At 73.5% G+C, this 112072-nt stretch carries 106 protein-coding genes (2 of these 106 only partly in view); 54 read left to right on the top strand and 52 right to left on the bottom strand.

Annotation, left to right across the window (positions count from 1 at the left end):
- Positions 1-474: the 5' portion of a hypothetical protein gene (locus OHA99_RS18410; protein WP_366472372.1), read on the bottom strand. It extends 288 nt beyond the left edge of the window; only the first 474 of its 762 coding nucleotides appear in the window; its start codon is at positions 472-474; the stop codon falls past the left edge of the window.
- A gap of 181 nt (positions 475-655) precedes the next feature.
- Between OHA99_RS18410 and OHA99_RS18405 the strand changes: the two genes are divergently transcribed.
- Positions 656-1195: a bacterial proteasome activator family protein gene (locus OHA99_RS18405; protein ID WP_007451667.1), complete on the top strand. Its 540-nt coding sequence runs from the start codon at positions 656-658 to the stop codon at positions 1193-1195.
- A 77-nt stretch (positions 1196-1272) separates the two neighbouring features.
- Here OHA99_RS18405 and OHA99_RS18400 read toward each other — a convergent pair whose 3' ends face one another.
- Complete coding sequence (locus OHA99_RS18400; RefSeq protein ID WP_153178873.1) at positions 1273-2946, bottom strand: protein kinase domain-containing protein; 1674 nt, start codon at positions 2944-2946, stop codon at positions 1273-1275.
- 346 nt (positions 2947-3292) lie between these two features.
- Between OHA99_RS18400 and OHA99_RS18395 the strand changes: the two genes are divergently transcribed.
- The gene (locus tag OHA99_RS18395) at positions 3293-4936 is read left to right on the top strand and encodes a protein kinase domain-containing protein (RefSeq protein ID WP_194279998.1); all 1644 of its coding nucleotides are present in this window, start codon (positions 3293-3295) and stop codon (positions 4934-4936) included.
- A gap of 70 nt (positions 4937-5006) precedes the next feature.
- Here OHA99_RS18395 and OHA99_RS18390 read toward each other — a convergent pair whose 3' ends face one another.
- Together OHA99_RS18390 and OHA99_RS18385 are read right to left on the bottom strand one after the other, a co-directional pair.
- Positions 5007-5414, bottom strand: coding sequence for a pyridoxamine 5'-phosphate oxidase family protein (locus OHA99_RS18390; protein WP_153178872.1), 408 nt, complete (start codon positions 5412-5414; stop codon positions 5007-5009).
- Between the two features lie 106 nt (positions 5415-5520).
- Positions 5521-6177 carry a response regulator transcription factor gene (locus tag OHA99_RS18385; RefSeq protein WP_153178871.1) on the bottom strand — a complete coding sequence of 219 codons (657 nt, stop codon included), beginning with the start codon at positions 6175-6177 and terminating at the stop codon, positions 5521-5523.
- Between the two features lie 323 nt (positions 6178-6500).
- Between OHA99_RS18385 and pdhA the strand changes: the two genes are divergently transcribed.
- Genes pdhA through OHA99_RS18370 form a run of 3 tightly spaced genes read left to right on the top strand, consistent with a single transcriptional unit; the run spans position 6501 to position 10180 of the window.
- The gene (pdhA, locus tag OHA99_RS18380; protein WP_153178870.1) at positions 6501-7754 is read left to right on the top strand and encodes a pyruvate dehydrogenase (acetyl-transferring) E1 component subunit alpha; all 1254 of its coding nucleotides are present in this window, start codon (positions 6501-6503) and stop codon (positions 7752-7754) included.
- A 1-nt stretch (position 7755) separates the two neighbouring features.
- A complete protein-coding gene (locus OHA99_RS18375) occupies positions 7756-8736 on the top strand; it encodes an alpha-ketoacid dehydrogenase subunit beta (RefSeq protein WP_405696781.1) in 981 nt (326 codons plus the stop codon).
- Positions 8737-8746: 10 nt separating this feature from the next.
- Positions 8747-10180, top strand: a complete 1434-nt coding sequence (locus OHA99_RS18370; RefSeq protein WP_405696779.1) for a dihydrolipoamide acetyltransferase family protein — start codon at positions 8747-8749, stop codon at positions 10178-10180.
- An 83-nt stretch (positions 10181-10263) separates the two neighbouring features.
- Here OHA99_RS18370 and OHA99_RS18365 read toward each other — a convergent pair whose 3' ends face one another.
- From OHA99_RS18365 to OHA99_RS18350, 4 genes are all read right to left on the bottom strand, one after another.
- On the bottom strand, positions 10264-11241 hold the full coding sequence (locus OHA99_RS18365) for a BRO family protein (protein WP_405696776.1): 978 nt from the start codon (positions 11239-11241) through the stop codon (positions 10264-10266).
- Positions 11242-11388: 147 nt separating this feature from the next.
- Entirely contained in the window at positions 11389-12378 is a 990-nt protein-coding gene (locus tag OHA99_RS18360) for a DUF1648 domain-containing protein (RefSeq protein ID WP_153178867.1), read from the bottom strand.
- Complete coding sequence (locus tag OHA99_RS18355; protein WP_153178866.1) at positions 12375-12722, bottom strand: GntR family transcriptional regulator; 348 nt, start codon at positions 12720-12722, stop codon at positions 12375-12377. The genes OHA99_RS18360 and OHA99_RS18355 overlap by 4 nt, the downstream gene beginning before the upstream one ends.
- Before the next feature lie 161 nt (positions 12723-12883).
- A complete protein-coding gene (locus OHA99_RS18350; RefSeq protein WP_381498127.1) occupies positions 12884-13819 on the bottom strand; it encodes a D-alanyl-D-alanine carboxypeptidase family protein in 936 nt (311 codons plus the stop codon).
- 221 nt (positions 13820-14040) lie between these two features.
- Here OHA99_RS18350 and OHA99_RS18345 point away from each other — a divergent pair, with 221 nt between their 5' ends.
- On the top strand, positions 14041-14691 hold the full coding sequence (locus tag OHA99_RS18345) for a GntR family transcriptional regulator (protein ID WP_007451677.1): 651 nt from the start codon (positions 14041-14043) through the stop codon (positions 14689-14691).
- Positions 14688-15998: a nitrate/nitrite transporter gene (locus tag OHA99_RS18340; protein WP_153178864.1), complete on the top strand. Its 1311-nt coding sequence runs from the start codon at positions 14688-14690 to the stop codon at positions 15996-15998. Before OHA99_RS18345 ends, OHA99_RS18340 begins: the two co-directional genes overlap by 4 nt.
- A 146-nt stretch (positions 15999-16144) precedes the next feature.
- Here OHA99_RS18340 and OHA99_RS18335 read toward each other — a convergent pair whose 3' ends face one another.
- Positions 16145-16969: a maleylpyruvate isomerase family mycothiol-dependent enzyme gene (locus OHA99_RS18335; RefSeq protein WP_266571386.1), complete on the bottom strand. Its 825-nt coding sequence runs from the start codon at positions 16967-16969 to the stop codon at positions 16145-16147.
- Positions 16970-17336: 367 nt separating this feature from the next.
- Between OHA99_RS18335 and OHA99_RS18330 the strand changes: the two genes are divergently transcribed.
- Both OHA99_RS18330 and OHA99_RS18325 read left to right on the top strand, forming a co-directional pair.
- Entirely contained in the window at positions 17337-18146 is an 810-nt protein-coding gene (locus tag OHA99_RS18330; RefSeq protein WP_282879516.1) for a carbon-nitrogen family hydrolase, read from the top strand.
- Positions 18147-18217: 71 nt separating this feature from the next.
- Entirely contained in the window at positions 18218-18679 is a 462-nt protein-coding gene (locus OHA99_RS18325; protein WP_153178861.1) for a DUF2867 domain-containing protein, read from the top strand.
- Positions 18680-18713: 34 nt separating this feature from the next.
- Here OHA99_RS18325 and OHA99_RS18320 read toward each other — a convergent pair whose 3' ends face one another.
- From OHA99_RS18320 to OHA99_RS18305, 4 genes are all read right to left on the bottom strand, one after another.
- Positions 18714-19208, bottom strand: coding sequence for an LURP-one-related/scramblase family protein (locus tag OHA99_RS18320; RefSeq protein WP_007451650.1), 495 nt, complete (start codon positions 19206-19208; stop codon positions 18714-18716).
- 85 nt (positions 19209-19293) lie between these two features.
- Entirely contained in the window at positions 19294-19545 is a 252-nt protein-coding gene (locus OHA99_RS18315; RefSeq protein ID WP_007451652.1) for a DUF6458 family protein, read from the bottom strand.
- Between the two features lie 114 nt (positions 19546-19659).
- Complete coding sequence (locus OHA99_RS18310; protein WP_153178860.1) at positions 19660-20958, bottom strand: M18 family aminopeptidase; 1299 nt, start codon at positions 20956-20958, stop codon at positions 19660-19662.
- A gap of 96 nt (positions 20959-21054) precedes the next feature.
- Positions 21055-22881, bottom strand: coding sequence for an acyl-CoA dehydrogenase (locus tag OHA99_RS18305; RefSeq protein ID WP_165685384.1), 1827 nt, complete (start codon positions 22879-22881; stop codon positions 21055-21057).
- Between the two features lie 149 nt (positions 22882-23030).
- Here OHA99_RS18305 and OHA99_RS18300 point away from each other — a divergent pair, with 149 nt between their 5' ends.
- The 3 genes from OHA99_RS18300 (at position 23031) to OHA99_RS18290 (ending at position 25745) form a co-directional block, all read left to right on the top strand.
- Entirely contained in the window at positions 23031-23501 is a 471-nt protein-coding gene (locus tag OHA99_RS18300; protein ID WP_003975142.1) for an SseB family protein, read from the top strand.
- 115 nt (positions 23502-23616) lie between these two features.
- Positions 23617-24594, top strand: a complete 978-nt coding sequence (locus OHA99_RS18295) for a pirin family protein (RefSeq protein WP_153178858.1) — start codon at positions 23617-23619, stop codon at positions 24592-24594.
- Positions 24595-24659: 65 nt separating this feature from the next.
- Positions 24660-25745: an AI-2E family transporter gene (locus OHA99_RS18290; protein ID WP_282879514.1), complete on the top strand. Its 1086-nt coding sequence runs from the start codon at positions 24660-24662 to the stop codon at positions 25743-25745.
- Here the strand turns inward: OHA99_RS18290 and OHA99_RS18285 are convergent.
- Positions 25676-27841, bottom strand: coding sequence for a SpoIIE family protein phosphatase (locus OHA99_RS18285; RefSeq protein WP_153178856.1), 2166 nt, complete (start codon positions 27839-27841; stop codon positions 25676-25678). The two genes, OHA99_RS18290 and OHA99_RS18285, sit on opposite strands and share 70 nt — an antisense overlap.
- Before the next feature lie 217 nt (positions 27842-28058).
- On the opposite strand from OHA99_RS18285, the gene aspS reads away from it, so the two are divergent.
- A complete protein-coding gene (gene aspS / locus OHA99_RS18280; RefSeq protein WP_405696768.1) occupies positions 28059-29822 on the top strand; it encodes an aspartate--tRNA ligase in 1764 nt (587 codons plus the stop codon).
- Between the two features lie 128 nt (positions 29823-29950).
- On the opposite strand, the gene OHA99_RS18275 is transcribed toward aspS, so the two are convergent.
- From OHA99_RS18275 to OHA99_RS18265, 3 genes are all read right to left on the bottom strand, one after another.
- Positions 29951-30886: a hypothetical protein gene (locus tag OHA99_RS18275; RefSeq protein WP_366472368.1), complete on the bottom strand. Its 936-nt coding sequence runs from the start codon at positions 30884-30886 to the stop codon at positions 29951-29953.
- Entirely contained in the window at positions 30883-31467 is a 585-nt protein-coding gene (locus OHA99_RS18270) for a DUF6932 family protein (protein ID WP_153178853.1), read from the bottom strand. The genes OHA99_RS18275 and OHA99_RS18270 overlap by 4 nt, the downstream gene beginning before the upstream one ends.
- A 68-nt stretch (positions 31468-31535) precedes the next feature.
- Entirely contained in the window at positions 31536-32453 is a 918-nt protein-coding gene (locus OHA99_RS18265; protein ID WP_125629940.1) for a helix-turn-helix domain-containing protein, read from the bottom strand.
- A gap of 291 nt (positions 32454-32744) precedes the next feature.
- On the opposite strand from OHA99_RS18265, the gene OHA99_RS18260 reads away from it, so the two are divergent.
- Positions 32745-33620, top strand: a complete 876-nt coding sequence (locus OHA99_RS18260) for a helix-turn-helix transcriptional regulator (protein WP_125629938.1) — start codon at positions 32745-32747, stop codon at positions 33618-33620.
- Entirely contained in the window at positions 33617-33829 is a 213-nt protein-coding gene (locus OHA99_RS18255; RefSeq protein ID WP_125629936.1) for a DUF397 domain-containing protein, read from the top strand. Before OHA99_RS18260 ends, OHA99_RS18255 begins: the two co-directional genes overlap by 4 nt.
- 15 nt (positions 33830-33844) lie before the next feature.
- On the opposite strand, the gene OHA99_RS18250 is transcribed toward OHA99_RS18255, so the two are convergent.
- The 3 genes from OHA99_RS18250 to OHA99_RS18240 all read right to left on the bottom strand — a co-directional run bounded on the left by OHA99_RS18250 (position 33845) and on the right by OHA99_RS18240 (position 37442).
- Positions 33845-34210 (bottom strand): PH domain-containing protein, encoded by a 366-nt coding sequence (locus tag OHA99_RS18250; RefSeq protein WP_007451662.1) that lies wholly within the window; start codon positions 34208-34210, stop codon positions 33845-33847.
- Positions 34211-34312: 102 nt separating this feature from the next.
- Positions 34313-35929, bottom strand: coding sequence for a methionine--tRNA ligase (gene metG, locus OHA99_RS18245; protein WP_366472367.1), 1617 nt, complete (start codon positions 35927-35929; stop codon positions 34313-34315).
- A gap of 115 nt (positions 35930-36044) precedes the next feature.
- Positions 36045-37442, bottom strand: coding sequence for a VWA domain-containing protein (locus OHA99_RS18240; RefSeq protein WP_405696765.1), 1398 nt, complete (start codon positions 37440-37442; stop codon positions 36045-36047).
- Between the two features lie 263 nt (positions 37443-37705).
- Here OHA99_RS18240 and OHA99_RS18235 point away from each other — a divergent pair, with 263 nt between their 5' ends.
- The gene (locus OHA99_RS18235; protein WP_153178848.1) at positions 37706-39787 is read left to right on the top strand and encodes a PhoX family phosphatase; all 2082 of its coding nucleotides are present in this window, start codon (positions 37706-37708) and stop codon (positions 39785-39787) included.
- A gap of 33 nt (positions 39788-39820) precedes the next feature.
- Here OHA99_RS18235 and OHA99_RS18230 read toward each other — a convergent pair whose 3' ends face one another.
- The 3 genes from OHA99_RS18230 to OHA99_RS18220 all read right to left on the bottom strand — a co-directional run bounded on the left by OHA99_RS18230 (position 39821) and on the right by OHA99_RS18220 (position 41770).
- Positions 39821-40246, bottom strand: coding sequence for an ADP-ribosylation/crystallin J1 (locus OHA99_RS18230; RefSeq protein ID WP_228126162.1), 426 nt, complete (start codon positions 40244-40246; stop codon positions 39821-39823).
- Positions 40247-40291: 45 nt separating this feature from the next.
- On the bottom strand, positions 40292-41209 hold the full coding sequence (locus OHA99_RS18225) for a hypothetical protein (protein ID WP_153178846.1): 918 nt from the start codon (positions 41207-41209) through the stop codon (positions 40292-40294).
- A gap of 72 nt (positions 41210-41281) precedes the next feature.
- Complete coding sequence (locus OHA99_RS18220; protein WP_405696763.1) at positions 41282-41770, bottom strand: hypothetical protein; 489 nt, start codon at positions 41768-41770, stop codon at positions 41282-41284.
- 94 nt (positions 41771-41864) lie between these two features.
- Between OHA99_RS18220 and OHA99_RS18215 the strand changes: the two genes are divergently transcribed.
- The gene (locus OHA99_RS18215) at positions 41865-43121 is read left to right on the top strand and encodes a PP2C family protein-serine/threonine phosphatase (protein WP_366472388.1); all 1257 of its coding nucleotides are present in this window, start codon (positions 41865-41867) and stop codon (positions 43119-43121) included.
- A gap of 154 nt (positions 43122-43275) precedes the next feature.
- Positions 43276-44355: a hypothetical protein gene (locus tag OHA99_RS18210; protein ID WP_164383965.1), complete on the top strand. Its 1080-nt coding sequence runs from the start codon at positions 43276-43278 to the stop codon at positions 44353-44355.
- A gap of 64 nt (positions 44356-44419) precedes the next feature.
- Here OHA99_RS18210 and OHA99_RS18205 read toward each other — a convergent pair whose 3' ends face one another.
- Positions 44420-44611: a hypothetical protein gene (locus OHA99_RS18205; protein WP_153178843.1), complete on the bottom strand. Its 192-nt coding sequence runs from the start codon at positions 44609-44611 to the stop codon at positions 44420-44422.
- Between the two features lie 112 nt (positions 44612-44723).
- Here OHA99_RS18205 and OHA99_RS18200 point away from each other — a divergent pair, with 112 nt between their 5' ends.
- Complete coding sequence (locus OHA99_RS18200) at positions 44724-46073, top strand: helix-turn-helix transcriptional regulator (protein WP_153178842.1); 1350 nt, start codon at positions 44724-44726, stop codon at positions 46071-46073.
- A 27-nt stretch (positions 46074-46100) separates the two neighbouring features.
- Here OHA99_RS18200 and OHA99_RS18195 read toward each other — a convergent pair whose 3' ends face one another.
- The 7 genes from OHA99_RS18195 to OHA99_RS18165 all read right to left on the bottom strand — a co-directional run bounded on the left by OHA99_RS18195 (position 46101) and on the right by OHA99_RS18165 (position 53920).
- Positions 46101-46964: a hypothetical protein gene (locus OHA99_RS18195; protein WP_405696760.1), complete on the bottom strand. Its 864-nt coding sequence runs from the start codon at positions 46962-46964 to the stop codon at positions 46101-46103.
- 143 nt (positions 46965-47107) lie between these two features.
- Complete coding sequence (locus OHA99_RS18190) at positions 47108-48778, bottom strand: glycoside hydrolase family 13 protein (RefSeq protein ID WP_153178840.1); 1671 nt, start codon at positions 48776-48778, stop codon at positions 47108-47110.
- Between the two features lie 111 nt (positions 48779-48889).
- Positions 48890-49870 carry a nucleoside hydrolase gene (locus tag OHA99_RS18185; protein ID WP_165685371.1) on the bottom strand — a complete coding sequence of 327 codons (981 nt, stop codon included), beginning with the start codon at positions 49868-49870 and terminating at the stop codon, positions 48890-48892.
- Between the two features lie 100 nt (positions 49871-49970).
- A complete protein-coding gene (locus tag OHA99_RS18180) occupies positions 49971-51059 on the bottom strand; it encodes a M24 family metallopeptidase (RefSeq protein WP_405698971.1) in 1089 nt (362 codons plus the stop codon).
- 324 nt (positions 51060-51383) lie between these two features.
- Positions 51384-51755 (bottom strand): DUF6479 family protein, encoded by a 372-nt coding sequence (locus OHA99_RS18175; protein ID WP_007451484.1) that lies wholly within the window; start codon positions 51753-51755, stop codon positions 51384-51386.
- A gap of 94 nt (positions 51756-51849) precedes the next feature.
- Entirely contained in the window at positions 51850-52728 is an 879-nt protein-coding gene (locus OHA99_RS18170) for a serine hydrolase (protein WP_153178838.1), read from the bottom strand.
- A gap of 259 nt (positions 52729-52987) precedes the next feature.
- Positions 52988-53920, bottom strand: a complete 933-nt coding sequence (locus tag OHA99_RS18165) for a LysR substrate-binding domain-containing protein (protein ID WP_366472358.1) — start codon at positions 53918-53920, stop codon at positions 52988-52990.
- A gap of 115 nt (positions 53921-54035) precedes the next feature.
- On the opposite strand from OHA99_RS18165, the gene OHA99_RS18160 reads away from it, so the two are divergent.
- Both OHA99_RS18160 and OHA99_RS18155 read left to right on the top strand, forming a co-directional pair.
- On the top strand, positions 54036-55094 hold the full coding sequence (locus OHA99_RS18160) for an alpha/beta hydrolase family esterase (RefSeq protein ID WP_381498154.1): 1059 nt from the start codon (positions 54036-54038) through the stop codon (positions 55092-55094).
- Between the two features lie 18 nt (positions 55095-55112).
- Positions 55113-56756: a penicillin-binding transpeptidase domain-containing protein gene (locus tag OHA99_RS18155; RefSeq protein ID WP_153178835.1), complete on the top strand. Its 1644-nt coding sequence runs from the start codon at positions 55113-55115 to the stop codon at positions 56754-56756.
- Positions 56757-56776: 20 nt separating this feature from the next.
- Here the strand turns inward: OHA99_RS18155 and OHA99_RS18150 are convergent, their stop codons facing one another.
- From OHA99_RS18150 to OHA99_RS18140, 3 genes are all read right to left on the bottom strand, one after another.
- Positions 56777-57031: a twin-arginine translocase TatA/TatE family subunit gene (locus tag OHA99_RS18150; protein ID WP_007451611.1), complete on the bottom strand. Its 255-nt coding sequence runs from the start codon at positions 57029-57031 to the stop codon at positions 56777-56779.
- Between the two features lie 107 nt (positions 57032-57138).
- A complete protein-coding gene (locus OHA99_RS18145; RefSeq protein WP_153178834.1) occupies positions 57139-57594 on the bottom strand; it encodes a tellurite resistance TerB family protein in 456 nt (151 codons plus the stop codon).
- Between the two features lie 99 nt (positions 57595-57693).
- Entirely contained in the window at positions 57694-58647 is a 954-nt protein-coding gene (locus OHA99_RS18140) for a sporulation protein (protein WP_153178833.1), read from the bottom strand.
- A gap of 293 nt (positions 58648-58940) precedes the next feature.
- On the opposite strand from OHA99_RS18140, the gene OHA99_RS18135 reads away from it, so the two are divergent.
- From OHA99_RS18135 to OHA99_RS18100, 8 genes are all read left to right on the top strand, one after another.
- On the top strand, positions 58941-60320 hold the full coding sequence (locus OHA99_RS18135; RefSeq protein ID WP_153178832.1) for a hemolysin family protein: 1380 nt from the start codon (positions 58941-58943) through the stop codon (positions 60318-60320).
- Positions 60317-61342 (top strand): hemolysin family protein, encoded by a 1026-nt coding sequence (locus OHA99_RS18130; RefSeq protein ID WP_153178831.1) that lies wholly within the window; start codon positions 60317-60319, stop codon positions 61340-61342. Before OHA99_RS18135 ends, OHA99_RS18130 begins: the two co-directional genes overlap by 4 nt.
- 213 nt (positions 61343-61555) lie before the next feature.
- Positions 61556-62071 (top strand): hypothetical protein, encoded by a 516-nt coding sequence (locus OHA99_RS18125; RefSeq protein ID WP_366472356.1) that lies wholly within the window; start codon positions 61556-61558, stop codon positions 62069-62071.
- Positions 62072-62161: 90 nt separating this feature from the next.
- A complete protein-coding gene (locus tag OHA99_RS18120; RefSeq protein WP_405696752.1) occupies positions 62162-63619 on the top strand; it encodes an MFS transporter in 1458 nt (485 codons plus the stop codon).
- Positions 63620-63736: 117 nt separating this feature from the next.
- Positions 63737-65035, top strand: coding sequence for a sensor histidine kinase (locus OHA99_RS18115; RefSeq protein WP_405696750.1), 1299 nt, complete (start codon positions 63737-63739; stop codon positions 65033-65035).
- Positions 65032-65706 carry a response regulator transcription factor gene (locus tag OHA99_RS18110; RefSeq protein ID WP_153178828.1) on the top strand — a complete coding sequence of 225 codons (675 nt, stop codon included), beginning with the start codon at positions 65032-65034 and terminating at the stop codon, positions 65704-65706. Before OHA99_RS18115 ends, OHA99_RS18110 begins: the two co-directional genes overlap by 4 nt.
- 172 nt (positions 65707-65878) lie before the next feature.
- Positions 65879-66739 (top strand): ABC transporter ATP-binding protein, encoded by an 861-nt coding sequence (locus OHA99_RS18105; RefSeq protein WP_164383953.1) that lies wholly within the window; start codon positions 65879-65881, stop codon positions 66737-66739.
- On the top strand, positions 66736-69252 hold the full coding sequence (locus OHA99_RS18100; protein ID WP_153178826.1) for an FtsX-like permease family protein: 2517 nt from the start codon (positions 66736-66738) through the stop codon (positions 69250-69252). The genes OHA99_RS18105 and OHA99_RS18100 overlap by 4 nt, the downstream gene beginning before the upstream one ends.
- Positions 69253-69315: 63 nt before the next feature.
- On the opposite strand, the gene OHA99_RS18095 is transcribed toward OHA99_RS18100, so the two are convergent.
- Genes OHA99_RS18095 through OHA99_RS18085 form a run of 3 tightly spaced genes read right to left on the bottom strand, consistent with a single transcriptional unit; the run spans position 69316 to position 72901 of the window.
- Entirely contained in the window at positions 69316-71850 is a 2535-nt protein-coding gene (locus tag OHA99_RS18095; protein ID WP_405696748.1) for an FtsX-like permease family protein, read from the bottom strand.
- Between the two features lie 2 nt (positions 71851-71852).
- Positions 71853-72611 (bottom strand): ABC transporter ATP-binding protein, encoded by a 759-nt coding sequence (locus OHA99_RS18090; RefSeq protein WP_405696746.1) that lies wholly within the window; start codon positions 72609-72611, stop codon positions 71853-71855.
- Complete coding sequence (locus tag OHA99_RS18085) at positions 72608-72901, bottom strand: hypothetical protein (RefSeq protein WP_153178823.1); 294 nt, start codon at positions 72899-72901, stop codon at positions 72608-72610. The genes OHA99_RS18090 and OHA99_RS18085 overlap by 4 nt, the downstream gene beginning before the upstream one ends.
- A gap of 207 nt (positions 72902-73108) precedes the next feature.
- On the opposite strand from OHA99_RS18085, the gene OHA99_RS18080 reads away from it, so the two are divergent.
- Positions 73109-74356 (top strand): sensor domain-containing protein, encoded by a 1248-nt coding sequence (locus OHA99_RS18080; protein ID WP_366472350.1) that lies wholly within the window; start codon positions 73109-73111, stop codon positions 74354-74356.
- A 29-nt stretch (positions 74357-74385) separates the two neighbouring features.
- Here OHA99_RS18080 and OHA99_RS18075 read toward each other — a convergent pair whose 3' ends face one another.
- A complete protein-coding gene (locus OHA99_RS18075) occupies positions 74386-75792 on the bottom strand; it encodes a hypothetical protein (RefSeq protein ID WP_405696744.1) in 1407 nt (468 codons plus the stop codon).
- Between the two features lie 113 nt (positions 75793-75905).
- On the opposite strand from OHA99_RS18075, the gene OHA99_RS18070 reads away from it, so the two are divergent.
- A complete protein-coding gene (locus tag OHA99_RS18070; RefSeq protein WP_405696742.1) occupies positions 75906-77171 on the top strand; it encodes a molybdopterin-dependent oxidoreductase in 1266 nt (421 codons plus the stop codon).
- A gap of 334 nt (positions 77172-77505) precedes the next feature.
- On the opposite strand, the gene OHA99_RS18065 is transcribed toward OHA99_RS18070, so the two are convergent.
- Genes OHA99_RS18065 through OHA99_RS18055 form a run of 3 tightly spaced genes read right to left on the bottom strand, consistent with a single transcriptional unit; the run spans position 77506 to position 79651 of the window.
- Positions 77506-78297 carry a class I SAM-dependent methyltransferase gene (locus tag OHA99_RS18065; RefSeq protein ID WP_405696740.1) on the bottom strand — a complete coding sequence of 264 codons (792 nt, stop codon included), beginning with the start codon at positions 78295-78297 and terminating at the stop codon, positions 77506-77508.
- Entirely contained in the window at positions 78294-78932 is a 639-nt protein-coding gene (locus tag OHA99_RS18060) for a DUF2064 domain-containing protein (RefSeq protein ID WP_405696737.1), read from the bottom strand. The genes OHA99_RS18065 and OHA99_RS18060 overlap by 4 nt, the downstream gene beginning before the upstream one ends.
- Positions 78929-79651, bottom strand: coding sequence for a glycosyltransferase family 2 protein (locus OHA99_RS18055; RefSeq protein WP_345962814.1), 723 nt, complete (start codon positions 79649-79651; stop codon positions 78929-78931). The genes OHA99_RS18060 and OHA99_RS18055 overlap by 4 nt, the downstream gene beginning before the upstream one ends.
- Before the next feature lie 114 nt (positions 79652-79765).
- Here OHA99_RS18055 and OHA99_RS18050 point away from each other — a divergent pair, with 114 nt between their 5' ends.
- Together OHA99_RS18050 and OHA99_RS18045 are read left to right on the top strand one after the other, a co-directional pair.
- Complete coding sequence (locus OHA99_RS18050; protein ID WP_165685354.1) at positions 79766-80500, top strand: response regulator transcription factor; 735 nt, start codon at positions 79766-79768, stop codon at positions 80498-80500.
- A 1-nt stretch (position 80501) separates the two neighbouring features.
- Positions 80502-81614 (top strand): sensor histidine kinase KdpD, encoded by a 1113-nt coding sequence (locus OHA99_RS18045; protein ID WP_153178816.1) that lies wholly within the window; start codon positions 80502-80504, stop codon positions 81612-81614.
- Positions 81615-81645: 31 nt separating this feature from the next.
- Here OHA99_RS18045 and OHA99_RS18040 read toward each other — a convergent pair whose 3' ends face one another.
- Positions 81646-82650, bottom strand: a complete 1005-nt coding sequence (locus OHA99_RS18040; RefSeq protein ID WP_153178815.1) for an NAD(P)-dependent oxidoreductase — start codon at positions 82648-82650, stop codon at positions 81646-81648.
- 245 nt (positions 82651-82895) lie between these two features.
- On the opposite strand from OHA99_RS18040, the gene OHA99_RS18035 reads away from it, so the two are divergent.
- The 3 genes from OHA99_RS18035 to OHA99_RS18025 are packed head-to-tail and all read left to right on the top strand — an operon-like array spanning position 82896 to position 84443.
- Positions 82896-83288: a Tat pathway signal sequence domain protein gene (locus OHA99_RS18035; RefSeq protein ID WP_153178814.1), complete on the top strand. Its 393-nt coding sequence runs from the start codon at positions 82896-82898 to the stop codon at positions 83286-83288.
- Positions 83285-83911 (top strand): class F sortase, encoded by a 627-nt coding sequence (locus OHA99_RS18030; RefSeq protein WP_153178813.1) that lies wholly within the window; start codon positions 83285-83287, stop codon positions 83909-83911. The genes OHA99_RS18035 and OHA99_RS18030 overlap by 4 nt, the downstream gene beginning before the upstream one ends.
- Before the next feature lie 40 nt (positions 83912-83951).
- Positions 83952-84443, top strand: coding sequence for an RNA polymerase sigma factor (locus tag OHA99_RS18025; protein WP_153178812.1), 492 nt, complete (start codon positions 83952-83954; stop codon positions 84441-84443).
- A 126-nt stretch (positions 84444-84569) separates the two neighbouring features.
- Here the strand turns inward: OHA99_RS18025 and OHA99_RS18020 are convergent, their stop codons facing one another.
- Positions 84570-84959: a hypothetical protein gene (locus OHA99_RS18020; RefSeq protein WP_405696732.1), complete on the bottom strand. Its 390-nt coding sequence runs from the start codon at positions 84957-84959 to the stop codon at positions 84570-84572.
- Between the two features lie 72 nt (positions 84960-85031).
- On the opposite strand from OHA99_RS18020, the gene OHA99_RS18015 reads away from it, so the two are divergent.
- Positions 85032-85385, top strand: a complete 354-nt coding sequence (locus tag OHA99_RS18015; protein WP_087790175.1) for a DUF952 domain-containing protein — start codon at positions 85032-85034, stop codon at positions 85383-85385.
- Between the two features lie 22 nt (positions 85386-85407).
- Here OHA99_RS18015 and OHA99_RS18010 read toward each other — a convergent pair whose 3' ends face one another.
- From OHA99_RS18010 to OHA99_RS18000, 3 genes are all read right to left on the bottom strand, one after another.
- A complete protein-coding gene (locus tag OHA99_RS18010; RefSeq protein WP_405696730.1) occupies positions 85408-85737 on the bottom strand; it encodes an SCO5918 family protein in 330 nt (109 codons plus the stop codon).
- Between the two features lie 33 nt (positions 85738-85770).
- Positions 85771-87369, bottom strand: a complete 1599-nt coding sequence (locus OHA99_RS18005; RefSeq protein ID WP_153178809.1) for a DEAD/DEAH box helicase — start codon at positions 87367-87369, stop codon at positions 85771-85773.
- A gap of 234 nt (positions 87370-87603) precedes the next feature.
- Positions 87604-87807: a cold-shock protein gene (locus OHA99_RS18000; protein WP_003975209.1), complete on the bottom strand. Its 204-nt coding sequence runs from the start codon at positions 87805-87807 to the stop codon at positions 87604-87606.
- 355 nt (positions 87808-88162) lie between these two features.
- Between OHA99_RS18000 and OHA99_RS17995 the strand changes: the two genes are divergently transcribed.
- Complete coding sequence (locus tag OHA99_RS17995; RefSeq protein ID WP_405696728.1) at positions 88163-88900, top strand: ferritin-like domain-containing protein; 738 nt, start codon at positions 88163-88165, stop codon at positions 88898-88900.
- 227 nt (positions 88901-89127) lie between these two features.
- Positions 89128-91398 carry an FG-GAP repeat domain-containing protein gene (locus OHA99_RS17990; protein WP_405696726.1) on the top strand — a complete coding sequence of 757 codons (2271 nt, stop codon included), beginning with the start codon at positions 89128-89130 and terminating at the stop codon, positions 91396-91398.
- A gap of 76 nt (positions 91399-91474) precedes the next feature.
- Here OHA99_RS17990 and OHA99_RS17985 read toward each other — a convergent pair whose 3' ends face one another.
- Positions 91475-92059 (bottom strand): TerD family protein, encoded by a 585-nt coding sequence (locus OHA99_RS17985; protein WP_153178806.1) that lies wholly within the window; start codon positions 92057-92059, stop codon positions 91475-91477.
- A 131-nt stretch (positions 92060-92190) separates the two neighbouring features.
- Here OHA99_RS17985 and OHA99_RS17980 point away from each other — a divergent pair, with 131 nt between their 5' ends.
- From OHA99_RS17980 to OHA99_RS17970, 3 genes are all read left to right on the top strand, one after another.
- Positions 92191-92811 (top strand): VOC family protein, encoded by a 621-nt coding sequence (locus OHA99_RS17980; protein WP_153178805.1) that lies wholly within the window; start codon positions 92191-92193, stop codon positions 92809-92811.
- A 78-nt stretch (positions 92812-92889) separates the two neighbouring features.
- Entirely contained in the window at positions 92890-94179 is a 1290-nt protein-coding gene (locus tag OHA99_RS17975; protein ID WP_153178804.1) for a phosphatase PAP2 family protein, read from the top strand.
- Positions 94180-94331: 152 nt separating this feature from the next.
- Positions 94332-94760, top strand: coding sequence for an ATP-binding protein (locus tag OHA99_RS17970; RefSeq protein ID WP_153178803.1), 429 nt, complete (start codon positions 94332-94334; stop codon positions 94758-94760).
- A 61-nt stretch (positions 94761-94821) separates the two neighbouring features.
- Here the strand turns inward: OHA99_RS17970 and OHA99_RS17965 are convergent, their stop codons facing one another.
- Entirely contained in the window at positions 94822-96282 is a 1461-nt protein-coding gene (locus tag OHA99_RS17965) for a GAF domain-containing SpoIIE family protein phosphatase (RefSeq protein ID WP_405696723.1), read from the bottom strand.
- A 259-nt stretch (positions 96283-96541) separates the two neighbouring features.
- Here OHA99_RS17965 and OHA99_RS17960 point away from each other — a divergent pair, with 259 nt between their 5' ends.
- Entirely contained in the window at positions 96542-96895 is a 354-nt protein-coding gene (locus tag OHA99_RS17960) for a metalloregulator ArsR/SmtB family transcription factor (protein WP_153178802.1), read from the top strand.
- A 19-nt stretch (positions 96896-96914) separates the two neighbouring features.
- Here OHA99_RS17960 and OHA99_RS17955 read toward each other — a convergent pair whose 3' ends face one another.
- Complete coding sequence (locus OHA99_RS17955) at positions 96915-97103, bottom strand: DUF6126 family protein (RefSeq protein ID WP_153178801.1); 189 nt, start codon at positions 97101-97103, stop codon at positions 96915-96917.
- A gap of 125 nt (positions 97104-97228) precedes the next feature.
- Here OHA99_RS17955 and OHA99_RS17950 point away from each other — a divergent pair, with 125 nt between their 5' ends.
- The 7 genes from OHA99_RS17950 (at position 97229) to OHA99_RS17920 (ending at position 104946) form a co-directional block, all read left to right on the top strand.
- Complete coding sequence (locus OHA99_RS17950; RefSeq protein WP_153178800.1) at positions 97229-97852, top strand: carbonic anhydrase; 624 nt, start codon at positions 97229-97231, stop codon at positions 97850-97852.
- A gap of 254 nt (positions 97853-98106) precedes the next feature.
- The gene (gene kdpF, locus OHA99_RS17945; RefSeq protein ID WP_011029189.1) at positions 98107-98196 is read left to right on the top strand and encodes a K(+)-transporting ATPase subunit F; all 90 of its coding nucleotides are present in this window, start codon (positions 98107-98109) and stop codon (positions 98194-98196) included.
- Positions 98197-98203: 7 nt separating this feature from the next.
- A complete protein-coding gene (gene kdpA, locus OHA99_RS17940; RefSeq protein ID WP_153178799.1) occupies positions 98204-99865 on the top strand; it encodes a potassium-transporting ATPase subunit KdpA in 1662 nt (553 codons plus the stop codon).
- The gene (gene kdpB / locus OHA99_RS17935; protein ID WP_405696719.1) at positions 99862-101988 is read left to right on the top strand and encodes a potassium-transporting ATPase subunit KdpB; all 2127 of its coding nucleotides are present in this window, start codon (positions 99862-99864) and stop codon (positions 101986-101988) included. The genes kdpA and kdpB overlap by 4 nt, the downstream gene beginning before the upstream one ends.
- Positions 101989-101993: 5 nt before the next feature.
- Positions 101994-102671, top strand: coding sequence for a potassium-transporting ATPase subunit C (locus OHA99_RS17930; RefSeq protein WP_405696717.1), 678 nt, complete (start codon positions 101994-101996; stop codon positions 102669-102671).
- 21 nt (positions 102672-102692) lie between these two features.
- Positions 102693-103637, top strand: a complete 945-nt coding sequence (sigJ, locus tag OHA99_RS17925) for an RNA polymerase sigma factor SigJ (protein ID WP_405696715.1) — start codon at positions 102693-102695, stop codon at positions 103635-103637.
- 112 nt (positions 103638-103749) lie between these two features.
- Entirely contained in the window at positions 103750-104946 is a 1197-nt protein-coding gene (locus OHA99_RS17920; protein WP_164383932.1) for an NAD(P)/FAD-dependent oxidoreductase, read from the top strand.
- Between the two features lie 13 nt (positions 104947-104959).
- Here OHA99_RS17920 and OHA99_RS17915 read toward each other — a convergent pair whose 3' ends face one another.
- Both OHA99_RS17915 and OHA99_RS17910 read right to left on the bottom strand, forming a co-directional pair.
- Complete coding sequence (locus tag OHA99_RS17915) at positions 104960-105736, bottom strand: polysaccharide deacetylase family protein (protein ID WP_194279992.1); 777 nt, start codon at positions 105734-105736, stop codon at positions 104960-104962.
- A 146-nt stretch (positions 105737-105882) separates the two neighbouring features.
- Complete coding sequence (locus tag OHA99_RS17910; RefSeq protein WP_381584427.1) at positions 105883-107451, bottom strand: PH domain-containing protein; 1569 nt, start codon at positions 107449-107451, stop codon at positions 105883-105885.
- A 167-nt stretch (positions 107452-107618) separates the two neighbouring features.
- Between OHA99_RS17910 and OHA99_RS17905 the strand changes: the two genes are divergently transcribed.
- The 4 genes from OHA99_RS17905 to OHA99_RS17890 all read left to right on the top strand — a co-directional run bounded on the left by OHA99_RS17905 (position 107619) and on the right by OHA99_RS17890 (position 111649).
- Positions 107619-108173 carry a SigE family RNA polymerase sigma factor gene (locus OHA99_RS17905; RefSeq protein WP_087790161.1) on the top strand — a complete coding sequence of 185 codons (555 nt, stop codon included), beginning with the start codon at positions 107619-107621 and terminating at the stop codon, positions 108171-108173.
- Positions 108166-108747, top strand: coding sequence for a hypothetical protein (locus OHA99_RS17900; protein ID WP_345962804.1), 582 nt, complete (start codon positions 108166-108168; stop codon positions 108745-108747). Before OHA99_RS17905 ends, OHA99_RS17900 begins: the two co-directional genes overlap by 8 nt.
- Positions 108748-108846: 99 nt before the next feature.
- Positions 108847-109413 carry a hypothetical protein gene (locus OHA99_RS17895; protein WP_153178791.1) on the top strand — a complete coding sequence of 189 codons (567 nt, stop codon included), beginning with the start codon at positions 108847-108849 and terminating at the stop codon, positions 109411-109413.
- Between the two features lie 175 nt (positions 109414-109588).
- Positions 109589-111649 carry a flavin monoamine oxidase family protein gene (locus tag OHA99_RS17890; protein WP_381499976.1) on the top strand — a complete coding sequence of 687 codons (2061 nt, stop codon included), beginning with the start codon at positions 109589-109591 and terminating at the stop codon, positions 111647-111649.
- Positions 111650-111665: 16 nt separating this feature from the next.
- Here OHA99_RS17890 and OHA99_RS17885 read toward each other — a convergent pair whose 3' ends face one another.
- On the bottom strand, positions 111666-112072 hold the 3' portion of the coding sequence (locus OHA99_RS17885) for a dihydrofolate reductase family protein (RefSeq protein ID WP_381499974.1). Its footprint extends 241 nt past the window's final position; the window shows 407 of its 648 coding nt (coding positions 242-648); the start codon falls outside the window, past its right edge; it ends in the stop codon at positions 111666-111668.

The raw sequence follows: 112072 nt of genomic DNA, 5'->3' as shown, positions 1-112072 counted from the left end.
GTGCCGCTGCCCGCGCTCCTCGGCGCGACCGGGCCGCTGCCTTCCCTCACCCGGCGGGTTCCCGGCCCCGGAGGGCTCGGGACGCCCCGTGGCGCGGGACGCCGACGGAGCGGGGGAAGAGGGGGAGGGCCAGGCGGAACCGCGCCCCGCGCTCTCCGGGGGGCCGGATTCCGCGGCGGGCCGGGAGGCGGGCCCGGCGTCCGGGTGTTCCGGGCGGTCGGGACCGGCGGGGCGCCGGGGACGTTCGTGGCCGCCCCGCCCGTCGTGGGTGGCCGCACCGTCCGGGACGGCGGTCGCGGCCGGCGCCGCATCGTGCCCCGGCGCCGCCGGGGACGGCGCCGCCACCGCCGGGTACCCGGTGCCGGCGGTACCGGCGGCGTGGGCCGGCTCCACCCCGTACGGTGACACCACCGCGCCGATCCCCAGGGCCCCCACCAGCCCCGTCGCCCGCAGTGTGTGCAGCCATGGAGTCACGTCCGTGACCCCCTCCCGGTGATACCAGTCGTGGAAAGCGTCGGAGAAGTCGCGCAGAACGACGGAACAAGCCTCACACCGGCCGGCGATCCCGGCATTCCGGGCGCCGCCGAACGCGTGGGGGCCGGTTTTCCCGGGGGCAGCACGCGGTCGCGGCCGGCGGGTGGGAGACAATGGCGGCATGGAAATGCCGAGGAACGACAGGTCGCCGGAGAACCCCCAGATCCTGGTCGTCGGCCAGGACGGAATGGCGCTCAGCGGCGGCGGGGACGACGACTCCCGCGAGATCCCGGTGACCGAGCAGGTGGAGCAGCCTGCCAAGGTCATGCGGATCGGCAGCATGATCAAACAGCTGCTGGAAGAGGTGCGGGTCGCGCCCCTGGACGAGGCGAGCCGGGCCCGGCTCAAGGAGATCCACGCCAGCTCGGTCAAGGAGCTGGAGGACGGTCTGGCTCCGGAGCTGGTGGAGGAGCTGGAGCGGCTCTCCCTGCCCTTCACGGACGACGGCACCCCGACCGACGCCGAACTGCGGATCGCCCAGGCCCAGCTGGTCGGCTGGCTGGAGGGGCTCTTCCACGGCATCCAGACCACGCTGTTCGCCCAGCAGATGGCCGCGCGGGCCCAGCTGGAGCAGATGCGCCGCGCCCTGCCGCCGGGAGCCGTCCCGGAGGGCGAGGAGCCCCCGCACCCGGGCGGCCGCTCCGGCGGCCCCTACCTCTAGACCCGACAACGCGAAGGGCCCGGCAGCACTCGCTGCCGGGCCCTTCGTCGTCAGCCGTCCGTCACGCCGTCACCGGCTCACTCGCCGGCCGGGTTGCCCGTCGAGACCTTGAGCTGGATGGTCGGCATCTTCTCCGGGTCGACGTCCGTGCCGGCGACGGGGAACTGGTCCCGGACCGATCCCTCGCCGTAGGTGTTCTCGTCGACCTCGACGACCTTCATCTGCCAGCCCGCGGCGTTGAAGCACTCCTTGACCGAGCCGATGTACTTGAACGTGAAGTCCGGCACCTTGATCTTGTCCGGGTCGTTGTACGACTCCTCCGGCTCGGTGCACTCGTCCGTCTCGATCGTCTTCGTCTTGTCCGGCCCGCGGTAGCCCTCCGCCTTCGTGGGCGACGCGGACGCGCTCGCGGAGCCGCCCCCGCCGGCCTCCGGGTCCTCGTCCCCGCCGCCGTTCATCAGCAGCGCGGCGATCAGTCCGCCGACGGCCACGAGGGCGACCACGATCGAGCCGATGATCACCGGCTTGTTGCTCTTGCCCCCGCCGGAGGAACCGGAGCCCTGGGCCGACGGCGACAGGCTGTACGGCGGCGGGGTGGACGCGCCCTGCTGCTGCGCGTACGGCGACGGCGTCTGGTACCCGGCCTGCTGCGGATAGCCGTACGCGGGCGAGTGCGCCGCCGGGGCCGGGGTGCCGTACGGGTTGGGGGCCGGCGTCGGCTGGTACGGCGTCTGCACCGGGCCCGTGGGCGCCGGGGTGCTCTGGTCGACCGGCGGGAACACCGCGGAGCCGACACCCGCGCCGCTCGACGTCCGGGCGCCGGGCACGATGCTCGGCGCGGCCGCCTGGAAGGAGGCCGCCACGCGCAGGCACTCGTCGCGCATGGCCTCGGCGCTGGGGAAGCGTTCGTTGGGGTTCTTCTTCAGCGCGCGGGCCACCAGCGCGTCCACCGCCGGCGGCAGGGCGCGGTTGACGGCGGACGGGGCCACCGGCTCCTCCTGCACGTGCGCGTACGCGATCGCCAACGGCGAGTCGGCGTCGAACGGCAGCCGCCCGGTGACCAGTTGGAACAGCATGATGCCGACCGAGTACAGGTCGGAGCGGGCGTCGACGCCGCGGCCGAGGGCCTGCTCCGGCGAGAGGTACTGCGGGGTGCCGACGACCATGCCGGTCTGCGTCATCGAGGTCACGCCGGACTGCATGGCACGGGCGATGCCGAAGTCCATGACCTTGACCACGCCGCGCTTGGTCATCATCACGTTGCCCGGCTTGATGTCCCGGTGGACCAGGCCCATCTCGTGGCTGATCTCCAGGGCGGCCAGCACGTCGGCGGTGATCTTCAGCGCCTTGTCGGCGGGCATCGCGCCCTGCTGCCGCACGTCCTCGTCGAGCACGGAGCCGAGCGGCCGGCCCTCGACGTACTCCATGACGATGTACGGAGTCGGCATGCCGTCCCCCGCGGCGGAGCCGCTGATGGGCAGCGTGTCCTCGCCGGTGTCGAAGACCGAGACGATGTTGGTGTGCGTGAGCTTGGCCACGGCCTGGGCCTCGCGGCGGAAGCGCTCACGGAAGGCCTGCTCGCGGCCCAGCTCGGTGTGCAGCGTCTTGATCGCGACCTGGCGGTCGAGGACCGAGTCGTACGCCAGGTGCACGGAGGCCATGCCGCCCTCGCCGAGCAAGTCGCGCAGCTGGTAACGGCCGCCGGCGAGTGCCCGCCCCGCGTACCGTCCCTGTCCGGCGTCCTGGCTCATGTCTCTGCGTCCCCCATAGGCGGCGGGCGCCGGTGGCAGCGGCACGCGCGCTCGTGATCGAAAGTGCTATTCCCGGCCAAGTCTGCCCCAGGGCACTGACACGTCAAGCGCGGTGCCCGTTCCGTGACCGTACGCGAAAGAAGCGTCGCGGAAGCGTTACAGCCGGCGTACTTCCGCCGCACGGAATTTGCACGAGAGTACGGAACCAGGGTTTCATGACCGGTCCGTCTCATGTCCGGTCCCGACGCCCATCCCGGACCGGAGGCCCCCGTGAAGCCTGTAGCGTGGCCGACGGAGACCGTAACAACACCGCGCGTACCGCGGGCAGAAACGACGGCGAGGACTGATGGCACAGCAGCAGCGCGCCCAGGGCCCGTCCGAACCCGAGGCATCTGGCGGCGGTATGTCTGACGCGCCGGAGAACTGGGGCAACGGCGGCCTGGTCGGCGACGGCCGGTACCGGCTGACCCGCAGGCTCGGGCGGGGCGGCATGGCCGAGGTGTTCGCCGCCGAGGACGTCCGCCTGGGGCGCACCGTGGCGGTCAAGCTGCTGCGCGCCGACCTCGCCGAGGACCCGGTCTCCAAGGCCCGCTTCACGCGCGAGGCACAGTCGGTGGCCGGCCTCAACCACCACGCCATCGTGGCCGTGTACGACTCGGGCGAGGACGTCGTCGGCGGCCAGTCCGTGCCGTACATCGTGATGGAGATCGTCGAGGGGCGCACCATCCGCGACCTCCTCCTCAACGCCGAGGCGCCCGGCCCCGAGCAGGCGCTGATCATCGTCTCCGGTGTCCTGGAAGCGCTCGCCTACTCCCACCAGCACGGCATCGTGCACCGCGACATCAAGCCCGCCAACGTCATCATCACCAACACGGGCGCGGTCAAGGTGATGGACTTCGGCATCGCGCGCGCCCTGCACGGCGCCCAGTCGACGATGACCCAGACCGGCATGGTCATGGGCACCCCCCAGTACCTCTCCCCCGAGCAGGCCCTCGGCAAGGCCGTCGACCACCGCTCCGACCTGTACGCCACGGGCTGCCTCCTCTACGAACTCCTCGCGCTGCGCCCCCCGTTCACGGGGGAGACCCCGCTGTCGGTGGTCTACCAGCACGTGCAGGACATCCCGACGCCCCCGTCCGAGGTCTCCGACGCCACCCCGCCGGAGCTGGACGGCCTGGTGATGCGCTCGCTGGCCAAGGAGCCCGACGACCGCTTCCAGACCGCCGAGGAGATGCGCGGCCTGGTCCAGTACGGCCTTCAGATGCTGTACGAGCAGGGCGGCCACACCAACACCTGGAACACCGGCCCGGTCGCCGCGCACGACGGCCGGCACACCCCCGCGGCCGGCCTCGCGGGCACGACGGTGCTGCCGCACCCCGACCACCACGGGGCGTCGGGCACCCAGCAGATCCCCCAGCCGATCCTGCCGCACGGCTACGGCGGGGGCGACGAGGGCGGCTTCGAGGGCCACGGCAACAAGGGCAGCGGCCGAGGCAAGCTGTGGATACTGGCCGTCTTCGCGGTGATCGCCATCGCGGCCGGCGTCGCGCTGGCCCTGAACAACGGCGGCGGCGGCGAGGGCGGCACCAAGACGGACAAGAGCCCGTCGGCGACCACCTCCCAGAGCACCGGCGAGGAGACGCCCAGTTCGTCGCCCAGCGACGAGCAGACCCAGGAGACCACCGACCCGGGCACCGAGCAGGGCTCGGGCGGGGGCGGCAACGGTGACGGGGATTGGAACCAGCAGTACACGCCGTCGTACACGCCGTCGGAGACGGCGACGGACGATTCGACCGGTGGCGGCGAGACGCCTGGTGGTGGTGAAACACCCGGTGACGGTGAGACGCCTGGTGGCGGTGAGAGCCCCGGTGGTGGTGAGACACCTGGTGGTGGTGAGACGCCCGGTGGTGGTGAGACCCCGCCGGACAACGGCGGCACCGAGGGCGGCTCCGGAAACACGGGCGGCCCCACCGCCCCGGCGGGCCAGTGACCGAACCCCCAACGACACCTCACGCGCGCGTGCGGCCCCGAAACGGGCTCCACGCGCGCGTTGCGTTCGCCTACGCGGGCCCCGCCGCCCCGTCCGTGAAGTGCACCGTGCCGAACTGCGGGTCGACGCGCAGGTAGGCGGGCTCGAACGGCTGGCCGTCCACCCGGCTCGGCGCGGGACCGAACCGCTCCAGCTCCGCGGCGCTCGGCTCATGCGCCTCGCACCGGCCCACGACCTGCACGGTCCACAGGCTCTCGCCGGGCCGCGCCGAGGTCAGGTTGTCCGCCCCGTACGCGACGACGCTCCCGGCGCACACCCGGTGGTACCCCCAGCTCGCGGGCATGCGCAGCAGCACCCGGCCGTCGGCCACGATGTGCCGCGCGAGGGCGAGGAAGGGCAGGGCGCGCATGGTGGTGGCCGCCCGGCCGTAGGCGGTACGGCCGAGCAGGCCGACGGCGAGCTGTTCGTCGGAGGGCATGGAATCACTGTGCGGGAGCGGCGGGCACCGGAACAGAGTCGCCCGCCCCGGCAGGGCGGGACGTAAGTCCCGAGTAAGTCCGGGCGGACCCGGGCGCCGGGGGCCGTCAGCGGTTCTCGGCCTCCAGCCGGGCCACGAAGGCGGCCGCCTGCGAGCGCCGCTGCATGCCGAGCTTGCCCAGCAGGCTCGACACGTAGTTCTTGATCGTCTTTTCGGCCAGGTGCAGCCGTTCACCGATGGCGCGGTTGGTCAGGCCCTCGCCGATCAGGTCCAGGATGCGGCGCTCCTGGTCGGTGAGGCGGGCCAGCCGGTCGTCGGGCTTCGCCCCGCCGCCGCGCAGCCGCTCCAGCACGCGCGCGGTGGCCGCCGGATCGAGCAGCGACTTCCCGGCCGCCACCTCCCGCACGGCGCCGAGCAGCTCGGCGCCGCGGATGTCCTTGAGGACGTAGCCGGAGGCGCCCGCCATGATCGCGTCGAAGAGGGCCTCGTCGTCGGCGAAGGAGGTCAGCATCAGGCAGCGGACGGACTCGTCCCGGGAGCGGATGTCGCGGCAGACCTCGACGCCGCTGCCGTCCGGCAGCCGTACGTCCAGCACCGCGACGTCCGGGCGGGTGGCCGCGACCCGGGCCTGTGCCTCGGCGGCCGTACCGGCCTCGCCCACCACCTCGATGTCGGCCTCGCCGGCGAGCAGATTGTGCACCCCGCGCCGGACCACCTCGTGGTCGTCGAGGAGGAATACCCGGATTTTTCCGTCTTCGCGCACGCGGTCAGTGTCACACACCGGCTCTTCCCGTGCCCGGGGTGGCCGGGATAACGTGCCGTTGTTCCGGCCCCCTGCAAGGCTGTGACCAGTAAAACTTCCGCCCTACGCCGATTTACTTGGAAATCCGAGTAAAAACGCAGGTCAGGAGGGGTTTCACAGAAATGTGGAGCACTGGGTAACGTGCTGTTCGCAGGGCGCTCGCCGGGGCACCTGTCACGCCTGTTCCCGATCGGGCCGCACCCACCCTTGTGCGTCCGCCGGGCCGCAGGTGAGCCGCACTGGCTTCCGGCGAACCCGGGGGCCGGACCGACGGAGGAGCACACGTGACCGAGAGCACTGCCGCGCGCAAGCCGCGACGCAGCGCCGGAAGCAAGGCGGCCGGCACCACCGGCACCAAGGCGGCCGGGACCACCGGCAGCAAGGCCGGCACCGGCAAGCGCACCACTCGCACCACCAGCACCACCCGTAACGCTGCCAAGAAGGGCTCCGAGACGGAGCTGGTGCAGCTGCTGACGCCCGAGGGCGAGCGCGTCGAGGACGCCGCACACGCCGAGTACGCCTCGTACGTCGCCGACATCACCCCGGACGAGCTGCGCGGTCTCTACCGCGACATGGTGCTCACCCGGCGCTTCGACGCCGAGGCCACCAACCTGCAGCGCCAGGGCGAGCTGGGCCTGTGGGCCTCCCTGCTGGGCCAGGAGGCCGCCCAGATCGGTTCCGGCCGGGCCACCCGCGAGGACGACTACGTCTTCCCGACCTACCGCGAGCACGGCGTCGCCTGGTGCCGCGGGGTGGACCCGACCAACCTGCTCGGCATGTTCCGCGGGGTGAACAACGGCGGCTGGGACCCCAACAGCAACAACTTCCACCTGTACACGATCGTCATCGGCTCGCAGGCGCTGCACGCCACGGGCTACGCCATGGGCGTGGCCAAGGACGGCGCCGACTCGGGCGTGATCGCGTACTTCGGCGACGGCGCCTCCAGCCAGGGCGACGTCAGCGAGGCGTTCAACTTCGCCGCCGTGTACAACGCGCCCGTGGTGTTCTTCTGCCAGAACAACCAGTGGGCGATCTCCGAGTCCAACGAGAAGCAGACCCGGGTGCCGCTCTACCAGCGCGCCCAGGGCTTCGGCTTCCCCGGCGTCCGCGTCGACGGCAACGACGTCCTGGCCTCCCTCGCGGTCACCCGCTGGGCCCTGGACCGCGCCCGGCGCGGCGAGGGACCGGCGCTGATCGAGGCGTACACGTACCGCATGGGCGCGCACACCACCTCGGACGACCCCTCCCGCTACCGGCACGACGACGAGCGCGCCGCCTGGGAGGCGAAGGACCCGATCCTGCGCCTTCGCCGCTTCCTGGAGTCCGCAAACCACGCGGACGAGGGATTCTTCGCGGAACTGGAGGCGGAGAGCGAGACGTTGGGCAAACGAGTGCGCGAAGTGGTCCGTGCCATGCCGGACCCGGACCGGTTCGCCATCTTCGAGAACGTGTACGCGGACGGACACGCGCTCGTGGACGAGGAGCGGGCCCAGTTCGCCGCGTACCAGGCATCGTTCGCAGACGCAGAGGGGGTCTGACATGGCAGCGGAAAAGATGGCGCTGGCGAAGGCGATCAACGAGTCGCTGCGCCGCGCGCTGGAGTCGGACCCCAAGGTCCTGATCATGGGCGAGGACGTCGGCAAGCTCGGCGGTGTCTTCCGGGTCACCGACGGCCTCCAGAAGGACTTCGGCGAGGACCGGGTCATCGACACCCCGCTGGCCGAGTCCGGCATCGTCGGCACCGCCATCGGCCTGGCCCTGCGCGGGTACCGCCCGGTGGTGGAGATCCAGTTCGACGGCTTCGTCTTCCCGGCCTACGACCAGATCGTCACCCAGCTGGCGAAGATGCACGCCCGCTCGCTGGGCAAGGTCAAGATGCCGGTCGTCATCCGCATCCCCTACGGCGGCGGCATCGGCGCGGTCGAGCACCACTCCGAGTCCCCCGAGGCGCTCTTCGCGCACGTGGCGGGCCTGAAGGTGGTCAGCCCGTCGAACTCGGCGGACGCGTACTGGATGATGCAGCAGGCCATCCAGAGCGACGACCCGGTGATCTACTTCGAGCCCAAGCGCCGCTACTGGGACAAGGCCGAGGTCGACAGGGAGGCCATCCCCGGCCCGCTGCACGCCGCGCGCGTGGTGCGCGAGGGCACCGACCTGACGCTGGCCGCCTACGGCCCGATGGTGAAGCTCTGCCAGGAGGTCGCCGCCGCGGCCGCCGAGGAGGGGCGTTCCCTGGAGGTCGTCGACCTGCGCTCGATCTCGCCGGTCGACTTCGACACCGTCCAGACGTCGGTGGAGAAGACCCGCCGCCTGGTCGTGGTCCACGAGGCGCCGGTGTTCCTGGGCTCGGGCGCGGAGATCGCCGCCCGGATCACGGAGCGCTGCTTCTACCACCTGGAGGCCCCGGTGCTGAGGGTCGGCGGCTACCACGCCCCGTACCCGCCGGCCCGCCTGGAGGAGGAGTACCTGCCCGACCTGGACCGGGTGCTCGATGCCGTCGACCGCTCGCTGGCGTACTGAGGAGGGGAGCGTGACGACGATGACGGACAGCTCCGTGCGTGAGTTCAAGATGCCCGACGTGGGCGAGGGGCTCACCGAGGCCGAGATCCTCAAGTGGTACGTCCAGCCCGGTGACACGGTCACCGACGGGCAGGTGGTGTGCGAGGTCGAGACGGCCAAGGCCGCCGTCGAACTGCCCATCCCCTACGACGGTGTGGTCCGCGAGCTGCACTTCCCCGAGGGCACCACGGTCGACGTGGGTACGTCGATCATCGCGGTGGCCGTCGGCGACGGTGCGGCGGCGGCCGCGGAGCCGGTGCGGGAGGCGGTGGCGGACACGCCGGCCACCGCAGAGGCGGAGGAGCCCAAGCCGGAGGGCCGCCAGCCGGTCCTGGTCGGCTACGGGGTCTCCACCTCCTCGACCAAGCGCCGCCCCCGCAAGGGCGCCCAGGCCCCGGCCGACGCTCAGGGGGCGTCGGCGGCGATCCAGGCCGAGCTGAACGGCCACGGACCGGCAGCTCCGGCCGCACCCGCGGCACCGGCAGCTCCGGCCACCGGGGACCGTCCGCTGGCCAAGCCTCCGGTCCGCAAGCTCGCCAAGGACCTCGGCGTCGACCTGGCGACCGTGGCCCCGACCGGCCCGGACGGCATCATCACGCGTGAGGACGTCCACGCGGCGGTGTCGGCGCAGCCCGCGGCGCCCGAGTCGCAGGCGGCCCCCGCGGCCGTCGCGCCCGCCCCGTCCCCGACGGCGTACGACACGACGCGCGAGACGCGCATCCCCGTCAAGGGCGTGCGCAAGGCGACGGCGGCGGCGATGGTCGGCTCGGCGTTCACCGCGCCGCACGTGACCGAGTTCGTGACGGTCGACGTGACGCGCACGATGAAGCTGGTCGAGGAGCTGAAGCAGGACAAGGAGTACGCGGGCCTGCGCGTGAACCCGCTCCTGCTGATCGCCAAGGCCCTGCTGGTCGCGATCAAGCGCAACCCGGACGTCAACGCGTCCTGGGACGAGGCCGCCCAGGAGATCGTGGTCAAGCACTACGTCAACCTGGGTATCGCCGCCGCCACCCCGCGCGGCCTGATCGTCCCGAACATCAAGGACGCCCACGCCCGGACCCTGCCGCAGCTGGCGGGTTCGCTGGGCGAGCTGGTGTCGACGGCCAGGGAGGGCAAGACCTCCCCGGCCGCCATGCAGGGCGGCACGGTGACCATCACCAACGTCGGCGTCTTCGGCGTCGACACCGGTACGCCGATCCTCAACCCGGGCGAGTCCGCGATCCTCGCGGTCGGTGCGATCAAGCTCCAGCCGTGGGTCCACAAGGGCAAGGTGAAGCCGCGTCAGGTGACCACCCTCGCCCTGAGCTTCGACCACCGTCTGGTCGACGGCGAGCTCGGCTCCAAGGTCCTCGCCGACGTGGCGGCGGTCCTGGAGCAGCCGAAGAGGTTGATCAGCTGGGCCTGACGGCCACGAACCGACTAGGTTCGTGACGGGAGGGGCGCCGCAAGTTGGAGTTGCGACGCCCCTTCCGCTGTGTCGTACCGGGCTCAGCTCTGGTGGAGCACGTACACCGGAGCCCCGTCCTCGGACCCGCCCCGCGAGCGGATGCAGGCGTGGGTGCGCAGCAGCCGCAGGCATGCGTTGACCCGCCGGACGGAGAGCCCCGTACGGGCGGCGATCGACTCCAGCGGCTCCCGCAGCTCCCCCTTCTCGACGAGCACCGGCGCGATGGCCCGGGCGACGGTCCACACGTCCTCCGTGACGGACAGGCGCTGCCGCCAGTCGGTCAGTACGGACTCCGTGGTCGGCACCGGGGCGGGACGACCGCGGGGCACGCCCTGGTGGAGGACGAGGGTGTCGAACCGGTCCGCGATGCGTTCCAGTGCCCGCACCATGGCCTGCTGCACGGCGAGAGTGGCCTGCTGAGTGGCGAGGGTGGCCTGCTGCGTGGACAGCATCTCCCGCTGCAACGCGATCGACGTGCGTTGTCCCTCGGCCAGTTGCTCGTCCAGCTGCAAGTTGTGCGCCTCCAGCCGGACGATCGCCTCGGCCACCTGGTCCGGCATGGCGTAGGCGATGGGAGCACCGGGCTCGGCGGGCTGCACCTCGGCCTCGTCCAGCGTGTAGGAGCCCTCGCGCTGCACGGTCTCGATGACTTCGGCGACCCACTGCTTGAAGGGGGCGCAGGCCGGTTTGGTGCAGGCGTTGACGAGGAGGATGAGACCTTGCAGATCGATCAGTTGCAAGTCTCGGCGCCACGTCCTACCTGCGGGAACGCTGAGACTGTGACTTCCAGTCACAGTCTCGAGATTGTCTCGGTGCTCCTCCGGGACGTGATCGGTGAGTGCCTTTCGGGTCGTGGTGTATCCCAGCTCCTTGCACACGTCCGCCGCCGGAAACCAGTGGCTTCCGTCCGGCATGGTCAGCCGTCGCACCCGTGCCCCGGTGGCCGCGTACACGAAGTCACTGGCGTCGATGGCCTCGTGCCGCGCGCCGGAGTTCTGTCGTTTGCTGGGTTCGTTCATGTGAACCACCTCCGCCGCGGAACGTAGGGCGAAGCCAAGGGCATATGCCAGTCGGATCCGCAGATGTTCACGACTGCGAGCGAAGATGATCGAAAGAGCTGCGGCGGTCGCCAAGGGGCGTGTATCAGGCCCCCGGCGCCGCCGTGTTCAGCGCCGGTTCCGGTCCGTGCGCAGGGCGTTGAGCAGAGCCGCGCCGCGTTCGGCGTCGTCGACGCTCACCGCGAAGTCGCTCCGGCGGCCCCGGGGCCTTACGACCAGGCACTCGCCGGCGCGCAGCATCACCGTGGTGCCGAGACCGCTGAGACGGTAGCCCCAGCCTCCGACCTCGGCGGGACGGCGGACCTCCATCCGCGCCGTGTCGATGTCGCCGGGGGCCCAGCGACGTCCTGGCCAGCCGAGCGGGCCGAAGGAGACCTCCAGACCCCGCTCCGACACGCGGGCCTGGACGGAGGAGAACACGGCGCAGGCGAGGGACGCGGTGGCGCACCCGGCGAACAGTGCCCACAGGGCACCCGGGGCGGCCAGGCCGCCGACCAGGGCGACGAGCGCGCCCACGGCCACCAGGCCGGTTGCGGCAGCAAGCAACTGGAGCCAGGGGTTGGCGGTCCGGGAGAACCAGACCAGCTTCCGGCCCTTCGGGATGTCCAGCGTGGGAGCGTCGTCGCCGGACGTCGTGCCGTCGCCCGCAGCGCCGCTCCGTCGGGTGACGAGCAGCCATCCGGCCACTCCCGCGAGGACGGCCGCGACGAGGATCGCGACGACCCAGCCGGTGGGCCGGCTGGCGTCGTGCCAGTCGGCGCGGTCCAGGTTGGAGCGGATGACCGCGGCCTGCACGCCGGCGAGGACGACGCCCAGAGGGATGAGGATCACGGCGGTCCAGGGACGCGCCGGCGGGCCCGCCCGCATCAGCGGGACGGTGACCGCGGCCGCCGTGACCAGCCAGATCAGCGCGGGGACGAGGGAGGCCGCCCACAGCGGCATCGAGCCGTCGGGGGACGTGCCGTTCAGACCCCAGTGGGTCGCCAGCCGGTCGGGCAGCCGGTCCCTCGCCAGGAGCGGCATCCCGGCGAGGACGACCGTGACCCCGGCCGTCCACAGTGCCGCCGTCGTACGCCTCGCGGTCGTCCTGTCCGTCATGGCATCCCCCTGATCATGTCGATGAGATCGGTCCTGCTGTAGCCCAGCCGGGCCGCGTCGGTGAGCAGTTCCCGTACTCGGATCTGAAGTTCGGAGTGCGGCCGGGCGCCCTCGGCCACCGTCACCCCCCGTCCCCGGCGGAACTCCAGCAGGCCCTCGTCCCGCAGGCCGCGCAGTGCGCGCAGCACGGTGTTGACGTTGACGTCCAGGGCCTCGGAGAGGTCGCGGGCCGAGGGAAGGCGGTCCCCCGGCGCGCACTCGCCCTCGGCGATGGCGCGCCGGACGGCGCCTGCCACCTGTTCGTGCAGGGGCCGGGTGTCGGTCTTGTCCAGACTCAGCAGCATGGTGCTAATGAAACTATCACCATGCACTTCATCCGTACAGCTCCGTTCAGCTCGGCACAGCCCCGCGACCTCGTATCGCGAGATCCGTACGGCGAAAGGGGCCCGTCGCCGGTGCGACGGGCCCCTTCGTGGCTGTGCGGTGGTGCGTGGCGGTGCGCGGGTTACTTCGTGAAGGCGTAGTCCATGAGCCTGGTGGCGTCCTTGGCGCGCTGCGTCGACGACGAGGACGCCAGTACCGTGCCGATGACGGTCTTGCCCTTCCGGGTCGCGGCGAAGACCAGGCAGTACTTGGCCTCCGGGCCGGACCCCGTCTTCACGCCGATCGCTCCGCTGTAACTGCCCAGCAGCGTGTTGGTGTTGGTCCAGGGCGCCATCGTCCGGGTGCCGCCCTTCTTGGTCTTCGTCTTCGCCGTGTACTTCTTGGTCTTGACGATGGTGCGGAAGGTGGAGTTCTTCATGGCGCTGCTCGCGAGTCTCGTGAGGTCGCGCGGCGTGGAGTAGTTCTTGCCGTTGCCGATGCCGTCGAACGAGTCGAAGTGCGTGTTCTTCAGGCCGAGGCTCTTGGCGGTCGCGTTCATCTTGCCGATGAACGACTTCACGCGCGCCGCCCTGGTCTTGCCCGAGCCGAACTTGTCGGCCAGCGCGTACGCGGCGTCGCAGCCGGAGGGCAGCATCAGCCCGTACAGCAGCTGGCGGACCGTCACCTTGTCGCCGACGATCAGGCGGGCGGAGGAGGCGTTCTTCGACACGATGTAGTCGCTGTACGCCATCTGGACCGTGACCTTGGCGTCCAGGTTCAGCTTCGGCTGGGCGAGTACGACCTTCGCGGTCATGATCTTGGTCGTGGAGCCGGTGGAACGCTTGGTGTCGGCGGCCTTGGTGTAGAGCGACCTGCCCGTCGCGTTGTTCATGACGAAGCCGCCCTTGGCGGCGATCGAGGGTGCGGTGGGCGCCCGTACGGCGGCTGCGGGAGCGGTGCGCCCGGGTGCGGCGGCCTGGGCGGGCGCGGTGGCGAGGGCTCCGGTGGCGAGGACGGCGCCGCCGGTCAGGGCGACGGCGAGGGCCCTGCGCAGGCGGCTGCCAGAAATGGTGTTCATTGAGTTGATTACCCCGATTATGGTGAAGTCACCTGGAAAGCGGCCGAATTGTGGTCGGTGGAGCTGTGGCCGCGTCAGTGCGACACCCGAAGGGGGTGGATGGTTGCACGGCGGGGCGGAGGGGAGGTTCCGGGTTCCCTCCGAGGAGTGAGTGGGGCGGGCCGGCGTCCGGATGCTGGAACGGATCCCTCTTGTGTCCCTGTTGTATCTATCCTGTCGGCATGACCACGGCAGTGAAGCAACCCCCCGCGGCGGACCGCGTCTACACCCACGTCAAGCAGGGCGTCCTCGAGCGCCGCTACGAGGGCGGGACGCTGCTCACCGAGGGTGAGCTGGCCGAGGCCGTCGGCGTTTCCCGCACCCCGGTGCGCGAGGCGCTGCTGCGACTGGAGGTCGAGGGGCTGATCCGGCTCTACCCCAAGAAGGGCGCCCTGGTCCTGCCCGTCTCCGCGCAGGAGATCGCGGACGTGGTGGAGACCCGGCTGCTGGTCGAGGAGCACGCGGCCAGGAAGGCCGTACCCGCGCCGCCCGGGCTGGTCGAACGGCTGGAGGAGCTGCTCGCCCGGCAGCAGGAGCAGGCCGCCGCTGGTGACTTCGCCGCCGCCTCCGTCACCGACCGCTGCTTCCACGCCGAGATCGTCCGCAGCGGCGGCAACGAGATCCTGTCCCGCCTCTACGACCAGCTCCGCGACCGCCAGCTGCGCATGGGCGTCGCCGTGATGCACTCCCACCCCGACCGGATCGCCCACACCCTCGCCGAGCACGAGGAGATCCTCGACGCGCTGCGCGCCGGGGACGCGGAGGCGGCCGTGGGCGTGGTGCGCCGGCACGTGGGGTGGTTCTCGCACCTGGCCCGGGGGGAGGTCCGATGAGTACGGCCACCTCGGCCGGCCGCGCCCTGCCCGGTGATCCGCCCGGCGGCCGGCGTGCGATCGCCGTGTGGGGCATCGGAGTGTCCGTCTACTTCGTCGCGGTCATCTTCCGTACGTCCCTCGGGGTCGCCGGTCTCGACGCCGCGGACCGTTTCCACGTCAACGCCTCCGCGCTGTCCACCTTCTCCATCCTCCAGCTGCTGGTCTACGCCGGTATGCAGATACCCGTCGGCCTGCTGGTCGACCGGCTCGGCACGAAGAAGGTGCTGGGCATCGGCGTCGTGCTGTTCACGGCCGGGCAGCTGGGCTTCGCCTTCTCCCCGTCGTACGGCATGGCGCTGGCCTCGCGGGCGCTGCTGGGCTGCGGGGACGCGATGACGTTCATCAGCGTGCTGCGGCTGGGCACCCGGTGGTTCCCGGCCCGGCGCGGGCCGATGGTGGCCCAGCTGGCCGGCCTGGTCGGCATGGCGGGCAACCTCGTCTCCACCCTCGTCCTGGCCCGGCTGCTGCACGGCATCGGCTGGACGGCGGCGTTCGCGGGCAGCGCGCTGGCGGGTGTCGTCGTCTTCGTCCTGCTGCTCCTCTTCCTCAAGGACCACCCCGAGGGCCACGAGCCGGAGCCGCTGCCGCACCAGGGGGCCGCGTACGTACGGCGGCAGATCGCCATGTCCTGGCGGGAGCCGGGGACGCGGCTCGGGCTGTGGGTGCACTTCACCACCCAGTTCCCGGCGATGGTGTTCCTGCTGCTGTGGGGGATGCCGTTCCTGGTCGAGGCGCAGGGGCTGTCCCGGGCCACGGCCGGCACGCTGCTCACCCTCGTCGTGCTGTCCAACATGGTGGTCGGCCTGGTCTACGGCCAGATCATCGCCCGGCACCACGCGGCGCGGCTGCCGCTGGCGCTCGGCACGGTGGGGGCGACCGCGCTGCTCTGGGCGACGACGCTGGCCTACCCGGGCGAGCACGCGCCGATGTGGCTGCTCGTGGTGCTGTGCACGGTGCTGGGGGCGTGCGGGCCGGCGTCGATGATCGGCTTCGACTTCGCGCGGCCGGCGAATCCGGCGGAGCGGCAGGGGACGGCGTCGGGGATCACGAACATGGGGGGCTTCGTGGCGTCGATGACCACGTTGTTCGCGGTGGGGGTGCTGCTGGACGCGACGGGGGACGACTACAGCGTGGCGTTCTCGTCCGTGTTTGTGTTGCAGGCGGTTGGTCTGTCGCAGATTCTGCGGTTGCGCAAGCGGGCCGCGTCGCGGGAGCGGGAGCGGCTGGTTGCCAGCCGGGTGGAGACGGTGCACGTGCCTGTGTAGGTACCCGGCGTGGGTGCGGGGCGGGTGGGTGCGCAGCCCGGCGGTGCCGGGGTGCCGCTGCGCCCACCCGTGCCGCCCTGGGGGTACCTCCCAGGCCGTTCAGGCACTGGGGGAGGCACGATTGCCCGCAGCTGGGGGGGGGGCGGCTACTGCGTGACTGTGAAGTTGCGCAGGATCGCCGCCGTCAGGTCCGGGTCGCCCTCCGTCTTGATGCGGTCCTTCGACGCCTCCGGGGTCACCCGGCCGCAGGCGAGGCGGAAGTAGGTCTCCCAGTCGAGGGTGAGGGTGGCGGCGGGGCCCAGGGCCGGGGACGATTCGAGGGTGCCGCGGCCCTGGATGTCGACGCGGATGGTGCGCAGGAACTCGACCGGGCCGTGGACGTCGAAGACGACGGCCGAGCTGCGCGGGGCGTCCGCCCGGTCGGCGACGACGGCGGGCAGCTCGTCGAGCAGCACGTCACGCGCGACGTGCGCGCCGGGGGAGTCGAGGTTGCCGGGACGGCCGAGGGCCGTGCGCAGGTCCTGCTCGTGCGCCCACACGGCGAAGGCGTGCCGGCGCATCGCGTCCTGGAGGGTCAGCTCGGTGCCGAGCGGGCCGCGCACCTTGGTGCCGGGGTCCCGCGACTCGTTGCGCAGCTGGCGGTTGCGCCGGATGATCATGTACTCCAGCTCGGACGTCATCTCCGGCGCCGTGTGGTGGCGGCGGACGTCGACCTGCATCTCCATGTAGCGCTGGTGGTCGTTGGTGACGTGGTAGAGGTCGCGCGGGAGCGTGTGGATGGGGCGGGGGTCGCCGAGCATCTCGGAGTCCAGGCCCAGGACGTGCGAGACGATGTCGCGCACCGACCATCCCGGGCAGGGGGTCCGGCGGTTCCACTCTGCCTCCACAAGCGGCTGGACCAGCTCCGATATCGCCTCGACGGAGTGAGTCCAGGCGTCGGCGTAGGGCTGGAGGGCGGGATGCAGACTCACGGAACGGGACCCCTCGGCGGTCGGTACACGGGCGGTTGGTGGCGGCGGTGCCAGTGGCGGCGGCGGCAGTCGGCGGGCGTCTTGAGAGGCTAGGGGGTGTCGATTGGATCAGGCCGGCTCCAGGCAGCGGTGCCCTTTCGCCGACCCGAGCGGGGTCTGGTGCGTGCAGCTGCAAGGCGGAGGAGGGCGACAACGCGGAGCGTTGGCAACCGACGACAACGCCGCAGATGTGCGTGCCAGGCCCCGCGACTCCGGCTGGATCCCATCGACACCCCCTAAGTTACGCTGCTGTGCGGCACCCCGGCAGTGCTTTCGTGTGACGATCGTAGGCCCGTGTGGACGGCTCGAATGCCAGGACGGTGGTAGTGTGCGCGCCTCTTTGATCCAAATCGCCGTGAACGAGGACGAAACGGTCGAAGCGCGTCGCCTGCGGGCGGCTGCTCTGGTGAGGGAGCAGGCGGGCGCCGATCTCGTCGTGCTGCCGGAGCTGTGGACCACGGGTGCTTTCGCCTTCGACGCGTTCGACGCGGCGGCCGAGCCGCTGCGGGGACCGACGTACGAGGCGATGGCCAAGGCGGCGGGCGACGCGGGCGTGTGGCTGCACGCGGGGTCGGTTCCCGAGCGCGGTGCGGACGGACGGCTGTACAACACCTCCCTCGTCCTCTCCCCCTCCGGCGACCTGGCCGCCTCCTACCGCAAGATCCACCGCTTCGGCTTCGACAAGGGCGAGGCCGTGCTGATGGGCGCGGGACGCGAGCCGGTGACGGTCCGGCTGGCGGACACCACCACCCTCGGCGTGGCGACCTGCTACGACCTCCGCTTCCCCGAACTCTTCCGCTCCCTCGTCGACGAAGGTGCCGAGGTCCTCGTCGTGCCGGCGGGCTGGCCGGAGCGCCGCCGGTCCCACTGGACGCTGCTGGCCCGGGCGCGGGCGGTGGAGAACCAGGCGTTCGTCCTCGCCTGTGGAACGGCCGGTACGCACGCGGGGGTTCCCCAGGCGGGTCACTCGATCGTGGTGGATCCCTGGGGCGAGGTGCTGGCGGAGGCCGGCGCGGACGAGGAGGTCCTCACGGTGGACCTCGACCCGGCGAAGGTGGCGCGGACCCGGGAGCAGTTCCCGGCCCTGAAGGACCGGGTGCTGGGCCTGGAGCCGCCGCGCACGGAGCCCGCCGTGTGACGCGTCGTATGAACGCGTCGTGTGAACGCGTCGTGTTTGACGCCCCGGGTGCGCGGCTCAGGATTCCGGGTATGAGAAACACCGGTTCCTCCACGATTCGCCGGGTCCGGGTGGATCCCGTCGACGACGCCCACTTCGCGACCGCGTTCGAACTTCCGGCCGCCGGGCTTCCCCCGCTGGCGCCCGAGGCATGGGTGCGCGCCAGTTACGAGGACGTCCCGGTGGTCCTGCGCGAGCTGATCCGTGCGGGCTGGGCGGGCGTGCTGGGGCTGCGGCTGGGACCGCGCGCCTCGCGGCGGCACGTGGTGGGCTGGCGCGTGCTGGAGACCGGACCGGACCGGGTCGCCCTGGAGGCCCGCGCACCGTCGCTGACCGTGCGCAACGTCGTGACCGTCGACGACGCGCGGCTGCTCTGGACGACCTACGCACACTACGAACGCCGGGCCGGCCGGGTGCTGTGGTTCCTGGCCGCACCGGTGCACCACCTGGCCGTGCCCCTGCTCCTCGGCCGCGCCGTCCGCCGGACGGCCTGAGGAGCCCCGGCCGCGCCGGAGACGGGCGGACCGCTCAGTCGTCCTCCCGTTCCTTCTCCGCCAGGTGGATCACGCACACCGTGAGGGCGATCAGCAGCGCCGGGTCCGCGTCGTCCCGTACGACGTCGACGCCGTAAGTGTCCCGGAGGGTCAGCCAGCGCCGGGAGACGACGGCCAGGAGTTCGCCGTCGTACTCGATGGCGAACTCCCGGTCGAGGATCTTGCCGCTGACGTCCAGTTCGGTGCCGTCGGCCAGGGTCACCCGGTAGTGGTTGCGCAGCAGGGAGAGACGTTTCCGCTTGAGGCGTGCCAGGGGCTCGCCGTCCCGCTCGATCACCATGGTGTCGCGCAGGGCGAACATCTTCTGGTGGATGTCGATGAGGACACGCCCCTGGGCGTCCTTCAGTTCCCAGGTGTCCCGCAGCCGCAGCGCCTTGCCGTCGACGAGGAAGACCTTGTTGCCGCGGTCGTCCTCGATCCAGTAGTCGTCGCCGATGCCGAGGAGCCGGTCGTACACGAGGAATCTCATGCTCTGACCGCTTCCCCGCCGGGCGCCGCGGAACGCGGCCGGTAGGCCGACAGGCTGAGTGCGCCGCGGTGTGCGTCCGGGCGGCTCAGGCGCCGTAGCCGTCGCGGTAGCCGTCCTGCGTGTGGTGGTGGGGCCGGTCCTCGACGACCGGGGTCGCCGGTGGCATCACGACGCGGCGGCGCCGGGCGATGCTGCTGAACGTCGCGACGCCGATCAGGCCGACGACCATGAAGATCACGCCGACCAGGTCGAGGTTGACGCCCTGCATGTCCCAGTCGGTCGCGAACGTGAGGATGGCTCCCACGGCGATGAGGATGATGCACCCGCCGAGGCCCATGAGTGTTGCCTCCCTGTCAGATCCGGTCGGTTCCGGCGTTCCGGCCGATCCGGTTCCGTGCGGGTACCCCGGGCCTCAACCCTCATGCCGTGGGGACCTGTTGTGCTTCGGGTGCTACGGCTGGAGGAAGGCCACCAGCGCGTTGGCCAGCAGGTGCGGGTCGTCGGCGCCGCACAACTCCCGGGCGCTGTGCATCGACAGGATGGCCACGCCGATGTCGACGGTGCTGATGCCGTGCCGGGCCGCGGTGATGGGGCCGATGGTGGTGCCGCACGGCATGGAGTTGTTGGAGACGAAGGTCTGGAAGGGGATGTCCGCCTTCTCGCAGGCCGCGGCGAACACGGCGCGGCCCGAACCGTCGGTGGCGTAGCGGTTGTTGACGTTGACCTTGAGGATCGGGCCGCCGTTGACGCGCGGGTGGTGCGTCGGGTCGTGCCGCTCCGCGTAGTTGGGGTGGACGGCGTGGCCCGTGTCGGAGGACAGGCAGACCGTGCCGGCGAAGGCACGCGCGCGGTCCTCGTAGGAGCCGCCGCGGGCGAACACCGAGCGCTCCAGCACGCCGCCGAGCAGCGGTCCGTCGGCGCCCGTGTCCGACTGGGAGCCGGTCTCCTCGTGGTCGAAGGCGGCCAGGACGGGGATGTACGGCAGGTCGGCGCCGGACGTGGCGACGGCGGCCAGGGCGGCCGTACCGGCGTGCACGGACAGCAGGTTGTCCATCCGCGGGCCCGCCAGCAGCTCCCGGTCGCGGCCCAGGTACGCCGGTGGTTCCACGGAGTGCGTCATCAGGTCCCAGCCGGTGACCTCGCCGCGGGCGAGGCCCGCCTCGTCCTCCAGGAAGGCGATCAGGTCGCCGTCGCGCACGGTGTCGCCCAGGCCCCAGACGGGCTGGAGGTGGCGCTGCTTGTCGAGCTTGAGGCCGTCCGCGGTGACGTTGCGGTCCATGTGGATGGCGAGCTGCGGGACGCGCAGCAGCGGGCGGTCCACGTCGACCAGGCGCGTCGAGCCGTCGCGCAGCGAGAGGCGGCCGGCCAGGCCCAGGTCGCGGTCGAGCCAGGAGTTCATCAGCGGGCCGCCGTAGATCTCCACGGCGACCTGGCGCCAGCCGTGCGCCCCGGTGTCCGGGCGGGGCTTGACGCGCAGGTTGGGGGAGTCGGTGTGGGCGCCGACGATGCGGAAGGGGGTGTGGGCGGCGGCGCCCTCCGGGACGTACCAGGCGACGATCGCGCCGCCGCGCAGCACGTACTTGCCGCCGCTTGTCCCTTCCCACGCGTCGGTCTCCGAGACCTGGCGGAAGCCGGCCTTCTCCAGCCGCTCGGCGGCGGTTGCCACGGCGTGGTACGGGGTCGGGCTCGCCGACAGGAAGGTCATCAGGTCGTCGGTGTGGCCGCGGTCGAAGCGGGAGGGTGCGCTCATGGGTTCACCTTAACGACGTACGAGGACCCGCTTCCCGTGGAGCGGGAGCGGGCCCTCGTCGGGGTGTGTGGAATTGGTGGAGGGGGCGGACCGGTCCTAGAAGGCGGCCTCGTCCAGCTCCATCAGGTCCAGCTCGACGCCCTGGGCGACCTTGCGGGCCAGAGTGAGGCCGGGCAGGACGTTCGCCGCGAAGAACTTCGCGGCGGCGATCTTGCCGGTGTAGAAGGCCTTGTCCTTGGCGGACGCGGTCGGCAGCTTCTCGGCGGCGATCGCGGCGCCCTTGAGGAGCAGGTAGCCGACGATCACGTCGCCGGAGGCCTGGAGCAGGCGGGTGGTGTTGAGGCCCACCTTGTAGATGTTCTTGACGTCCTGCTCGGTGGCGGCGAGGTCGGTGAGCATCAGGCCGACGATGGCCTCCAGCTCGACGGCGGCCTTGGCCAGGTGCTCGCGGGCGCCGGACAGCTCCTCGCCGCCGGTGGCGAGCGCCAGGAACTTCTTGATGTCCTCGGCGAGCGAGTTCAGCGCGGCGCCCTGGTTGCGGACGATCTTCCGGAAGAAGAAGTCCTGGCCCTGGATCGCCGTGGTGCCCTCGTACAGGGTGTCGATCTTGGCGTCGCGGATGTACTGCTCGATCGGGTACTCCTGGAGGAACCCGGAGCCGCCGAAGGTCTGGAGCGACTGCGCGAGCTGCTCGTAGGCCTTCTCCGAGCCGTAGCCCTTCACGATCGGCAGGAGCAGGTCGTTGAGGGCGTGCTCGGTCGAGGCGTCCTCGCCGTTCGCCTCCTTGACCTGGATCTCGTCCTGGACGGAGGCGGTGTACATCACCAGCGCGCGCATGCCCTCGGCGTACGCCTTCTGCGTCATGAGGGAGCGGCGCACGTCCGGGTGGTGCGTGATGGTGACCTTGGGGGCCGCCTTGTCCATGAAGTTGGCCAGGTCGGGGCCCTGGACGCGCTCCTTGGCGTACTCCAGGGCGTTGAGGTAGCCCGTGGAGAGGGTGGAGATCGCCTTCGTGCCGACCATCATGCGGGCGAACTCGATGATGCGGAACATCTGGCGGATGCCGTCGTGCTTGTCGCCGATCAACCAGCCCTTGGCGGGGTGGCGGTCGCCGAAGGTCATCTCGCAGGTGTTGGAGGCCTTCAGGCCCATCTTGTGCTCGACGTTGGTGGCGTAGACGCCGTTGCGCTCGCCCAGCTCGCCGGTCTCGAAGTCGAACTCGTACTTGGGGACCAGGAAGAGGGACAGGCCCTTGGTGCCGGGTCCGGCGCCCTCGGGGCGGGCGAGGACGTAGTGGAGGATGTTCTCCGACATGTCGTGCTCGCCGGACGTGATGAAGCGCTTCACGCCCTCGATGTGCCAGGAGCCGTCCTCCTGCTGCACGGCCTTGGTGCGGCCGGCGCCCACGTCCGAACCGGCGTCCGGCTCGGTGAGGACCATGGTGGAGCCCCACTGCTTCTCGACGGCGACCGAGGCGATGTGCTTCTGGACCTCGTTGCCCTCCTCGAAGAGGATGCCGGCGAACGCCGGGCCCGAGGAGTACATCCACACGGCCGGGTTGGCGCCCAGGATCAGCTCCGCGTACGCCCAGATCAGGGAGCGCGGGGAGGTGGTGCCGCCGATCTCCTCGGGCAGGCCGAGCCGCCAGTACTCGGAGTCCATGAAGGCCTGGTAGCTCTTCTTGAAGGACGCCGGGACCGGTGCCGTGTTGGTCTCCGGGTCGAAGACCGGCGGGTTGCGGTCGGCGTCGGTGAAGGACTCGGCCAGCTCGTTCTCGGAGAGGCGGGTCAGCTCCTCGAGGACGCTCTTGGCGGTGTCGGTGTCCATCTCCGCGAACGGGCCCGTGCCGTAGACCTTGTCGCGGCCGAGCACCTCGAAGAGGTTGAACTCGATGTCCCGGAGATTCGGCTTGTAGTGCCCCATGGCGACGGCTCCGTTGAGAGATCGGCGAGGCACTCGCTCCTCGCATCCGTACACGTACCAACTAGTAGCTACGATGATGCTACCCGTCGGTAATAAGAAGCAACCCCGGGCCGCCCATCTGTGACTCGTTACTCGTTACTCTGTGCTGCATGTACGGCTACGACCAGACCGCGGGCCAACAGCAGCAGCAGTACGCCCCGCCCCCGCAGCAGCCGATGGGCGGCGGGTACGGGCAGCAGCCGCCGCTGTACCCCGAGCCGTCCCCGCCCTCGCTCGCGGACGCGGTGCGCGCCTTCACCACCGGGCAGATGTCCGCCGAGGACTTCCAGCAGATCTTCGCGACCTCGAAGGTCTACTGCCCGCGCGGTGACAACCCCGGCTTCCTCGCACTGCACAACACCCAGCAGCCGGTGATTCCGATGTTCACCGGCCTGAAGGAGCTGCGCCGGTACGCGGGCAAGGAGTCGAAGTACTTCGTGATCACCGGCGCGGAGGTGATCGACCTGCTGCCGACCGGCTACGGCTTCGTCCTGGACATGGAGGGCGAGCACCGGATGGTCTTCGACGCGAAAGCCGTCGAACAGATGGTCGATTTCGCCATGCGCCGCATGTACGGCTGACCTGCCGTCGCCGCTGCGAGCCCGGAGGGAATGCCCTCCGGGCTCTCTCTGTTTGAGGTGGCAAGAAGTTCAATGCTCAACTAAAGTGGGGCGCACGCCGCCCGAGGAGGTCGACATGCCTGCCGTGACCGTCGAGAACCCGCTGACGCTGCCCCGCGTATCCGCGTCCGCCGACGCCGTCGCACGCCCCGTGCTCACCGTCACGACCGCGCCCAGCGGTTTCGAGGGCGAGGGATTCCCGGTGCGCCGCGCGTTCGCCGGGATCAACTACCGCCACCTCGACCCGTTCATCATGATGGACCAGATGGGTGAGGTGGAGTACGCGCCCGGAGAGCCCAAGGGCACCCCCTGGCACCCGCACCGCGGCTTCGAGACCGTCACCTACATCATCGACGGGATCTTCGACCACCAGGACTCCAACGGCGGTGGCGGCACCATCACCAACGGCGACACCCAGTGGATGACGGCCGGCTCCGGCCTGCTGCACATCGAGGCGCCGCCGGAGCAGCTGGTGATGTCCGGCGGGCTGTTCCACGGCCTCCAGCTGTGGGTGAACCTGCCGGCCAAGGACAAGATGATGGCCCCCCGGTACCAGGACATCCGCAGCGGCAGCGTCCAGCTGCTCACCTCCCCGGACGGCGGCGCGCTGCTGCGCGTCATCGCCGGTGAGCTGGACGGGCACGACGGCCCCGGCATCACGCACACGCCGATCACGATGGTCCACGCGACGCTGGCGCCGGGCGCCGAGGTCACCCTGCCCTGGCGCGAGGACTTCAACGGCCTCGCCTACGTCATGGCCGGGCGCGGCTCGGTCGGCGCCGAGCGGCGTCCGGTCCACCTCGGGCAGACCGCCGTCTTCGGCGCCGGGGGCTCGCTGACCGTCCGCGCGGACGAGAAGCAGGACGCGCACACCCCGGACCTCGAGGTCGTGCTGCTCGGCGGGCGGCCGATCCGGGAGCCGATGGCCCACTACGGCCCGTTCGTGATGAACACCAAGGACGAGCTGATGCAGGCCTTCGAGGACTTCCAGAAGGGCCGCCTGGGCACCGTCCCGGCCGTGCACGGGATGTCGGAGGAGGGCCCCGGCGCCTGACCGCGCGTCACCCGGGCGGGCCGTCCACGCAGGACAGCCCGCCCGGCGCGTGATCGGCTGGGGACGTGCAGCTGCTCCCCGGTCCGGTGCGCCGGTTCGCCGCCTGGTGCGCCGTCATCCTGCTCGCCAGCGGCGTCGTCTACGTCGCTGTCAGGCTCTGCGTCGAGTTCCGCACCGCGGTGACGCCGGCGCTGCTCGCGCTGCTCGGCACCGCCCTGCTCCGGCCGCTGCACCGGCGGCTGGTGAAGGCCCACGTGCAGCGGTCGCTGGCCGCCGGGCTGACCTGCGTGGCCGTGCTGGCGGTGGTCGGCGGGGCCGTGTACATCGTGGTCTCCGCGCTCATCGAGACCGGCGACCAGATCATCGCCTCGCTCCGGCACGCGGCGAAGGGCGTCGCCGACCACTTCGGGGCGGCCGGGACCTCGCTGGACGACGTCGCCTCCAACGCCCGGGAGCTGATGGGCAAGTTCGGCGGTACGGCCGCCTCGGGCGTGGTGAGCGGGATCAGCGTCGTCGGCGAGATGATGGCCATGGCCGTCCTCGCCCTGCTGCTCGTCTTCTTCTTCCTGCGCGACTCCGACCGGGCCGTGGGCACGGTGCGGGCCATCGCCCCGCCCGGCGGCGCCGACATGGTCGAGGCCATGGCCCGGCGGGCGTTCGGTGCCGTCGAGGGCTTCATGCGGGGCACCACCCTGATCGCCCTCATCGACGCGGTCTGCATCACGGTCGGGCTGCTCGTCCTGCGCGTGCCCGGCGCGGTCGGGCTCGGGGCGCTGGTCTTCGTCGGCGCCTACATCCCCTACCTCGGCGCGTTCATCTCCGGTGCCGTCGCCGTGCTGGTGGCGCTGGCCGACCGGGGGTTCGTCGTCGCGCTGTGGGCGCTCGGCGTGGTGCTGGCCGTGCAGGTGCTGGAGGGGCACGTGCTCCAGCCGGTGATCCAGAGCCGAACCGTCCAGATGCACCCGGCCGTCGTGCTCCTCGCGCTCACCGCGGGCGCCTCGGTGGCGGGCATCCTGGGGATGCTCCTCGCCGTGCCCCTGACCGCGGCGGCGTTCGGGATCGTGCACGAGCTCCAGGGGCGTTACGAGGCCGCGGCCGCCCCCGGGCCGGGCGCGGGGCCGCAGCCCTCGTCCGGGGCCGCGGACTCGTAGATCTCGTACCAGATGCTCTTGCCCTCGCCGCGCGGTGCTACGCCCCAGGCGTCCGCGAGCAGCTCGATCAGCATCAGCCCGCGCCCGGAGGACGCCATCTCCCCCGGCCTGCGTTTGTGCGGCAGGTCGTCGCCGTTGTCGGTGACCTCCACCCGGATCCGCCGGTCGCCCGGCTCCCCGACGACCTCGGCGACCAGCAGGGCGTCGGTGTCGGTGTGGACCAGGACGTTCGTCAGCATCTCGGAGAGCAGCAGCACCGCCGCGTCCCGCTGCTCCTCGCCCGGCCAGTCGTGCAGCAGGTCGCGCAGGTGCTGCCGGGCGGTGGCGATCCGCGCCGGCTCGGCCTGGGCGACCGTCAGCATGGTGCGGCGCACCGGCGCCCGGACCGCGGTGCTCTCCCCGCACCCGCAGCCCTCGCCCTGCCGGCACAGCAGCAACAGCGCGATGTCGTCCTCGCGGCGGTCGGACAGCGGGCCGACGGTGTGGTGCGAGGAGGGCCCGTGCACGGCCTGGACCAGCGCGTCGGCCAGCTCCTCCAGGTCGCCCGCGTGTTCCTCCAGGAGCACCCGCAGGCGGTGCCAGCCGCTCTGCAGATCATGGCCGCCGGTCTCGACCAGGCCGTCCGTGCACAGCATCAGGGTGTCCCCGGGCTCCAGGGCGAGGCGCGTCGTCGGATAGTCGGAGTCCGGGTCGATGCCCAGCGGCAGCCCGCCCGCCGTGGCGAGGATCAGCGCCGTGCCGTCCGCCATGCGCACCACCGGGTCCAGATGCCCCGCGCGGGCGCTCTCCACGGTGCCGGTGGCGGGGTCGACCTCGGCGTAGTAGCAGGTCGCGAAGCGCAGGTCGCCGGGGTCGTCCGCGGACGCGGCGAGGCCGTGGAAGAAGTGGGAGGCGCGGGCGAGCACCGCGTCGGGGCGGTGGCCCTCGGAGGCGTAGGCGCGCAGGGCGATGCGCAGCTGGCCCATCAGCCCGGCCGCCCGCACGTCGTGACCCTGGACGTCGCCGATCACCAGCGCGAAACGGCCCCCGGGCAGCGGGATCATGTCGTACCAGTCGCCGCCGACCTGGAGGCCGCCGCCGGTGGGGACGTAGCGGGCGGCGACGTCCATGCCGGGGATCTCCGGGCCGAGCATCGGCAGCATGGAGCGCTGCAACCCCTCGGCCAGCTCCCGCTGGTTCTCGGCGGCGCCCGCCCGGGACAGGGCCTGGGCCAGCATCCGGGCCACCGTGGTCAGCACCGAGCGCTCGTCGGGCGTGAAGGCGACCGGGTAGGTGAAGGCCGCCATCCAGGCGCCCATGGTGCGGCCCGCCACCGTCAGGGGGAGGAAGGCCCAGGAATGGCGGCCGAAGCGCTCGGCGAGGGGCCAGGTGAGGGGGTAGCGGTGCCGGTACTGCCCGGGGGAGGAGAGGTAGACGGCCCGGCCGGTGCGCACCACCTCGGCGGCCGGGTAGTCCGTCTCCAGCGGCATGTCGATGAACGGGTTCATGTCGTTCTGGGGCTGCCCGTGGTGGCCGATGACGGTCAGCCGGTCCCCCGACACCCCGAACACCGCGAGGCCGTCCGGGGAGAACCCCGGCATCGACAGCCCGGCCGCGACCCGCAGCACCTCCTCGGTGGACCGCGCCTCGGCCAGCGCCCGGCCCGCGTCCAGCAGGAAGGCCTCCCGCGAGCGGCGCCACTCGCCGGTGACCGCGCTGCGCCCGGCGGGGGTGCCGGGCCTCGGCTCGGCGACCTCCTGGAGGGTGCCGGTCAGCACGTACGCCTTGCGCGCGGAGTCGAAGGAGGGCTTGGAACGGCTGCGTACGACCCGGACGACATGGCCACGCTCGTCCATGATCCGGATGCGGACCTCGGCGAGGGTCCCCTCGGCGACGGCGAGCTGGACCACCCCGGTGATCTCGTTCCAGTCCACCGGATGCAGCCGGGCCCGTACCTGAGCCTCCGTGAGGGTCGCCGGTTCGGCGGGCAGCCCGAGCAGGCGGGCGGCCTCCCCGTCCACCGTGACCTCGCCCGTGGCGGTGTCCCAGTGCCACAGTCCGGTCGCGAGGGCGGCGAGGACGTCCCCCACCGCGGGCAGGGGCTCACCAGTACGCATTGCCCCACTTTAAGAAGAGGTGATCGGACGCTGCCACCGCTCGCCGCGGCACCGGAACGGCTCCGGGGCGGCCGCGGACGGGCTTCGGGGCGGCCCCGGGGCGGGGCCATGGGGAGTCAATGGGGAGGAAGGCAGGCGCGGCTGCCCGGTACGCTGGGGTTGTTTCACGTGAAACGCGAAACGCCATCCCCGATCCGCGAAGGCTGGATGAACGACGATGCATCGGTACAGGTCCCACACCTGCGGCGAGCTCCGCTCCTCTGACGTCGGCACCGACGTCCGACTGAGTGGCTGGCTGCACAATCGGCGCGACCTGGGCGGCATCCTCTTCATCGATCTGCGCGATCACCACGGCATCACGCAGCTCGTCGCCCGTCCGGGCACCGAGGCCTACGCGGCGCTGGACAAGCTGACCAAGGAATCGACCGTTCGGGTCGACGGCAAGGTCGTCTCCCGCGGCGCCGACAACATCAACCCCGACCTGCCCACCGGCGAGGTCGAGGTCGAGGTGGGCGAGGTCGAGCTGCTCGGCGCCGCCCAGCCGCTGCCCTTCACCATCAACACCGAGGACGGGGTCAACGAGGAGCGGCGCCTGGAGTACCGCTTCCTGGACCTGCGCCGCGAGCGCATGCACCGCAACATCATGCTGCGCACCTCGGTCATCTCCGCCATCCGGCACAAGATGGTGACCCTCGGCTTCAACGAGATGGCGACGCCCATCCTCACCGCCACCTCCCCCGAGGGCGCCCGCGACTTCGTGGTCCCCTCCCGCCTGCACGCGGGCCGCTTCTACGCCCTGCCGCAGGCGCCGCAGCAGTTCAAGCAGCTGCTGATGATCTCGGGCTTCGACCGGTACTTCCAGATCGCGCCCTGCTTCCGCGACGAGGACGCCCGCGCCGACCGTTCGCCGGGCGAGTTCTACCAGCTCGACGTCGAGATGAGCTTCGTCGAGCAGGAGGACGTCTTCCAGCCGATCGAGCGGCTCATGACGGAGCTGTTCACGGAGTTCGGCAACGGCCGCGAGGTGACGTCTCCGTTCCCGCGCATCCCGTTCCGCGAGGCGATGCTGAAGTACGGCTCCGACAAGCCGGACCTGCGCGCCCAGCTGGAGCTGGTCGACATCACCGACGTCTTCGAGGGCTCGGAGTTCAAGGCCTTCGCCGGCAAGCACGTGCGCGCGCTGCCCGTCCCTGACGTCTCGGCGCAGCCCCGCAAGTTCTTCGACCAGCTCGGCGACTACGCCGTCTCGCAGGGCGCCAAGGGCCTGGCCTGGGTCCGCGTCGGCGAGGACGGCAAGCTGTCCGGCCCGATCGCGAAGTTCCTCACCGAGGAGAACGTCGCGGAGCTGACCAAGCGGCTCTCGCTGGCCGTCGGCCACGCGGTGTTCTTCGGCGCGGGTGAGTTCGACGAGGTCTCCAAGATCATGGGCGCGGTCCGCGTCGAGGCCGCCAAGCGCGCCGGCCACTTCGAGGAGAACGTCTTCCGCTTCTGCTGGATCGTCGACTTCCCGATGTACGAGAAGGACGAGGAGACGGGGAGGATCGACTTCTCCCACAACCCGTTCTCGATGCCGCAGGGCGGCATGGACGCCCTGGAGAACCAGGACCCGCTGGACATCCTCGCCTGGCAGTACGACATCGTCTGCAACGGCGTCGAGCTGTCCTCCGGCGCGATCCGGAACCACGAGCCGGAGATCATGCTCAAGGCCTTCGAGATCGCGGGCTACGACGCGGAGACCGTCGAGCGCGAGTTCGCCGGCATGCTGCGCGCCCTCCGCTTCGGCGCCCCGCCCCACGGTGGCATCGCCCCCGGCGTCGACCGCATCGTCATGCTGCTGGCCGACGAGCCCAACATCCGCGAGACCATCGCCTTCCCGCTCAACGGCAACGCCCAGGACCTGATGATGGGCGCCCCGACCGAGCTGGACGAGACCCGGCTGAGGGAACTGCACCTGACGGTGCGCAAGCCACAGCCGAAGTAGTCCGCCGACGGCACGGCACGACACGGCACGACACGGCACGGCGTAGGGCCCGGCACCGGATGATCTCCGGTGCCGGGCCCTCGTTCTTCTCGTGGCCGTTGGCCGACGGCGTCGGACGGGCGCCCTGGTCAGGACTCAAGCGGCAGCGAGGGTTGTTCCGCCGCTGGTCCCAGGTACGTGTACTCCGTCGAACGGGCGATGCCCACCGAGTCCAGGCACTGACGGAAGCGGACCCGGAAGTGGATGTTGTCCCCGAGGCCGGGGCGCATGCGAAGCAGTTCCTCGGGTTTGTCGAAGTGGACGTCATAGGCCGGCGCGTTCCTGGACGTGCCCGTCTTGACCTTGACCCAGCCGCTTTCTCGAAGCTCCGTGATGCGGCCGGAAATGATCATCTCCTGGTCGCGAGGTCGGGACGGTTCGCGAAGCCGTTCCACATAACGCCTGCCACGCCCGGTGAGACGCGCCCTGCGCATGTCCCCGTCGGCGCCGTACCAGGTCACTCCCAGGTCGAGCTCGTACTTGCCCAAGGCCCGGGCCAGGGCGTCCACCGCGTCGAAGAGGCGCGACCACTCCCGGACGTCCTGCTCGGCCTCCAGTGCGGCGAGCAGATGGGTGAGCGTACGCATGCCGGTGCTCGTGGCGGATGTGACGGGAGCTTCCATGGCCGGAGGCTCAGCGGGGAGGGCAGTAGCCACGGGACGGGCATGCACCACGGTGCTTCCGGACGAGATGCCGGTCAGTTCCAGCTGGACCGGAGTGCCCGCAGCGACAGAGATCGCGTTCTCCACCGGGTTCAGAAGAGCGTCACCCCACTGGAAACGCAGAGCGCCCCCCTCGGTGTCCGGGCCGGTCAGACGGAGCCGCAGTTCCTCGTCGAGACGAGCGTCCGGCTCGTACGCACGCACCGCCGCTAGGCGGTTTGCCCGGTGCTCTGCCTCGATCTCCTCGTCGTTCCGTTCCTCGGTGCCCATCTCTTCCAGGAGACGCGCGGCGGTCTCGGCGGCTCCCGGATCGTTCCTGAGCGCTGCCCGCCTGCGCTCGCGCCAGCCGTCGCCGGTGGTCACAGTCGCACCTCCAGGTATCCGCGTGCCGGGGCGGCACTTTCGTGCGACGGAGAAAAGTCCGTCTGTCCGGGCAGGCGACAACGCTGCCACCAGTCGTCCCACACACCTCGTTCCATGAAGTATGTCCGTTCCTCGGCGGTGAAGCGCTCGGGTCGGAAGACATGGACGACGGGCCGGTATCCGATTCTGACCGGTGAGACGCCGAACTTGCGCAGCATGTTGGCCCGGCTCTGGAAAGCGGTGGTCAACCATTTGGAGCCAGGCCTGCCGCGAACGGCGCGCTCGGCTTCCACGTCGATCAGGAGCGTCGCGTCGATGTTGCCCGGATCGGTCTTCGCGCTCACGAAACTGCCACCGAGCCACACCCGGTGGATGAGCGTGCGCCCGTCCAGGGTGTCGGCGTACAAGTCCTCCAACGCGAAGAACGGCTCCAGATAGTTGTTCAGTCCGTCCCACAGCACCTGTCGTGTGTCGGAGCCCTGAAAGTCAGGCGCGCGGACCAGCATGTCCTCCACCTCGCCGACGGAGAGGGAGTAGCGGCCGAGAGGAAGGAATCCATTCGCGGCGAAGGAAGGCAGCACATGAAGTCCTTGTCGGGTACGGATGTGCGCTGGGGTAGCGCGGGATACGGAGAGTTCGACGGCACGGGTCATCCTGCCGCGCAGAGTGGACCGACGTCAGGAGCTCCAGGCACTCGGTCGTCCACTGTTCGGCACTCACGGCACCTGCCCGGCTGAGGAGCCCGGAAGGCGCGGTCACAGCCGTCGCAGGTCTGGAGGGGGTGCCGTCGCTCCAAGGCCGGTGGCGCCGGGGTCCGGAACGGTGGTGGGGGCGGTAGCTGGGCGGTCAGGCGGTGGGCGAGGAGGGCGGCCGGCCGGATCAAAGGCTCGTTGGGCAGGTTTTCCGTCAGGGCATGGCATACGGCGGTGGCGGTGATCTCGCGTTCCAGCCAGGCGGCGACGCCCGGGGCGAGGTGTTCGGCGTCGGTGGCGGAGAGGAGGAGACGGGGGTCGCGGCGGCGCAGACCGGTAAGGACGTCGACGGCTGCCTGGAGGAGGGCGGGGGCGGGACACGACGGCTGCGGCACGGCGGGGAGGCGCTTGCGCGGCGGCGGCTTCTCCTGGGCCGCGCGTCGGGCGGCAGGGCGGGGCGCCGGATCCCGTGCGCTGCTGCTGCCACTGCCGCTGTGTCCGGGCCGGTTGCGCGAGACCGTGCGCGTGACGACCCGGCCGGTGGACGTGCGGGTACACGTGCGCTCCAGGTAGCCGTGCTTCTCGAGTTCGCGCAGCCCGGCGGCGATGCGGGTGGGGCCCTCGGGGAAGCGGGCGGCGAGGGTCTTGATGTCGACAGAGGTGCCCTGGCGCACGGACTGGATGTAGCAGGAGAGCCCGATGGCCAGCAGGGACAACTCCTTGTGCTGGACGAGGTGGTTGCCGACCACCGTGAAGCTCTCGGTATGGCGGACGTTGTCGTGGACGACGCCCGCGAGGGGCTGCTCGTGGGGGTGGTCTTCGTCCGGGGTTCGGGACGTGGCGGGTGTGGGCGCGTTAGGGTGCTGGGCAGCCATCGGGAAGAGTCCTATCCGTCTTCCTTGGTGGTCAGGCCCTCGCTCTGGGAAGCCACTCCCGGCGGGGGCTGACCTATGTCTGGTGGTGGTCGTTCGCCGCCGAGCGTAGGGCACACAACCTGCCCCTAATCTAGCCAAGTTGGCATATTCACCCGCGTGAGTGACTGCGCCCGACGGGAGGGAGGGGAGGGGTTTGGTGGGTGCTTTTCTCTCCAGTGAGTGGTTCATGGGGGGCGCAGGTGCGACCGGGGCCCGCGTCGTCGAGTTCCGGTGACTGTACGGAGGGCACGCATGTCGGTGGACGGTGAGGTTCGGCAGCTCAGGACCGAGGCTGACGAGCCGGGGTGGGAGGTGGACCCGGACGACGAGTGGGGCGTGGCGGTGGTCGCCACCGTCGGACGGCAGTTGAAGCTACGCCGGGAGGCCGTGGGGATGCGGGCCGGCGAGTTCGGTGAGGCCGTGGGGTACGGAGAGGATCTCGTCTACAAGATCGAGGGTGGCAAGCGGATTCCCCGGCCGGAGTATCTCGACAGGGCGGACGAGGTGTTGGGCGCGGGTGGGCTGCTCGCCGCGATGAAGGAGGACGTGGCCAAGGTCCGTTATCCGAAGAGGGTTCGGGACCTGGCGCAGATGGAGGCGCGGGCGGTCGAGATCGGTGTGTACGTGTGCCACAGCATTAGTGGCCTGTTGCAGACACCTGGACATGCCAGAGCAGCTTTCGAGTCACGGCAACCCCCGTACTCGGAAGAGGAAGTCGAGAGGATGGTCGCCGCTCGCATGGCCAGGCAGTCGGTCTTCGACCGGGACCCTGCCCCTGCAATCAGCTTCGTCCTGGAAGAGGCACCGCTCCGACGACCTCTCGGAGGCACAATGGTGTGGCGACAGCAGCTCGAACGTCTGTTGGAGGTGGGGCGGATGCGTAATGTCGCCCTTCAGGTGATGCCGCTGCACCGTGAGACCCACCCCGGACTGGACGGCAAGATCGAATTGCTGAAGTTCGAGGACGGGACGGCCGTGGCACGCTCCGATGGCGCGTTCAATGGGCGGCCGATCCACGACCCAAGGCACCTCCGCATCCTTGAGCTGCGCTATGGCACCATCCGGGCGCAGGCCCTCCCGCTGGGGGAGTCGCTGGCATTCATCGAGCAATTGCTGGGAGAAACATGATCCGCAAGGCCTCCGCCGGAGATGCCTCCGAACTGGCGTGGTTCAAGAGCAGCTACAGCGACGGCAACGAAGGCGACTCCTGCGTCGAGGTGGCCACCACCCCCGGAACGGTGCACGTCCGCGATTCCAAGCACCGCGACGCGAGCCCCCGCCTCGCGTTGGCGGCGGAGGCGTGGGCAGGCTTCGTGGCGTACGCGTCCGGGAGCTGACGACCGGCCGCGGCCCTACCGCGCCACGAACTGGGTCAGGATCGCCTGGACCTCGTAGATGTCGACGCCCTTGGTGAAGGTCTTCTGGATGGGGGCCTGGGAGCCGGAGAGCCAGATCTTCAGTTCGGCGTCGAGGTCGAAGTGGCCGGCCGTCTCGACCGCGAAGTGCGTGATGCTGCGGTACGGGATCGAGTGGTACTCGGTCTTCTTGCCGGTGATGCCCTGCTTGTCGATCAGGATCAGCCGCCGGTCGGTGAACAGGATGGTGTCGCGGATCAGCAGGTAGGCCGCGTGGACCTGCTCGCCGTGGCCCAGCAGGCGCGCGTACTCCTGCTGCGCCTGGGCCGGATCGATGCTGTGCGCGTTGCCGAAGAGTGCCATGGATGTCCCCCCACGTGAGCCGGTTGCTTGTACGATCTTCGCAAACGCGGAGGGCCCGGGAGAAGCTGCTGCCTCTCCCGGGCCCCTGCTGTAGCGAGCGTGTTACGCGGTCGGCTTCTCCTCGAGACGGGGGAAGAGCACCGCGCCCTTGGTGACCGTGGCGCCGGCGGGGAGCCGGCCCCAGTCGGCCGCGTGCTGGACCTGCTGGTCGGCGAGGGCGCCCAGGGAGGGCTCGGCGCCGAGGGAGTCCCAGAGCTTCTGGGAGGTGTCCGGCATGATCGGGTTCAGGAGGACCGCCACGGCGCGGAGCGCTTCCGCGGCCGTGTAGAGGATCGTGGCCAGGCGGGCCTTGCCCTCCGGGGACGCGTCCTTCGCGACCTTCCAGGGCTCCTGCTCGGTGATGTAGCCGTTGACCTGCTTGACGAAGTCGAAGACCGCCAGGATGCCGCCCTGGAAGTCCAGCTCCTCGCCGATCTTCCGGTCGGCCTCGACCACGGCCTTGGTCAGGCCGTCGTGGATGGCCTTCTCCGCGTCGCCGTCGGCCGTCGCGGCCGGCAGCTCGCCGCCGAAGTACTTGTTGACCATCGCCGCCACGCGGGAGGCGAGGTTGCCGTAGTCGTTGGCCAGCTCGCTGGTGTAGCGGGCGGAGAAGTCCTCCCAGGAGAAGCTGCCGTCCTGGCCGAACGCGATCGCGCGCAGGAAGTACCAGCGGTACGCGTCCACGCCGAAGTGCGTGGTCAGGTCCTGCGGCTTGATGCCGGTCAGGTTGGACTTCGACATCTTCTCGCCGCCGACCATCAGCCAGCCGTTCGCGGCGATCTTCCCGGGCAGGGGCAGGCCCTGCGCCATCAGCATGGCCGGCCAGATGATCGCGTGGAAGCGGAGGATGTCCTTGCCGACGAGGTGGACGTCCGCCGGGAACGTCGACTCGAAACGCGCCGGGTCCTCGTTGTAGCCGACCGCCGTGGCGTAGTTCAGGAGGGCGTCGACCCAGACGTAGATGACGTGCTTGTCGTCCCAGGGGACCGGCACGCCCCAGTCGAAGGTCGAGCGGGAGATGGAGAGGTCCTGGAGGCCCTGGCGGACGAAATTCACGACCTCGTTGCGCGCGGACTCCGGCTGGATGAAGCCCGGATTGGCCTCGTAGTGCGCGAGCAGCTTCTCGCTGTACTCGCTCAGCTTGAAGAAGTAGTTCTCCTCGCTGAGGATCTCCACCGGCTTCTTGTGGATCGGGCACAGCTTCTGGCCCGCGTACTCGCCCTCGCCGTCGAGCAGCTCGCCGGGGAGCTTGTACTCCTCGCAGCCCACGCAGTACGGGCCCTCGTAGCCGCCCTTGTAGATCTCGTCCTTGTCGTACAGGTCCTGCACGAACTCCTGGACGCGGTCGGTGTGCCGCTTCTGCGTGGTGCGGATGAAGTCGTCGTTCGCGATGTCGAGGTGCTCCCACAGGGGCTTCCAGGCCTCCGTGACGAGCTTGTCGGCCCAGGCCTGCGGGGTGACCCCGTTCGCCTCGGCCGTACGCATGATCTTCTGACCGTGCTCGTCCGTGCCGGTGAGGTACCACACCTTCTCACCGCGCTGGCGGTGCCAGCGGGTGAGCACGTCGCCTGCGACGGTCGTATAGGCGTGGCCCAGGTGAGGAGCGTCGTTGACGTAGTAAATGGGGGTCGAGACGTAGTACGCCTTCGCCCCCTGCTTCTCTGATCCAGTGGCCGCCATGGGCGAAATCCTACTGGCCTGGTGGAGATCGACTCACACGCGTTTCGGGGGGTGGACGGAGGGGTTCCTCTCCTTCCACCCCCCGAGGGGCCGTGCGTGCGCCTGTGCGGTCCGGCTACGGGCGCCAGGTGGCCAGGACGCCCTCGTACAGCTCCTTGTCGGTGAGCTCCTTCGGGGTCTCGCCGGCCAGAAAGTGGGAGGCGTTGCCCGTCTTGAGCTTGCGGAGGTAGTCGAAGGCCTTGTTCTCCGGGTCGCCGAAGGCGACGAAGGAGAAGTGGACGTTCGGGTGGTTCGCCGCCGCGTCGGTGAGGGACTGGGTGGCGGGGGTCTTGGCGTCGGGGGCGCCGTCGGTCTGGAAGATCACCAGGGCGGGGGTGCCGGGGTCCGCTTCCTCGGTGTGGTGGGCGAGGACTGCCTCGACGGCGGCGTGGTAGCTGGTGCGGCCCATGCGGCCGAGCGCTGCGTGCAGCTCGTCGATCTTGTTCTCGTGGTCGGTGAGGGTCAGCTCGCCGGTGCCGTCCACTTCGGTGGAGAAGAACGTGACGTGGACCGTGGCCTCGGGGTCGAGGTGCGCCGCGAGGGCGAGGGTCTGCTCGGCGAGGGCCTGGGCGGAGCCGTCCTTGTAGTACGGGCGCATGGAGGCGGAGCGGTCGAGGACGAGGTGGACCTTGGCGCGGGTGCCGGTGAGGTCGTGCTTCTTGAGGGCGGTGCCGGCGGCCTTGTAGGCGGTGGTGAGGGCGGGGGCGCGGGAGCGGATGCGCGCGGCGGGGGTTGCGGGTTTCGACGCCTCGGCTTCGCCTTCGGCGTCCGTGTTCCCACGCGGTGCCTCCGGCTGGGGGGCCGCTGTGGACGCCTCGGCTTCGCCTTCGGCGTCCGTGTTCCCACCCGCACCGCCCGTGCTGCCTTCATTGTCGGGTGCGGGTGGCCCCTGTGGGGTGTCCTCGCCGTCGGCGGCTGCGGGTTCCGGCTCGGCCTTCGGCTCCGCCTTCGCTTCGGGTTCCGGTTCCGGTGCGGGCTCGGGCTCAGCCTTGGCTTCCAGCTCCGGTTCCGGTGCGGGCTCGGGCTCAGCCTTGGCTTCCGGCTCCGGCTCCGGTTCCGGCTTCGGGTCGGGGGTCGGCTCCGGCTTGGGGGCTGCCTCTGCTTCCGGCTCGGGAGCCGTTGCTTCCGGCTTGGGGGCCGGTTCCGGTTCCGGGGTCGGCTTGGTCTCCGGCTCTGGAGCCGGGGTTGCCTCGGTGGGCTCCGTCGGCTGCGGGACCGTGATGTTGGTGAAGGCGGCCCGGACGAGGTCGTGTTCGTCGGGGGCGGTTTCCGAGCGGGGCTCGGGGATCTGGGAAGCGGCCTCCGGCTGGTCCGGGGTCTCGGCCGGCTCCGCGGGTGCGGTGGGCTGGGACGGGAGCTTCGGCTCCGGCGCGGTGACCGGCGGTGCCGTCTCCTGCGTCGCACCCTCCGCCGGGGCGGCCTGTTCTTTGCGTGACCGGCCGAACGCGTTCCGCAGGAGAGTGAGAATGCCCATGTGCGCAACCCTTCGAGTGAGTTGGTGCCGTCAATCCCTGGCCAGGACGGACACGTAAGGTTAGCGGTCCCGGCTTGTGATCTTGTGCAGGGTCTGGCATGCGGGCGATGCCGCGTCAAGGGCGGATCGAGACGTCGTGGCAAGACCCCCACGGATTCCGTGGGTTCACTCCCCGTTCACCGCGACGCCCGGTCCCCGCACGTATGTGCGCCTACGGTCGCGCTGACACCAGGGCATACAGGGATTCTCAAGGGGAGAACACAGTGCGCAAGCTCCTGCCGTTGATCGGAACGCCGTCCGGTTCGCACCCCGGCGGCCGGTCCGCGATGACCTGCCGTTTCCGGTGTGGTGACGCCTGCTTCCACGAGGTGCCGAACACCAGCGGCAACGAGTACGTCGGGGACGTCATCGCCGGGGCGCTCAGCCGCCGTTCCATGATGCGGGCCGCCGCCGTCGTGACCGTCGCCGCGGCGGGCGCCGGGGCCGTGGGCGTGGCGGGGGCGCCGTCGGCGCAGGCCGCGCCGGCGGCGGGAGGGAAGGGGCACGGGAAGCCGTCCCGGGACCGCGGTGCGCGCGGGCTGCGGTTCACGCCCGTCGCGCCGAACACCGACGACGCCGTGACCGTTCCGGAGGGGTACCGGCAGGACGTCGTCATCCGTTGGGGTGAACCCATTCTGCGCGGGGCACCGGCCTTCGACCCGGAGAAGCAGAGCGCCAGGGCGCAGGCCGGGCAGTTCGGGTACAACAACGACTTCCTCGCGCTGCTGCCCCTGCGCGGCGAGCACGACCGTCAGCTCCTCGTCGCCAACCACGAGTACACCGACGAGGTGCTCATGTTCCGCGGCTACGACCCCGAGAACCCGACCCGTGAGCAGGTCGAGATCGCCTGGGCCGCGCACGGACTGTCCGTCGTCGCCGTGGAGGAGGAGCGCAGGAGCGGGCGGCTCACGGCGGTGTCGCGGCATCGGCTGAACCGGCGGGTCACCGCCACCAGCGAGTTCCGGCTGACCGGCCCGGCCGCCGGGTCCGACCTGGTGAAGACCTCCGCCGACCGCACCGGTCGCAAGGTGCTCGGCACCCTCAACAACTGCTCCGGCGGCACCACCCCGTGGGGCACCACGCTGCACGGCGAGGAGAACTTCAACCAGTACTTCGCCAACGCCTCCAGCGCCACCGACAAGCGGTACGGCATCGGGACCGGGGCCACCGAGCGGAAGTGGGAGCGGTTCGACAAGCGGTTCGACGTGGCGCGGGAGCCGAACGAGGTGCACCGGTTCGGGTACGTCGTCGAGTTGGACCCGTACGATCCCGAGTCCACGCCGCGCAAGCACACCGCGCTCGGCCGGTTCAAGCACGAGGCCGCGACCGTGCGGCTGACGCACGACGGGCGGCCGGTCGTCTACACCGGCGACGACGAGCGGTTCGACTACTTCTACAAGTTCGTCGGCAGCAAGCGGATGCGGCACGGCAACTCCCGCTGGGCGCGCGAGCACAACCTCTCGCTGCTCGACGAGGGGACGCTGTACGTCGCCAAGCTCGACGGCGACTCCCCCGCCATCGAGATCGACGGGACCGGGACGCTGCCGCGCGACGGCGAGTTCGACGGCGGTGGCGAGTGGATTCCGCTGGTGACCGCCACCGAGGACGGGGCCGTCTCGCACGTCGAGGGGATGAGCGCCGAGGAGGTGTGCGTCTTCACGCGGCTCGCCGGGGACAAGGTCGGCGCGACCAAGATGGACCGGCCCGAGGACATCGAGCCGTCGCCGACGACCGGCAAGGTGTACGTCGCGCTCACCAACAACTCCAACCGGGGCAAGGCCGGTTACGCGGGTCCCGACGAGGCCAACCCGCGCAACTCCAACAAGCACGGCCACGTGCTGGAGCTGACCGAGCGGTGGAACCGGGCCGACGCCACCCGCTTCGGGTGGTCGCTGTTCCTGGTCGCCGGTGACCCGGAGGACCCGGCGACCTACTTCGCGGGCTTCCCCAAGGACCGGGTCAGCCCGATCTCCTGCCCGGACAACGTCGCCTTCGACGACCACGGCAACCTGTGGATCTCCACCGACGGCAACGCGCTCGGCAGCCACGACGGGCTCTTCGGCGTCGCGACCAGGGGTGACCGGCGCGGTGAGCTGAAGCAGTTCCTGACCGTGCCGACCGGCGCCGAGACCTGCGGTCCGCTCGTCCAGGACCGGCGGGTGCTGGTCGCGGTGCAGCACCCGGGCGAGGTCGACGGCGCCTCGGTGGAGCAGCCGGCCAGCTCCTGGCCCGACGGGCCGGGGAAGATCGTGCGCCCGGCCGTCGTGGCGGTGTGGCGCGCCGACGGCCGCGACATCGGCGTCTGAGCCGTCCCGGGTGGCAAGGGGGCCACGGGAGTTCTACGCCGGTGCGTGGAACTCCCGTACGACCTCGATGCGGCCCACGATGTGGCGGTTGAACTCCGCCAGCTCCTCCGCCGGGACCCACAGCTCGAGGATGGTCTCGCCGCCCGCCCGACGGACCGGGTAGCGCTCCAGGAACCCGGCGTCGACCTCGAAGCGGGTGACGTAGCCCGCGCCGGAGGCGGGGACGTTCCAGTCGCGGGCGATGCGGACGGCGTAGTCCTCGTTGAGGACCGGGTAGAAGATCGGCTGCTCGGGCAGGCGCGGGGGCCAGGCCGTCCAGCCGGAGGCTTCGACCAGTGCCAGCTCCTCGGGGCCCGTGGGGCGCCACAGGGTCGTCGTCCTGGGACCGGCCCCGGTGCCGGTCCCGGTCCCGGCTCCGGTTCCCGTCCCCGTCCCCGTCCCGCTCGGCGTCTGAGTCATGGTCGGCGACGTTAGCCGTCCGGGTGCGGGGACCGCCACGCCGTTTCACGGGCCGGTGCGTGTCCGCCGGGGCGGGGGCGGCTCGGCGGCGGGCTGCGCCGGGGGACGGCGGCGCGGCAGGAGCCCGTACCGTCCGGTGAGCCAGGAGGCCAGGGCGACCGTGAGGCCGAGGCCGACCAGGAGCCAGGCGGCGGTGCGCAGGGTTTCGGTGAGGGCGTCGTAGACGGCGCCCGCGGCGGGGCCGTCCACCGGGCCGGGGAGTTCCGCGACGGTGAGCCGCCGGCCGACCACGACGGCGAGGGCGAGCAGCGCCCCGCCGAGCGCGGTGCCGATCCCGGCGGCCGTGACGGCGCGACGGCGGCGGGCGGCGACGGCGATGCCGGCGACCGCGAAGACGACGGCCGCCAGCGGCAGCCAGAACGCGGCGACGTCGAGCACGCGGTAGCCCTCCCTGAGCCGGTCCGCCTGGTGGGCCGTGAGCACGGTGACCGCGGTGTGCCGGACCGGGATGCGCCGGGCGAAGGGCACGTCCTCGGCGAGCCGGTCCCGTACGCGTTCGGTGACGGGGGCCAGGTCGACGGTGACGGGGCGCCCGGCCGTCGCGTCGTCCCGCAGGGCGCGCAGCACGGTGGCGTGGACGGTGCGGTTGGCCGCGTCCCAGCCTTCGTGGAAGGCCTCGGTGCGGGTGAACGACCGGGCCGCGTCCCGCACGAAGAGCCGCACGGTGCCGCTCACGGGACCGGCCGTGACCTCGCCGACGATCCCGGCGAATCCGGAACCCAGGGTGTCGGCGGCCGCGTCCCGTACGTCCGGGTCGTCGGCGAGCGGTGCCACGGTCGCGACGTACCGGCCGGTGTCGGCCGGCCCGTGCATCGCCCAGCCGGCCAGCGTCGCGCACGGTGCGAGCAGGCCGGTGAGGACGATCAGGACGGCCGACAGGGCGCCCCTGAGGCGTGGGAACACCCTCCCAGGGAAGCCCTCGCGGCGCCCCGGAGCGACCGGCGTGACTGCATATGGCCGCCCGGGACGAGCCGGTCAGGTGGTGCGGGCCGCCCGGCCTGCCCGGGCCTCCTGGGCGTCCTGGCGGGTGTAGTAGTGGTAGACGAGAGCCGCCGTCACCGCCCCCGCGAGCAGCAGCGACGCGAGGATGCACGTGAACATGGCGACGCCGCTGCCCGAGTAGATGAACCCCAGCGCGCTGCCCGCGAACGCTCCCCACAGTGCCGCGTGGCCCTCGCGCGGCAGCCGCCGGCCCACCGCCCTGATGGCGAAGTAGAGGATGGCGAACGCGAGCATCGACATGAAGCCGTACAGCAGGTTCGTGGTGGTGATGGGGCCGCCGTGGCGGCGGACGGACGCGACCCAGTAGCCGTAGACCAGGGCCGCCGCGACGGGCATCGCCCACTTCACCAGCAGGTGGGTCCTCTTGCCGAGGACGTCGGGCGTCGCCCGCCTCGGCGTGCCCGGGCCCGTGCCGGTGCGGGCGCCGGTGGGTGTTCCGGGTGTGGTTACCGCGTGAGCCATGAGCGCACTCCTTAGCCTCGCCCCGTCTGCCCCGCCCCCGTCTGCCACCCCCGTCTACCAGGGCACACCTGGGCGCGCCGGGGGGCAAGTCGGGATGCGGGCCCGCCGGGGGCGTGTTTCGCTGGGGCCCGTGAGGGGTCGTGTCCGCAGGCCGGTGCGCGCCCGGTGGCGGCCGCTCGGCCGGCTCGTGCACGCCGCCGGTCAGGGGGACGCCGTGTCCCGGCACGAGCTTCTCAGTGTGCGCGGCCGCAGTGTCGCCTGGCTGTTCCCGCTGCTCCTGCTCGTCGGCATCACCGCGGGCGACATCACCACCGGGGCGTTCGAGATCATCTCCTGGACGGTGCTGGTGCCGGGGGTGGCCGCCGCGATCTGCGGGGTGTGGGGAACGGCCGCCTTCGTCGTACTCGCGGTCGGCGTCTACGTCATGGCCGACACCGTCTGGCAGCACCGGGACGAGACCGGGCTGCCCGGTCTGGTCCTCGTCGTCCTCGGCGGTCTCATCGCCGTGGCGGCCGCCGGGTTCCGGGTCGGCGGCGAGCGGCGCATGCTGCACATGCGGGACATCGCCGACACCACCCGCCGTACCGTGCTGCGCCCGCTCCCGGTGGGCTTCGGCGGCCTGGACCACGCCGCCGTCTACCTCTCCGCGGACAGCGAGGCCCGCGTCGGCGGCGACTTCTACGACATCCAGCCCGGTCCGCACGGCACCCGGGTCCTCGTCGGCGACGTGCAGGGCAAGGGGCTGGGCGCGGTGGAGACGGCCGCCGCGCTGCTCGGGACCTTCCGCGAGGCCGCCTACCACGAACCGGACCTCGCGACGGTCGCCGAGCGCCTGGAGGTACGCATGGTGCGCCACCGCGAGCACACCGCGGGCCTCGGGCGGTCGGACGGCGACCGGTTCGCCACCGCCGTGCTGATCGGCTTCTCCCCCAATCTGCCGGACGCCGTGGACGTCGTCGTCTTCGGGCACGAGCCCCCGATGGCGGTCGGCCCCGGCGGCGTGCGCACCCTGCCGGTCGCGGGCGGGCTGCCGCTGGGCATGGCCGAACTCTCACCGGGCCGGCCGGGTGCGGCACCACCGGTGCACCGGCTGCGCCTCGCCGCGGACGAGACGCTGCTGCTGGTCACCGACGGGGTGACCGAGGCCCGCGATCCCGCCGGGGTCTTCTACCGGCCGACCGACGACATCGCGCCCGCCCTCGCCGCCGACGCGCGCGCTGCCGCGCCCGCACGTCTGGTGTCCCTCGTACGGGACGGCACGCTGCGCCACTGCCGGGGGCGGCTGGCCGACGACACCACCCTCTTCGCGGTACGGCGGACACCGGACCCGGGGGAGCCGGGCGACGGGTGAGTGCTCCGCTTCGCAGCCGTAGCGGTTACGGTGCTGCCGTACGTGATCGACGGCAGATCGCCGGAGACCGGCGGAGACCGGCAGAGGCCGACAGAGACTGACAGAGGCCGATGAAGGCCGGCGGAGGCCGGCAGGAACTACAGGGGGAGGGGACATGCCCGGAACCGTGCTGCTGCTCGCGGCGGCGCCCGTGGGCCGTGGGTGCCTGGTGGACGCCGCCTCCGTGCTCCCCGTGCTCGCGGCCGTGCCGCCCGCCGTGCTCTCCGGCACGGACACGGCGAACGTCGTCGAACTCGCCGACCCGCTGGAGCCGCAGGCCGTCCTCACCCGGCTGCGGGCCGCGGCGGCCGCCCCCGGGCCGCTCACCGTCTACGTCGCCGGGCAGCTCCAGCTGGACCGGCGCCAGCGCCTGCCGCACCTGGCGCTGGCCCGCACGACCCCGGCGAACGTCCGCTACACCGCCCTGCCCTGGCACTGGATCCGCGAGGAGCTGCGCCTGCGGCCGAGCGGCGCGACGACGCTGCTGCTCGACCTGCACGCCGACCACGAGACCTGGCAGTGGCTGCGCACCGGCCCGCTGGACTCCGGGCGCAACAACGCCGTCTACGGTCGTGTCGCGCCGCCGCCCGCACGGCGGACGGTGGCCGTCCCGTCGTACATGCGGGGCGTCGCGACGATCCTGCGCAGCGGGCACCGGCCGCCGCCGGACGAGCTGCACCAGCAGGCACTGGCCCGGGCAGCCGCCGACGCCCCGGGCAGCGGTGCGGTGACCGGCGCCGACCTGGTGCTGACGGCGCCGGGACCGGTGGCGGGCGACCCGCACGCCGTCATCGCCGCCGCCGTGCAGGCCGGACGGCACGGTGACGCCGACGCGCTCGCCGCCCGGCACGAGCGGACCGCGGCCCACACGTACGGGCCCGCCTCCGAGGACGCGCTGCACTGGACGGAGGTCCGGGCCGACCTGGCGATGTTCGCCGGGGACCCGGTGCGCAGCTGCCGGGCCTGGCTGACGGTGGCCGAGGCCCGGCTCGGTGCCGGGCAGCCTCCGCAGGCGCCTGCGGTGGAGGCGGCCGTCGACCGGGCCCACCACCAGTGGGGCCGTATCCGCGACGCCGGACCCGCCCGCGAACTGGGACCGCCGCTGGCGGCGCTGCGCGGCCGCGTACCGGGCCGCCGCGAGGGCGCCCTGGACCACGTCCAGCGCGAACTGAGCCGGCTCCAGACCCAGGGCTGAGCACGGCACCCGACCGGCACCCCATCGGTGGCCCGGCCGGTGGTCCGGCCTGCGGCGGCGGTGGCTAGGGGGTCACGGCGGCCAGGTCGTCCGGGGCGGGGGCGGGGGCGGTGCCGGACCTCGGTGCCGGGGACGAAGAGGGGGGTTCCGTGTCCACCGGGGCCGCGTTCGCGGCCAGCAGCAGCCCGGCCGCGGCGGCGACGGCGGCGGCGAGCGCTCTGGCGTAACGTTCGGCGGTGCGGGTACGTACGGGCACGGTGTCCTCTGCGGAATCAGGGATTGTGTCAAGCGCGCTTAAGCGCGCTTAATACGCCGTTTAACCTAGAGCCGTCCGAGCCGAACGGCAAGAGCCTCAGTGGGAGTTGGCAGTGGGGGACCGTGACGACCGAAACGCCGTCGGACGCCGGGTGCAGCGACTGCGCGCCGAGCGCGGCATGACCCAGCGCCAGCTCGCGGAACCGGCCTACACGCCCGCCTACATCTCCACCCTCGAGGCCGGCCGCGTCCGCCCCTCCGACGAGGCCCTGCGGCACCTCGCCGAGCGACTCGGCGTCGGCTACGAGGAGCTGGCCACCGGACGCCCCGCCCATCTCGCCACCGACCTGCGGCTCAGGCTCACCGGCGCGCAGCGCACCCTCGCCACCGAGGGTGCCGAACAGGCGGCCGGCCAGTACACCGAGCTGCTCGCCGAGGCCGAGGCGTACGACCTGGCCGAGGAGCGGGCCGCCGCGCTGCTCGGGCTCGGGGAGTGCGCCGTCGAGACCGGCGAACTGGCCTCCGGACGGCAGTACTTCGAGCGGGCCGAGCAGTGCCTCGCCGACGCCGGTGCCCCGCTGCCCGCCCGGGTCCCCGCCCTGCGCGGCCGCGCCCTGTCCCACTACCTCGCCGGTGAACTGCGGTACGCCGTCTACCTGCTGGAGTCCACGCTCGACGAGCTGAACCGCGGCGGCCTGCACGACCCCGACGCGCTGCTGCTGCTCTACGCCAGCGCGATCGGCCCGTACATGGACATGGGCGCCCACGCGCGCGCCGCCCAGGCCGCCGAGCTCGCCCTCTCCCTCGCGCCCAGCGCCGGCGATCCCGCGCTGGTGGCCCGCATGCACCGCTCCGTGGCCCGCACCCTGCTCGCCGAGGGCCGCCTCGCCGACGCCGACGCCTCGCTCGCCAAGGCGGCCGAGCTGTACCGCACGCTGCAACTCCGTACCGAGCTGGCCAACTGCCACTGGATGCGCGGCTACGTCTGCGCCCAGAACGGCGAACTCCCGCGCGCCGAGGAGGAGATGCGCGAGGCCCTCGGCATGCTGTCGGCCACCCGCGCCGCCCTCTACAGCAGCCAGGTCGCCGTCGAGCTGGCCGACGTACTGCACCGGCGGGGCAAGTCCGAGGAGGCCGCGGAGCTGCTGCACGGAGTCCTGCACGACCTCTCCCCGGAGCGCGGGGCCGTGCACGCGGCGGGTGCGCACCGGCTGCTCGGCATCATCGCCGAGGACGCCCGGGACACCGAGACCGCCGAGGAGCACTACGTCCGCGCGCTGAGCCTGCTGGAGCGGGCCGGCGCGGCCGGTGACCTGGCCGATCTGTGCCGGCTCCTCGGCGACCTGCTGCGCCGCACCGGCCGCGTCGAGGCGGCCCTGGACGCGTACCGCACCGGCCTCGGGCACCGCACCGCGCCCGGCACGACGACCCTGGGACCGGCACCCGCACAGCCGCCGCTGTAGCTGCGCGGTGCCGTCGACGTCCTGCCGTCACACCTGGGCCCGGCCCTGCCGCCGGACCTCCGTCAGCCGTCGCGTCCCCACCTCGACGGCCGTCAGGGTGGCGTCGTCGGCCGGCTCGCCGAGGGTGCCGTTGGTGAGGCTGAGCGCGTCGTCGCCGACCCGGACGGCGACGAGGTCCACGGTGAGGACCTCGCCGGGGCGGGTGCCGCTCACCGTCACCCGCAGGCCCCGGCCGGCGTCCCCCGCCTCCGGCGGCGTCAGGGCGGTGACCCGGACGTCCCGGACGTCCCGGCCGGTGCCGCCGGCGTCCGCCTCGAAGCGGCCGCACGTGTCCGGCAGCGTTCCCAGCCACGCCAGCGTGCTGTCGAGGTCGGCGGCGCGGTACGAGGTGATCCGGTAGTGCAGCTGGGCCCCGCCGTCCGGGTCGTCCAGTGCGGCGGTGGCCCGGGGCGCGGTGGTGGCGCCGCCGAAGAGGTCCTCGGTGTAGAGGATGTCGAGCAGCCGCCGGCAGTCGCCGCGCCCGGTCCGTTCCGCGGTGGCCTTGAGCACCTCGTCCCGCCAGGTCGCGGCGCCCCGCGTCGGCTCCCACGCCTCCCCCAGGTCGGCCGCCGTGATCAGGGCCGCCCGCGCCTGCCCCCGGGTGAGCACCGGCGGCAGGGCGGATGGCGGCAGAGGGGATGACGGCAGGGCGGATGACGGCAGGGCGGGTGACGGAAACGCGGCCGGGGACCGGGCGGTCGGCGGCGTGGTCCCGGCCGGTCGGCCCGGGGCCCGCCCGCCGACGGTGTCGCAGGCGGTCGCCGTCAGCGCCAGCACCGCCGACAGCGCGGCGCCGAGCAGCGGGCGGGCGGCGCGGGCGGGCGACGGACGGGCGGCGGGGGCGAGCTGCATCGGTGCCTCCTGGCGGGCCGGTGCGACCGGCGCCGTTCAGGATCGGTCACCCCTTCACGGCACCACCGTCCCCGCCACGCCACCACCGCGCGCGGCCGTCCGGGTGAGGGTGCGCCGGGCGGGGCAGGGGGCCCGGCCGGCGGTTACAGCCCCAGCCAGACCGTCGTGTCCGGGCCCAGCCGGCCGTCCTCCAGCGGCGCGCTGCTCAGCAGGACCTCTCCGGCCGGCAGGTCGACCGCGGCGCCGGAGAGGTTGGTGACGCAGCGCCAGCCGTCCGAGCGGTCGAACCGCAGGACGTCGGCCGGGACGTCGTCCGACCAGGTCAGCGCCTCGCCGTCGAGCAGCTTGCGGCGCAGGCGCAGGGCGGTGCGGTACAGCTCCAGCGCCGAGCCCGCCACCCCGTCCTGGGCCTGGACGGCGTACGCCGCGTAGTCCGGCGGCTGCGGCAGCCACGCCCCGCCCGCCCCGAAGCCGTACGACGGGCCGTCCGTCGTCCACGGCAGTGGTACCCGGCAGCCGTCGCGGCCCTTGCGGACGTGCCCGGTCTGCTCCCAGATCGGGTCCTGGAGGACCTCGGTGGGCAGGTCGGCCACCTCGGGCAGCCCCAGCTCCTCGCCCTGGTAAAGGTAGGCCGAGCCGGGCAGTGCCAGCATCAGCAGCGTCGCCGCGCGGGCCCGGCGCAGTCCGGCCGCCGTGTCGACGGCGGGCGCGCGGCCGCCGGAGAGCAGCCAGGCGTCGGTGTCCGTGTCCGGCGGCAGCACGAGGCGGGTGGCGTGGCGCACGACGTCGTGGTTGGACAGCACCCAGGTCGCCGAGGCGCCGGCGGCCCGCGCGTCGGCCAGCGAACCGGTGATGACCTCGCGCAGCTCGGCCGCGTCCCAGCCGGTCTGGAGGTACTCGAAGTTGAAGGCCTGGCCCAGTTCGTCGGGTCGGGCGTACAGGGCGCGCCGGGCGCCCGGGACCCAGGCCTCGGCGACGGCCGTGCGGGGCGGGGTGTAGGCGTCGAGGATCTTGCGCCAGTCGCGGTAGACCTCGTGGACGTCGTCGCGGTCGTAGAAGGGGTGGGTGCCGGGTGCGAACTCCGTCAGGGCCGCCTCGCCGCTCAGTTCGGGGGCGCCGAGGTCGCGCAGCGGTTCGGTGAGGTCCTTGACCAGCGCGTGGGCGACGTCGACGCGGAAGCCGTCGACGCCCCGGTCGCACCAGAACCGCAGCGTGGTGCGGAAGTCGGCGCGGACCTGCTCGTTCTCCCAGTTCAGGTCGGGCTGCTGGGGCGCGAACAGGTGCAGGTACCACTGTCCGTCGGGCACCCGCTGCCAGGCGCTGCCGCCGAAGACGGACTGCCAGTCGGTGGGCGGGAGTTCGCCGTGCGCACCGCGGCCGTCACGGAAGACGTACCGGTCCCGGGCCGCCGAACCGGGGCCGGCGGCCAGCGCCTCCCGGAACCACGCGTGGCGGTGCGAGGTGTGGTTGGGGACCAGGTCGACGATCACCTTCAGGCCCAGCCGGTGGGCCTCGGCGGCCATCGCGTCGAAGTCGTCCAGCGTGCCCAGGCGCGGGTCGACGTCGCGGTAGTCGTCGACGTCGTAGCCGCCGTCGGCGAGTTCGGAGGGGTAGAAGGGGCTCAGCCACAGGGCGTCGACGCCGAGGGCGGCCAGGTGGGTCAGGCGCTGGGTGACACCGCGCAGGTCGCCGAGACCGTCGCCGTCGGCGTCGGCGAAGCTGCGGGGATAGACCTGGTAGATGACGGCCTGGCGCCACCAGTTGGGGTCCTTGGACGACAGATCGGGGGTGCTGGCGGTGCTGCGTACGGTCACGCGGCCTCCTTCGAGATGCCGAGTCGGTACGTGCGGGCGACACGAACCGGTCTGGTACGTCTGTCCAGATCACCCGAAAAGCGAACCCGCGCGCCCGCGACGCGCCGGGGGCTACGCCTCCGTGCGCTCGACCGTGCCGAGGTACAGGTCCACGTACCGGGCCACGTCCACGTCCAGCGCCACGTCGACCAGGGCCTGTTCGCGCATGCCGTCGTGCAGTTCGGACTCCCCGACGCGCAGCCGGCGGTCGACGAGGGTCTGGCCGCGGGCCGGGCCGGGGGCCAGGGACACCTCGACGGGCAGCCGGCGGGTGGTCAGGCCCTCCGGGTCGAGCACCGCGCAGACCGCGCCCGCGTCGCCGAGCCCGCCGCCGGGGTCGGACGCGTCGGTGGCCGGGCCGCGGTGGGCGAGCAGGTCGCCGGCGAGCCGGGTGCCGGGCTCGGTGCTCGCGCGCAGCCGCCGCACGTCCGCGCCGGGCACGATCACCCGCTCGAACACGTCGAGGCCGTACATCGTGATCGGCACCCCGGCCGTGAGCAGGATCGCGGCGGCCTCCGGGTCGTGCCACACGTTGAACTCGGCGACCGGCGTCGCGTTTCCGGTGGCCACGGCGCCGCCCATGAACACGATCCGCTCGATGTTGGCGGTGACCTCGGGGTGGGTGCGCAGCAGCAGCGCGATGTTGGTCAGCGGCGCGGTCGGGATCAGCGTGACCGGGCGCGGGGCGGCGAGGATCTCCCGGCGCAGCAGCGTCACCGCGTCCACGTCGGCGGGGGCCCGGGTCGGCGCGGGCAGCCCCAGGTCGCCCATGCCGTCGGACCCGTGCACGTGCCGGGCGGTGCGCACGCCCTCGATCAGCGGCCGCTCGGCGCCCCGGGCGACGGGGACGTCCGGCGCGCCGGCCCGCTCCAGCACGGTCAGCGTGTTGCGCACGACGCCCGCCACGTCCGTGTTCCCGGCCACGCAGGTGACCGCGCGCAGGTCGAGGCGCGGGTGGCGGACCGCGAGCAGCAGGGCCAGGGCGTCGTCGATGCCGGTGTCGCAGTCGATGATCACCGGGAGGGGACGCTGCTGGTCGGAGGCGGTCGTCACGGCGGGCTCCTTACGGTGGCGTGCGGGGCGCCGGTGACCCTACGCCGGGCACGGATGCGGCGCGGCGCGGCACTCGCGGCCGGGGTCGGGCGGGGTTCCGTCAGTGGACGATCACCAGGTCGTGCGGGGTGGTGTTGAGCCGCCGTCCGCCGTCCTCCGTGCAGGTCACGACGTCCTCGATGCGGACGCCGAACCGGTCCGGGAGGTGGATGCCGGGCTCGAGGGAGAAGCACATGCCGGGTTCGAGCGGCTGCTCCTCGCCCTCCGCCAGATAGGGCGGCTCGTGGGTGGTGACACCGACTCCGTGGCCGGTGCGGGGCGCGCCGTGCCCGGCGTGGCCGGCCTCCTCGAGCACCGCGCGGGCGGCCCGGTCGACCTCCTGGCAGGACACCCCGGGCCGTACCGCCCCGAAGGCCGCCCGCTGCGCGGCCCGTACGGTCTCGTGGACCCGGCGCTCCTCGTCCGTCGGCGCCCCGACGTGGACGGTGCGGGCGGTGTCGAAGCCGTAGCCGTCCCGCAGGCCGCCGAACTCCAGGACGACCATGTCGCCGTCCCCGATGACCCGGTCGCCGGGCCGGTGGTGCGGGTCGGCCCCGTGGGGACCCGCGCCGACCACCGTGAAGTCGACCCGGCAGTCGACCCGGCTGCGGCCGTGTCCGCGCAGCAGTTCCGCCAGGTCGGCCGCCAGCTCGCGCTCGCTGCGCCCGCGGAAGCGCAGCGCGAGGACCTCCTCGTACGCGGCGTCCGCTGCCGCTGCCGCCGCCGTCAGCCGGGCCACCTCGTGCTCGTCCTTGACCGCGCGCCGCATGGGCAGGACGACGGACAGCGGCTGGTAGGTGGCGAGCGGCAGGGACTTCTGGAGGCAGAGCAGGTGCAGCGCCCAGGTCCCGTCGGAGACGGCGTAGCGGCCGTGCGGGCGCAGCAGTCCGGCCGCGGCGGCGTAGGCGTCCTGGCCCTCCCACCAGTCGAAGACGCGTACCGCGCCCGCGCCGGGTGCCGCCTCGGCGGTCGGCCGGTCGATCGCCGGTACCAGCAGCCGGGGCTGGGAGGTGGCGGTGAGGACGAGGAGGGTCAGGCGTTCGGTGGTGGCGGTGGGCCGGTAGCCGCACAGCCACACCAGGTCGGGGCCGGGGGTGACCAGTACCCCGGCGAGCCCGAGGGCGGCGGCCTCGTACGCGGTGCGTTCCATGCGGGCCGCGTAGACCTCGTCCGTGAAGGCGGCGGGGGCGCCGTCGCCCGGGCCCGCACCCGTGCCGGCACCCGGCAGGGACGTCCCACCGGCCCCACCGGTCTCGCCGGCCCCACCGGTCTCGCCGGTCACGGGTGTCTCACCCGCCCCGCGCGGGCCGTTCACGGCCGACGGCGGCGCGCGGCGCGTGCGGGCCTTCCGGGACCGGCCATGTCGTCGCCTCCAGGGACCTGGTGGGGCATCTCCGCCGCGGGCACGCGGGTCTTCCCCAGTGAAGGCCGGAGGGCACCGCCGCGCCCTGTGGTGCACCGCCGGACGGGTGACTCAGACGTGTCCCGGCCCACCGCTGCCGAAGGATCCGCTCGACCCCGGCGACCAGCGGCGCCGCTGCTGGTCGTCGCCCCGCCGGCTGCCCGAGTGGTGCAGCTGGTAGGGCATGAGCCGCGGGCTTCCGTCCTCGTTCAGCGGGATCTCGTCCGGCTCCCGTATCTCCCGCTCCTCGTGGACGGGACCGGTGTCCGGGAGGTGCGGCTGTTCGTCGGCACGGGGGCGGCGGGGCTCCCGGTCCATGACCCGCATGCCCGTGCGTACGGCCCAGACCAGCGCGCCGGCGATCACCAGCCCGATGATGAAGACCACCAACACTTTCAGCCCGCCCGAGGGCGCGGCCAGCACTACATACGTTGCCGTACTCATGCTCTGATTATGTACCCCCAAATGGCATAAAGCGCCCGATGTGTCCTGGTTGGTGTTCTTGTGAGGGGTGCCGGCTGCGGCGGCGCCCCGGCCGTCAGGGGGCCCGCAGGGCGTCCACCGCGATCCGGGCCGCGGTGCCGATCACCGCGTCCGCCGCCGGGAGTACGGCCGCGGTGTGGGCGGTACGGGTGAAGACGGCCACGGCGTAGCGACCGCCGTCGGGGTACTCGACGACGCCGACCTCGTTGCGCAGCGTCGGCAGACTGCCGGTCTTGCCGGCCACGTGGACGTCGTCGAAGGGAAAACCCGAGGCCAGGCGGTGCGGCCACACCTGGAGGCCCATGATCCGGCGCATCGCGGCGCCGTACTCGGGCGGGCCGGCCTCGTCCCGCCACACCGCGCCGAGCAGCCGGGTCATGTCGCGCGGCGTGCTGCGGTTGGTGCGGGCCGGGTCCAGGGCACGCAGCCGGCTGATGACGTGCGGGTCGGCCAGCGCCCGGGCACCGTCCGGCCCGGCGTCCTCGCGCATGGTGCCCAGCATCTCGCCGAAGCCGTGCACCGCCCGCGTCCGGGTGAGGCCGAGCCGGGCCGCGGTGCGGTTGACGGCGTCCAGGCCGACCCGGCGCAGCAGCAGGTCGGCGGCCGTGTTGTCGCTGACGGACATCATCAGGAACGCCGTGTCGCGCAGCGACAGCCGGACCGGGTCGAGCATGGCCGCCAGTCCGGTGGGCCCCGGGGTGCGCCCGTCGGGCGGGCACTCGACCTGCTCGGTGAGGTCCAGCGCCCCGGCCGCCGCCAGTTCGTGCAGGGTCACGAGCACGCACAGCTTGTGGACACTGGCCGTGCACACCGGCTGGTCCGCCCGGACCCCGACCTGCGCCCCCGAGTCGATGTCGACGGCGTGCAGCCACCCGGTGACGCCGGCGTCGGCGAAGGCGGCGTCCAGCCGGGCGGCGGTGGCGGTGTCGGTCATGGCCGGGGCTCCCCCGCGGGACGGGGGCCCACCGGCCGGGCGGCTGCCGCGAGGGGTGCGTCGGCCGGGGCCCCTGCTGCCCGGAGGGCGCCGCCGGGGGCGGGGGGCGCCGGAGGGGTGAGGGGCGCCGACGGCCGGTGGGCGGGGCCGGTCACCGGGCGTGCCGGCGAGTGGCCGGCGGCGGCATGGTCGGTCATGGCCGGGGCTCCCCTGCGGGGCGGCGTCCCACCGGCCGGGTGGCCGAGGAGGGCGTGGTCGGTCATAGCCAGTACTCCGATGCCGGGCGAAGGTGCAGGGGCCGGGCCGATGTCTCGGAGTGGGCGCCGGCCGTGGTGCGCAGGGCGTGGGTGGCCGCGTCCGCGAAGGCGCCGACGGCGGCGTCGCCGCGCCCCTTGGGCCAGGCCGCGGAGTGCCGCCAGGCGGGTGCGGCCCCGGCCAGCGGGCGCCAGACCACATCCCGGTCGCCGGGGGTCACCAGCCGGGAGTCACGGGGGCCGAGGGCGACGGCCCCGGAGGACAGGACCAGCCCGCGGGCGAAGCCGGCGCCCTGCCCGTGCCGTACGGCGGCGGGCGTGTAGCCGCCGCGGGCGCAGGCGGTGAGCAGGTCGTCGTAGACCGCGGGGGCGTCGGCGCGCGGGAAGAGGACCAGGTCGTAGCCGGTGAGGGCGGCGAGCGGCACCTCGTCCAGCTCCGTTTGCGGGGCGCCGCGCGGCAGCAGGACGCCGAGGTCGCGGCGGAGCACCGGGCCCAGCTCCAGGCCGGTGACGTCGCACGGATGGTGGATGAGGCCGACGTCCAGCTCGTGCGCGGCGAACCCGGCGAGCTGCTGGGCGGTGGTCAGCTCGTGCAGCTCCAGCTCGAGGCCCGCGTGCCGGCGCCGGAAGCCGGCGAGCAGCGCGGCGACGGTCTCGCCGGAGATGTCGGGGGACAGTGCGGCGCGCAGCAGACCGCTCTCGCCGTCCCGGATGCGGCGCGCGGCGGTCCGCAGCGCCTCAGCGCGGGCCAGCAGCTCGCGGGCCTCGCCGAGCAGCAGCGTGCCCGCCTCGGTGATCGTCACCTGGCGGCTGGTGCGCTCGAAGAGCCGGACGCCCAGCTCCTTCTCCAGCCGCTGGATGCGCTGCGACAGGGGTGGCTGGGCCATGCCGAGCCGGGCGGCGGCACGCCCGAAGTGTGACTCTTCTGCAACAGCCACAAAGCACTCCAGGTGCCGCACCAGGTCCACGACCAGTAATCATATCGGGGATTGATCGATCCGACATCCATATCGGTCTTGGACAGGGACTCGGCGGGGTTGCTCTCCTCGGGCCATGCGCTCCTTTGGTGAACGTTCCCGCCGCTGGCCCGGCGTGCTGGCCCTCGCCCTCGCCCTTCCCCTGGCCGGCTGCGCCACCGACTCCGACCGTCCGGACGCGGCACCGCCGTCGAGCGGGTCGTCCGCCACCAGTGGCGGCACCAGTGGCAGCACCGGCGGCGGTACCGGTACGGCCACCGCGGCTCCCGGAACCCGCGAACAGCTCCGGGTGGACGGCGACGTCCGCGAGTACCTCCTGCACCGGCCCTCCTCCACCCCCGCACCTTCCGCCGCCGACGGCCCGCGGCCCCTCGTCGTCGCCTTCCACGGGCGCGGCGCCGACGCCGCCGAGCTGCGGGCGAAGACCCGGCTGGAGAAGGCCGCCACCGCGCGCGGCATGCTCGTGGCCTTCCCCGAGGGCCTCGGCCACGGCTGGGGCGCGGGCACGCGGGCGACGCGGCAGCGCCCGGACCCCGAGCTGGACGTGCGGTTCACCGAGGCACTGGTCGAGCACCTGGTCCGCACCGAGCGGGCTGACCCCGAGCGGGTCTACGTCGCCGGGTTCTCCAACGGCGGCTCGATGGCCCTGCGCGTGGCCGCCGAGCGCCCCGGTCTGCTGGCGGGCGCGGCCTCGGTCTCCGGCCAGCTGCCCACGGGCGACGCCGCGGTCGAGCCCACCGGGCCCGTCCCCGTCATGGTCGTCTACGGCGCCGACGACCCCGTACGCCCCCTGGCGGGTCTGCCCTCCCCGCCGCCGGACCCCGAGGAGCCGATCCTGGCGACCCGGTCGGCCCGGGACACCGCGGCGGCGTTCGCGGCGGCCGGGGGCGCGGGCGAGCCGGTCACGCGGGAGGAGGAGGGCTACGACCGGACGGTGTGGCGGCTCGGGACCGGTGCCCCCGGCGGCGACCGGCGGCCGGACGGCACCGTGCGGCTCCTCGTCGTCGAAGACGCCGGTCACACCTGGCCGGGCTCGACCGTCCCGCCGCCCGAGGGGTTCGGCCCCGTCAGCAAGGCCCTGGACGCCACCGAAACGATCCTCGACTTCTTCGCCGACCCCGGCCCCGGCCGCTGACCGACAAGGACCCTTCCCATGTCCGACTCCCCCTACCTCACCTCTCCCCGCCGCCGCAGGCCCCGCAACGGGGTGCGGGCCGTCGCCGCCGTCGGCGTCGTGCTCGCGATCGCCGCGGGCGGCTCGTACGCCGCCGGGCTCGGCCCCTTCGCGCGCGGCGACGACGGACCCGACCCCGCCGCGATGAAGCAGGCGCGCGCCTTCCTCGCCGACTGGGCCGCCGGGCGGCTCCCGAGCGCGGCCGGCCGCACCACCGAGCCCGGCAAGGCTCAGGAGGTGCTGCAAAGTTTCACCGCGGGCCTCGACATCGAGAAGCCGAAGCTGACGGCGGCGGACGCCGGGGCGAAGGAGGCGGAGGACGGCACCCTCGGCGTCCCCTTCACGGCCAGGATGCCGGTCACCGGCCTGGGCACCTGGACGTACGAGTCGAGGCTGCCGCTGCGCGAGCAGGAGGACGGGGGCTGGAAGGTGGACTGGCGGCTGTCCCTGGTGCATCCGCGGCTGAGCGACACGGAGAAGTTCCGCCTGGAGCGCGAGGAGACCGCGCCGCCGAAGGTCACGGACCGCGAGGGCACCTCCCTCGTGGGCGCCGACTACCCGTCGCTGGCCCCGCTGCTGGGACGGCTCGCGGGTGACGCGGGCGGTGGCGGCGGTCCGCGCGGCGCGGTCGAGCTGGTCGACCGGGCCAGCGGGGAGACCGTGCGCACCGAGGCGTCCTTCGGGAAGAAGCCCGACCCGACGACCGCGGACCGGCCCGTGCGCACCACCCTGGACGCCACCTGGCAGTCGGCCGCGGAGAAGGCCCTCGGGGAAGCCGACGGCAAGAACGCCTCGCTCGTCGCCCTGCGCGTCGACAACGGCGAGGTCCTCGCCCTCGCCAACTCCCCCTCCTCCGGCTTCAACCGCGCCGCCTCCGGCACCTACGCGCCCGGCTCCACGTTCAAGATCGTCACGAGCAGCGCCCTGCTGCTCAAGGGGGCGGTCGCGCCGGACGACGTCGTGGACTGCCCCAAGTACCTGACGGTGGGCAAGGAGTTCCACAACGTGGAGACGTCCGAACACCCCGGCGCCACCTTCCGCAAGGACTTCACGGAGTCGTGCAACACCGCCTTCATCAGCCTGCGCGGCAAGCTCGACGACGGGGAGCTGGGGAAGGTCGCCCGCACCTACTTCGGGATCGGCCAGGTCTGGCACGCCGGCATCCCGACGTACGACGGCTCGGTGCCGGCGCCCAAGGACGAGACGGAGAAGGCGGCGTCGATGATCGGGCAGGGCCGGGTCCAGGCCAACCCGCTGATCATGGCGTCGGTGACGGCCACCGCGGTCTCCGGCGAGTTCCACCAGCCGTCGCTCACCGCGGGCACCGAGGACGAGACGCGCACCGAGCCGCTTCCCGACGAGGTCGTCACCCAGCTGCGCGAGCTGATGCGGGCCACCGTCACGGACGGCACCGCGCGCGTCCTGGCCGACCTGCCCGGTGAGGTGGGCGCCAAGACCGGCACCGCCGAGGTCTCCGACGACCAGGACAACAACGGGTGGCTCGTCGCCCATCGGGGCAACGTGGCCGTCGCCGTCGTGGTCGAGGAGGGTGTCACCGGCGGAGGCTCGGCGGGCCCGGTCGTGCACAGCCTGCTGTCGGCCGTACCGGAGGACCCGTCCTGAGCCGGCCGGCGGTGCGCGGATCAGGCGCGGGGCGGGTCCTGGGTGCCGGTGCCGGTGCTGTTGCCGGTACCGGTGCCGGGGGCCTCGCGGTCGACCGTCTCCCCCTGGATGACGCGCGGCGTCCCCGGCTCGTCCGCGTCCTTCGCGGCGCGGGCCTCGGCCTTGAGGATGCGGGCCGACTTGCCCGCCGAGCGGGTCAGCTCGGGGAGCTTCTTGATGGCGAGGACGACGGCGACGACGACGAGAATGATCGCGAGTTCGCTGAGTCCGAACACGGTGCTCCCCTGGTGAACGTACGGTGTGGGCCCGCGGCACGGGCCCGCACACGGAATCTACGGCAAGGCCGCCGGACCGGGCGCCGCGGCCCGGAGGCTCAGAGGTCTCAGAGGTCGAACTCGTGCGGCGGCAGGTCCAGGGCGTAGCAGGCCTCGCGGACCACGGCGCGCTCGTCCTTGTCGAAGTCACCGTCGGCGCCGCCGATCACGATGCCGATCTGGACCACGGCCCGTGCCTCGGCGGGCTTCTTCTTCGCCTTGGCGATCTCCTGGAGGATGCCGACCTTGCCGAAGGCGAAGTCGGCGGTGAGCTTGTTCAGGTTGTCCTCGAACCGGCGGCGCAGGTCGTCGGCGGGGAAGTTCTGCAGCACCTCGTTGGTCGAGATCAGCTGGGCCACCCGCTGCCGCTCCGAGGGGTCGACGGTGCCGTCGGCCGCGGCGACCAGCGCGCACATCGCCATGCTCGCGTCGCGGAAGGCGCCGCTCTTGAGGTCGTTCTTCTTCGCCACGAGCTGCGTCTGCATCTGCGACGCGGACTCCTTGAAGCGGTCCCACAGGGCCATGAGAACTCCGTACTCCGTACCGGTCGGACGGGAAAGGGTGATCGGGCTGGTCGGGGAGACCGGGAACGGCCCCGAGCCTCTACAGCACTGTAGAAACTATCAGCCTTCCCCGTCGTCGGAGTCGCCCTCGAAGAAGTCCCCCACCTCGTCGACGACCTCGGCCGCCACCATCCCCCCGGCGATGCCCGCGGCCCCGGCCATGACGGCGGCACCGACCCCGGACTCGTGGCCGTACACCGCGTGGGAGCCGTACGACGCACGGTGTTCGACCAGCTCCTGGATCCAGCCGTCGACGAGGGCGTTCCAGTCCTGCGGCCCGGACGGGCCCTCGTGCGGGACGGTGAAGCGGCTGAGCGCGTCGTGGCCGCCGTGTCCGCCGGGTCCGTCGGCGAACGGGCCGCCGCGCTTGTCCGCCTCCAGCACCACCTCGAGGGCGCCGGGCACGGCGAGGAAGGTCAGCTCGATCTCGTTGACCTGGTGGGCGTAGCGCGGGGGCGGGGTCAGCTCGACCTCCTGGTAGAAGGGCAGCTGCTGCCCGGTGCCGCCGATGCGGCCGTACTCCAGGTCGGCGGAGCGGAAGCCGAAGCCGAGCTGTCCGAGGGCCTCCAGGACGGCCTCCTGGGCCGGGAGCGGCGCCACGGTCAGCGGGTCCAGGTCGCCCTTGTCCCGGGCGCCGGCGACCGCCAGCTCGGTGCGCACGCCGAGCACGATGCCCAGCGGCTGCCCGTGCAGCTCGGTGGCCGGGGTCTCCCAGGGCAGCGGCACCGCGAAGGGCAGGCTGGTCTCCTCGCCCGCCGCGAGCCGGAAGGCGCCGCCGACGACGTGCCGGTCGAAGACGACGGCGCCCTCTCCGTCGCCGTGCTCCTCGTGCTCGGTCTCCACGCGGGCCACCAGTTCCAGTGCGACGTGCTCGACGTCGTGGTCGGCGGTGCCGCCGACGAGGCGGACCCGGCCCGACAGCGTGCCCCCCGGCCGGGCGGCGCCCGGGTCGAGGACCGTGTCCACCGTGGGCCCGCCCACGCCGAGGGAACCGAGCAGCCGCTTGAACACCATCGAGGCGTTCACTCCTTCACGTTCGTGCGGGAACTCCTGCGAGAGCACCCGAGGGAACAACCGGAATCCTCCGGCCGTTCTCTACAGGCGAGTAGAAGCATAGGGGTCTCAGGACTCCCGATCTTTTTGCTCGTCCTTTACCATGAGGGAGAACCCTCGGGTGCCCGGCTGGTACCGGCGCCCATCGACCCCGTTAAGGAGTCCCGTTCCGTAATGGAGCCCCCTAGTACCGGCCGTGCCACGGCCGGCCCGCCAGTTCCCCCGTACGTGCGTGAGGGAAGCGGGGTGGCACGGTGACCGAGGTCCTGCTGCTCCTGCTGGCCCTCCTGCTCACCCTCGCCTGCGCGGTCTTCGTCGCGGCCGAGTTCTCCCTCACCACCGTCGAGCGCGGTGACCTGGAGCGGGCCGCCGAGTCCGGTGAGCGCGGCGCCGACGGCGCCCTGAAGGCCGTTCGCTCCCTGACCCTCCAGCTGTCCGGCGCCCAGCTCGGCATCACCGTGACCTCACTGGTCATCGGCATGCTCGCCGAGCCGTCGATCGCCGTGCTGCTGCGCGGCCCGCTGACGGCGATCGGCCTGGGCGGCGCCGCCTCGACGGTCGCGACCCTGCTCGGCGTGGTCGTCTCCACCGTCGTCCTGATGGTCGTCGGCGAGCTGGTCCCCAAGAACTGGGCGATCTCCCGCCCGCTGGCCGTCGCCAAGGTCGTCGCGGGTCCGCAGCGCGGCTTCACCACCGCCTTCGGCCCCTTCATCCGGCACCTGAACAACACGGCGAACCGTTTCGTGCGCCGCTTCGGCCTGGAACCGGCCGAGGAGCTGGCGTCCGCCCGCAGCGCCGAGGAGCTGGTCGCGCTCGCCCAGCACTCGGCCGCGGAGGGCGCCCTGGAGGCGGACTCGGCCGAGCTGTTCGTGCGCACCCTGCACCTGAGCGAGCTGACCGCGGAGAACGTCATGACTCCGCGCGTGGACGTCAAGGCCCTGGAGGCCCACGCCACCGCCACCGACGCCGCGAACCTCTCGCACGCCACCGGCCTGTCCCGCTTCCCGGTCTACCGGGACAGCCTGGACGAGGTCGTCGGCACGGTCCACATCCGCGACGTGCTGGCCCTGGAGCCGGAGAAGCGCCGGACCACCCCCGTCACCGAGCTGGCCACCGCGCCGCTCCTGGTGCCGGACAGCCTGCCCGCCGACCGCCTCCTGGAGCGCATGCGCGCCTCCCGCACCATGGCCGTCGTCATCGACGAGTACGGCGGTACGGCGGGCGTGGCGACGGTCGAGGACATCGTCGAGGAGGTCGTCGGCGAGGTGCGCGACGAGCACGACCCGGTCGAGATACCGGACCTGCTGCCCGCCCCCGCCGACGCGGACGGCCGCGCGGCCTGGGAGGCCGACGGCTCGCTGCGCCTGGACCACCTGGAGCGCATCGGCCTGACCGCGCCGGAGGGCCCGTACGAGACCCTGGCAGGACTGGTCGCCACCCACCTGACGCGCATCCCCGCCAAGGGCGACGTGGTCGCCCTCGACGGCTGGCGCATCGACGTCCTCGACGTCGACCACCACCGCGCCGACCGCCTCCGCGTCACGGCACCCGTGCCGGACGACGCCCGGTCGGCGTACGAGCAGCAGCCGGCCGGCGACCGGGCGGCGCAGGACGAGCGGGAGCCGGCCCGATGACCGTCGTACAGCTCCTCATCGGCGCGCTGACGCTGCTGACCAACGCGTTCTTCGTGGGCGCCGAGTTCGCCATGATCTCGGTGCGCCGCAGCCAGATCGAGCCCCGCGCCAAGACGGGCGACAAGCGCGCCCGGATGACCCTGTGGGGCCTGCGGCACATCTCCCAGATGATGGCCACGGCCCAGCTCGGCATCACCGTCTCCTCCCTGGTGCTCGGCGCGGTCGCGGAGCCGGCCATCGCGCACCTGATGGAGCCGGTGTTCGAGGCGGTCCACATGCCGCACGCGCTGGTCCACCCGGTCGCCTTCGCCATCGCCCTGGCCCTGGCGACGTACCTGCACATGCTGATCGGCGAGATGATCCCGAAGAACATCGCGCTGGCCGCCCCGGCGACCACCGCGCTGGTCCTCGGCCCGCCGCTGGTCGCGCTCACCCGCGCCCTGAAGCCGGTCGTGTTCGGCATCAACGCCTTCGCCAACACGCTCCTCAAGCTGCTGCGGGTGGAGCCCAAGGACGAGGTCGAGGCCGTCTTCACCGACGACCAGCTGGCCCGCATGGTGGTCGACGCCAGCGAGGCCGGACTGCTCACCCCGGCCGACGGCGAGCGCCTGCGCGACGCGCTGGAACTGGGCACCCGCCCGGTCGGCGAGATCCTGGTCCCGGCCCAGAAGATGCGCACCGTCCCGCACACGGTCACCCCGGCCGAGCTGGAACGCATGGCCGCCGACGCGGGCTACTCCCGCTTCCCGGTCACCGGCCCCGGCGGCACCGTCCTCGGCTACCTGCACATCAAGGACACCCTGGGCCTGACCGACCGCGAGAGCCCCTTCCCGCGCACGGCCCTGCACCGCGTCACCCGCGTCCGCATCGACACCCCCCTGGACGACACCCTCACCGCCCTGCGCACCGAGGACAGCCACCTCGCCGCGGTCACCGGCGAGACGGGCGCGGTCCTGGGCTTCGTGACGATGGAGGACGTCCTGACGGAACTGGTCGGCCCGACGACCCCGGTGGCCCCGTAACGCGACGCGGCCGACCGCCCCCCGGTCGGCCGCGCTCCGTTCCCTTCCGGGCGCCTTGGCGCTTGGCCCCGATGGGAGTCGAGTGGAGGGACTGCTACGTCACTGACCGGCGGGTCTGATTGGGAACCTCGGCGGGAGCGCGTTCGTCTCCACCCACGACAACGGCAACACAGCGACGCGACAGCGCATCCGCACCGTCGGGGGGAGACGTCCATGGCCATGGTCGGCCTGTTCTGGATCACCGAGGGCTGTGTGTACGTGGGCGCGAAGCCCGCCGGTACGGCGCCCGGTGTGCGGCTGACCGAGGGCGGGGTGGAGATCCTGGGGGGTGAGCAGGGCGGCCGGTCCTGGGAGTGGGACGAGGTGCGGGGGCTGGGCGTGCGGGACGTGGCCGTGCGGTCGGCCGGGCGGCGGCTGGCGTCCATGGCGTTCGACTCGGTCGTCGTGCTGTTCACGGGGGACGGCGAACAACCGCCGCTGTTCACGGTGTGCGTGGAGACGGAGGGGGACGGCACGGTCGAGGCGAGCGCCCTGGCCGCCGTCACCGGGGGCATTCACACCCCGGACGAGTACGGGCTCTCCCGCACCCTCCTCGCTCGCCTCGCCGACGGCACCACCACCGTCGGCGAACTGGTCGGCTGGCGCCGGGAGGAGCCCGAGGACGTCGCCCCCGCCAAGGAGCAGCGGCTGGCGCTGCTGCGGGAGTGGACGGCGGCGGCGTCCGTCTGAGCGATTACCGCCGCCCTCCGGCGGATTTACCGGCCGCCGCGCCCGCCTGACGCCCGTTCGTCGTCGCGGGGGGTGATAGGGGTCGGTGCTGTGACGGGAGCGGAGAGCGGCACCGGTGGTACCGGGCACCTGCCGCGGCGGGGTGCACTGGCCGTGCTGCTCGCCGCCACGTTCATGGGGATCCTCGACGTACTGATCGTCAATGTGGCGGCCCCCTCCATCCAGCGCGATCTGCGGGCGGGGTTCTCCGACATCCAGCTCGTGATCAGCGGTTACGTGCTGGCCTACGCCGTCGGCCTGACCACGGGTGGGAGGCTGGGCGGCGCGTACGGACACAAGCGGGTTTTCGTGGCCGGGCTGCTGGCGTTCGCGGTGATGTCGACGGCGTGTGCGGCGGCGCCCGGCGTCGACGTGCTCATCGTCCTGCGCATCGGGCAGGGGCTGGCCGCGGCCCTGATGCTCCCGCAGGTGCTGGCGCTGATCGAGACCGTCTTCCCGCCGGAGGAACGCCCCCGCGCCCTGGCGCGGTACGGCGCGACGCTGGGGCTGGGAGCGATCGCCGGGCAGCTTCTGGGCGGGCTGCTGATCGACCTCGACGTCCTCGGACTGGGCTGGCGCTCCGTCTTCCTGGTCAACGTGCCGGTCGGCCTGGCCGCCGCGGCGTGCGCCGCCGTCCTCCTGCCGCCCTCACGGCCGGGACCGCGCCACCGCCCCGACCTCGCCGGGCTGCTGCTGACGGCGATCGCCATGACGCTGCTCATCTACCCGCTCGTCCGGGGTGGTGCGGGCGGCTGGCCCCCGTGGATCTGGCCGTCGTTCGCCGGCTCGGTGCTGGCGCTGGCCGCGCTGTGGCGGGTGGAGCAGCGGTGCGCCCGGTCCGGCGGTGCGCCGCTCGTGCGGCCCGCCCTCGCGCGCGAGCGCGGGTTCGGGCTGGGCCTGGCCGTCGTCGTCGCCTTCTACAGCGGCAACTACGGGCTGTTCCTGCTGCTCGCCTACGTCTTCCAGGACGGCATGCACCTGTCTCCGCTCGGTTCGGGAACGGCCTTCCTGCCGCTCGGCGTCGGGTTCGCCGCCGCCTCCATGGCGGGCCGGAGGCTGGTCGCCCGGTACGGCAGGAACGTCCTGGTCGCGGGCGCCGCGGTCATGGCGGCCGGCTATCTCGTCCTCATCGTCACCCTGCTGCCGGGCCCCGTGCCGACCGCGCCGCTCGCGGCCCTCGCCATGGCCCCGGCGCTGCTGCTCGCCGGCGCGGGCGGAGGGCTCGTGGCGGCTCCCCTGGTCGGCAGCATCCTCGCCACCGTTCCCGCCGAGGAGGCCGGCGCGGGCTCCGCCGTGCTGCTCACCGTCAACCAGGCGGCCATCTCCCTGGGCGTGGCCGTCTTCGGCACGCTCTTCGTCGCCCTGCTCGGCACCGACCCGCAGGACGCCGCGGCATCCGTGTCCGTCACCGACTTCACGGACGCGCTGATCGGCTGCTCGTGGTTCCTGATGGTCCTCGCGGTGGTCACCGGTCTGCTGATCCGGTGTCTGCCGCCACGGGCGCGGTAGCCCCGGCAGCCCCGGCTCCCTCCTGCCCCCGAAGGGGCCACCCCCTACCGGGGTATCACTCCGGCTTGGCTCTCCAGGGGGACGGCGCGGCTGTGCCGGACACCTAGGCTGGTGGTCATGACCTCAGTGGAGGAGGAGCGCCCGCGCGCGCTGCTCGCGGGGGCTTCGCGGCGGTGGGTGCGGATGCTGCCGTGGGCCGTGGCGTTCGTGCTGTGTGTCGCGCTGCTGCCCACGACCATCGTGGTCCTCACCGCCGACTACGGGCTGAACGGCGGCCTCGCGAGCGGCCTGGCCGTCGCCCAGGCCGCCCCGCTGCTGCTCGCCGTCGTACGGCCGCTGCACGCCTGGTACGTGGTCTTCGCCGCGGACGTGGCCGGGGCGCTGGCCCTGCTCACCGTCGACTTCGAGGAGCGGCTCCTGTGGCCGTTCCCGCCGATGGAGCTCGTCGGGTACGTCGGCCTCTGCCTCGCCCTCGGCCTGCGCGAGCGGCGCCGGACCCTGGTGCTGGTGTGGCTGGTGACGGCGGCGGCCAACGTCGGCCTGGAGTTCGCCCCGTCCCACGGCGCCGGCGCCAAGGGCCTGCTGCTCACCATCCTCGGGGGCGTCGCGCTCCTGCTGGGCGGTGTGCTGCGCGAGCGGTACGAGGTGCAGCGCAGGCTGGTCGAGCAGGAGACGATCAGCGAGGCCGAGCGGGGCCGGCGGACGCTGCTGGAGGAACGCGCCCGCATCGCGCGCGAGCTGCACGACGTGGTGGCGCACCACATGTCCGTCATCACGGTGCAGGCGGACACCGCCGAGTACCGGCTCGCGGCGCTGCCGCCGGACGTGCGGCAGGAGTTCACGTCCATCGCGGCGACCGCGCGGGAGTCGCTCGGCGAGATGCGACGCCTCCTCGGAGTGCTGCGCAACGAGGAGGCGCACGGCGAACTCGTGCCCCAGCCGGGCCTCGCGCAGATCGGGCAGCTGGCGGAGGCGACGGCGAGGACGGGCGCGCCGGTGGACTTCACCCCCTGCGACACCTCCGGCGGCGTGGAGGTGCCCGAGGCGGTGGGGCTCTCGGCGTACCGGATCGTCCAGGAGGCCCTCGCGAACGTCGTACGGCACGCGCCGGGGGCCCGGACGCAGGTGTCGCTGTCGGTGTCGGGCCCCGCGGACGGCGGGGACGACGGGGGCGGCGGGGACGACGGGGGCGGCGGGGACGACGGGGGCGGGGCCCGGCTCACCGTCCTCGTCGTCAACGAGCCGCCGCCCGAGCCGCCCGCCGGGCCGCTCGAAGTGGGCGGCACCGGGCACGGCCTGGTCGGCATGCGCGAGCGGGTACGGCTCGTCGGCGGCACCCTCGACGTGGGGTCGCTGCCGGACGGCGGCTTCCGCGTCGCCGCCCAACTTCCCCTGACGGAAAGGGACCTCACGTGACGACGCGCGTCATCATCGTCGACGACCAGGCCATGGTGCGGGCCGGTTTCGCCGCACTGCTGGCCGCCCAGAGCGACATCGACGTGGTGGGCGAGGCCCCCGACGGCGCGCAGGGCGTCGAGCTGAGCCGGCGTACGCATCCGGACGTCGTCCTCATGGACGTGCGGATGCCCGAGATGGACGGGCTGGAGGCCGCGCGCCGGGTGCTCTCGCCGCCGCCGGGGGTGACTCACCGGCCGCGGGTGCTGATGCTCACCACGTTCGACGTCGACGACTACGTCTACGAGGCGCTGCGCGCGGGCGCGAGCGGCTTCCTGCTGAAGGACGCGCCGCCCGCCGACCTCATCGCCGCCGTACGGGTCGTGGCCTCGGGCGACGCGCTGCTCGCCCCGTCCGTGACGCGCCGCCTCATCGCGGACTTCGCCAAGCAGCGGCCCGTGGCGCGGGGCAAGCCCGCCCTGCGGCTCAAGGGGCTGACGGAGCGCGAGACCGAGGTCCTCACCCTGGTCGCCCGCGGCCGGTCGAACACGGAGATCGCCCGGACCCTGGTGCTGGCCGAGCAGACGGTCAAGACCCACGTCAGCCGCGTCCTCACCAAGCTCGACCTGCGCGACCGCGCCCAGGCGGTGGTCTTCGCGTACGAGTCGGGGCTCGTGGCCCCGGGGGAGTAGCCCGGCCCGGCCACCACCTCCACGCCCATCACCGGCCCTACCCGGCCTGGCCCCCCTACCGGGGTATCACTCCGACTTTGGCTCCCGGGTATGACGCCCGGCGACCGGCCGCCCCCGCACTCTTCACCTCGTCACCGACACGCACGAACGCACGGACGAGGGAGACGGCACCATGAGGCTACGCAAGGGCAAGCGCGGGCAGGCGGACGACCGGGCCGGGGCGGACCACCGCCCCGAGGTTCCGGCCGCCACGCCCGGGCTCGCCGTCGAACTGCGCGGGGTGCGACGGCAGTACGGCCGCGGCGCGGGCGCCGTGCACGCCCTCGCGGGCATCGACCTCGCCCTCCCGCGCGGCACCTTCACCGCGGTCATGGGACCGTCCGGGTCGGGCAAGTCCACCTTCCTCCAGTGCGCCGCCGGGCTCGACCGGCCGTCGGCGGGATCGGTGCGGCTCGGCGGTACGGAGATCACCGGCATGAGCGAGAACGAGCTCACCGAGCTGCGCCGCAGCCGCCTCGGCTTCGTCTTCCAGGCGTTCAACCTGCTGCCCTCGCTGACCGTGGAGCAGAACGTCCTGCTGCCCATGCGCCTGGCCGGGCAGCGCCAGGACCGGGGCCGGGCGGCGACGGTGCTCGCGCAGGTCGGGCTCGCCGACAAGGCGCGGCGCCGGCCCGGCGAGCTGTCCGGCGGGCAGCAGCAGCGGGTGGCCGTCGCCCGGGCCCTGGTCACCGCCCCCGACGTGATCTTCGCCGACGAGCCCACCGGCGCCCTCGACACCGGCACCGCCGCCGAGGTCCTCGGGCTGCTCCGGCACGCCGTGGACACCCTCGGCGCCACCGTCGTCATGGTCACCCACGACCCGGCCGCCGCCGCCTGGGCCGACCGCGTGCTGTTCCTCGCAGACGGCGCCTTCGCCGACCACCTGGAGCGGGGCTCGGCGGAGCGGATCGCGGCGCGGATGACCGCGCTCACCGGCCGGGCCCGGGCGATGGCCGGGGCGGGCGCCGGTGCCGGGGCGGGGGTGGCGGCATGAGCCTCAAGCCCAACGGTCTCGCCCGCGCGGCCGTGCGTTTCAAGCCCGCCTCGTTCGTGGGCACGTTCGTCGCGCTGATGATGTCGGCGCTGGTCGTCGCGGCCTGCGGTGTGCTCCTGGAGACGAGCATCCGCGCCTCGGTGCCGGCCGAGCGGTACGCGAACGCGCCGGTCGTCGCGGCGGCCGACCAGTCCGCGCGCGTCGTCGCCGACACCGTCGACGGCCCCGAGGAGACCGCGTACCCGCTGCCCGACACCGCCCGCGTGGACACGGGGCTCGCGGCGAAGGCCGCCCAGGTGCCGGGCGCGGCCACGGCCGTACCGGACTTCACCTTCCCGGTGCGCGGCGGCGGCGCCCCGTCGGGCGCGCTCACCGGTCACGGCTGGGGCTCGCACGCCTTCACCGGCACCGAACTGACCCGGGGGACCGCACCGCGCGCGGGTGAGGTCGTGCTCGGCGCGGACGCGGCCCGTACCGCCGAGGCGGGCGTGGGTGACACCGTCGTGCTGGAGACGGCCGACGGCCGCGCCGCATTCCGGGTGTCCGGTCTGGCCGAGGCCGGTGCCGGTGACCTCGCGAGGGAAGGGGCCGGCGGCGCGGCCACGGCCTGGTTCGCCGACGCCGAGGCGTCCGTGCTGGCCGGGCACCCCGGCAAGGCCGACGCCATCGCCGTCATGGCGAAGGACGGGGTCGGCACGGACGCCCTCGCCGCCGCCGTCGGGAAGGCCCTCACCGGCTCCGGCGCGCAGACGCTCACCGGGGACGGCCGCGGCGAGGTCGAGGACCACGGGCTGGCGTACGCCAAGGAGACGCTCTTCGCGGTCGGCGGCTCCTTCGGCGGCATCGCCACGCTGGTCGCGGTCTTCACCGCGGCCGGCACGGTCGCCCTCTCCGTCGGCCAGCGCACCCGCGAGTTCGCGCTGCTGCGCGCCGTCGGTGCCACCCCCCGGCAGATCCGGCGGGCGGTCGCCGCCGAGGCGCTCCTGGTCGCCCCGCTCGCCGGGCTGCTCGGCTGCCTGCCGGGCATCGGGCTCGCGCACTGGTGGTTCGGGCAGATGCAGGACCGCGGGGCGGTTCCCGAGGCGGTCGACCTGCACGTCTCGGGGTTCCCGCTGCTGGCCGCCGTCGGTGTCGGGCTGCTCACGGCGCTGGGTGCCGGATGGGCGGCCGGGCGCAGGCCCGCGAGGATCAAGCCGGGCCAGGCGCTCGCCGAGGCCTCGGTGGAGCGGCTGCGGCCGGGTGTCGTCCGTACCGTCCTGGGTGTCGCCGCGGTGGGCGGCGGCTCGGTGCTGGCCGGGGTGGCGGCCTCCGCCGCCGGTTCCGACGCGGCCAACGCCTCCCTCGGCGTGGTCATGCTCTTCATGCTGGCCGTCGCCCTGCTCGGCCCGCTCCTGGCCAGGGCGTGCGCGGCCCTCTTCGGCCTGCTGCTGCGCGGCGGCGGTGCCTCCGCGTCGCTGGCCGCCGCCAACTCCCGTACCAACGCCCGCCGGCTGGCCTCCGCGATCACCCCGATCGTGCTGGCCATGGCCTTCGCCTCGACGCTCGTCTTCATGCACACCAGCGAGAGCCACGTCGCCTCGGAGCAGCTCCGCGACGGCATCACGGCGGACCACGTCGTCACGAACCCGGCGGGCCTGCCCGCCGACGCCGCCGACCGGGCGGCCCGCGTGCCCGGCGTCGACGCGGCCGTGAGCCTGCTGGACACGCAGGTGCTGGTGCCCGTCCGGGGCGGCGGCGAGACGTCGTTGCAGGGGACGGCGACCCAGGGCCTCTCGGGTTCCGGGGCGCAGCTCGCGAAGGTGCAGGACCTGGACGTGCGCGAGGGCGGCCTGGACCGGGTGGGACCGGGCCGTATCGCCATCGACCGGACCCTCGCCACCGCCACGGACACCGGCCTCGGCGACAGGCTGTCGCTGTACCTCCCCGACGGCACGAAGGCCGCACCGGAGGTCGTCGCCGTCTACGGCCGTGGCATCGGCCTGCCGGCGGTGACGATGGACCGCGCCTCCCTGGACGGGCACGTCACCTCCGCCTTCGCCGACACGCTGCTGGTCAGCGGCGGTGACGCCGGGCCGCTCGCCCCGTTCGGCGAGGTCACCGACGCCTCCGGCTACGCCCTCGCGCAGAACGTGGACCGCGAGTTCGGCGCCTGGGCCAACTACATGATGGCCGCCGTCCTGGGCGGCTTCGCCGCCGTCGCCGCGGTCAACACCCTGGTGATGACGGTCCTGGACCGCCGCCGCGAACTGCACACGCTCCGCCTGGTGGGCTCCACGCGGCGCCAGGTGCTGCGCATGCTGGGCTGGGAGAGCCTGCTGGTGTCGGCGGCGGGCGTGGCCCTGGGCACCGCCATCGCCATGATCACGCTGACCCCGATGATGCGCGGCCTGACCGGCGAGTTCCCGCACGTGCCCCCGCTGCTGTACGCCGCCTTCGCCGCGACGGCGGCGGCCCTCGCCCTCGCCGCCGCGACCCTCCCGGCCCGTACGGCACTGCGCGACCGGGGGGCGTGAGACCCCGTCGGCCCGGCCCGGCGCCAGGTGCCGTGAGCCGGGCCGGGCCGGGCCGGGGCCGGGTCAGCCCGTGCGCAGGCCCTCCGCCGGAGGGGTGCGCAGGGCGTGGCGGGTGGGGAGTTCGGTCGTGAGGTACGACGTCAGCACCACCGTCGCCGCCACCGCCGGGAGGAGCCAGGCGGGGCCCGCCGGCCACGGGTGGCCGAGGAAGCCCTGGCCGAGCAGGGCCAGCGGCACGGCGGACAGCAGGAGCCCGCAGACCAGGGCCGAGGCGGCGACGACGGCGGCCTCGCGGCGCATCATCATGCGGATCTGCCGCGGCGTCGTACCGACCAGGCGCAGCGCGGCGATCTCGGTGCGGCGCTGGGCGGTGGCGGCGACCAGCTTGTTGGCGATGCTCAGCAGCAGGTAGCCGAGGAGCACCACGACCAGCGCCAGGTTGATCCACACCTCGGGCGGCGTGTCCGCGCCGGTGGTGTCCGGGGCGGTGCTCGCGAGGGCGAGGCCGGGACGGCCGGCGGCCAGCGCGGCGAGCTCCCGCCCCGCCTCCTGCGTGCCGTCGGTGCGGACCAGGACCCGTTGGTCGAGGCCGGTCGTGGTGTGCCCGGCGGCCAGGTCGTGGGAGAGGACGACCGGGCCGAAGCCGAGCCCCCGGTCGTAGACGGCGACGACCCGGGCCTCGACGCGTGCCCCGTCGCCGAGCACCAGGCGCACCCGCTTGCCCAGCCCGGCGTCGCGCGCGCGGGCGGCCTCACCGCTCACGGCGACCGTCGCCCCGGTCAGCCGGTCCAGGCCGCCGTCCGTCACACCGAGGTCCACGACGCCCCGGGCGTCCGGCGCCAGGATCATCGCCGGGGCCGACTCGGCCGTGGGTTCGCCCAGCTCGTCGTACTCCCACACCACCGTGGTCGTCCCGGCCGGCGCCGCGGCCCGTACGCCGGGCACGTCCCGTACGGCGGCCAGGGTGCCGTCGGGCAGCCCGCCCAGCGCCGGGGCGGTCAGCTCGTACTGGGCGAGCGTGCCGGTGCGGGTGTCGTCGGAGGTGGCGGCCAGCACCGTGGTCTGGGTGAGGGTGTAGGTCAGGACGAAGACGACGCCCATGGCCAGCGGGCTGACCACCCCCGACAGGCGCAGGGCGTAGGCCCGTACGTTGGACAGCGCCAGCCACGTCGGCGCGGCGACCCCGGGGCGCAGTCGCCGTACGGCGGCCTCGCCCGCGCTCCTGACCAGCGCCGGGCCGGCCAGCGCCAGGCCGATCGCGGCGAGGATGCCCGCCATGGAGGTGACCGACGCCCCGAGGACCGTCCGGGACAGCAGCGGCACCACCGACAGCGCGGCTGCCCCGAGGATCAGCAGCAGCCCGGCCAGGGTCCGCCCCCGCGACGGGGTGCGCGGCTCGCTGCGCGACTCGGCGACCGCCTCGGTGGCCGGCATCCGCGAGGTGCGCCAGGCCGCGCACCGGGCGGAGAGCCGTACGGCCGCCACCATCAGGAGCAGCGTGGCGAGCGCGGGCAAGGGGCTGACGGTCAGGGGCAGTTCGGAGGGGAGCACGTCCCGGTCGGTCAGCAGCTCCCGGAAGCTGCCCGCGAGCAGGTAGCCGGCCGCGATACCCGGGACCAGGGCGAGGGCCGCGACGACCGTCGACTGCGCGGCGGCCAGGCGGCGGATCTGCTTCGGCGTCGCGCCGACGGCCCGCATCAGCGCCAGGTCGCGGCGCTGTCCGGCGATCGTCACGCCCAGCGCGCCCGCGACGACGAACCCGGTGATCAGCAGCACGATTCCGCCCAGTGAACCGGCGAGCAGGATCAGCAGCGAGCGCGCCGACCCCACGCCGGGTGACACCGCCGCGCCCCGGTCCGCGCCGGTGCTCACCTCGAGCCCCGTGCCCGCCACCGCGTCCCGCACGGCGGCGGCGACCCGCTCCCCGGCACCGTCGTCGGCCCGCAGCCCGATCAGGTCCACCGTCCCGGCACGCGGGCCCCCGCTGCCCGCGTCCCGTGCGGCCAGCCCGGCGGCCGTCCCGTCGGCGAAGTAGACGCCCGCGCCGGGGGCGTGCACCAGCGCGGAGACCCGGTAGGCCGCCGGGGCGCGCCCGTTGGCCACCACCTCCACCCGCTGGCCGACCGCCAGACCCGTACCTGCGTCCACGGCGATCTCGTGGGCGCCGGACGGCGCCCGGCCCTCCACCCGCGGGTCCGCCAGGAGCGCCGTCGAGGACCAGCCGTGCCCCGCCGTCCTCGGGTCCTCCGCGACCGGCGTGATCCCGCCGCGGGCGTCGGCCAGTGCGGCCGGGAAGCCGATGTCGCCGACGGCGGCGGTGACGCCGGGCAGGGCGGCCAGCCGGTCGACGAGCCGGGCCGGGACCGTCGCCCGCTCGGGCAGCGCGAGGGGCAGGTCCCCGCTCGGGCGGAACTCCTGGTCGGCGGCGACCACGACGTCCGCACCGCCTAGCCGTCCGGGCGGCAGCTGCGAACGCAGCCCGGACTCGGCGAGCACGCCGGTGGCGGTGATCAGGGCCGCGCCGCCCAGGACCGCGCACGCCACGGCGATCAGCGCGGTGATCCGGTGCGCAGCCATGCGCAGGGCCAGGTGCAGCATGTCTAGCGCTCCCCCAACGTCACGAGACGGTCGGCCAGTTGCGGGGCCGACGGCCGTTCCAGGGCCTCGACCACCCGGCCGTCGGCCATCACCAGCACGCGGTGGGCGCGGGCCGCGGCGGCCGGGTCGTGGGTGACCATGACCACCGTCTGACCGAGGTCGTCGACGAGCGCGCGCAGCAGGTCGAGCACCTGGTGGGCGCTGCGCAGGTCCAGTGCGCCGGTCGGCTCGTCCGCGAAGACGACGGCGGGCTTCGCCGCCAGCGCCCGTACGACGGCGGCCCGTTGCTGCTGGCCGCCGGAGAGTTCGGCCGGGCGGTGGGCCAGCCGGTCGGCCAGCCCCACCCGCTCGGTCAGCGTGCGCAGCCAGTCCCGGTCCGGACGCCGGCCGGCCAGGCGCAGCGGCAGCGTGATGTTGTCCTCGACGCTGAGCGAGGGGATCAGGTTGTACGCCTGGAACACGAACCCGACGCGTTCGCGGCGCAGTTCGGTGCGGCGGGTCTCGTTCAGGCCGGAGATCTCGTGCCCGTCGATGCGGATACTGCCCGCCGTGGGGGAGTCCAGCCCGGCCGCGCAGTGCATCAGGGTGCTCTTGCCGGAGCCCGAGGGTCCCATCATCGCGAGGAACGTGCCGTGCTCGACGGTCAGCGACACGTCGTCGAGGGCGCGGACACCTCCCGGGTAGGTCTTGGCGACGCGGTCCAGCGCGATGGCGGGCGCCCGGCGCGCGGTGACGGCCGGGGGGAAGGCCGCGGTGCTCATCGCCGCCCCCGCAGGGCGCGCACGACGAGGGCACCGACGGCGAGCACGGTGACCACACCGCTGGCCAGGTGGAGCGCGACGGCGGCACCGGTGAAGGAGAGGACCATGTTGGCGGCCGCGCTGAGCACGACGACGGTCCACAGCAGCATCCGCAGGACGTCCCCGCGGGGGACGGCGTCCGGACCGCCGCCGGGGGCGGAACCGGCCTGCGGCGGGCCCAGCCGGTAGGGATCCCGGCGGTCCCGGCCGTCCTGCTGGTCCTGGTGGTACCGGTGGTCCTGGTGCGTCATGGCTGCGGCCTCCGTCGCGTCGCTCTCGGTCGTCTCCGACGCTATGGAGCGAGGCCCCCCGCGGCCGATCCCGTGGGCCGCCCGGTCCGGGGTACAGCAGGCTGTACTCTCCGGCTCCGCACCCGTCGCCGGCCCGTCCGGCGGCATAGGGTCGGGCACGCCGAGCCCGCCCGGGCCGGGCGTACGGGCGCGGAGGGAGGCAGGCGGATGACGGTGCCGGTCACGTCCGTGCGGGAGACCGCCGTACGGACCCTGCGCGCGGCCGGGGCGGCGACGGGGCAGCTCGTCGGCGGGCTCGGTACGGCCGTCCTGGGCCTCGGCGTGCTGCTGCTGTCCGCCGTGGCCGCCGTGACCGCGCCGGCCGGCGTGGGGCTGCTGCTCGCGCCGCCCGTACTGCGTTCCCTGCACGCGCTGGCCCGCCGGGAACGCGAACGCCTCGCCCGCCGGGGCATCGACATCGTGCCGCCCGACCCGCCGCCCGACCGGCTCCGGGCCGCCCTGGCCGACCCCACCACCCGGCGGGAGCTGGGCTGGCTGGTGCGGCACAGCACCCTGGGCTTCCTGCTGGGCCTGCTCGGGGCGCTGCTGCCGCTCTGCGCCGTCCGGGACACCAGTTTCCCGCTGTGGTGGTGGCTCGTGCCCGAGACGACGACCACGTCCGTCGGCATCGGCACCGCGCACACCTGGCCGGACGCGCTCGCGGCGGTGCTGCTGGGCGTGGGCTGGACCGCGATCCTCCTCGGCCTGGGCCCGGGCATGGCGCGGCTCCAGGCCGCCCCGGCGAGGCGGCTGCTCGCGGCGGGCCCGGACACCGACCTGTCGCTGCGGGTGGCGGAACTGACCGCGACCCGGGCCGCGGCACTGGACGCGCACGCGACCGAGCTGCGCCGTATCGAACGCTCCCTGCACGACGGCGCCCAGAACCGGCTCGTGTCGGTCACCGTGCTGCTGGGCGCCGCGCGGCGGATGGCGGGGCGGGACCCGGCCGGTGCGGACGAGCTGCTGGAGCGGGCCCAGTCGGCGGCGGAGCAGGCGCTGGCGGAGCTGCGTGCGGTGGCGCGGGGGATCCTGCCGCCGGTGCTGGCCGACCGCGGCCTCGCGGGCGCGCTGTCGGGCCTCGCGGCGGACTGCGGGGTGCCGTGCGCGGTCGAGACGGACGTGCCGGAGCGGTGCGCGGCCTCCGTCGAGGCGACGGCGTACTTCGTGGTCGCCGAGGCGCTCACCAACATCGCCCGGCACAGCGGCGCCGCACGGGCCTCGGTCACGGTCCGGGCCCGGGGCGGCCGGCTGCGCCTGCTGGTCGAGGACGACGGCAGGGGCGGCGCCGACGAGGACGGCGGCTCCGGCCTGAACGGCATCCGCCGCCGCGTGGCGGCCCTGGACGGCACCCTCCGCCTGGCCAGCCCGCCCGGCGGCCCGACCGTCCTGGAGGTGGACCTGCCCTGCGGGGGCTGACCTGCGGGCCGTTCACACCGTCCGTGCGCTCACCAGCCCGTCGCCAGCAGGTGGTTGAGGAGGAGCGCCAGAAGCGCCTGTGCGGTCAGCCAGCCGCGCGGACGGGTGAGGAACGCGCAGGCAGGCAGGAGCCACAGCGCGAAGGGCAGCCAGATGCGTTCCGTCTCCGCCTTGCTCATCCCGGACAGGTCGGCGACCAGCAGGGCGAGCAGCCCGGCGGCCACGAGGAACGCCAGCCGGACCTCCGCCGCCCGCACCTCCGCCGCCCGCGAGTCCTCGGCCCGCACGTCCGGTGTCCCCGCGCTCCCGGCCCGCCCGCCGCCCGCGCGCCGCCGGAGCAGCACGCCCCCGGTACGCCGCAGCCCCGCCACCGTCGCCAGGCCCGTGATGAGCACCGTGCAGGCGAGGTTGGCCCACACCCAGTAGCCGTAGGGGCGGACACCGGCCGCGCCCTCGTAGTACCGCGTGACCAGCAGGCGGTACGCCTCCCACCAGTCGAAGCCCATCGCCGTGAAGGCCGCCGGCACCACCGCCGCCCCCAGCAGCAGCGGCACGAACAGCACCGGCCGCGCCCGCACCCCGCGCCGGCCGAGCAGCAGCACCGCCGCCGCGGGCACCGCGAACAGCGTCAGACCGTACGAGAGGTAGCAGGTCAGCCCGAACAGCAGGCCCGAGCCCGCCGCCCACCACAGCGAGCGCCCGGTGACCGCGAGGGCCAGCAGCGCCAGCGCCCACGCGGCGACCGCCGCGAAGTAGCCGTCGGCGGACACGCCCATCCACACCGCGGCCGGGGCGAGGACCAGGAAGGGCGCCGCCCGCCGGGCGAGCCGCTCGCCGGTCAGCACCCGCACCGTCACCAGCACGGCGACCCCGGCGCTCGCGCCCACCGTGATGGTCCACGCCCCGGCCCAGCCCCCGCCGCCGAGCCCGATCCGGTCGAGCAGCACGTAGGTGAGGGTGGACGCCGGGGGGTGACCGGCGACGTGCGCGGGCCAGTTGTCGGGGGAGTGGAGCAGGATGTGCCCGGTGAAGCCGCGCAGCGTCGCGGGGACGTCCTGCCAGCGGTCGACGACCGAGAGGTACTCCTGATGCGTGGTGAGCCGGCCCGCGACGCCCCGCCGCCAGCCGTCGACCAGGGCCAGCGACCAGGTCCAGGCCAGCGTCGCGCCCCACACCGCGGGGAGCAGCGCCCGCCACGGCAGCCGGGCGGCGACGGAGGGGCCGTACGCCGCGACCGCCGCCGCGACCACGACGGCGGCCGGGGTGCCGGGGCCCAGGTGCGGGTCCCAGCGGCCCAGCAGGGGCGGCCAGCCGACGATCAGATCGTCGTAGGTGTACACGTACCGGCCGACCAGGACGGCGGCCGTCACGAGCAGCACGGCGGGCACTACGGCGTACAGGTCGCGGGGGACGGGGCGCGGGTGGGTGTCGGTCACCCCGGCACCGTAGGACGGGAGATCACGCGGCGGGCGGTGCGCACGGCGGACGTCAGCGTTTCGTCATGGGTCGCGGACCGTCCGGAGGGTGTGTCCCGGCCTACGGTCGGGACATGCGCGACCTCGCCCCACGGCTTCCCTCCTCCCCGGGCTTCTGGCGCAGCCCGCTGCGCGGACCCTGGTTCACGTCGGTGCTCGGCCTCGTCCTGCTCGTCGGCATCACCGTGCTGTTCGTGACCGGGCTGCTCTCCTACGCCGCCTACAACCCGGATCTGGCGCCGGTCAACGACAAGACCCCGGACAAGGGGGTCCTCGGCTTCTACCTCTTCGCGTGGCCCACCGACCCGCCCTGGCTGTACCGCCTCACGCAGGGCGTCCACGTCACCCTCGGGCTGGTGCTGATCCCGGTGCTGCTGGCCAAGCTCTGGTCGGTGGTGCCGAGGCTGTTCACGCTGCCGCCGGCCCGCTCGGTCGCCCACGCGCTGGAGCGGATCTCGCTGCTGCTGCTGGTCGGGGGCGCGCTGTTCGAGTTCGTCACCGGGGTGCTCAACATCCAGCTCGACTACCTGTTCCCCGGCTCCTTCTACCCGCTGCACTTCTACGGCGCGTGGGTCTTCTTCGCCGCGTTCGCCGCGCACGCCGCGCTGAAGACGCCGATCGCGCTGCGCAACCTCCGGGCGATGCGTGAGCTGCGCAACCTCCGGGCGATGCGTGAGGAGCGCGACGACCTGGTCTCCCCGCGCCCGGCCGCGCCCACCGTCTCGCGGCGCGGGGCGCTGTGGTTCGTCGGGGGCGGCTCACTCCTGATGTTCGCCACGAACGCGGGGCGCAGCTTCGACGGGCCGCTGCGGGCCACCGCCGTGCTCTCCCCGCACGGCGGACCCGAGCCGGGCAGCGGTCCGAACGGGTTCCAGATCAACAAGACCGCCGCCCACGTGGGCATCGACCCGGCCGAGACCCGGGACGACACCTGGCGGCTCGTCGTCACGGGGCGCTCGGGGACCGTCCGGCTCGGCCGGGCCGAACTGCTCGCCATGGAGCAGCACAGCGTGGCCCTGCCCATCGCCTGCGTCGAGGGCTGGTCGACGTCCGACCAGTGGTGGCGCGGCGTGCGGCTGCGGGACCTCGCCGCCCGGGTGGGCCACGAGGACGACCCGCCGGACGTGTTCGTCGAGTCCCTCCAGCGGCGCGGCGCCTTCCGGAGCGGGGCCCTGCGCTCCAACCAGGTGGCCGACCCGCGCTCCCTGCTCGCCCTGTACGTCAACGGCGAGGCGCTGAGCGCCGACCACGGCTACCCGGCGCGGATCATCGTGCCGGCCGCGCCCGGCGTGCTGAACACCAAGTGGGTGGCCCGGATGACGTTCGGAGACCTGGGATGAAGCGCGTGGGCCATCGGCGGTCGTTGCCGCGACGGGTGATCGGCAGCCCGTTCCACATCCTGCTGCTCGGCTGCTCCTTCGCCCTGGCGGGGTACGCCGGGGTGCGGCTGCTCGCCGGCGACCGGCTCGGTGTGGCGCTGTGGTTCGTGGGGTCGGCGCTGCTGCACGACCTGGTGCTGCTGCCGCTGTACGCGACGGCCGACCGGGCCCTCGTGCGCGGGCTCGGGGCGGCGCGCCACCGCGAGTGGGTGCCGTACCTCCGTGTCCCGGCGGCCTTCTCCGGGCTGCTCCTGCTGGTGTGGTTCCCGCTGATCGGCGGGCGGGTGGACGCCGGTTACGCGGGGGTCACCGGGCTGTCGGCGGACGGCTTCCTCGCCCGCTGGCTGCTGACCACGGCGGTGCTGTTCGGCGGCTCGGCGCTGCTGCTGGCGCTGCGGCTGCTGCGCAGCGCGACGAAGCGGCGCTCCCCCGACGTCCACTGACCGGCGCCGTGCCAGCCGGCGGCGCCCGCGCGGCGCAGCAGGGCACGGGTGCCGATCCGCGCCCAGGGGAAGGAACCGCCGGCCGCGTGGCCGTCGGTGGCGTCGACGACCTGCACGTGGGCGCGTTCGTCGACCTCGACCGGGGCCGTCTCGGCGATCAGCAGGCCGCCGGGTGAGAGCAGGGCGGCGACGCGGGTGAGCAGGGCGTGCGGGTCGCCGCCGATGCCGACGTTGCCGTCCATGAGGAGGACGGTGTCCCAGCGTCCCTCGCCGGGCAGCGGCTCGAACACGGAGCGCCGCAGGGACTGGCCGCCGAGCCGTACGGTGCGCGTCACGGCGGCCTCGCTGACGTCGATGCCGAGGACGGTCCGGCCCCGGGAGGCGAGTTCCGCGACCAGCCGTCCCGGCCCGCAGCCCACGTCGAGCACGGCGCCCTCGCACCGGTCGAGCACCTCCAGGTCGACCGTGTCGGCCCGTGCGCACCAGCGCTCCACGTCCAGCGGCAGGAGCCATCCGTCGGTGCGGCGCAGGAACAGCGGCCCGTGCCCCGAGCGCAGGGCGGCGGCGTAGGGGTCGGAGCCCTCCCAGGCCGGGGCGGCGGTGGGGGCCGGCCGGCCGGGGGCGAGGTGCGCGGCCTCCTTCACCGGCTCGCCCGCCGGTCCGCGGCCGGTGCGCGGGCCGCCAGCCGGGCGGCGAACCGGCCGTCCGGGGCCAGGGCGGCCACGGCGCGGGCGTCGGCGGCGGTGTCGACGTCGCGCAGGGCGGGCAGGTCCCGTACCCGCAGCCCCGCCGCCAGAAGCCGCTCGCGCTGCACGGCCCCCGTCACCGGCGTCGACATGGGCACGCCCCGCAGGAGGGCGGGTTCGGGCCGGGCCAGGCCCAGGGCCCAGAAGCCGCCGTCCTCGGCCGGGCCGACGTACGCGTCGCAGTCGCGGAAGTCCACGTCGAGCAGGTCCGGCGTCACCTGCGGAGTGTCCATGCCGATCAGCAGGGCCGGGCCCGCGCACCCGGCGAACGCGTCCGCGAGCCGCTCGTCGAGGCCGCCCGCGCACTGCGGGACGACGTCGAAGCCGGGCGGCAGCCACGGGCCGGGGGCGCCGTCGAGCACCAGGACCCGGCGCCGCGCGGGCGTCGCGGCCACGGCCGCCAGGGTGTCGGCGAGGGCCGCCTCGGCCAGCGCGGCGGCCTCCACGGGGGTGAAGGGCGGGGTGAGCCGGGTCTTGACCCGGCCCGGACACGGCTCCTTGGCGATGACGAGGAGGGTGGTCGTGGCGGTCACCGGACGCCGCTCCCCTCGCCGTGCCCCGCGCGGACGGCGGGCGCCTCGGCCAGGACGCGGCGCATGTCCCGCACCGCGTGCCAGGTGCCGCGCCAGGTTCCCGTCACCTTCGAGGCGCCGGTACGGGGCAGGTACGGGACGTCGTGCTCGGCGACCCGCCAGCCCGCGTCGGCGGCCCGCACCACCATCTGGAGCGGGTAGCCGCTGCGCCGGTCGGTGAGCCCGAGGGCGAGCAGCCCCTCGCGGCGGGCGGCGCGCAGCGGGCCCAGGTCGTGCAGGCGCAGCCCGGTGCGGCGGCGCAGCATCCGGGCGAGGGCCAGGTTGCCCGCGCGGGCGTGCACCGGCCACGCGCCCCCGGCCTGCGGTCGCCGGCGGCCGAGCACCAGGTCGGAGGTGCCGGCGCGGACTTCGTCCACGAACGGCGTGAGCAGGGACGGGTCGAGGGAGGCGTCGCAGTCGCAGAAGCAGACGACGTCGGCGGTGGCGGCGGTCAGTCCGGCGTGGCAGGCGGCGCCGAAACCGCGGCGCGGCTCGGTCACGACCGTGGCGCCGAGGGAACGGGCGAGGTCCGCCGAGCCGTCGGTGGAGCCGTTGTCGACGACGAGCGCACGCCAGCCGGCCGGGACGCGGGCCAGGACCCAGGGGAGGGCCCCGGCCTCGTTCAGGCAGGGGAGTACGACGTCGACGTCCGGAGGGGGCGAGGTGGTCACGGCCCTCACCCTACGAACCGGAACCGGACGAATCGGGCTTTCACTCCTTACGAAACACGGACGTCCCGGGCCCGGACCGGCCGGGGAGGGACGCCGCCGAGGGCGCGGTGCGAGGGTGGGACCATGCACCAGCAGCCCTACGACCCCGCTGCCGAGCCCCCCGCCGCCCCCGCCCGGATCCTCGTCGTGGACGACGACCCCACCGTCGCGGAGGTCGTGGCCGGATACCTCGACCGGGCCGGTTACCGCGTCGACCGGGCCGGTGACGGTCCGGCCGCGCTCGCCCGGGCGGACGCGCACCGTCCCGACCTGGTGGTGCTCGACCTCATGCTGCCCGGCATGGACGGCCTCGAGGTGTGCCGTCGGCTGCGCGAACGGGGGCCCGTGCCGGTGGTCATGCTGACCGCCCGCGGCGACGAGGACGACCGGATCCTCGGCCTGGAGGTCGGCGCCGACGACTACGTGACCAAGCCGTTCAGCCCGCGTGAGCTGGTGCTGCGGGTGGAGTCCGTGCTGCGCCGCACCCGGCCCGCCCCGGCGCCGCGCCCGCCGTCCGCGGCCGGTCTCACCGTCGACCCGGCCGCCCGCCGGGCCACCAAGCACGGCACCGAACTCGCCCTGACGTTGCGCGAGTTCGACCTCCTCGCCTTCTTCCTGCGGCACCCGGGGCGGGCGTTCTCCCGGGAGGAGCTGATGCGCGAGGTGTGGGGCTGGGACTTCGGCGACCTGTCCACGGTGACCGTCCACGTCCGGCGGCTGCGCGGCAAGGTCGAGGACGATCCGGCCCGGCCCCGGCTGATCCGGACGGTGTGGGGCGTGGGCTACCGCTTCGACGCCACCGGCAGGGAGGCGGACTGACGTGCACGCCACCCTCCTCATCGCCCTGTACGCCTTCGCCGGCGCCGCCGCCACCGGCCTGGTGGGCGCGGCCGTGCTGCGGCTGATCCGGCGGCGGTCGCTGACCGCGTCCCTCGCCGTGGTGGCGGCGGTCGCCGTCCTCGCGATGCTCGCGGGCACGCTGGCCGTCGCGTGGGCGATGTTCCTGTCCCCGCACGACCTGTCCGTCGTCACGACCGTCGTGGCGATGGCGGCGGTCGTCTCCCTGGCCACCGCGCTGCTGCTGGGCCGCTGGGTCGTCGCCCGCAGCCGCGAACTGACCGTCGCGGCACGGTCGTTCGGCGACGACGGCGGCTACGCGGCCCCCGCCGTCCCGGCGACCGCCGAACTGGACGCGCTCAGCCGCGAACTGGCGGCCACCAGCGCCCGGCTCGCCGCGTCCCGGGAGCGGGAGCGCGCCCTGGAGACCTCCCGGCGCGAGCTGGTCGCCTGGATCTCGCACGACCTGCGTACCCCGCTGGCCGGTCTGCGCGCCATGTCCGAGGCGCTGGAGGACGGCGTCGCCGCCGACCCCGACCGCTACCTGCGGCAGATCCGCGCCGAGGTGGAACGCCTCAACGACATGGTGGGCGACCTCTTCGAACTCTCCCGCATCCACGCCGGCACCCTCGCCCTCGCCCCGGCCCGCATCTCGCTGTACGACCTGGTGGGCGACGCCCTCGCGGGCGCGGACCCGCTGGCGCGCGAGCAGGGCGTACGGCTGGTCGGGGACGCGGTGGCGGCCGTGCCGGTCGAGGTGGACGGCAGGGAGATGAGCCGGGTCCTGGGCAACCTGCTGGTCAACGCGATCCGCCGCACCCCCGCCGACGGCACCGTCGCGGTCGCCGCCGAACGCTCGGCCGACGGCGTGGTGCTCTCCGTGACCGACGGCTGCGGCGGCATCCCCGAGGAGGACCTGCCCCGGGTCTTCGACACCGGCTGGCGCGGCACCCACGCCCGTACGCCCCCGGCCGGTGCGGGTCTCGGCCTCGCCATCGTCCGGGGCATCGTCGAGGCCCACCGGGGCCGCGCCACGGTCCGCAACATCCCCGGCGGCTGCCGCTTCGAGGTGACTCTGCCCCTGGCGGAGGCCTGACCGGTGCCGGGACGGACGAGGCGGGGCCGGGTCACTCCCCCCGCAGGCCCGCCCGGGCGAACTCCCGCATGCCCTCCGCGAACCCCGTCCGTGGCCGCCAGCCCAGTTCGGTCCGCAGACGGGCGGAGTCGGCGGTGATGTGGCGGACGTCGCCGAGGCGGTACTCGCCGGTGACGACGGGCTCGGGTCCGCCGTGGGCGGCGGCCAGGGCGACGGCCATCCCGCCCACCGTGTGCGGCTCACCGCTGCCCGTGTTGTAGGCGCTGAGGGCACCCTCCGGCGGCCCGGCGGCCTCCAGCGCGGCGACGTTCGCGGCGGCCACGTCCCGCACGTGCACGAAGTCCCGGCGCTGGCGGCCGTCCTCGAAGACGCGCGGCGCCTCACCGCGGGCCAGCGCGGAGCGGAAGAAGGAGGCGACCCCGGCGTACGGGGTGTCGCGGGGCATCCGGGGGCCGTACACGTTGTGGTAGCGCAGCGACACCGCCGTCGCGCCGGTCGTCCGGGCCCAGGCGGCGGCCAGGTGCTCCTGGGCCAGCTTGGTCGTGGCGTACACGTTGCGCGGGTCGGCCGGGGCGTCCTCGCCGACCAGTCCCGGTGACAGCTCCGCGCCGCACCGCGGGCACGCGGGTTCGAACCGGCCCGCGTCCAGGTCGGCGACGGCACGCGGTCCCGGCCGCACCGTGCCGTGCCGGGCGCAGACGTACCGGCCCTCCCCGTACACGACCATCGACCCGGCGAGCACCAGCCGCCGCACGCCCGCACCGGCCGCCGCGGCGAGCAGGACGGCGGTGCCGAGGTCGTTGTGGGAGACGTACTCCGCCGCGTCGGCGAAGCCGTTGCCGAGACCGACCATCGCCGCCTGGTGGCACACGGCGTCCACGCCGTCCAGCGCCCGGGCCACCGCCGCCGGGTCGCGCACGTCGGCGCCGGGGTCCTCGCGGACGTCGTAGCCGACGGGCTCGTGACCGTGCTCCCGCAGGGCCTCCACCACGTGGGAGCCGATGAAACCGGCGCTGCCGGTGACCAGTACGCGCATGCGCCCCACGCTAGGCCCGCGGGGGCGCCGGACCGGGCGCCCCGCCCGGCCCGTCACGGATCGGTAAGAGCCGGGGGACGACCCCGTGCGTGCTCCGCGACCCGAGCCGAGGCGCCGCCCCCGCCGCCGCCGCGCCTTTGCCAACGCTTTACAACCCGCCCCGCCCCCGCCTCGTCTCTCCGTCCGATCCGTCCCGCACCCCCGCGGTGCGCCGACGCACAGACCACGAGAGAGAGCGACCCCCCATGCGCCGAACCATCCTCAGTGCCGTGGCCCTGGCCTGCACCGCCCTCCTGGCGGGCACCGCGCCCGCGTTCGCCGACGACCCCACCCCGGTCCCCTCCGCCCCCGCCGAGAGCGCCCCGAGCACCGGCGCCGAACCGACCGAGGCGACCGAGGCGAGCCCCGTGCCGTCCGTCAGCGTCCCGGCGGAGGAGCCCACCCGGGCACCCGCGACCGGCGACGGCCAGGTCTCCGTCGTGCCCGAGGGCGCGGCCGACACCGGGGTGGCGGAGTCCGCGGACCCGGCGGGGAACGGCACCGGGCTGGTCGGCGCGGGCGCCGGCGGGGTGCTCGTCGCGGGCGGCGCGGTCCTCCTCGTCGTACGCCGTCGACGGGCGGCGGCGACCGGCGCATGATCCCGCGCCCCGGTCGCGTGCTCGCCACCGCCGCACTGGCCGCGCTGCTCGCCGGCTGCGGCGGCGGCCAGGGGGACGGCGACGCCGCTCCCGCCCCCTCGGCGACCGCGACGAGAACGGCGCCGCCCGCGCACGCACCGGCGAAGTCGGTGCGGCCCCTGGCGCGTTCGGTTCCGGTGGGGCTGCGCATCCCCGCCATCGGGGTCGACACCCCGGTGACGGACCTGGGGCTGGCGTCGGACGGCACGGTGGAGGTCCCGGCCGTCACGGACGACGACCGCGCCGGCTGGTACCGGCACTCGCCGACGCCGGGCCAGGCGGGTCCGTCGGTCCTCCTGGGCCACGTCACGGTGGGCCGGTACGGCGACGGGGTCTTCCGGCACCTGGCGCGGCTGCACCGCGGCGACCGGATCGAGGCCCGGCTGGAGAACGGCACGGAGGCGGACTTCGCGGTCACGGCCGTACGGACGGTGGCCAAGGCCGACTTCCCCACGGACGACGTCTACGGGGACGTGGCGGGACCGGAGTTGCGGCTCATCACCTGCGGCGGCCCGCGCGACGGCGACGAGTACCGGGACAACGTGATCGTCTTCGCCGAACTGAGTGGCACCAAGGGCGCGTAGCGCCCGTACGCACCGCATACCCTCACGACCATGGAGAGCGTTGAAACGGTCCCGTGACAGGGCGGCGTCCGAGCTGTTCGCCGCCCTGTATCCGCGCCTCGCCGGCTGGTGCCGCCGACTCGTCGACGACGACGAGACGGCCCACGAGATCGCCTCGGAGGCGTTCACCCGGCTCTGGGCCCGCTGGACGTCCGTGGAGGAGCCGCGCGGTTTCCTCTACGTCACCGCCGCCAACCTGGTCCGGGACCACTGGCGCAAACTGGAGCGCGAGCGCCGGGCGGTGCGCCGGGTCACCGCGGAGGTCGCGGTGCGTCCGCACCCGGAACAGGCCGACCCGTCGGTGCGGCTGCTCGTACAGTCCCTGCCGGAGCGGCTGCGGGTGCCGATCCTGCTGCACTACTACGCCGACATGCCGATCCGGGAGGTGTCCGCGCTGACCGGACGCAAGGAAGGGACCGTCAAGGCCGACCTGCACGCGGCCCGCGAACTGCTCCGCGTCCACCTGAGGAGAAGCCTTGACCACACGCCTTGAGGAGGGCCCGGACGGCTCTGACGACCGGGACGACCGGGACGCGCCGGGGTTCGCGCGGGAGGACGACGATCCGCTGCTGGTCGTACTGCGTCCGGACGCGGAGTTCCTGGGCCCGCCCCCGGGCCGCTACGAGGCGACCCGGCGGGCGGCCTCCCGGCGGCGCCTGCTGCGGGCCGCCGCCGGGGCGGCCGCGACCGCCGCCGCCGCGGCCCTGATCGCGCTGCCGCTGCACTGGGCGGCCCCCGCACCGCCCGCGAGCCCGGCGCCACCGCTGGCCCCGGCCCCCGCCGGCCCCACGCCGCAGTCCTCACCGAGCCCGGCCCCGCCCCGCGACTCGACCCGCTCGCCCGGTCCGGACCCCGCCCTGCCGACCGAGGGGGCCCCGACGACCGCCGCCACCCCGTCGCCCTCCGCGCCGCCCGGCTCCGTACCCTCGGCCTCCGCGCCGTCGGTCGAGCCGAGCGACCCGCCCGGCCGGCGGGCCCCGTCGGGCGCGCCCGGCACCGTGGCGCCCACGCCCTCGGTCCCCGGCGCCGCGGAGCAGGACGGCACGGCCGCCGAGGCGGACCGGGCTGCTAGAACGGGGCGATGATCTATCACGTGGTGCCGCTCGCCGAGTGGAACGCCGACCCCGCCCGGCCGTACGCGCCCGCCTCCCTCACCACGGACGGCTTCGTCCACTGCTCGCCCGACGAGGCGACGACGCTCGCCGTCGTGAACGCGTTCTACCGCGACGCGCCCCGGCCCCTGGTGGCGCTGCTCCTCGACGAGGACCGGCTCACCGCGAGGTGTGTGCGGGAGGCGCCGGAACCGGTCCCGCCGCCCGGCGTCGCCGCGGGCACCCTGTTCCCGCACGTGTTCGGCCCCCTCGACCGCGAGGCCGTCCAGCGCGTGCTGGAGGTCCGCTGGGACGACGGGGGCCGGGCCACGGGACTGTGCTGACCTCGTGAGGCCGGTGCCGGTCTCAGAGGTCCTGGGGCGTGGCGGGGGCGCCGCCGAGCAGCGCGGACGCCGTCTCGACCGGACTGGCGGCGGGCGCCGCCGGCGCGGGCTCGGCGCCCGGGGCGGGGTGGCAGGTGAAGCCGAGACGGGCCATCGCCCGGGTCACCTCGCCGGCGGAGAAGTCGCGGCGGTCCTGCCGGGTGACGACCTCGCCCACCTGCTTGACGGGGTAGCGGCGGCGGCCGATCGTCACGGACTCACCGGTGACGGCCTCGGGCGTGACGCCCTTCATCGAGTCCAGCACCCCGCCCTTGGTGAGGTCGAACGGGTACCGGGCGATGACACAGCGCATGATGCCTCCACAAGGGGGATGGAGCGGATGGGGTCAGGCCGCCGAGCCGGTCGAGCCACCGGTGGACTGGCGGCGCGGCCGGCGGCGCGGGGCTTCGCCGGCGGGCCGGCCCTGGGCGGTGCGCCCCTGGCCGGTGCGGGGCTGTGCGGCGCCGGAGCGGGACTGTCCGGTGCCGGTGCGGTTCGACGCGCCGGTCCCCTGCCCGCCGCCGCGTCCCGAGGAACGGCCGCGGCGGCCGCGGGACGCGGAGCCCGAGCCGGAGGCGGCCCGGCGGGGACGCTCCACCACCGGCACCGCGATGACGACGGGGACCCCGGAGGGGGCCTGCGCACCGGTGATGCGGGCCAGATCGGCCTCGCCCGAGCGGACCGGGGTGACCTGCGGGGTGATACCGGCCAGCGACATCAGGCGGGTCATCTCGCGCCGCTGGTCCGGCGTCACCAGCGTGACGACGCTGCCGGACTCGCCGGCGCGGGCCGTACGTCCGCCCCGGTGCAGGTAGTCCTTGTGGTCGCCGGGCGGGTCGACGTTGACGACCAGGTCGAGGTTGTCGACGTGGATGCCGCGGGCCGCGACGTTGGTCGCCACCAGCGCCGTCACCTGCCCGTCCTTGAACTGGGCGAGCGTCCGGGTGCGCTGCGGCTGGGACTTGCCGCCGTGCAGGCCGGCGGCGCGCACGCCGCTCTTCAGCAGCTGCTTCACCAGCCGGTCCACCCGGTGCTTGGTGTCCAGGAACATGATGACCCGGCCGTCGCGCGCGGCGATCTCGACGGTCGCGCGCTGCTTGTCCTCGTCCTGCACGTGCAGCACGTGGTGCTCCATCGTGGTGACGGCACCGGCCGACGGGTCGACGGAGTGCACCACCGGGTCGGTCAGGTAGCGGCGGACCAGCTTGTCGACGTTGCGGTCCAGGGTGGCCGAGAACAGCATCCGCTGCCCGTCCGGCTGCACCTGGTCGAGCAGGGCGGTGACCTGCGGCATGAAGCCCATGTCGGTCATCTGGTCGGCCTCGTCCAGGACCGTGATGGTGACGTCGCCGAGGGCGCAGTCGCCGCGGTCGATGAGGTCCTTGAGCCGCCCGGGTGTGGCGACGACGACCTCCGCGCCGGAGCGCAGCGCCCCGGCCTGCCGGCCGATGGACATGCCGCCGACCACGGTGGCCGACCGGAGACCCACGGCGCGGGCGTACGGGGTGAGCGCGTCGGTGACCTGCTGGGCCAGCTCACGGGTGGGGACGAGGACCAGGGCGAGCGGACGCCGCGGCTCGGCACGCCGGCCGGCCGTGCGCGCCAGCAGGGCCAGACCGAAGGCGAGCGTCTTGCCCGAGCCGGTGCGGCCGCGGCCGAGCACGTCCCGTCCGGCCAGGGAGTTCGGCAGGGTCGCCGCCTGGATCGGGAACGGCTCGGTCACGCCCTGGTCGCCGAGCGCGGCCAGCATGCGGGCCGGCAGGTCGAGTTCGGCGAAGGTCTCGACGGCGGGCAGCGCCGGCGTGATGGTCTTGGGGAGGGCGAACTCGCCGCCCTGCGGTGCGGCGGCCGGGCGGCGGCCGGAGTTCTGGGGGCGGCCGGCCGAACGGGAGCGGCGGGGGCCGTCACCGGAGCGTCGGCGGTCGTTCGCGCGTGCGCGGTTCATGGGGGACCTTCCTCGATACGGCACGTATCAAGGGAGACCCGCAGCGGACGAGCGGCGCAGGGAATCGCAAGAACGAGCCGGTCCGGTCGATTTCGGCGCGTCGGGCCGAGGACCGGAAGAATTGGTGAAAGCGGGCGGCGCGGGGAACGCGCCGTAAGTGAATGCGCCCGGAAACGCGGCGAGCTGGGGCCCGCACCCAAGGTGCGGGCCCCAGCTGCCGAGTGTGCGAGAGCGTCAGGCCGGGGTGATGTTCTCGGCCGTCGGGCCCTTCTGGCCCTGCGCGATGTCGAAGGTCACCTTCTGGCCCTCGAGCAGCTCACGGAAGCCCTGCGCGTTGATGTTCGAGTAGTGGGCGAAGACGTCGGGACCGCCGCCGTCCTGCTCGATGAAGCCGAAGCCCTTTTCGGCGTTGAACCACTTCACGGTGCCGGAAGCCATGTTTTCTCCTTCGGTACGGTGCTCGGAGTCCACCCTGTGTGCACTCCGGTCGCCGTGATGATCACCCCGTCGGAAAAAACCTTCAGGCAACCACAACTGCAACTTCTCTCGACAGTAGCACGCCGTGATCGGGCGGGTGCCGGCGCAAATCCCGGCCCGGAGGGCAGCCCGGGAATATTCCCCGGACGACGGCCGATTTCTCCGGCCGGCCCGCCGGACATCGGCGGTGCGGGGGTGCCGGCGCCCCCGCATCGAGACGAAGGACACGTCGTACGTGCGTGCGGAACGGTTCGGCGTTCGTCGGCGTCGTCCCCTTCCAGGGCGCGGCGGCCGTGCCCGGGAGAGGGGCGGCGCGGTGGAGACGGACGGGTACGCCGGGTGGACACGTCGGTTCGAGGAGGAGCGCGAGCGCAGAGGGGCGCAGGGCGACCCGGACTGGGCGCGGGGCGCCGTGCTGCACCGGGCGGTGTGGGCGGGCGTCCAGCGCTTCCAGGTCGGTGAGGACGGTGACGGCGCGAACCTGGTCGCCAAGGCCGAGGAGGCGGGTGACGCCGACTACGCGCGGGCGGTGCGGCTCTTCGTCGCCGAGGAGCAGAACCACGCCCGGCTCCTCGCCCTGCTGCTGGCCGCGGGCGGGCGGCCGACGCTGAGCGGCCACTGGAGCGACACGGTGTTCGTGCGGCTGCGGCGGCTGCTGGGCCTGCGCACGGAACTGCTGGTGCTGATGATCGCCGAGGTCGTGGCGCTGCGTTACTACCGGGCCCTCCGGGACGGCACCGACGACGCGCTGACCTCGGAGGTGGCCGGCCGGATCCTGGCCGACGAGCAACGCCACGTTCCGTTCCACTGCGCGCGGCTGCACGACTCGCTGGCCGAACTCCCCGCCGCGGCCCGCCGCCCCGTGATGGCGCTGTGGCGGCTGCTCCTCCTGGCGGCCACCCTCGTCGTCGCCGCCGACCACGGCGCGGGGCTGCGCCGGCTCGGGGTGGGACGGCGCCGTTTCACGACCGACGTCATGGCCTCCTCCGCCGAAGTGACCGACGCCGTCCTCACCCCGCGGCCGGGCGCGCGGACCGACGCCGGCGGGGAGTGAGCGCCGGACGCCGGGAACGGGAATGGGGCGGAACAACCCGGGGGACCTCTGCGGGAGCGCGCTGCTATTCTCCAGCGGATCTTCGCGCGAGGCGACGTACCGGTTGAGGGGGGTCCCATCCGGTCGCCCCGCGCATCCGGCCGCGTGCGTCCGACGTTCGCCGCGGCCTTCTCCTGGGGAGGGACCGTACGTTGCACCGTTCTCGTGTTTCCCGGCTGCGTCTGACCGTGGCGATCGCCGCCGTGCTCGCCACCGTGTCGGCCGGCGGCCAGGCCGTGGCCGCGCCGGCCACCGCGCCCTTGTCCACGCCCTCGTCCGCGTCCGCTGCGACGGCCGCCTCCGCGACGGCGGTCCAAGACGTCCGGCAGGCGGCGGTGCCGTATCCGGCCGGCCGGAGCCAGTTGGCGGGCGTCGGCTCGACCGGGTTCCTGACCTGGGGCGAGGGCGGTGCCGCGGACGTTCTCTGGACCAGCTTCGCCGACGGTTCGACCACCGACCCGATGGAGGGCCGGTCCGCCTGGGTCGCCCTGGGCGCCGAGGCGTCGGACGCGGTGGTGCTCCTCCTGTCCGACGGCCGCGTCGAACTGCGCGACATGCGGACGAAGAAGTCCGTGACGGTCGTGGACCCGGACGACTTCGGCCCCTCGGGACAGTCCGCCGGTGCGGTCGGCACCACCCTCTTCGTCAGCACCGCGAACGACGCCGGAGGCGAGGACGTCCACCTCGTCGACAGGGTGGACGGCGCACCGGCCGCGCGCACGGTGACCGGTCTGCCGCGCGACGCGGACAACCCGCACGTCGTCGCGGGCACTCCCGACCGCGCCGTACTGACCTACAAGACGGCGGGCACCTGGCAGTGGGCGCTGGTCGACCTGGCCGACGGCGCCGTCGTGCGGCGTCACACCACGGCTTCCGCCCCCGCCTCGGTCACCCTCTCCGAGACGCACGTGGCCTGGGCCGAGACGGACGCCCAGGGCGGGAGCCACGTGGTCGTCGCCCCGCGCGGCACCGGCACCGACCGGCGCTTCGCGATCGGGCAGGCGTCCGGCGACGTGCTGGTCGGCCTCGTGGGCGACTGGGTGACGTACGGCGTGAGCAGCGAACTGACGGCCCAGGACCCGAACCCCCTGTACGCCCTGACGGCACGTCACCTCACCACCGGCGCCACCCGCAAGCTCCTCGACCACACGCGGCAGACGGCCACGGCACCCGACGGCACCCTCTACGTCAGCGGCGGCACGGCGGCGGGCGGCGAGGGCCTGTACCGGATCGCCCCCGGCGCCGACGGGACGCCGGTCGCCACCCGCGTGGCGAGCAGCGGCGAGGCGACGAAGGTGACGCTGCTCGGGGACGACATCCCCGACGTGGTCGACCTCGACCGGAACAAGGGCCGGTTCCGCCTGGAGTGGCGCCTGTCCCGGGTCAACGTGGCGATGGACATCACGCTGCGCAACACCCGTACCGGGGAGGTGAAGCGGGCCGACGTGTACCCCCTGTCGACCGGGTACGGCGACCCGCACCGCGTCCACCTCGACTGGTTCGGCGACGTGGAGTGGAACAGCACCCGCGGCATGTACTCCGCCGCCGGAGCCGGCCCGTACACCTGGCGCATCGAGGCCAGGCCGCTCAACGGCATCGGCCCGGAGCTGGTCTCCTCGGGCACCTTCACGGTCGCCCGCGACCCCGGCCTGCACGACTACGACGGCGACGGCTCCCCCGACGTCCTCGCGCGGGACACCGGCGGCCGGCTGTGGCTCAACGACACCTTCGGCTCCCGGGAGCAGCACACCTACTCCTACTTCCAGAACCCGGAGCAGCTCGTCGGCGGCGGCTGGAACGCCTACGACCGGATCGAGGGCGCCGGCAACCTCGGCGGCGCCCCGGTGAGCGACCTGGTGGCCAGGGACCGTTCCGGCGTGCTGTGGCTGTACCTCGGCAAGGGCGACGCCGAGTCCCCGTTCACCTCCCGCAGCAGGATCGGCGGGGGCTGGAACGTCTACCGTCAGATCACCGGCGGCAGCGACCTGAACGGCGACGGCCGGGCCGACCTCGTCGCCACCGACACCTCCGGCGCCCTGTGGCTGTACAAGGGCACCGGGAACTGGCGGGCGCCCTTCGCCAAGCGCGTGAAGATCGGTACGGGCGGCTGGGGCGCGTACGACCGGATCACGGCGACCGGCGACATCGCCGGGGCCCCGGCCGGTGACCTGGTGGCCCGCGACCGCTCCGGCGTGCTGTGGCTCTACCTCGGCTACGGCGACGGCCGTTTCGCGCCCCGCACCCGGATCGGCGGCGGCTGGAACACCTACGAGCACCTGGTGGGCATCGGCGACGCCGACCACGACGGCCGGGCCGACCTGTACGCGACCGACGTGCGGCCGCAGAACCAGGACCCCTACCTGTACAAGAGCACGGGCGCCTGGCGGACGCCGTTCGCGGGACGCGCCGAGGTCGCCCGGACCTTCATGGAGCGCCGGGACTACAACCTCTTCGCCTGACCCGGCCGGCCGACGAGGCGCACGCGGAGCCTTTCCGAGGCCCCGCGTGCGCGGTCGCTGCTGCTTGCCGACGGTCCTACTTGCTGACCGCGAAGCGCATCAGGGCGTGCTCGTCGCCCTGCTTGATCTTGCCCGTCTCGTTGACGACCTCCAGCTTCCAGGTGCCGCCGGCCCGCACCGCCTTGGCCACGGCGCAGCCGTTGTCCTGGCTGAGCAGGCTGGGCCAGATGTCGGCGACCTGCTCCGCGCTGCCCCCGGTCGCGTCGTAGACCTTGAAGCTGATGTTGCGCGCCTTCTGGAAGGAGCTGCCCTTCTTGTAGGCGGCGGCGACGAACACGATCGACGTGATGACGCTCGGAAGGCGGGCGAACTCGACGGTCACCGTCTCGTCGTCACCGTCCCCGTGGCCGGTCTGGTTGTCACCGCTGTGGAGCAGCGACCCGTTGCCCATGGGGTCGAGCGAGTCGAGTCCGGCGAGGCGCACCGGGTCCCCGCCCTGGAGCGCGACGGCGATCAGGTCGAGGTCGGTGCCGGTCTTGCGCCGCAGCTTGCCGAGCACTCCGCCGCTGCTGCCGGCGGTGGGGTCCCAGGAGACGCCGATGGACAGGTGCGTGACTCCGTCCAGGTCCGCGGGACCGCCTTCCTTGGTGAGCGTGATCATGTGTGGGTCATCCTCCGTGGGTCGTGCGTGTGCCCCAGAGTCTGCCTGGCGCCCGGGCGTTCCGGCAGGGCGGGGCGGCCCGTCAGTTTTCGAGAAGCACCGCGGGCCCGGCCGCCCCTACCTTCGAGGACATGAACTCCATCGACGCAGTCACCCTCGAGGTGGCCGACCCCGAGGCCGCCGCCCGTTTCTACTCCGACGCCTTCGGACTCGACGAGTCGCGGGTGCGGGTCCGCGCCTCCGACAGCCCCACGAGCGGTTTCCGCGGCTTCACTCTGTCGCTCGTGGTGGCCCAGCCCGGCAACGTCGACGCGCTGTTCACCGCCGCCGTCGACGCCGGCGCCACCGTCCTCAAGCCCGCCGCGAAGTCGCTGTGGGGCTACGGCGGCGTCGTCCAGGCACCGGACGGCACGGTCTGGCAGATCGCGACCTCGGCGAAGAAGGACACCGTCCCGGTCGGCCGCGACGTGGAGGAGGTCGTGCTCCTCCTCGGTGTCGAGGACGTCAAGGCCACCAAGCGGTTCTACGTCGAGCAGGGCCTCACCGTGGGCAAGAGCTTCGGCGGCAAGTACGTCGAGTTCGCCACCGGCCAGGGCACCGTCAAGCTCTCCCTCTACAAGCGCCGCGCCCTCGCCAAGGTCGCGGGCGTGTCCGCCGAGGGCACCGGCTCCCACCGTCTCGTCCTCTCCGGCGGCACCCGTCCCTTCGCCGACCCGGACGGCTTCGCCTGGCAGCCGGAGCCCAGCCACTGATGGGCTAGTTTCCTGTGCATGTCTTCACGGGAAACTCCGCGAATACCCGGGCGCCGGGCGCGGGCGAGACTCTGGGCCGTGGCGGGTGTGGCGACCCTCGCGTTCCTCGTCGCGCTGGAGATCGCCGCGCGCCGCTACGGCCTGCCGGGGCCGATGACCAACCAGGCCAGGGAGCTGGTGTTCGCCCCCGCCTCGGGGCCCCTGCTCTACGCCGGCCTGGCGCTCACGATGGTGGTCCTGAGCCGGCGGGAGCGGCTCGTCGCGGCGGCCGTCGCGGTCGGCATCGACCTCGTCGTCGCGTTGGTGCGGTGGGCGGCGGACGCCCCCGCGTCCGGCACCCACACCTTCGGCAACGGCGCGCTGTGGACGGTCCTCGGCTGCGGGGTGCTCGCCGTGACACGGCGCACCGGCCCGGAGCGGATCCTCCTGCTGAAGGGCGTCGGGCTGGGCCTGCTCCTTGTGGCCGGCCGCAAGACGGGCGACGCCTGGCTGCTGATCACGTCCAAGACCCGTCCCGACGTCCTCGACCCGTACGTGGCGACCGCCGACCACGCGCTGGGGAACCCGTCCTGGCTGATGGGGCGGGCCGTCGAGGCCACCGGCCCGGTCGGTGAGCACCTGCTGGACTGGGTCTACGCCCAACTCGCGGTGGCCGCGGCCGTCGTCGCCCTGTACCAGCTGCGCAAGGTGGCCGCCGAGCGCCGGTTCCCGCGCCACCACCTGGTCCGCACCTTCCTGCTGATAGGTCTGCTCGGACCGGGCATCTACATGATCTTCCCGGTGGTCGGGCCGGTCTTCGCCTACGGCACCGGGGCCTTCGGCACCGGCGGCGAGGAGTGGGCGATCGCCAACCTGTGGCCGCACACGCTGCCGCCGGTCGGCACGCCGCAACCGTTCACGTACGACGGGGTCACGCCCCGCAACTGCATGCCCAGCCTGCACACGGCCTGGGCCGTCGTGATCTTCATCCACTCCCGGAAGGGGCCGCGCGTCCTGCGCTGGGCCGGGACGTTCTGGCTGGTCGCCACGCTCACCGCCACGCTGGGATTCGGCTACCACTACGCCATCGACCTCGTCGCCGGAGTGGTGTTCGCGGTCACGGTCGAGGCGGGGCTGCGCGCGCTGGACCGCGGCTGGGACCGGTCGGGGAGCCTGCTGGTCGCGCACGGGGCGCTGGTGTTCACCGCGATCCTGACGTCGACGCGCTACCTGGCGCCGGAGATGGCCCGGCACCCGTGGATCTTCGGACCGCTCCTGCTGCTGTCGATGGCCTCGGTGATCCACGGCTACGTCCGGACCACGAAGGGGTGGGAACCGGTGACCCCGGTCGCACCGCAGCGTCCGGAGCCGCGACTCGAGGCGGCCTGAGGCGGCCCGGGGCGGCCCGGGAACGCCGCGGGGCGGGGGCCGGGGACGACCCCGGAGCGCAAGTCTGCTGAATTGCGAAAGTTGGCAAGTAGTTGGATGCTGGGGTCCGGGTCCGCAGGAAGCCGCGGACCGGGTTCTGCTGTGGAGACGCGATGAGCACCCTGCTCCAGCCCCTGCCCCACCGGCACGTGCTCACCCTGCCGACGGCGCCCGCGGCGGTCCGGGTGGCCCGGGAGACCGCCGAGCAGGCCCTCGCCGAGTGGGGCGTGAACCCCGGGCACCCCTCGGTGGCACCCGCCCTGCTGATCCTCAGCGAGCTGGTCACCAACAGCGTCCGCCACGCCTCCCCGCCCAGTGAGCAGGTCACCGTCACGTACGCGGCCGGTGCCGACTGCCTGGCGTTCGCCGTGCACGACCGGCACCCCTGCCGTCCCCGGCTGCACGGCGCGGGCACCGGTGGCCGCCGGACCGGGGGCCTGGCGACCGTCATGGAGCTCGTCGGCGCCCTGGGCGGCACCGCCGTGGTCCGGGGCGACGAGGACGGCCGGGGCAAGAGCATCTGGATCACCCTCCCGCTGTGAGGCGCGGACCGCATGAGGCGCGGACCGCATGAGGCGTGGACCCCTGTGAAACCGGCCGCCCTCACGAGGAGCCGTAGCCCGTCAGGGACGGGGTGCGCAGGGCGATGACGGCCTTGTCGTCGTGGCCGTTGCCGGGCCGGTGGGTGACCAGGGCGCGGCACAGGTCGTCGGGCGCGAGCCCGATCAGCCGGGAGGCGGTCACGGCCAGGGCGTCCAGGCCCCGGTCGAGCGGCTGGCCGGGGACCTCCACGAGACCGTCGGTGAACAGGATGACGGTGCTGTCCACCGGCAGCGGCCGGCAGTGGTCGGGCCGCGGCAGTTCGGGCGCCACCCCGAGCGGGAGCCCGGGCTCCACGTCCAGGTACTCCACCCGGCCGTCGGGCAGCAGCACGAGCGGCGGCGGGTGTCCCGCGCTGGACCACCGCAGCTGCCACGTGCCGTCCGCGGGCTCCAGCCGCGCGAGCAGCGCCGTCGCGACGGGGGCCTCGTCCAGGGCGGCGCCCATGATCCGGTCGAGCCGGGCGAGGGACGTGCTGGGCGGCGCGCTCGGGTCGTAGTACAGGGCGCGCAGCATGTTGCGGATCTGCGACATGTCCGCCGCGGCCCGCAGGTCGTGCCCCACGACGTCACCGATCACCGCCGCGCAGGCCCCGCCGGGCAGCAGCATCGCGTCGTACCAGTCGCCGCCCACGGCCGCGGGCGCGCTCGCCGGGCGGTAGGCCGCGCCCGCGGTGAAGGGCCGCAGGTCGGGCAGGCGGGGCAGCAGCAGGCGCTGGAACTGCTCGCTGCTGTGCTGGACCTGCTGGTAGAGGCGGGCGTTCTCGATCGCCACGCCCGCCGTGCCGGCCAGCGCGCGGATCACGCCCTCGTCGTGCCGGTCGAAGGGCTGCCCGTCCCGGCGTTCGGAGAGGTAGAGGTTGCCGTAGATCCGGCCGCGCACACTGATCGCCACCCCGAGCAGGCTGCGCATCGGCGGGTGTCCGGGCGGGAAGCCCGCCGACTCCGGGTGGCGCGAGATGTCCTTGACCCGCAGCGGCTCGGGGTGGTGGATCAGATGCCCGAGCAGGCCCCTGCCCCGCGGCAGCTCCACCCCGTCCAGACCGGCCAGCTCCGTCGAGGTGAGCCCCAGCGGGATGAACTCCTCCAGATACCTGCCCTCCGGGTCGAGGACGCCCATGGCCCCGTAGCGGGCGCCCACCAGGTCCATGGCGGTGCGCACGATGCGGCGCAGCACCGCGGGCAGCTCCAGCTCGCCGGTGATGTTCACCACCGCCTGGAGCAGCTCCTGCAAGGTCCGCTGGGCGCGGGCGAGGGCGTGCAGCTGCTCGCCGATCCGGTTCAGGTCGGAGCTGAGCGGCAGGTCGAGGAGCGAGGCGTACGGCTCGTCGGGGCCGTTGGCGGGGCTGTTGGCGGGGGCCTTGGCGGGGCCGCCCGAGGGGCCGTCCGCAGGGCCCTCGCCGTCCGCGGAGCCCTCGCCGGCCGGGGCCGGATCGTCCGGTGGGCGCCGCCAGTCCTCCGCCATCGCGCCTGCCTCGTTTCCCGCCGTGCGGATCGTCCTACGCCCACCCTGGCCCGCCGGGCGGGGACGTGCCGCCCGGCCACAGCCGGTCGGAGTACTCCGGCGCCGCCCGGACGGGGCCCGGGTGCGTCCCGGCGGATTCGGCCTGACGGGTGGCTCGCGCGAGGATGGGCGGCATGCTGATGAGGACGGGACGGACGCGACGCGCCCTGGGCGGGTCGACCGGCGCGCGCCGCCGGGGTGGGAGAAGGGCGAGGGCACGATGAGCACGCCGCTGTACCAGTTGAAGGCGGAGTTCTTCAAGACGCTCGGCCATCCGGCGCGCATCCGCGTCCTGGAACTGCTGAGCGAGCGCGAGCACGCGGTGGCGGAGATGCTGCCCGAGGTGGGGATCGAACCGGCCCACCTGTCCCAGCAGCTCGCGGTGTTGCGCCGGTCGAACCTGGTGGTCTCCCGCAAGGAGGGGTCGACCGTGTACTACTCCCTGACCAGCCCGCAGGTCGCCGAGTTGCTCAGGGTCGCGCGCGGCATCCTCTCCGGCGTGCTCGCGGGGCAGGCCGAACTGCTCGCGGACCTCCGGGCCGGGCAGCCCGGGCCGGGCCGGCCACCGGAGTAGCGCCGCGGCGCCGCGCCGGTCACTTGTGGGCGTGCTCGCCCACGTAGAAGAGCAGCCAGATGAAGCCGGCGAGGACGTGCGTGCCGAAGATGTAGAAGCCCGCCCGGAGGGCGACACCCCGCTCGAAACGGCGCTCGGAGCTGTCGCGGTCGCCGCGTCCCGCCCTGCCGGGGGATGCGGCCGTACGGTCCTGCCGGCTCACCGGCATCCCGGTCACCTCTCGTCCGTGGAAGAAGTAGGAAGCAAAGCGGTCAACGACTTGCGCAATTGCGCAAGTCTTCTCCACCGTACCGCCTGCACGCCGCTCCGCGGCCGGGCCAGTACCTTGCACCCATGCCTGATCTGAGCCCTTCCTCCCCCGCCGAGGCCTACGCGGCCCTGTTGCAGGGCAACGCCCGCTTCGTGAGCGGTGACCGCCTGCACCCCAACCAGGACGCCGACCGCCGCTCGGAGCTGGCCCCGCGCCAGCATCCGTTCGCGGTGCTCTTCGGTTGCTCGGACTCGCGGCTGGCGGCCGAGATCATCTTCGACCGGGGGCTGGGCGACCTGTTCGTGGTGCGGACGGCCGGCCACGTGGCGGGTGCGGAGGCGCTGGGCAGCGTCGAGTACGGCGTGAAGGTGCTGGGCGCACCGCTCGTGGTGGTGCTGGGGCACGACTCCTGCGGCGCGGTCACCGCGGCGGCCGAGGCCGTGCAGGACGGTAAGGCGCCGGCCGGCTACATCGGGGACGTGGTGGAACGGGTGATCCCGAGCGTGCTCGCGGCACGCGCCGCGGGCGGCACCGGGATCGACCGGTTCGTGGACGAGCACATCCGCCGGAGCGTGGACGGCCTGGTGGGGCGCTCGGCGCTGCTGGCGGACGAGGTGGCCGCCGGCCGGTGCGCGGTCGTCGGCCTGTCCTACCGCCTGGCCGGGGGAACGGTGAAGCGCGTGGCGGCCCACGGCCTGCCGGAGTAGCCGGCCGGCTCCTGGAGGCACCGGACGCCGGCTGCGGCGACGGTCGTCGTCAGAGAGGTGTCAAGGGCGAGCGCGCCGCCGTATGGAAGCCGTCAACGGCGGACGAACCGGGTCGGAAGAGGGCTCTCATCGTCCTGTCAGCTTCTCTCTTCCGCACCTCACTAGGAGCTCGCGATGGCCGACGTGGCCTTCGTCGTCACCACGCTCGCGGTGTTCGCGCTCGTGGCCCTCGTCGCCAAGGGGGTGACGAAGCTGTGACCGCGGAGAACGTCGTCGGCCTGATCGTGGCCGTCGCCCTGCTCGGTTACCTCGTCCTCGCCCTGATCCGCCCGGAGAGGTTCTGAGCACCGTATGAGCCCCGTCCTCTCCGGCGTGCTCCAGCTGCTCGCGCTCGTCGCGGCGCTGGCCCTCGCCCACATACCCCTCGGCAACCACATGGCCCGGGTCTACTCCTCCGGCACGCACTGGCGCGTGGAGAAGTGGGTCTACAAGGGCATCGGTGCCGACCCGGACACGGAGATGCGCTGGCCCGCCTACCTGCGCGGCGTCCTCGCCTTCTCCCTCGCCGGGGTCCTCTTCCTCTACCTGCTCCAGCGGCTCCAGGGCGTCCTGCCCGGCTCGCTCGGCTTCGCCTCCATCGACCCGGACCAGGCGTTCAACACCGCCGCGTCCTTCGTCGCCAACACCAACTGGCAGTCGTACTACGGCGAGCAGGCCATGGGCCACGTCGTGCAGACCGCCGGTCTGGCCGTGCAGAACTTCGTCTCGGCGGCCGTCGGCATCGCCGTCGCCGTCGCCCTCGTGCGCGGCTTCGCGCGGTCCCGCACCGGTGAACTGGGCAACTTCTGGGCCGACCTGGTCCGCGGGGTCGTCCGCGTCCTGGTGCCGATCGCCGCGGTCGGTGCGGTGATCCTGGTGGGCTGCGGGGTCCTCCAGAACTTCTCGGGCATCCACGAGGTCGGCCAGTTCCTGGGCGGCACCCAAGAGTGGAACGGGGGCGCGGTCGCCTCGCAGGAGGTGATCAAGGAGCTGGGCACCAACGGCGGCGGCTACTTCAACGCCAACTCCGCCCACCCCTTCGAGAACCCGACGCCGTTCACCAACCTGTTCGAGATCTTCCTGATCCTGCTGATCCCGGTCTCCCTGACCCGCACCTTCGGCGTCATGACCGGCTCGGTGCGCCAGGGCTACGCGATCCTCGGCACGATGGCCGCCATCTGGCTCTCCTTCGTCGCCCTGATGATGTGGACCGAGTTCGCCCACCACGGTCCCGCGTTGCAGGCGGCCGGCGGCGCGACGGAGGGCAAGGAGCTGCGTTTCGGGATCGGCGGCTCGTCGCTCTTCGCGGTGACCACGACCCTGACCTCGACCGGCGCGGTGGACTCCTTCCACTCCTCCTACACCGGCCTCGGCGGCGGCATCACCCTGCTCGGCATGATGCTGGGCGAGATCGCGCCCGGCGGGGTCGGGTCCGGGCTCTACGGCATGCTGGTCATGGCGGTCGTCGCGGTGTTCATCGCGGGGCTCATGGTCGGGCGCACCCCGGAGTACCTGGGCAAGAAGATCGGCACCCGCGAGATCAAGTTCGCCGCCTGCTACATCCTGATCACCCCGGCCCTGGTCCTGGTGTTCACGGCCGCCGCGACGGCCCTGCCCACGCCGGGCGACTCGATGACCAACAGCGGGGCGCACGGCTTCTCCGAGATCCTGTACGCCTACACCTCCGCCTCGAACAACAACGGCTCGGCCTTCGCGGGCCTGAACGCCGACACCCAGTGGTTCAACACCACCCTCGGCCTCGCCATGCTGCTGGGCCGCTTCCTGCCGATGGTGTTCGTCCTGGCCCTCGCCGGCTCGCTGGCCCGGCAGCAGCCGGTACCGGCCACCGCGGGGACGCTGCGCACCGAGAAGCCGCTCTTCGCCGGCCTGCTGGCCGGCGCCGTCCTGATCATCACCGGTCTGACCTACTTCCCGGCCCTCGCCCTGGGCCCGCTCGCCGAGGGGCTGGCATGACCACTCACACGCGGAAACAAGAGGACGCCATGTCCACCGTCACCACCCCGGACCGGGCGCCGCACGACGACGCACCCTCCGGGCACCAGCCCGGTCAGGGCCGCGTCGGCGCGGGTCTCTTCGACCCGAAGCAGCTGGTCAGGTCGCTGCCCGACGCGTTCCGCAAGCTCGACCCGCGGGTGATGGTGAAGTCGCCCGTCATGTTCGTCGTCCTCGTCGGCTCCGTGCTGACCACCGCCTTCTCCTTCACCGACCCCGGCGACCGGTTCGGCTGGACGATCAGCGCCTGGCTCTGGCTGACCGTGCTCTTCGCCAACCTGGCGGAGGCGGTCGCCGAGGGGCGCGGCAAGGCGCAGGCCGACACCCTGCGCAAGGCCAAGACCGACACCGTCGCCCACCGCGCAGACGGCACCACGGTGCCCGGCACCGCGCTCACGGTCGGCGACCTCGTCGTCTGCGAGGCCGGGGACGTCGTCCCCGGCGACGGCGACGTCGTCGAGGGCGTCGCCTCGGTCGACGAGTCGGCGATCACCGGGGAGTCGGCGCCCGTCATCCGCGAGTCCGGCGGCGACCGGTCCGCGGTCACCGGCGGGACCAGGGTGCTCTCCGACCGCATCGTCGTCAGGATCACCACGAAGCCGGGCGAGACCTTCATCGACCGGATGATCAACCTGGTCGAGGGAGCGGCCCGGCAGAAGACGCCCAACGAGATCGCGCTGAACATCCTGCTGGCCTCGCTGACCGTCGTCTTCCTGCTGGCCTGCGCCACCCTCCCGCCGTTCGCCGACTACGCGGGCACCCACCTGGACCTGGTCGTGCTGGTGGCGCTGCTGGTCTGCCTCATCCCGACCACGATCGGCGCCCTGCTCTCCGCGATCGGCATCGCGGGGATGGACCGCCTGGTGCAGCGCAACGTGCTGGCGATGTCGGGCCGTGCCGTCGAGGCCGCCGGCGACGTCTCCACGCTGCTCCTCGACAAGACCGGCACGATCACGCTGGGCAACCGGCAGGCGGCCGCGTTCGTGCCGGTGGGCGGTGTGACGGCGGCCGAGGTCGCCGACGCCGCCCAGCTCTCCTCGCTCGCCGACGAGACCCCCGAGGGCCGCTCGATCGTCGTCCTCGCCAAGGAGGAGTACGGCCTGCGCGAGCGGCAGCGGGGCGAGCTGGCCGGTGCCGAGTGGATCGGGTTCACCGCCCAGACTCGCATGTCCGGCGTGGACGCCGACGGCCGCAAGGTCCGCAAGGGCGCGGCGGGCTCCGTCGTCGCCTGGGTCCGGGAGCGCGGCGGCTCGGTGCCCGAGGACGCGGACACGGCGGTCGAGCGCATCTCCGCGGCGGGCGGCACACCGCTGCTCGTCGCCGTCGAGGACCGGCGCGGCGCCCGCGTCCTCGGCGTCGTCCACCTCAAGGACGTCGTCAAGCAGGGCATGCGCGAGCGGTTCGACGAGCTGCGCCGCATGGGCATCAGGACCGTCATGATCACGGGCGACAACCCGCTGACGGCCAGGGCGATCGCCGACGAGGCGGGCGTCGACGACTACCTCGCGGAGGCCACGCCCGAGGACAAGATGGCCCTCATCAAGCGCGAGCAGGCCGGCGGCAGACTGGTCGCGATGACCGGCGACGGCACCAACGACGCCCCCGCGCTGGCCCAGGCGGACGTCGGCGTGGCGATGAACACCGGCACGTCGGCCGCCAAGGAGGCCGGCAACATGGTCGACCTCGACTCCAACCCCACCAAGCTCATCGAGATCGTCGAGATCGGCAAGCAGCTCCTGATCACCCGCGGCGCCCTGACGACGTTCTCCGTCGCCAACGACGTCGCCAAGTACTTCGCGATCATCCCGGCGCTCTTCGCGGCCGTTTACCCGGGCCTGGACAAGCTCAACATCATGGGGCTGTCCTCCCCGGACTCCGCGATCCTGTCCGCGGTGATCTTCAACGCGCTGATCATCGTCGTCCTGGTCCCGCTCGCCCTGAAGGGCGTGCGCTACCGGCCGACGAGCGCCGACCGGATGCTGCGCCGCAACCTCGCCGTGTACGGACTGGGCGGTCTCGTCGCCCCGTTCATCGGCATCAAGCTCATCGACCTGATCGTCTCGCTCGTCCCCGGGATCGGCTGACCGACATGAACACTTCCCTCACCAACGCCGCCCGGCTGTTCGCGGCGGGCCTGCGCGCCCTGCTCGTCCTGACCGTGGTCACCGGCATCGTGTATCCGCTCGCCGTCACCGGCGTCGCCCAGGGGCTGTTCCCCGGGAAGGCGAACGGCTCCGAGATCGAGGCGGACGGAAAGGTCGTCGGCTCCTCCCTCATCGGCCAGTCCTACAACCTGCCGCTGAAGGACGGCCAGGAGACCTCGAAGCCGGACCTGAAATGGTTCCAGGGCCGCCCGGCCAACGGCCTCGGTACCAACAGCGTGAACACCCAGTACGAGCTGATCCTGTCCGGCGCCACCAACCGCTCCGCCGACAACCCGGAACTCCTCCGGTGGGTGAAGGACGCCAAGGCCGCCGTCGTCAAGGACAACTCCGTGCCCGGCCACCCCGTCGACCCGTCCGACGTGCCCGCCGACGCCGTCACCTCCTCCGGCTCCGGCCTGGACCCGGACATCTCCCCCGAGTACGCCGGCCTCCAGGTGCGCCGGGTCGCCGAGCGCAACGGTCTGCCCGTCGCGCGGATACGGACGCTCGTCGACGAGCACACCACCCCGCGCACCCTCGGCTTCATCGGCGAGCCGCGGGTGAACGTCCTGGAACTGAACGTCGCGCTCGGGGAACTGGTGGCGCGGGCGGCCGGGCACTGAGGCGCGGTTACAATCCGGGCCATGGCCCTGACCGCGAGCGACGTGGAACGGTTCGAGGCCTCCAGGCACCGCCTGGAGGCCATCGCCTACCGCCTGCTCGGCTCGGCGAGCGAGGCGGAGGACGCCGTGCAGGAGACGTTCCTGCGCTGGCAGGCGGCCGACGTCGAGCGGGTCGAGGTCCCCGAGGCCTGGCTGACCAAGGTCCTCACCAACCTGTGCCTCAACCAGCTCACCTCGGCCCGCGCCCGGCGGGAGACCTACGTGGGCCAGTGGCTGCCCGAACCGCTGCTCGCCGGCGACCCCATGCTCGGCCCGGCGGAGACGGCCGAGCAGCGCGAGTCGGTCTCCCTCGCGGTCCTCACCCTGCTGGAGCGGCTCTCACCGGGCGAGCGGGCCGTGTACGTCCTGCGCGAGGCGTTCGGATACGCGCACCGGGAGATCGCCGCGATCCTCGACATCACGGAGGACGCCAGCCAGCAGACACTGCACCGGGCCAGGAAGCACGTCGCGCGGGGCCGGGCCCGTACGCAGGTCGACGAGGCCGCTGCCCGGCGGATCGTCGAGGAGTTCCTCACGGCGGCCACCAGCGGCCGGACCGAACCCCTCGTGCGGCTGCTCACCCAGGACGCCGTGTCGATCGGCGACGGCGGCGGAAAGGTCCCGGCCCGCGCCAAGGCGTTCGAGGGCGCCCGCGCCGTGGCGACGTTCCTGCGGGGCCTGTTCAAGCCCGGCAAGGCCAAGCGGGCGCTGACCGGCGGCCCCGCCGAGATCCACGCGACCACCGCCAACGGCGACCCCGCCGTCGTGGCCGTCGTGCACGGCCGGGTCATCGGGATCATGTGCCTGGAGGTCACCCCCGAGGGGCTCGCGGGCTTCCGCAACCAGGTCAATCCCGACAAGCTCGAACGCGCCACCCGCCGGTGGGCGGCCACCGACCACGGGGAACCCCTGGTCCGCGCCTTCTGACCGGACTGTGGCGCGCGTCACTCCCCGCCCCTGTCAGGAATCGGCGAGCTGCCCGGTTCAAGGGGCGAGTCCCGCTGGAGAGCCTCAGCGGCCGCAGACAAGGGAGTACGTCATGCAGCACCCCACGCAGCACCGCATCGTCGTCCTGGGCGCCGGATACGCCGGAGCCGTCGCCGCCGGCCGTCTCGCCAGGCGGCTGCGCCCCCAGGACGCGGCCATCACCCTCGTCAACGCCGAGCCCCACTTCGTCGAACGGGTCAGGATGCACCAGCTCGCGACCGGCCAGGACCTCAGGGCCCGGCCGCTGGACGAGATGTTCGCGAAGACCGGGGTCGAGGTGAGGATCGCGCAGGTCACCGGCGTGGACACCGACCGCAGGACCGTCTCCGTCACGGACCCGGACGGCACGGGCGAGCTGGCGTACGACACCCTCGTCTACGCCCTCGGCAGTGCCTGGAACCCGCAGGACGTCCCCGGCGCCGCGGAGCACGCCCACGAGATCGCCGGGCGTCCCGGAGCGCTCCGGCTGCGCGAACGGCTGGCGGGGCTGGCGGCCGGCCGCACCGTGGTCGTCGTCGGCGGCGGGCTCACCGGCCTGGAGGCCGCGACCGAGATCGCCGAGGCCCGCCCGGACCTCGACGTGACGCTCACCGCCCGCGGCGAACTCGGCGACTGGCTCTCCCCCAAGGGCCGCCGCCACCTGCGGAAGGTCTTCCACACCCTGGGCATCACGGCCCGCGAGAACGCCGCCGTCACGGCCGTGGCCGCCGACCACGTCGTCACCGCCGACGGCACGTCCGTCCCGGCCGACGTGACGGTGTGGACCACCGGCTTCGCCGTCCACCCCCTGGCGAGGGCCACCACGCTGGAGGTCACCGACACCGGCCGGATCGTGGTCGACGCGACCATGCGCTCGGTCTCCCACCCGGACGTCTACGCCGTCGGCGACGCGGCCCTGGCGGCGGGCCCCGGCGGCAAGCCGCTGCGGATGTCGTGCGCCTCGGGCGTGCCCACCGCCTGGCAGGCCGCCGACGCCGTCGCGGCCCGCCTGACCGGCGCGAAGCTGCCGAAGGTGACGCCGCGCTACTTCAACCAGTGCATCTCGCTGGGCCGCAGCCAGGGCCTGATCCAGTACGTCACCGCCGACGACCGCGCGGTGGGCGCGGCCCTGACCGGCCGGCTCGCCGCCCGCTACAAGGAACTCGTCTGCAAGTCCGCGGCCTGGGGCGTCGCCAACCCCACCCTCGGCGTCCCGACCCGCCGCCGCCCCGTCGCCCCCCGGACGCCTGAGCCGGCCCCGACGGTCTGAGCGGCCGCCGCGCTCAGCGCACCGGGAACCCGAAGTCGTACCCCTGCTCCTTCAGCCAGGGCAGGACCTGCCGCAGGGCCTCGACGGTCTGGGTGCGGTCGCCGCCGGCGTCGTGGAAGAGGATCGTCGGCCCGTTGGGCAGCTCCCGCTGGACGGTGGCGACGATGGCGTCCGTACCCGGCCGCTCGAAGTCCTTGGTGTCCACGTTCCAGCCCAGCGGGCGCATGCCCCGCGAGGCGGCGAGCTTGCGGCTGTAGGGGGTGAACGCCCCGCCGGGCGCCCGGTAGTACACCGGCCGCACACCGCCGGACGCCTCGGTGATCATGCGCTCGGCGTCGAGGATCTCCTTGGACTGGTACGCCTCGGACTTCTTGTCCATGGCGGTGTCGTGCGACACCGAGTGGTCGCAGAGCCGGTGCCCGGCCGCGACGACGTCCTTCACGAGGTCCGGGTGCGCCTGGGCCTGGAGGCCCGTCATGCAGAAGGTGGCCTTCACGCCGTGTTCCTTCAGCAGCTCGAGCACCTGGGGCGTCCAGTTGGGGTCGGGGCCGTCGTCGATGGTGATGTTCACGCCGCGCGGCCCCGCGTCCGAGGCGTGCGCGATGCTGATGTCGACGGGCCTGGCGCCGCCGCCCGGCGTGGCCGACGCGGACGCCCGCGGCGTCGCGCCGCCGCCGACGGAGTCGGCCTGCGCGGTCCACACCGAGGCGCCGACGGCGAGCATCGTCACACCGAGCGCCGCCCCGACCACCTTGCCGTACCAGCCCCGCCCACCACCGTGCCGCGCCATGTCCGCCGCCCCGCCTTCGCGTAGTCCCTCGCCGCCCCCGCTCACGCCGGGGACCACATGACAGGACGGATGAAAACGACCGGAGGATCCGTTCGTTACGGATCACGGACAATTCCGGGGGAGTTCCCGGACAACCCGACGCGGCGTCAGGCCCCGGAAGGCGTGGTCCCGGAGGGCGTGGCCCCGGCGGACGCCCCGGCGGCGTCCAGCGCGTGCAGGATGCGGGCCAGGTCGGCCGGGGCCGCCGCGAGGCGGACCGGCTCGCCCGCGTCGTCGAGCTCGGCGACGTGCCAGCCGCGGGGCACGCCGTCGCCGTCGCCGCCGCGCGGACGCCGTACGCCCTTGACGGTGAGCCGGTGCGCGGGGACGGGCCTCGCCGCGAACCGCCCCGGGCCGGGGTGGGGGACGACGGCGGGCGGGCCGTCGCCGAGCACGACATGGGTGCCGAAGTGGTTCGGGTTGTAGTCGGTGCTCTCCAGGAAGCGGGCGGCGAGGAACACGTCCTCGCCGGCGGCCTCCCCGGGCAGCGCCGCGGCCGGACGGGGCGTACGGATCCGGGTCGCGCGCCAGGCCGGGACGAGGAGGGCCAGCGTGCCGAGCGTCCCCGCACCCGCCCACGCGAGGGGCCCGGCAGAGGCCGGCAGCCCCATGGGGTGGAGGTAGCAGAGCGGGAGCAGCCATACGGCCGTGACGGCCAGAACGCCCAGGAACGGCAGCACCGACGGCAGCACCTCGTCGTCGGGAAGCCGGCGCCCGCGCCGGTGCACCAGCACCCGGGCACCCGGCCAGCCCGCGGCCAAAGCGAGCGCGGCCGCGACGACGGCCACCGATCCGGCACTGGTGAAGTTCTCCCGCCAGACGTGGTGTTCCCCCGCGACCACCCTCACCTGACCGCGCCACAGGGTGAGTTCGACGGGGTCACCGGCCCGGAAGGCCTGGGCGCCGTCCCGGGAGACCGTGATCCGGTCCAGCGGCCGGCCGTCGGCGAAGTACAGCCGGCTGGGCCGCTTCCCCCGGCCCACCTCGGTGCGCGCGACCACGGCGTCCAGGGTGGTCAGGCACTCACGGCGCTCGGCGGACGGCGTCCCGGCCGCACACGGTACGGCCGACGTCCACGCCTCCTTCGTCGCCCCGGTCACCGGCACGAACCACGCGGCCAGCCCCGCGCCCGCGAGCAGCAGCACGCACAGGAACACGGGCACGGCGATCCCGCGCCCGGCGACGCGCTTCGAGATGACGACGAGATGGTCCGACTCGGGCCGCCCGTGACGACGGTGCAGCGCCCGCAGCGCGTCCAGCGTCGCGTCGAAGTCCGGCCGGTCGTCCCGGGACCCGGACACCGGCAGGGGCAGCCGCCGCGTCCGCCCGTCGCGCAGCAGCACACCGACGCGGAAGTACTCCTCCCCGTGCCGCCCGTACTGGATGTGGACGCGCAGGTCGGCGATGTCGTCCCACGGCACGCTCCGGTGACGGCGCAGCAGCGAGCCGTACCGCACGCCGTACGCGTCGGCGGCCACCTCGAGGGTGACCCCGTGGAGGAACGCGACGCCCACCAGAGCGGCCAGCAGCCCGCCGCCCACCCACCAGTCCGCGAACGCACCCGAGTACACCAGGCGCCCCGCGGCCAGGACGGCCCCGGCCGCGCCCACCCCGACGCACACCCACAGAGGCCGCCTGCGCGGCGGCCGGACGCTCACTTCCTGGCCGACGGTCATGCGCGCATCGTGCCACCGGCCGCGGCATCCCCGCCTGTACGGCATCCGGCAGCGTTCCGGCCCGCCAGGCTGCCGGGGACCGGTGCGAGGGCGGACCGGCGCCGACGACGCCGGCCGCTTGTACCGGAAGGCGGTCGGATGGCACCGTGCAGCCCGACGGGGGAGACATGCGACCACCAGACGAACCGAGCACCGGCCGGGGTGCGGACACGCACGAGTTCGACGCCTTCTACGCCGAGAGCGTCGGCCGGCTCATCGGGCACCTGTACGCGATGACGGGCGACCTCGCCGAGGCCCAGGACGTGGTCCAGGAGGCCTTCGCCCGGGCCTGGGAACGGCGGACCGAGCTGGACCTGAACGGTGCCCCCGAGGCATGGGTGCGCACGGTGGCCTGGCGGCTGGCGGTCAGCCGGTGGCGGAAGGTGCGCACGGCGCTCGCCTTCGCCCGGCGCCAGGGCCCGCCGGCCGCCGTTCCGCCCCCGGAACCGCACCACGTGCTGCTGGTCCAGGCGCTGCGGCGGATACCCGAGGCGCAACGACGGGCCGTGGTGCTCCACCACCTGTGCGACCTGACGGTCGAGCAGGTGGCCGCCGAGGTCGGCAGCCCGGTCGGTACGGTCAAGGCGCAGCTGAGCCGCGGCCGGGCGGCGCTGGCCCGGCTGCTGTCCGACACCGAACTGGATCCGCGGACGAGCCGCCCGCCGGAGGTGCGACATGGCTGACAGGCTGGAGGAGTCCCTGGCGGACCTCGCCGAGTCGGGCCGCCGGCACGCGGTGCCGCCGGCCCCGGAGCGGATCCGGGCGCGCGGCGAGCAGCGCCGGCGCCGCAGGCGGGCCGCACTGGCGTCCGGCGGCGCGCTGCTGGCCGCGGCGGTGGCCCTGGGCGGCCTGTCGCTGGTCCGGGCCGCCCGGGACCCCGAGCCGCCCGCCGTCCTCCCGACGTCCGCCGCTTCGCCCTTCGTGCCGCCGACGCCCGCTCCGGGAGCGGAGTACGCCGAGGAACTGGCCTACGTGTACGACGCGGTGGCGGAGGGCGACGACACGGTGCGGGTCACCGTCGAGCCGCTGCGTACCGCGCGGGGCGGGGCGACGCCCACGGGCGAGGTGCACACGCTGACCCTGCCGCGGGGGACGCCGGTCGAGGCACGGCGGCTGTCCGGCGGGAAACCGGCGGACCTGCGCCTGGACGAGCTGCTGGACCGGCTGGCCGCCGGGCCGAAGTGGGCCTTCGCGATCGACTACGACGGCGAGGGCCGCGTGCACTCGCTGCGGGAGGCGTACTGGCTCGGCGACTGATCCTGCGGGAAAACCCGGATCAGCATGCAACCGGCCGGGCGGGCCGGCGCGTAGAGAGTGCGTATCCGGAACGCACCACGTCCTTGGGGGGACTTCACCATGCGCGTCGCACACCGCCGGACCACCACCGTCCGCCGTCTCACCGCCCTCACCCTCGGCCTGCTGGCCCTCACCGGGTGCGGCGGACCGGACGACGGACCGGACGCCGGGCAGGCCGCCACCGCCACCGCGTCCGCCACCGCGTCCGTGACGTCGGCGCCGCCCGCCCCGGCGCCGGACGGGACGGCCCCGAGCAGCGGGCCGAGCGCCACCGCGGCCCGCTGGGCCGGCACCAAGCAGTTCGTGCAGATCGGCGACGCCCGGACCGCCGGCGGCCGGACCTACCTGTCGGTCCGGCCCGCCGAGAAGAAGCCCCACCCTCAATTCGAGGCATGGGTGATCGTCCCGGGCGAGGGGCCCTACACCGAGGTGAGCATGACCGAGGACGCCCAGGTGCTCCTGTCGGTGCCGCTCGGCGACGCGAAGCACCCCGCCGCGTACACCCGGGCCGAGTTCGTCGGCCGCCTGACGGCCCGGCCCTCCTCGGACCGCGCGCTCCTCGGCTTCGACCTGAGCTTCGACGGCCAGGGGCGGGTCACCAGGGTGCAGTCGCTGTACACACCCTGATCCGCGGGCGCACACCCTGGTCCGCGGGAGCGGGCGCGGTCGGGTGCGGGAAGGGCAGGTCGGGTGAACACCGGTACATCCCGTGGACCGGTTCGAGTGGTTTACCCGTCCCGTCCGTGTGAGCGCACCGCCACGGTGCCGTTCCCGCGCCAAGGGGCGTCAAGGGTGGGACGCGATGAACACTCAGAACGCGTACACCTCAGGCGCGAGCGCGTCGTCCGGCGGGTCTCCCCGCGAGAACGGCGAGGAGCAGCCCGCTTCCGGCGCCCACGGCACCCCGGCCCGGCCACCGGCCCCCCGCCGGACCACGCCCTCGCGGCGCTCCGTGGTCACGGCGACCGGTGCCTCGGCGATCGCCGTCGGGCTCACCGCCGCCTCCGCCACCCCCGCGACGGCGCTCAGTCCCGCCACCGCGCCGGCGATCACGCCGGCCGCGGCGCCGCCCGGCACCGACCCCGAGGCGTACCGGACGGTCGCCCGCGCGGTCGTCGTCCACGACGCGCACGACAAGCCCCTGGTCCCGTCCTACGTGAAGGTGGTCAACGACGGTCTGCCGGCCGGCCGGGGCAAGGGCACCAAGCGGGTCCTGGTCGTCGGGGCCGGTCCGGCGGGACTGCTCGCCGCCGACCTGCTCAACCGCGCGGGCCACGACGTCGTCGTGATCGAGGCCAACGGCAACCGGGTCGGCGGCCGTGTCAAGACCTTCCGCAAGGGCGGTCACGAGAAGGGCCGGCAGCCTTTCGCCGACCCCCGGCAGTACGCCGAGGCCGGCGCCATGCGGCTGCCGGAGAGCCACCCGCTCCTCATGGCCCTGCTCAAGAAGTTCGACCTGCCCCGCCAGGAGTTCTACCTGGTCGACGTCGACCCCGACGACCCGGCGAAGAAGACCAACCGCACCTGGATCCACGTCAACGGCGTCCACGAGCGGCGCGCCGACTACGACAAGAACCCGGAACGGGTCAACGACACCTTCGGCGTCACCGGCGCCAACCGCGGGAAGACCGCCGCCGCCATCCTCGCGGACGCCCTCGCACCCGTACACCGGCTCATCCGCGGAAAGGAGGGCACGGCACTCGTCGACGGCTGGACCGAGGTCCTCGAGAAGTACGGGCACTGGTCCATGTACCGCTACCTCACCGAAGCCGCCGGTCTCGACACGAGGACCGTCGACCTCGTCGGGACCATCCAGAACCTGACCTCGCGACTGCACCTCTCCTTCCTGCACAGCTTCCTGTCCAGCGCGCTGATCGACCCCGGCACCAGGTTCTGGGAGATCAAGGGCGGCACCGCGCTGCTCGCCGACGCGATGTACGCGCCGGTGAAGGGGAAGGTACGGCTGGACCGGCGGGCCGTGCGCATCGAACGCACCGGCGGCAAGGTACGGGTGCACACCGTCTCCGAGGACTGCCAGACGGGCAAGGGGGGCACCACGGAGGTCTTCGAGGGGGACGAGGCGATCGTCACCGTTCCCTTCTCCGGACTGCGGCACGTCGCCTTCGACCCCCCGCTGTCGTACGGCAAGCGCCGGGCCGTCACGGAGCTGCACTACGACGCCGCGACCAAGGTGCTGCTGGAGTTCTCCCGCCGCTGGTGGGAGATGACCGAGGAGCAGTGGAAGCAGACCCTCGACGGCATCGAGGACGGCCTCTACGACAAGTACCGGGCGGGCAAGGTCACGGACGCCCGGCACCTCGGCGCACACGAATCCGTGCGGGCCCTGGGGGTGACGGTCCCCGACGCCTACAAGCACTGCTTCGCCGCCTTCCGGCCCGCCGGGGAGGGCGAGGTCGAGGCCGCGCACGTCCGAGGCGGCGGCTCCGTCAGCGACAACGCCAACCGCTTCATGTACTTCGAGCACGCCCACCCCATGGAGGGCAGCGACGGCGGCATCGTGCTGGCCTCCTACAGCTGGTCCGACGACGCCCTCAAGTGGGACGCCTACGCCGACGAGGAGCGCTGCCTGCGCGCCCTCGCCGGAGTGCAGGCCGTCTTCGGGCGCCGGTGCGAGGTCTTCTTCACCACCAAGTGCCGGACCCAGTCGTGGATGCGCGACCACTACGCCTACGGCGAGGCGTCCGTGCTCTTCCCCGGCCAGCACACGGAGCTGTTCCCCGACATCCCCACGTCGGAAGGACCCCTGCACTTCGCGGGCGACCACACCTCGATCAAACCCGCCTGGATCGAGGGCGCCCTCGAATCAGCCGTCCGCACCGCCCTGAAGGTGCACACGGGCTGACGTCCCCCCGCTCGTGTCATCGACGCCAGAAGAGGTGGTGCGTCATGCCGCTCGGGCTGGGCACGACGTCCATGTGGTACCGCTCCAGCAGCTGCTCGGGCGAGTCCCACAGGCGCAGCCCGGACCCGAGCGTCACCGGCGCGACGGCCACGTGCAGGGTGTCGACGAGTCCGGCGTCGAGGAACTCCCGGACGGTGCTCACACCGCCGCCGAGCCGGACGTCCTTGCCCCGTGCGGCCTCCCGCGCCCGCGCGAGCACGGTGGCGGGTTCGCCGTCCACGAAGTGGAACGTGGTGTCGGAGAGCGTGAACGACGGACGCGCGTGGTGGGTCAGCACGAACACCGGCGTGTGGAACGGCGGCTCGTCACCCCACCAGCCCTGCCACTCGTGGTCCTGCCACGGGCCGCGCTGGGGGCCGAACT

It is taken from the genome of Streptomyces coelicoflavus (genome assembly GCF_045041415.1).
GTDB classification, from domain to species: Bacteria; Actinomycetota; Actinomycetes; order Streptomycetales; family Streptomycetaceae; genus Streptomyces; species Streptomyces coelicoflavus.
The sequence above is the reverse complement of the archived record's forward strand: the minus strand, read 5'-3'. Positions and strand labels throughout refer to the sequence as shown.

Bases quoted from the DNA above. Each gene is read 5' to 3' on its own strand.
- OHA99_RS18095 (WP_405696748.1), bottom strand. From the start codon at position 71,850: ATGCTGCACCTGGCCCTGCGCATGGCTGCGCACCGGATCACCGCGCTG.
- OHA99_RS18180 (WP_405698971.1), bottom strand. From the start codon at position 51,059: ATGGAACGCACCGCGTACGAGGCCGCCGCCCTCGGGCTCGCCGGGGTA.
- OHA99_RS18350 (WP_381498127.1), bottom strand. From the start codon at position 13,819: ATGAACACCATTTCTGGCAGCCGCCTGCGCAGGGCCCTCGCCGTCGCC.
- OHA99_RS18360 (WP_153178867.1), bottom strand. From the start codon at position 12,378: ATGACGGACAGGACGACCGCGAGGCGTACGACGGCGGCACTGTGGACG.
- OHA99_RS18050 (WP_165685354.1), top strand. From the start codon at position 79,766: ATGCACCAGCAGCCCTACGACCCCGCTGCCGAGCCCCCCGCCGCCCCC.
- OHA99_RS18300 (WP_003975142.1), top strand. From the start codon at position 23,031: ATGTACGGCTACGACCAGACCGCGGGCCAACAGCAGCAGCAGTACGCC.
- OHA99_RS18285 (WP_153178856.1), bottom strand. From the start codon at position 27,841: ATGCGTACTGGTGAGCCCCTGCCCGCGGTGGGGGACGTCCTCGCCGCC.
- OHA99_RS18080 (WP_366472350.1), top strand. From the start codon at position 73,109: ATGACGGTGCCGGTCACGTCCGTGCGGGAGACCGCCGTACGGACCCTG.
- aspS (WP_405696768.1), top strand. From the start codon at position 28,059: ATGCATCGGTACAGGTCCCACACCTGCGGCGAGCTCCGCTCCTCTGAC.
- kdpA (WP_153178799.1), top strand. From the start codon at position 98,204: ATGAGCCCCGTCCTCTCCGGCGTGCTCCAGCTGCTCGCGCTCGTCGCG.
- OHA99_RS17890 (WP_381499976.1), top strand. From the start codon at position 109,589: ATGAACACTCAGAACGCGTACACCTCAGGCGCGAGCGCGTCGTCCGGC.
- kdpB (WP_405696719.1), top strand. From the start codon at position 99,862: ATGACCACTCACACGCGGAAACAAGAGGACGCCATGTCCACCGTCACC.
- OHA99_RS18355 (WP_153178866.1), bottom strand. From the start codon at position 12,722: ATGCTGCTGAGTCTGGACAAGACCGACACCCGGCCCCTGCACGAACAG.
- OHA99_RS18170 (WP_153178838.1), bottom strand. From the start codon at position 52,728: ATGACCGACACCGCCACCGCCGCCCGGCTGGACGCCGCCTTCGCCGAC.
- OHA99_RS18250 (WP_007451662.1), bottom strand. From the start codon at position 34,210: ATGGCACTCTTCGGCAACGCGCACAGCATCGATCCGGCCCAGGCGCAG.
- OHA99_RS18310 (WP_153178860.1), bottom strand. From the start codon at position 20,958: ATGAGCGCACCCTCCCGCTTCGACCGCGGCCACACCGACGACCTGATG.
- OHA99_RS18230 (WP_228126162.1), bottom strand. From the start codon at position 40,246: ATGACTCAGACGCCGAGCGGGACGGGGACGGGGACGGGAACCGGAGCC.
- OHA99_RS18140 (WP_153178833.1), bottom strand. From the start codon at position 58,647: ATGGTGTTCAAGCGGCTGCTCGGTTCCCTCGGCGTGGGCGGGCCCACG.
- OHA99_RS18145 (WP_153178834.1), bottom strand. From the start codon at position 57,594: ATGGCCCTGTGGGACCGCTTCAAGGAGTCCGCGTCGCAGATGCAGACG.
- OHA99_RS18395 (WP_194279998.1), top strand. From the start codon at position 3,293: ATGGCACAGCAGCAGCGCGCCCAGGGCCCGTCCGAACCCGAGGCATCT.
- OHA99_RS17930 (WP_405696717.1), top strand. From the start codon at position 101,994: ATGAACACTTCCCTCACCAACGCCGCCCGGCTGTTCGCGGCGGGCCTG.
- OHA99_RS18265 (WP_125629940.1), bottom strand. From the start codon at position 32,453: ATGGCTGCCCAGCACCCTAACGCGCCCACACCCGCCACGTCCCGAACC.
- OHA99_RS18325 (WP_153178861.1), top strand. From the start codon at position 18,218: ATGAGAAACACCGGTTCCTCCACGATTCGCCGGGTCCGGGTGGATCCC.
- OHA99_RS18260 (WP_125629938.1), top strand. From the start codon at position 32,745: ATGTCGGTGGACGGTGAGGTTCGGCAGCTCAGGACCGAGGCTGACGAG.
- OHA99_RS17910 (WP_381584427.1), bottom strand. From the start codon at position 107,451: ATGACCGTCGGCCAGGAAGTGAGCGTCCGGCCGCCGCGCAGGCGGCCT.
- OHA99_RS18375 (WP_405696781.1), top strand. From the start codon at position 7,756: ATGGCAGCGGAAAAGATGGCGCTGGCGAAGGCGATCAACGAGTCGCTG.
- OHA99_RS17955 (WP_153178801.1), bottom strand. From the start codon at position 97,103: ATGCCGGTGAGCCGGCAGGACCGTACGGCCGCATCCCCCGGCAGGGCG.
- OHA99_RS18160 (WP_381498154.1), top strand. From the start codon at position 54,036: ATGCGCTCCTTTGGTGAACGTTCCCGCCGCTGGCCCGGCGTGCTGGCC.
- OHA99_RS17950 (WP_153178800.1), top strand. From the start codon at position 97,229: ATGCCTGATCTGAGCCCTTCCTCCCCCGCCGAGGCCTACGCGGCCCTG.
- OHA99_RS18090 (WP_405696746.1), bottom strand. From the start codon at position 72,611: ATGAGCACCGCGGCCTTCCCCCCGGCCGTCACCGCGCGCCGGGCGCCC.
- OHA99_RS18365 (WP_405696776.1), bottom strand. From the start codon at position 11,241: ATGAACGAACCCAGCAAACGACAGAACTCCGGCGCGCGGCACGAGGCC.
- OHA99_RS18315 (WP_007451652.1), bottom strand. From the start codon at position 19,545: ATGGGCCTCGGCGGGTGCATCATCCTCATCGCCGTGGGAGCCATCCTC.
- OHA99_RS17900 (WP_345962804.1), top strand. From the start codon at position 108,166: ATGGCTGACAGGCTGGAGGAGTCCCTGGCGGACCTCGCCGAGTCGGGC.
- OHA99_RS18195 (WP_405696760.1), bottom strand. From the start codon at position 46,964: ATGCAGCTCGCCCCCGCCGCCCGTCCGTCGCCCGCCCGCGCCGCCCGC.
- OHA99_RS18125 (WP_366472356.1), top strand. From the start codon at position 61,556: ATGGCCATGGTCGGCCTGTTCTGGATCACCGAGGGCTGTGTGTACGTG.
- OHA99_RS17895 (WP_153178791.1), top strand. From the start codon at position 108,847: ATGCGCGTCGCACACCGCCGGACCACCACCGTCCGCCGTCTCACCGCC.
- OHA99_RS18100 (WP_153178826.1), top strand. From the start codon at position 66,736: ATGAGCCTCAAGCCCAACGGTCTCGCCCGCGCGGCCGTGCGTTTCAAG.
- OHA99_RS18305 (WP_165685384.1), bottom strand. From the start codon at position 22,881: ATGGGGCACTACAAGCCGAATCTCCGGGACATCGAGTTCAACCTCTTC.
- OHA99_RS17905 (WP_087790161.1), top strand. From the start codon at position 107,619: ATGCGACCACCAGACGAACCGAGCACCGGCCGGGGTGCGGACACGCAC.
- OHA99_RS18040 (WP_153178815.1), bottom strand. From the start codon at position 82,650: ATGCGCGTACTGGTCACCGGCAGCGCCGGTTTCATCGGCTCCCACGTG.
- OHA99_RS18240 (WP_405696765.1), bottom strand. From the start codon at position 37,442: ATGGGCATTCTCACTCTCCTGCGGAACGCGTTCGGCCGGTCACGCAAA.
- OHA99_RS18035 (WP_153178814.1), top strand. From the start codon at position 82,896: ATGCGCCGAACCATCCTCAGTGCCGTGGCCCTGGCCTGCACCGCCCTC.
- OHA99_RS18295 (WP_153178858.1), top strand. From the start codon at position 23,617: ATGCCTGCCGTGACCGTCGAGAACCCGCTGACGCTGCCCCGCGTATCC.
- OHA99_RS18115 (WP_405696750.1), top strand. From the start codon at position 63,737: ATGACCTCAGTGGAGGAGGAGCGCCCGCGCGCGCTGCTCGCGGGGGCT.
- OHA99_RS18390 (WP_153178872.1), bottom strand. From the start codon at position 5,414: ATGCCCTCCGACGAACAGCTCGCCGTCGGCCTGCTCGGCCGTACCGCC.
- OHA99_RS18175 (WP_007451484.1), bottom strand. From the start codon at position 51,755: ATGAGTACGGCAACGTATGTAGTGCTGGCCGCGCCCTCGGGCGGGCTG.
- OHA99_RS18005 (WP_153178809.1), bottom strand. From the start codon at position 87,369: ATGAACCGCGCACGCGCGAACGACCGCCGACGCTCCGGTGACGGCCCC.
- OHA99_RS18220 (WP_405696763.1), bottom strand. From the start codon at position 41,770: ATGGCTCACGCGGTAACCACACCCGGAACACCCACCGGCGCCCGCACC.
- OHA99_RS18015 (WP_087790175.1), top strand. From the start codon at position 85,032: ATGATCTATCACGTGGTGCCGCTCGCCGAGTGGAACGCCGACCCCGCC.
- sigJ (WP_405696715.1), top strand. From the start codon at position 102,693: ATGGCCCTGACCGCGAGCGACGTGGAACGGTTCGAGGCCTCCAGGCAC.
- OHA99_RS18345 (WP_007451677.1), top strand. From the start codon at position 14,041: ATGACCACGGCAGTGAAGCAACCCCCCGCGGCGGACCGCGTCTACACC.
- OHA99_RS18070 (WP_405696742.1), top strand. From the start codon at position 75,906: ATGCGCGACCTCGCCCCACGGCTTCCCTCCTCCCCGGGCTTCTGGCGC.
- OHA99_RS17915 (WP_194279992.1), bottom strand. From the start codon at position 105,736: ATGGCGCGGCACGGTGGTGGGCGGGGCTGGTACGGCAAGGTGGTCGGG.
- OHA99_RS18215 (WP_366472388.1), top strand. From the start codon at position 41,865: ATGCGGGCCCGCCGGGGGCGTGTTTCGCTGGGGCCCGTGAGGGGTCGT.
- OHA99_RS17965 (WP_405696723.1), bottom strand. From the start codon at position 96,282: ATGGCGGAGGACTGGCGGCGCCCACCGGACGATCCGGCCCCGGCCGGC.
- OHA99_RS17970 (WP_153178803.1), top strand. From the start codon at position 94,332: ATGAGCACCCTGCTCCAGCCCCTGCCCCACCGGCACGTGCTCACCCTG.
- OHA99_RS18400 (WP_153178873.1), bottom strand. From the start codon at position 2,946: ATGAGCCAGGACGCCGGACAGGGACGGTACGCGGGGCGGGCACTCGCC.
- OHA99_RS18210 (WP_164383965.1), top strand. From the start codon at position 43,276: ATGCCCGGAACCGTGCTGCTGCTCGCGGCGGCGCCCGTGGGCCGTGGG.
- OHA99_RS18405 (WP_007451667.1), top strand. From the start codon at position 656: ATGGAAATGCCGAGGAACGACAGGTCGCCGGAGAACCCCCAGATCCTG.
- OHA99_RS17980 (WP_153178805.1), top strand. From the start codon at position 92,191: ATGAACTCCATCGACGCAGTCACCCTCGAGGTGGCCGACCCCGAGGCC.
- OHA99_RS18030 (WP_153178813.1), top strand. From the start codon at position 83,285: ATGATCCCGCGCCCCGGTCGCGTGCTCGCCACCGCCGCACTGGCCGCG.
- OHA99_RS18255 (WP_125629936.1), top strand. From the start codon at position 33,617: ATGATCCGCAAGGCCTCCGCCGGAGATGCCTCCGAACTGGCGTGGTTC.
- metG (WP_366472367.1), bottom strand. From the start codon at position 35,929: ATGGCGGCCACTGGATCAGAGAAGCAGGGGGCGAAGGCGTACTACGTC.
- OHA99_RS17985 (WP_153178806.1), bottom strand. From the start codon at position 92,059: ATGATCACGCTCACCAAGGAAGGCGGTCCCGCGGACCTGGACGGAGTC.
- OHA99_RS18000 (WP_003975209.1), bottom strand. From the start codon at position 87,807: ATGGCTTCCGGCACCGTGAAGTGGTTCAACGCCGAAAAGGGCTTCGGC.
- OHA99_RS18130 (WP_153178831.1), top strand. From the start codon at position 60,317: ATGACCGTCGTACAGCTCCTCATCGGCGCGCTGACGCTGCTGACCAAC.
- OHA99_RS17920 (WP_164383932.1), top strand. From the start codon at position 103,750: ATGCAGCACCCCACGCAGCACCGCATCGTCGTCCTGGGCGCCGGATAC.
- OHA99_RS18105 (WP_164383953.1), top strand. From the start codon at position 65,879: ATGAGGCTACGCAAGGGCAAGCGCGGGCAGGCGGACGACCGGGCCGGG.
- OHA99_RS18085 (WP_153178823.1), bottom strand. From the start codon at position 72,901: ATGACGCACCAGGACCACCGGTACCACCAGGACCAGCAGGACGGCCGG.
- OHA99_RS18320 (WP_007451650.1), bottom strand. From the start codon at position 19,208: ATGAGATTCCTCGTGTACGACCGGCTCCTCGGCATCGGCGACGACTAC.
- OHA99_RS18010 (WP_405696730.1), bottom strand. From the start codon at position 85,737: ATGCGCTGTGTCATCGCCCGGTACCCGTTCGACCTCACCAAGGGCGGG.
- OHA99_RS18155 (WP_153178835.1), top strand. From the start codon at position 55,113: ATGTCCGACTCCCCCTACCTCACCTCTCCCCGCCGCCGCAGGCCCCGC.
- OHA99_RS17960 (WP_153178802.1), top strand. From the start codon at position 96,542: ATGAGCACGCCGCTGTACCAGTTGAAGGCGGAGTTCTTCAAGACGCTC.
- OHA99_RS18340 (WP_153178864.1), top strand. From the start codon at position 14,688: ATGAGTACGGCCACCTCGGCCGGCCGCGCCCTGCCCGGTGATCCGCCC.